Raw genomic sequence first — 109,469 nt, 5'->3', positions numbered from 1 at the left:
ATAGACCACTTAATCATTACAAAAGCTACTTTTTATAGCTTTTCTAGTGAAGGAATGTTAACGTGAAAGTGTAAGCGAATAAAGATATACCTTGAAATAATTAAATTTCAACTATTTACTTTTTTACAGATTACTATTAATAGCTATTTCCTTAATTTGGCGTTTCGTTACATTCTCATTTTTCAATATGGATAAATTCGAAAATTATTTAAGTCTAACCAGAGATGAAAGGATGCAATTCTTAAAGGATAGTATTACAGAACTTTACCCGTTTACTGATGATGACATTGAACTCTACAACGACAAATTAGACTTTAACATACTGTCATACAATTCAAGAATCAAGTGGAGTTATCTTTTATTAGAAAAATACAGAGACAAATGGGATTGGAATTCTATAGAACAGAATGATATAATAAGTAGAAATTTTAATTTGGCTTTACTTTTTCCTGATAAGGTTACTTCTTCATTATCAAAATGTGACTGCTTTAGAAATTTAGATTTTTGTGAGAACTTAGATTATCATTGTGAAAAATTTGAAAAACCTGTAGCTATAGTTTCTCGGGGAATAATCAAGGATTTATATGTTTACAGACTCATGGACTATCTAATAAATGAAAAAATCATAAATGATAAGGCTTTATTAATGCTGTATCTTCTTGATAGAGAGTTAGACTTTGTAGGTAAACAAGATCATTAAAAATTAAAAAGCTCTATAATATTTATATCTAGAGCTTTAGCTACTATTTCTAAAGTTGACAATGTAGCATTGGCTCTCCCGGCTTCTAATCTGGACATATTACTTTTCTCAAAGTTGCACCTTGCAGCCAAATCTTGTTGAGATATATTTTTCTCAATTCTAATTTCCTGAATACGCTTACCAACCTTTATTTGTAATGAGTTTTCCAAATTTTAATTATCTTTTACGATAAGTCAAAATTTGTTCTATATTTGACCATTATGGTTATCGTAAAAGATAACTGATTAAAAAAGTTTTGGTGCTAGAGTTAACGGAGCTTTTTTATAGAAAATAAATTAAAGTAATAATTACAAACCATTCAAATTTTAGTCAGCAAATCATAAGGTTGACTTTATAAAACTAACTATAGAATAATTCAAACAATCATAGAAATGAAAAAACTAATATTATTACTTATCTTTTTAAGCTTCTTTACTTCAAATTCTTTTAGCCAAACAAGTGAATATTATATACGTCAAGGAACTACAAAAAAAATGCTTAAAGATTACAGTGGTGCATTTGAAGATTTTGACAAAGCAATTGAAATTGACCCGAAAAATGCTGAAGCATACTTCTATAAAGCAATGCTATGTTCTGATCCAAAATCTGGTGTGTTTAATATGTTTACAATGATAAATTTCAACGAAGCTATTGAATTAAATCCCAAATATGTTGATGCTTACTTGTTTAGAGGAATGGAAAAACATAAAAATGGAGATTACAGAGGGGCTGTTTCAGATTACGACAAAGCTATAGAAATAGATGAAAACAATTTCGAATCTTATGCACAAAGAGGAATTGCAAAAAATGCATTAAATGATCTTGATGGAGCAATAATCGACTTGAACATGTCAATTAAAATCAATCCTAAATATGCTTTCGCTTATGGAGTTAGAGGAGTTATGAAATTTGGTTTAGGCCAAAAAGATACAGCTTGTTTGGATTTTAGTAAAGCTGGAGAATTAGGAGATAATCTTTCATATGAATACATAAAAAAATATTGTAACTGAACTTGATACCCAAAAATCTAGAAGATTGCAAATGGAATGATTACCTAAAAATACTCAAAACATTATTTTGCGATTCAATTGTACTAATCCTTCACCAAACTTAACCTGAAATAAAAAAATATGAAAAAAATAATACTACTTTTAGTTATAGTTGGTTTTTATAAATCATACTCACAAAGCAGTTATGCTACAATAAAAATTTATAGACCTAAAGCTTTGTGTATTGGCTGTAAAGTTTCTATACTTATAAATGATACATATATATGTGATTTAAAGAATGGTGGTTATTTAGAGTTCAATGCCTTTATTACAGAAAATTCGAAAGTTACCGTAACTGATGGTTCTAGCTATACTTCAAGTTTACAAATAGCACTAAAAAAAGGTCAAACATATAATTATGAAGCAAAAGCAAAGTTCCCTAGAAATCTTGGATTTGAGTTAGTTCAAGCTAAAACACCTATTGATAAAGATAAAATTAAAAAAGAAGATTACTTTGGAGCAAGTGATGTTGGAGTTGGTATTAAAGAAAACATCAAGCCTAATCACCCTAAAACTGATTGGACAAAAGATAAATTACTGGAATACTGGAACAAAAATGGAATGTCTGATATTGAAGGTATATACGAAAAGCTTAACGGAATCCTAAAATATGAATTAGCAATTGTGAAAAATGATAATGTTTATTCTATAATTTATCTGTCAGGAGCAGAAGGAACTTCTTGGAAAACTGGTGAGCTTAAGGCAACACTGCAAAAAACTGCTTCTTTTGGTTTGTTCAAATCAAAATGGTTTATGTTAGACAAATCAGAAAACAAAGACATGATAGTAAGTGTTAAGCAATCAACTATGTCTTTAATTTCAGAAACAGTAGATGTGAAAAATGATATTTACCTTAAAACTTTTCCAGCTTATGATGAAAATGTGAAAACTGGAGAAAGTGAAAACTGGAAAAGTTCTGGAACTGGTTTCTTTATAGCTAAAAATGGTTACATAACAACCAATTTTCATGTAGTTGAAGATGCTAATTTTATAGAGATTGAGTATCTGAAAAAACCTTATAAAGCAAAAGTTATTGTTTCAGACAAACATAATGATTTAGCTATTTTAAAAATAGAGGACAATTCTTTTATCCCACTAACTACTTTAAACTATAATTTTAAAACTGAAATTTCTGATGTAGGAACATCTGTTTTTGCATTAGGATTTCCTTTAACAGAAATAATGGGAAAAGAGATAAAATATACGGATGGTAAAATAAGTGCTAAATCAGGTTATAAAGGAGATATATCAAGTTACCAAATTTCAGTTCCAATTCAGCCAGGTAATAGTGGTGGTCCATTATTTGATGAAAACGGAAGTTTATTAGGTGTAACTTCATCTGGAATTAATAAGACAATTGCTGATAATGCAAATTATGCAATAAAAATTAAATATCTAAATCTTCTAATAGATGAGACAGAAGGAAAAATAGAATTGCCAAATTCTGCATTAATAAAAGCGAAACCCTTAACTGAAAAAATAAAAATACTTTCTGATTACGTAGTTTTTATTAAAGTTAAATAATAGGAGCTTACTCAAAAGAAATGGTGTAGGAGTATAAGTGGGTCAAACATAGGTCAAACATTTAAAGTAAAAAGTGTAAAAAAGAGATAGAAAGAGACAAATCTTTAATTTAGGTAATATGTTGTTATACTACTATTTGTAAGTAAAAATAAAAAAGAGAAACAGATAAGAGACTGACTCATAATCAGGTGGTCCCTGGTTCGAGCCCAGGTGGGACCACAATAATAATCGACGAAAACCCTTTAAAATTAACGTTTAAAGGGTTTTTCTTTTGTGTTAATTTCATTTAAATGCTATACCTTTGTCTCTTGATGTTTAGTAAGAATGGATTAAGTCCAAGTGTTGAAGTAGATGTACTTTAGATTTCTAAACATTTTTTTTCCATTATATGAGAGAAATGTTAAACAAATATTTTTTTTTAATCATCTGCTTGTTGATAAGTATTGAGGGTGGTGCTCAGGGTGGCGGTTCTGGTCTTCCTCCTCCTAATGGGCTTCCTGTTGAGCCTCCTCCTGGTTTTGAATGTTGCGAAGATTTAGCGCCTGCATCGGGTCAGGAGGAGGATGCTTCTGATGAGTATAAAGCTTGTATGGAAGACCCTGCAGCATATTGTACAGTACCTATTGCTAATTCTATTTCTATTTATGCTTTAATGGCAACGGGTTTTGCGCTTGCTTCTTTTGTTGTAATTAGAAAAATAAAAAAACAAAAAACTCCAATGTAAGATTGGAGTTTTTTTGTTTTTAACAGTTATCGTAATTGATTGAGTCGAGAAACATACTTTCCTATAACATCAAATTCTAAATTGATTTTAGAACCTACTTTAAAATCTTTAAAATTAGTGTGTTCGTGAGTGTAAGGGATAATAGCTACACTAAATTGATTTTTCTTCGAATTTACTACCGTTAAACTCACTCCGTTTACGGTTATAGAACCTTTTTCTATGGTTATGTTGCTTAATTTGGCGTCGTATTCAAAGGTGTAAAGCCAGCTTCCATTAGTTTCTTGAATTGAAATACAAGTTCCGGTTTGATCCACGTGGCCTTGTACAATATGGCCGTCTAATCGATCGCCTAGCTTCATGGCTCTTTCAAGATTCACTAAATCCCCCTCTCGCCATTCTCCTAAATTGGTCTTTTTTATGGTTTCATCAATGGCGGTAACGGTATAGCTAGTGTCTTTTATAGCAACTACGGTAAGGCAAATTCCGTTATGCGCTACACTTTGATCTATTTTAAGTTCGGTTGTAATCGCAGCGTCTATTGTTATATGGATATTGTCTTTCTCTTTTTTTAATTCTTGGATGGTTCCAAGGGTTTCTATGATTCCTGTAAACATTCTTGTTTTATTTTACTAAATTTGCACTTCAAAATTAGCAATAAAAACTTGTGGATATGATTAAAAAAGCAGAAAATATTATCGTAGGAATTTCAATTGGAGATTTAAATGGTATTGGAAGCGAGGTTATTCTTAAAACATTTGAAGATGTTCGAATGTTAGAGCTGTGTACGCCAGTAATTTTTGCTAATGTTAAGATTTTGTCTTTTATAAAACGAAATTTAGAATCGGCGGTTGTGCTTCATGGAATAGATAGATTGGACCAAGTTATTGTTGGAAAAATCAATGTCTTGAATGTTTGGAAAGAAGGTGTCGATTTGAATTTGGGCACCAATGATGAGAAAGTAGGCGAATATGCTATTAAATCTTTTGTTGCTGCAACAAAAGCCTTAAAAGAAGGTTTGATCGATGTTTTGGTAACAGCCCCTATAAATAAATACAACATTCAATCGGAGGATTTTAAATTTCCAGGACATACGGATTATTTGGAGCAAGAATTAGAAGGAGATGCTTTGATGTTTATGGTTCAGGATAATTTAAGAGTAGGTTTATTAACGGATCATGTGCCTATTAATGAAGTGGCTTCTCGATTGACAGAAGATTTGATAGTAAAAAAAATAACCACCGTAAAAAAGTCGTTGATTCGTGATTTTAGTATCAATAATCCAAAAATTGCAGTCTTAGGTTTGAATCCGCATTGCGGAGATGGAGGCGTTATTGGTAAAGAAGACGAAGAATTAATTAAGCCAGTTTTGAAAAAAATGTTTGATAAGGGGACATTGGTTTTTGGTCCTTTTGCAGCAGATGGTTTTTTTGGCAGTGGACATTATGAAAAATTTGACGCAGTAATTGCAACTTATCATGATCAGGGTTTGGTTCCTTTTAAGACTTTGTCTTTTGGGAAAGGGGTTAATTTCACTGCGGGTTTGAATAAGATAAGAACTTCGCCAGACCACGGAACGGCTTATGATATCGCTGGTAAAGGAATTGCCGATTATAATTCGTTTAAAGAAGCAGTATATTTGGCTATAGATGTCTATTCTTCAAGGATTCACTATGAAGAAATTACTGAAAAGCCACTAAAAGTTAGGGAAAAATAAATGTAAATAAAAAAAGATTGATAACGTTATTGGATTTACAATAATTTTATATCTTTGCACTCCCATTCCGAAACTTCGGAATAGGGCAAAATTTTGTGGATATGAATAGGACAAAAGAATTTTTAATTCCTTTCGTAGGCTTAAAGCTAGGGAAACATCATTTTGAGTATCAAATAAATAATGCGTTCTTTGAGAACTTTGATTATAATGAATTTCAAAATTCGGATATCAAAGTAGCAGTAGTTTTAGATAAGAAAAGCAATATGCTTGAGTTAGAATTTAAGCACAAAGGCACAGTTAATGTTCCTTGCGACTTAACAGGGGAAGATTTTGATTTGCCAATTAAAGGTAAAATGAAATTAATCGTTCGTTTTGGAGAAGAGTTTAATAATGATAACGAAGAGCTGTTGATTTTGCCTTTCGGCGAATTTGAAATAGATATAATACAATATATCTATGAGATGATTGCGCTTTCGGTACCTTTAAAACGAGTTCATCCAGGAGTTAAAGACGGAAGTTTAAAAACAGAAGCTTTAGATAAACTGAAAGAATTACAAGTCAAAGAAGTAGTAAAAAAAGAAGACAAAGAAGAGAATATAGACCCGCGCTGGGACAAATTAAAGCAACTATTAACGGATAAATAATATAGTAAAATGGCACATCCTAAAAGAAAAATCTCGAAAACAAGAAGAGATAAGAGAAGAACACATTATAAAGCTACAGTAGCACAAATCGCTACTTGTCCTATTACTGGAGAAGCACATTTATACCACAGAGCTTACTGGCACGAAGGGAAAATGTATTACAGAGGACAAGTGGTTATTGATAAGTCAGAAGCTACTTTTGCATAATACGTTTTTATAGAAAACACGAGAACTCTCACACTATGTGAGAGTTTTTTGTTGTTTATGATTTTCGTTAAATAAGAAGTTTTTAAAGATAAAGGGTTTAGATTTTTTTTGTATTTTTAACCCCTTTTTAAACGTTTCCTTTTGTATAGTAATAGAAGGGAAAATATCCGAATAAAATGAATAAAATTACGGCCGCAATTACTGCAGTTGGAGCTTATGTTCCAGATTTTGTGCTTACAAACCAAGTTCTGGAAACCATGGTGGACACAAACGACGAATGGATTACTTCGCGTACAGGAATAAAAGAAAGAAGGATTTTGAAAGATGCTGATAAAGGAACCTCTTATTTAGCAATAAAAGCAGCTGCAGATTTAATCGCTAAAGCTAACATAAATCCTTTAGAAATTGATTTGGTTTTAATGGCAACAGCCACACCAGACATGCAAGTTTCAGCAACGGGAGCTTATGTTGCTACCCAAATAGGTGCTACAAACGCCTTTGCTTACGATTTGCAAGCGGCTTGTTCTAGTTTTTTATACGGAATGTCTACTGCAGCAGCATACATCGAATCAGGTAGATATAAAAAGGTATTGTTAATTGGTGCCGATAAAATGTCATCTATAGTTGATTATACGGATAGAACAACCTGTATCATATTTGGAGATGGAGCAGGAGCTGTGCTATTCGAGCCTAATTTTGAAGGCTTAGGATTACAGGACGAATATTTAAGAAGTGATGGTATAGGTCGTGATTTTTTGAAAATTGATGCAGGAGGATCACTTCATCCTACAACTATTCAAACTGTAGAGGAAAAAAGACATAGTATTAGACAAGATGGAAAAACAGTATTTAAATATGCTGTAACTAATATGGCCGATGCAAGTGAACAAATCCTAAAAAGAAACAATCTGACTAACGAAGATGTTAATTATTTAGTTCCGCATCAGGCTAATAAGCGTATCATTGACGCTACTGCAAACCGAATGAATTTAGAGGAATCTAAGGTTTTAATGAATATCGAAAGATATGGAAATACCACATCAGCAACCTTGCCTCTAGTTTTAAATGATTTTGAACATTTGTTTAAAAAAGGAGATACTATTATTTTTGCTGCATTTGGAGGAGGATTCACTTGGGGTTCTATTTATCTAAAATGGGCATACGACAAAAAATAAATTTAAACTAAAATCACAAATATTATGGATTTAAAAGAAATTCAGAACCTAATCAAATTTGTATCTAATTCTGGTGTTGCTGAGGTAAAGTTAGAAATGGATGATGTTAAAATTACCATTAGAACAACATTAGAAAGCAGTGCTCCAGAGCTTACTTATGTACAACAAATGCCAGCTCAGGCACCAGCACAACAAGTTATAGCAGCAGCTCCAGTTGCAGCAGCTCCACCAGTTGCAGCAGCTCCAGTAGCTGAAGACTCAAAATTTATTACTATAAAATCACCAATGATTGGTACTTTTTATAGAAAACCTTCTCCAGACAAACCAATGTTTGTTGAAGTAGGAACTTCAATTGCTAAAGGTGATGTACTTTGTGTTGTAGAAGCGATGAAATTATTTAATGAAATCGAATCTGAAATTTCTGGAAAAATCGTTAAAATATTAGTTGATGATATGTCTCCAGTTGAATTTGATCAACCATTATTCTTAGTAGATCCATCATAAATTTAAGATTTTAGATTACAGATTTTAGATTGCAAATTTGAACCTTAATCAATATTTAGATTCAAATCAATTGCATTCTTGACTTCTAATTTCTAACTTCTAACTTCTAATTTTTAAAAGATGTTTAAAAAAATATTAATTGCAAATAGAGGAGAAATTGCACTTCGTGTAATTAGAACTTGCAAAGAAATGGGCATTAAAACAGTTGCGGTTTATTCTACCGCAGATGCAGAAAGTTTGCATGTAAAGTTTGCTGACGAAGCGGTTTGTATTGGACCTCCGCCAAGCAACTTATCCTATTTGAAAATGTCAAATATTATTGCTGCAGCCGAAATTACCAACGCTGATGCAATTCATCCAGGGTACGGTTTCCTTTCTGAAAATTCTAAATTTTCAAAAATTTGTCAAGAACACGGTATTAAGTTCATTGGAGCTGCGCCTGAAATGATTGACAGAATGGGAGACAAAGCTTCTGCAAAATCTACTATGATTGAAGCTGGTGTTCCATGTGTACCTGGTTCGGTTGGTATTTTAGAATCTTACGAACAGGCATTACAACTTTCTAGAGAATTTGGTTTTCCTGTAATGCTAAAAGCTACCGCTGGAGGTGGTGGTAAAGGAATGCGTGCTGTTTGGAAAGAAGAAGATTTGTTAAAAGCTTGGGAAGGTGCTCGTCAAGAATCAGCTGCTGCTTTTGGTAACGATGGTATGTATCTTGAAAAATTAATTGAAGAGCCACGTCATATCGAAATCCAGGTTGTAGGTGATTCTTATGGAAAAGCTTGTCATCTTTCTGAAAGAGATTGCTCGGTACAAAGACGTCATCAAAAATTAACAGAAGAAACGCCTTCTCCATTTATGACAGACGAATTGCGTCAAGCAATGGGAGAAGCAGCAGTTAAAGCCGCCGAATATATAAAATATGAAGGAGCTGGAACAGTAGAATTTTTAGTAGATAAACACCGTAATTTCTATTTCATGGAAATGAATACGCGTATTCAGGTGGAACATCCTATTACGGAACAAGTAATTGATTACGATTTAATTCGTGAGCAAATTATGGTAGCGGCTGGAATTCCAATTTCAGGAAAAAACTATTTACCACAGTTACACGCTATCGAATGTCGTATTAATGCCGAAGATCCATACAATGAATTTAGACCTTCGCCAGGAAAAATTACTACATTGCACATGCCAGGAGGTCACGGTGTACGTTTAGATACTCACGTATATTCAGGTTATACCATCCCACCAAATTACGATTCGATGATCGCAAAATTGATTACTACTGCTCAAACTCGTGAAGAAGCAATAAGTAAAATGAGAAGAGCATTGGACGAATTTGTAATCGAAGGAATCAAAACTACAATCCCTTTTCACAGACAATTAATGGATGATCCTCGTTATATAGCGGGTGATTATACCACTGCTTTTATGGATACTTTTAAAATGAATGATCCAGAATAAAGTTTTTTAACGATAAAATTAAAGGCCGTACAGTGATGTGCGGCTTTTTTTGTGGGTCAAAGTGTGTAAAAAGGATACAATTTGTTCTCATTTTACACAGCTTTACAGTGTATACAAAATTATGTTTATTTTTTAATACACTGTAAATCAGTGTATTTTTGTTTTTTTGGCATTCCAAAAAAATACTGGTACAATAATTTCATTGTCATAAGTGTAAAACATCAATAACAATTTAAATAAACACATTATGAAAAAATTAATTTTATCAGCCGCAATTGTATTAGGAAGTTTAACCACAATGAATGCTCAAGCGCAAGAAGAAAATGCAACTCCAGTTGAACAAACAACTCCAACTGAGCAAGCAACTCCAGCAGCAGAAGCCGCTCCAGCAGAACAGGCTACAGTAGCTCAGGAAGTAGATGCCTATACTGAAGTTAAAACAGAAGAAGTTCCAGCTGCAGTAACAGAAGCATTAAAAAAAGCATTTCCAGACGCAGTTTTAAATAAAGCAGCTGTAAATGCTAAAAAAGAGTACCAATTACAAGTTAAAGTTGGTGATAAAGAAGGTGCTTTATATGCTGACGAAACAGGAAAATGGATTCAAAATAATTAAAATATAACATCATGAAAAAAGTAATTTTATCAGCCGCAATTTTATTAGGAGGTTTATCAACAATAAATGCTCAGGCGCAAGAAGAGAATACAACTCCTACAGAGCAAGTAGCTCCAGCAACAGAGGAATATACAGAAATTAAAGCAGAAGATGTACCAACAGTTGTAGTTGAAGCTTTAAAAAAATCCTATCCAGATGCTGTGTTGTCTAAAGCTTATGTAAATGAGAAAAAAGAATACAAGTTAGAAATTGCAGTTAAAGACCAAACAGCTACTGTTTTTACAGATGTTGATGGGAACTGGTTAAAAAAATAAGCACGCGAATTTGCTTATTGTTTGTAAAGAAGGTTGTTCGGGAGGGCAACCTTCTTTTTTTGCATAATTTTATGAAAATACAATAATTTTAGCCTTAATTTAGCATAAAAAGTGCCTGTGTGATGTCGAAAATTTTAATTATTGAAGATGATATTTCGTTTTGTAAATTATTGGAGAAATTTCTAACCAAAAATGATTATACGGTTAGCATTGCTTTTTCTGCAGCTGAGGCTCGCTTGGCAATTCAAAACGAAACATTTAATTTGATTTTGACCGATTTACGACTACCTGATGCAGATGGTATCGAATTGTTAGCAGAATTTAAAGCAGGTTTTCCAACTATTCCCGTGGTTTTAATGACTGGTTATTCTGAAGTGAGTACAGCTGTTAAAGCCATTAAAAATGGCGCTTCCGATTATATTTCGAAACCCTTTAATCCTGATGAGGTTTTAATGGTTATTTCTAATGCTCTTGCAATAGAAATTGAAGCAAATCCAATTCGAAAATCAACTAAAAAAGCGGTTAAACAAACTCCAACACTCGAATATGTTCAGGGAATTTCTCCAGCTTCTAAGAAATTAGCCGAGCATATAAAATTAGTAAGTCCAACAGATATATCGGTTTTAATTATAGGAGAAAGTGGGACTGGAAAAGAAATAATTGCTCAAAGCATCCATCAACAAAGTCGTCGAAAAGAGAATAATTTTATAGCGGTAGATTGTGGAGCTATTCCTAAGGAGCTGGCTGCAAGCGAGTTTTTTGGACACTTAAAAGGATCTTTTACAGGAGCTATTTCAGATAAAATAGGTTATTTTGAAGCGGCTAATGGAGGAACACTCTTTCTAGATGAAATAGGAAATTTGTCTTATGAAAATCAAATTCAATTGCTGCGCGCTTTGCAGGAACGCAAAATAAAACCAGTTGGGAGTAATACAGAAATTGAGGTTGATATCCGAATTATTACTGCAACTAATGAAGATTTGCGTGAAGCAGTTAAAAATGGCGATTTCAGAGAAGATTTGTACCATCGAATCAATGAATTCTCCATTCATTCGCCTTCACTTGCTGAAAGGGAAGAAGATTTGATCTTATTTGCCGATTTCTTTTTAGAAAAAGCCAATACGCAATTGCATAAAGAGGTAATCGGTTTTTCTAAAGAAGTAGTGACTATTTTTCAAAATTACGATTGGCCCGGAAATTTAAGAGAATTACAAAATTGTGTTAAACGTGCTACCTTGCTTACCCAAGGTGATTTTATAGAAAGTGCCGTTTTGCCTGTGGAATTTTTTCAGGAAAACAGGGGCAAAATAGATTCTTTTTCTTTGTCAGAAAATGAAAAAGAAGCTATCGAAAATGCTTTGTTTAAGACCAAAAACAACAAATCGGAAGCGGCAAAATTGTTGAAAATCACCCGAAAAACTTTGTACAACAAACTCAAATTGTACGATATTCAATAAATCACTTTTTCGAGTGCAATAAATAAGGTTGCGATTTTAGATTTCAAGTTAGAAAAATAACTTGCTAATTCCGCCTCGTTGTGGTCTTGTAATTCTAATGAATTTAAAATAACCGCAATTTCATTGGCTTGAATTTGTTTGAACATTGGTGCCATTTTGTGTGCTACTTGTTTTATTTTTTCGTGTTCCAATGTTCGAATGCTATTTTCCAAAACAAAAAGATTCGAATTAGTTGATGTTATGAACGATTGAAGAACAGTTTTTATCGCTTCTTTGTCGTTTTTTAAGAATAAATTCAAAGAATCTAACGTAAAAAGATCTTCTGGATTTTTAGATTTCTGAACTTCATTTTCTTGAACAGGAAGTGTTGTTTTGTTTAAAATGGCATCAAGAGTTTGCAATAAAATGTTAGGCATAAACGGCTTTTTAAGCACGGCTGTAAATCCCGCATTGATGTAAATATCCTCAGTTAAATCGGCTCTTCCAGTTACCGCAATAAGTGGTTGATTGTTGTAATTTTTTTTCTTTTTTTTCAATTCTTTAATAAACTCAAAACCATCTTTTACAGGCATTTGAATATCCGTTATCAATACATCATAATGTTCAAAAGCCATAGTTTGTAAAGCTTGTATAGCATTCGAAAACGAAATTACGTTATAATATTGTTTTAAAACTTCGGTGGTGAGTTGCAATAAATCGGGATCGTCATCTACCACAACAATGGTTTTGTTTTGATGAATCGGTGTGTAAAACGATGTGGTTGTTTCTTCAATTTCCCCCTCTTCATCAAAGATTAAATCTAAAATTATTTCGAAACAACTTCCTTCTTTAGAACTATTTTTTAGCGACAATTCGCCGCCTAAAAGAGCAATAATTTTTTTAGAAATAGCTAATCCTAAACCTGTTCCGCCATATTTTTTTTCGATAGTTTCATTGGCTTGGGCAAATTCTTCAAAAACTAAATCCTGACTTTCTTTTTCAATTCCAATTCCTGAATCTTCAATGGTTATAAAGGCTTTATTTTTATTAGAATTTAGAGTTGCAGTTATTTTTATATAACCTTCTGGAGTAAATTTATACGCATTTCCAATGATATTTATTAACACTTGTTTTAATCGAAAAACATCGCCAATAATGGGCTGATTGAGTTTTTTATCAATCGAAATTTGTAAATTTATTTTTTTTTGTTGGTAAACCGATTGCAAATTTGTCGCTACTTCTTTTATGGTTTCGGCTAAAGAAAAAGGACTTTTTTCTAAGCTAATTTTCCCAGCCTCAATTTGCGAAAAGTCCAATAAATCCTGAACTAATCTCGAAATATACTCCGATGAATTTTTAATATTGTTAGTAAAATACGATTGCTTGCTGGTTAATGTCGAATTCCCTAATAATTCGGTATAACCCACAATGGTACTCAATGGTGTTTTTAGATCGTGACTTACGGTAGATATGAGCTGTTCTCTGCTTTTAAGTAAGTTTTGAGTTTTAAAATTGGCAATTTCCAGTTGTTTTTTATACGATTGTGTTTTTGAAAAATCACTAGTAATTAAAATCGAAAAAACAATAGTTAATAACAAACCTAGAACAGCTGCGTAGGTAACAATTTGGTTGATTTTTTTTAATGATTTTTCTTTTTCATTATTGTTTTTTATCGAAGAAGTAAGAATTTCTTGTTCAATAACACGAAGTACTTTTCTAAGCTGGTCAGAAATTAAAAGTTCATTAGTTAGCAGTTTGCTTTCTTGAATACTTAGGGATTCTTTTTTCTTTTCGGTTTCCAGTTTTACTTTGCTCAATAACCTTTTTGAGGCTGATAAGATAGAATCGGTTTCTTTTTTAGTTAGTGTATTGCTGGTATCATCGGGAATATTTTGATTGAGATAATCGATATAATTTTGTAAAACATTTCGTTGATAACTACTTAAACTTTCTGGGTTTTTAGTAAAATCTTGTAGTTTTAATTTGCTAAGTGAAAACTCTAATTGGGTTAATTCTTCGATAGCATTGTTAACTGAAACTTCATCAGAAGTTTTGTTTTTTATGGCTTTAAGCTGTTTGATGTTATGCGTTTTTTCGGTAAGCAAAACCATCACGCTGTCCAATAATTTGATTTGATATTGGCTGGAAAGTGTTTTTTTTAAAGAACCAATTCTTGTCTGTAAAGAATTATTTTCCTGGATGTAATCTTTATAATCGGATTCGGAATTGGACTGAATTGTTTTTCGGGCTAAGCTTTCTGCTTTATACACATTCGAAAAGAGTTGGCTTATCTTTAAAACTTTGTTTTTTTCGAAAGCTATTTTGCTTTCAATTTTCGAATAGTCTACATTTTCAGTGTATAAAATCCAGCCTACACCTGCAACAAGCGACACTAGAATCATATAACTTATAAATACTTTTACAGGAATATTACTGTTTTTGTTTCCCATTTTTATTTTTGAAATTATAACGTTTTTTTGTTTTGAGACTTTGATTTATTTTAGAAGTATAAAAATAGCTAATTTATGATTGCTTCTTTGGGTTCTTAACAAGGAAAAAAGGGGTTGTGTTTTGCAAATGATTTATAGTTCGATTTAAAATGAATTAGAAATAATGAGAATTTCATTGAATGAATAATTAAAAAAAGTATTTTTACTTCATCTAAGATTCTAAATTTCCAATTTGGATTTTCAACTACCAATTACCCAATAAAGTAAAAAAGACAGCATTAAGAGCATACCAATAATGGCGACAAAAATTACTCCAAATAAAAGACCTGTAAAGAAAACTTCTCCCAGTTTTATGAATCGATTAAGAATTATTTTATTTAAAATAGTTTTGTGGTTTATTGGGATTTCTTTCTTTTTAGTAGTCTTTTTTAAGTTTGTTCCAGTACCTTTTACTCCGTTGATGCTCATTCGTGCTATAGAAAATACAGCGGCAGGCAAGCCGGTTTATTTCAATCATGATTGGGAACCGCTGGAGAATATTTCCATTAATCTACAAAAAGCTGTAATTGCCAGCGAAGACGGAACTTTTCTTTCTCATAATGGTTTTGATTTTGCAGCCATGCAAAAAGCCTATAAAAACAACGAAAGAGGTCGAAGAATAAAAGGTGGAAGCACGATTTCTCAACAAACGGCTAAAAATGTTTTTCTGTGGCAGGGTAGAAGTTATGTGAGAAAAGGTCTGGAAGCTTATTTTACAGTTTTAATTGAGTTTATTTGGGGAAAAGAACGCATCATGGAAGTCTATCTTAATAGTATCGAAATGGGAAATGGCGTTTATGGAGCCCAAGCAGCCGCCGAACATTGGTACCGTAAAGATGCGGCTAATTTAACTCCAAGACAAGCCGCCGGAATTGCAGCAATTTTACCTAGTCCTAGAAAATATACAGCAACAAGTTCTTCTTCTTATGTCAATAAAAGAAAAGATAAAATTGTGCGTGTCATGCGTACAGTAGGCAAAATTGAGTATTAGATGCAATCAAAAACAGTACTTTTTATCTATTTATTCTTGTTGTTTTCGGCTAATGTACTAAGCCAAAATTCGAATATTGAAATAGGTATTGTTACTGAAAATGATTTGTATACTTCTTCTAAAAATGATCAATATTATACTAATGGATTAGAAATTTTCTATCGTTATTTATCAAAAAAAGAGAAACCAAAACTCCTAAAACAAGTAAATCAGATTAAATTAGGGCAATACATGTATAGCCCTCGTTATATTTACAGGGATGGAGAAGAAATGTTTGACAGACCTTTTGCGGGTTATCTTTTTGGCGAATTTGGGAATACTAATTTTTACACCAATCAAACCGTTTTAAAAAAGTATGCCCAAATAGGTTACGTTGGCCCTAATTCTTTTGCTGACAAAGTACAATCAAGTACACACCGCTTGTTTAACTACACTGCTTTTGATGAATGGGATTACCAAATTGAAAATGCCTTGTCAATACAACTGTATGCCATGATTGCCAAACCTTTTTTAGGTACAATTAATAGTGAAAGAATCGATTTTCAATGGCAGGCAGAAGCAAAATTGGGAACTATATTTACATCATTTTCAACGGGTTTTGTTACTAGAATTGGGATCAAAAAATTAGTTGCTCTTTCGGATTCTAATTTTTACGGTGCTTCCTTGAGTAAGGATAAAAGTTTTTCGACAAACGAATTTTATTTTTACCTAGCCCCTTATTTTAATTATCAAGTTTATGATGCCACCATACAAGGCGGTCTTTTTGATGATAATAGTCCAGTAACTTTTGCTATTATGCCTTTCCGGTTTAATGGAGAAGCAGGTTTGAGGTATCGAAAAAATAATTTGAATCTTTCTTATGCATTTGTTTACAGAGGAAAAGAATTAAAATCAGAAAAAATGACAGGTTATTTTTATGGTTCTATCGGAATCTCATATCTCTTTAGATAATATCAAAAATGCAAGCAGAATTACTTTTTTTATAAAAAAGGTTTTTCTAGAGTTAAAAAAAAGAACTTAAATGTGAAATATTTAATAAATTAGTTTTAATTTAACATACAACTAAAATCTTTACAATGCTTAAATTTTGGACTTCCATCCTTGTTGTTTTTTTTCCATTATTTCTTTTTTCTCAAGTGGAAATCGATTCATTATTAAATGAATTGGATACTACTTTAGACAAAAGCGAATTTTATCGTAATAAAAAAGAAACTGAAATCAATAAACTCCGCAGTTTGTTGAAACTTACCTCCACAAAGTTTCATCAATATGAAATTTACGAAAAATTATATGGAGAATATAAATTTTATCAATCGGATTCTGCTTTAAATTATGCTAAGAAAAGCATGAAAATTGCAGATGAATTAAATGATTTATCAAAAATTAATATCTCTAAATTAAACCTTTCTTCCACAATGGGAACTTTAGGGATGTATAAGGAAGCAACAGATGTGTTAAATAAAATAGATATTAATGCTACACCTGAAATTAAAGGTGCCTATTTTGGCGTTTGTAGCACACTTTATCTTTCAATGTCTGATTTTGCAGCTACATCACAAGAAAAAAATAACTACTTAGAATTAACGCAGCAATATAGAGATTCGAGCTATTATTTTTATCCTAAAAATTCAGAACCTTTTATTATTCATCAATCTAACAAGCTTTTTCAAAATAAAAAGTACGATGAAATTATTCGTTTACTAAGTGATTATTTTTCTAAAATGGACAAAAATAATCCTGATAAAGCTGTCGTTGCTTATATTATTTCGCAAGCACATCAACACAAAAAAGAGTACGAAAAAGAGAAAAAATGGTTAATTCTTTCGGCGATCTCCGACTTGCAATTAGAAAAAAAAGAATACATTTCGCTTCGTTCATTAGCCTATATTTTATATGAAGAAGGTGATATAGATCGAGCTTATAAATATACAAAAAGAACACTTGAAGACGCACTCTTTTGCAATGCTCGTTTAAGAACATTCGAAATTTCTAAGATGATGCCTATTATCAATGAAGCTTATCAAAAACAAAATGATACAAATAGAAAACAATTAATTTTGTTTTTAATATGTGCGAGTATTTTGTCTTTGTTTTTAATGGTTGTTTTGTTTTTATTATTCAAACAAATGAAGACTTTATCTAAAGCAAAACAAGAAATTAGTTCTGCAAACTCTCAATTAATCGCGCTTAATAATGAGTTGCATTTGTTTAACGAAAAGCTAAATGATACCAATAATACGCTGAAAGAAGCCAATCTTGTAAAAGAAATTTACATCGGTCGCTACATGGATCAATGTTCTGTTTATATCAGCAAATTAGATGAATACAGACGAAAATTGAATGTAATTGTCATGAGTGGAAAAACTGCCGAATTGGTAAAAGTGATTAAATCCAAAGAATTTATAGAAGAAGAACTAAAAGATTTCTATCATAATTTTGACAAGACTTTCTTATTGCTTTTTCCAAATTTTATTGAAGATTTCAATGCTTTATTGATAGACAATGAAGATATAAAATTGAAACAAGGCGAGTTAATGAATACCGAGTTGCGAATTTTTGCTTTAATCCGTTTAGGAATTTCAGACAGTGTAAAAATAGCTGAATTTTTACGCTATTCTCTATCTACAATTTATAATTACAGAACTAAATTAAGAAACAAAGCTTTGGGACCTCGTGATGAATTTGAGGCAAATGTGATGCGTATCGGGTCAATAAATAAGTAATTTACTTTTGTAATTGTAGCTTCTGTTCTCTTTTTAAGGTTTATTATTGTTTTTATAAACTACAGATTTACTACTTTTTTTAGTTCTAAAAAACAAATTAAATCACTTAAAATCAATTGTTTGTGTTGTTTTTATGTTGTTTTTGACTACCATTTTTTATTAATGAAAATTAGGAGAATAAAATCAATATAAATTTGGTTATCGAATGCTTTTAAAGCAATTTATTAATCTATTAACAGAACCAAATGAAGTATTTTTATTTATTAACGCTGTGCTGTTTCGCATTAGTTAATACCATTTTTGCACAACAGTTACAATCGCCAAATCAGAAATTGCAAATGGAGTTTTCTTTGCAAAATGATGGTACACCAGTTTACAGTTTGAATTACAAAGGTAAAGTTGTTGTCAAGCCAAGTAAATTAGGTATAGAACTAAAAAATGATGCCAAATCATTATTGAACGATTTTACAATTAAAGATTCAAAGACCAGTACTTTTGATGAAACATGGAAACCAGTATGGGGAGAAGTAGCCTCTATTCGCAACCATTATAACGAATTAGTAGTAACCTTAAATCAAAAAGTTACTGAAAGACAATTGATTATTCGTTTTCGATTGTTTGATGATGGACTTGGATTTCGTTATGAATTTCCTGCACAAAAGAATCTGACATATTTTGTAATTAAAGAAGAGCGCTCTCAATTTGCTATGGCAGGAGATCACACCGCTTTCTGGTTACCAGGAGATTATGACACCCAGGAATACGATTATACCACTTCAAAATTATCTCAAATTAGAGGTTTGACTACTAAAGCCACTACTGAGAATGTATCTCAAAAAACGTTTTCACCTACAGGCGTTCAAACTTCTTTAATGATGAAAACCACAGATGGGTTGTATATCAATTTACACGAAGCTGCCTTAATAAATTATTCGTGTATGCACTTGAATCTGGATGATAAAAACATGGTTTTTGAGTCTTGGTTAACGCCTGATGCTAACGGGGATAAAGGCTACATGCAAGCACCAGATCATTCACCTTGGAGAACCATTATGGTTAGTGATGATGCTACAGAAATTTTAGCTTCAAAAATGACTTTAAATTTGAATGATCCTTGTAAAATTGAAGATACTTCCTGGATTAAACCAGTTAAATATGTTGGTGTTTGGTGGGAAATGATTACGGGAAAAAGCTCTTGGGCTTATACTGATGATTTTTCAACGGTACAATTAGGAGTTTCTGATTATGCTAAATCCAAACCAAATGGCAAGCACGGAGCAAACACTGCCAATGTAAAAAAATACATTGATTTTGCAGCGTCGAATGGTTTTGATGCCGTTTTAGTAGAAGGTTGGAATGAAGGTTGGGAAGATTGGTTTGGACATTCAAAAGATTATGTTTTTGATTTTGTAACACCGTATCCAGATTTTGATGTAAAAGGGATTCATGAATATGCAAAATCAAAAGGTGTAAAAATGATGATGCACCATGAAACCTCAGGTTCTACCCGCAATTATGAGCGCCACATGGATAAAGCCTACCAGTTTATGAAAGACAATGGTTATGATGCTGTAAAAAGTGGTTATGTAGGGCCAATTCTTCCACGTGGTGAAAATCACTACAATCAATGGTCTGTTAATCATTACCAATATGCAGTAGAAAAAGCAGCAGATTATAAAATTATGGTCAATGCACACGAAGCTATTCGTCCTACAGGAATTTGTAGAACCTATCCTAATTTAATAGGAAATGAATCAGCCAGAGGAACTGAATATCAGGCTTTTGGAGGCTCAAAACCAAACCACGTTACCATATTACCATTTACCCGTTTAATTGGAGGTCCAATGGATTATACGCCAGGTATTTTTGAAATGGATATTAGTAAATTAAATCCTGAAAATACTTCGCATTTGAATAGTACTCTAGCTAACCAATTGGCATTGTATGTAACCATGTATAGTCCGTTACAAATGGCTGCCGATTTGCCTGAAAATTACAATCGTTTTGCCGATGCTTTTCAGTTTATTAAGGATGTTGCAGTAGACTGGAGCGATAGTAAATATTTAGAAGCTGAACCAGGAGAATACATAAGTGTTGCAAGAAAAGCCAAAGGAACTAACAATTGGTTTGTAGGGAATGTAAATGGCGAAACAGCTCGTGTTTCAACAATTAAATTTGACTTTCTGGAAAAAGGTAAAAATTACGAAGCCACGGTTTATGCTGACGCAAAAGAGGCTCATTATAAAACCAATCCTCAAGCTTATAGCATTCGAAAAATAAAAGTAACTAACAAATCTAAATTGAGCCAATTTTCAGCTCAAGGTGGGGGTTATGCAATTAGTATTGTTGAAGTTAAATAGATTTAGTGAAGTAATAAAATACCGTAATATAGAAAAGTTTGGTTATTTAATTGGTTAAGTTAGTAGTATCAAAATTGTGTTTTTTATTACGGAACCCTCAAAGTAATTTGAGGGTTTTTTTATGGTTAATTTTTAAGAGTTCAATTGTAATTGCCATTTAAAAATATAAAGCCTTTTTTTGTTTTTCTCACCTGGATCCTCTTCAAAGTTGCTTCATCCTTCGCAATGACAGAGGGAGCAAAAAATCGGATTATTTTATATTTTTAAATGGTATTTTTTTCATCCAGTAATTTAATATTATAAACCGTTGGGTGAAATTATCAAAAACGTTAGTTGGAGTTTTTTTCGTAATGAAATGAAGTGAAAAATGACTGTCTGCCACAGGCAAATATAGAACCGTTTTTATTCTAAATTTTCTCAAAATTCACTCGAACTGACGAAAATTTATTATCCAAAAGCAATTTTACCCAACGCGTTATTAGAAGCATTTGTATTTCTATTTATCAGTATAAAATTACTATCAGCATAATTTAGCTTATGTAGCTATTATTAAAAACAAAATACTTGTTTTTATGAATTTTAATACTGTTTTTTTATTCATGTTTTTTGATTTTAATTAGTTGAAATATTTTATTAAGTGTGTATTTATTCGTAACTTAATTTATTTATTATGTAAATAATAGAATGAATAATTGTTGATTGCACAGTTATTTGATTGTTAAGCTAACTATTTGCTAATAGGGCTAAAAAGAGCTAAAATTCAGTTTTTTGCACTACTTTTTCACTACTTTTTTTTAAGAAATAAAATATATAAATTACTGATATATAAATGTTTAATAGTTTATAATTAATGGATTAACTACATTTTTATTGTTGCTAAAATTGAGGCTGTTAAATCCATATAATTTTACGTTATCGAAATCGAAATAAGGCTCTTTGATGATGAGTTTAAAGTGTATGTCGATTTTATAAAACCAAAATTATTAACAACCAAAAACAAAAAAATTATGGTCAAAATGAAAAACAGTATGTATTACATTTTAGTATTGTGTAGCATACTATTTATTATGCCAAACCTAGTTGCTCAAAATGCAACTAACAAAATTTCTGGTCTCATAGTAGATCAAAAAGGAGAACCATTAATTGGAGCTAGTGTTCTAATTAAAGGAACTAATGTTGGTACAATTACAGATGTTAACGGTGCTTTTACTTTGCCTTTATCAAGTCAATCTCAAGTATTGATGGTTTCTTTTATTGGATTTACTTCGAAGGAAGTAGCTGCCACTGGACAAAATATCCGAATAGTATTGGCAGAGGATTCTAATGAATTAAAAGAAGTAGTGGTACAAGTGGGGTATGGTACGGTAAAGAAAAAAGATGCAACAGGATCCGTATCTCAAATTTCTTCAAAAGAGTTTAACAAAGGACAAAATGTAACACCAGAAAGTTTAATTAGTGGTCGTATTTCAGGTGTAAATGTAACGGGTGGAGGTGCTCCTGGAGCAAAAGCAGATATTAGAATCCGTGGAGGTTCTTCTTTATCAGCATCTAATGAGCCTTTAATTGTATTAGACGGACTTCCTTTGAGTAATACTGTGCCAAGTGGAGCTACCAGTATTCTTTCTACAATTGATCCAAATGATATTGAATCGTTTACGGTTTTAAAAGACGCTTCGGCTGCTGCAATTTATGGTTCCCGTGCTGCCAATGGGGTAATTGTAATTACTACTAAAAAAGGAACAAAAGGGGGGATAAAAGTAAATTTCAGCTCTCAGTTAGGTGTAAATACTGTAGCCAATCAAGTAGATGTTTTAAGTGCTGATCAGTTTCGTGCTTTTGTAAACGAAAGAGGAACAGCTGAGCAACAAGCCTTGATGGGAACTGCAAATACCAATTGGCAGGATGAAATTTTCCACACTTCATTGACAATGAACAACAACATATCTATGAGTGGTGCTTTGTTTAATAAATTACCAGTACGATTGTCTGTGGGAAATGTTGATAATTCCGGGATATTAAGAAACACTTCTTTTGAAAGAACAACTACATCTATCTCCCTAAATCCTGTTTTATTCGACAATCATTTACGAATTGATATTAACGGAAACATGTCCTTTGGTAAAAATCAATTTCAAGATGAAGGAGCGGTAATTGGAAGTGCTATTAGTTTTGATCCAACTCAAGCTGTTTATGATGCAAATTCTCGTTATGGTGGCTATTTCGAATGGTTTGAACCTAATGGAAACTTACCTTTATTACCCGCTAGAAATCCAGTAGCAAGATTAAATCAGGATGAAAGAAGAGCTACATCTACCAGAAAATGGGGAAATGTTAGGTTAGATTATAAATTGCATTTCTTTGAAGATTTAAGAGTTGTTGCAGAAGCAGGGATTGATAGATTTGACAGCGAAGGATATACTGAAGTAAGCAATCAAAGCGCTCTAGGATTTCAGCCGAATGCTTTTACTTCAGGGGAATGGGTAAACTTAGGGAATTACTCCAGCTATACTGATATGCTTCAAAATAAGAATTTGAATACTTACTTTAATTATACTAAAGATTTAGGGAAGTTTAAAATTGATGCTACTGCGGGTTATAACTACCAACTGTTTGAAAAAGAAAGATACCAAACTGGAGAAATCAGACAACCGAATCCAAACGAAGACGTTATTACAGATCCAGATATTAATCTACAATCTTATTTTGGTCGTTTAAATTTAGGGTACGACAGTCGTTATTTATTGACATTAAATTATAGACGAGATGGAACTTCGCGTTTTTCTGAAGCTAATCGTTGGGGAAATTTTTCAGGAGCTGCCTTTGCCTGGAATCTTGCTGAAGAATCGTTCTTAAAAGACAATGAAACATTATCAAGTTTAAAATTAAGAGTGGGTTACGGAACTACAGGGCAACAAGATATTTCAGCTCAATACGATTATTTACAAAGAGTAACTCGAGGAACAATTAGTTCACAATATATTTTTGGCAACACTATTTATGCAACAGCTAGACCAGAAGGATATAATGAAAATATCAAATGGGAAGAATTAGCCGAAACAAACTTAGGAGTAGATTTTGGTTTCTTAAATGAAAGAATTACAGGAACTATTAATTATTTTAATAAAAAATCGACTGATTTATTAGCAGAAATTGCTGTTCCTGACGGAGCAAATATTAGAAATCAAGGTTTCTTTAATATTGGTAGTGTACGAACTAAAGGAGTTGAATTTAATATTCAATCTGATATCGTTAAAAATGATAACTTGACTTGGAACTTAGCTTTCAACGCCACATACATCGATCAAAAGATCGATCAATTAGGAATTACAGTTCCTGGTTTTCAAGGGTATTTTACAGGAGATAATATCGCTGGTGGCGGAGGAAATAAAATCCAAATTAACTCGGTAGGATTTACACCTAACTCCTTCTTTGTGTACGAACAATTATATGATGCTAACAAAAAACCAATTGCAGGTGCTTATGTTGACAGAAACGACGATGGAAAAATAGATGATGCTGATCGTTACCGCTACAATAAACCCGCACCCGATTATACTTTTGGTGTATTCTCAACGGTAAACTACAAAAAATTTGATTTTACCATGAACTGGAGAGCCAGTTTAGGCAACTATATTTTTGATAACGTGAGTTCTAATTTAGGGTATTCGGATGCAGGTTTAAGAAGACAAACTGATTTGTCTAATGTAAGTACTGATTACTTGAATACCGGTTTCACTTTTGAAGATAACGGTACCTCAAGATACTTATCTGATTACTATATAAAAGATGCTTCTTTTATAAAATTGGAAAATATTACTATTGGCTACACCTTCGATAAAAAACTGTTGAAAACTGCTGCAGTACGATTTACAGCAGGAGTTCAAAACGTTCTTGTTCTAACAAAATACAACGGATTAGACCCAGAAAAATTCAATGGAATTGACAATAATGTGTACCCAAGAGCGAGAACTTTCTTGTTTGGAGTGAATGCGAATTTTTAATAGCGAACTGAAAAACAATTTTTTAAAAAAGAAATAAAATGAAAATAATATTCAAATATACCTCTTATTTTTTCCTATTGATTTTAGGATTGAATATGACCCTTACTTCCTGTTCAAACGACTTGGAAGTAACCCCAAAAGACGATGATGAGTTTTTGTCAGAAGCATTTTTTGAAGATCCAGCCTCTTATAAGCAAGTATTAGCCAAAATGTATGCAGGTTTGTATGTGGGAGGTAATGACGGAGATGGTGCGGCAGATATTGCAGGGATAGGTGGCGATTTTAGCAGCTATTTAAGATTGCTGTTTGTAGTGCAAGAACTCCCTACTGACGAGGCTATTATTGCCTGGGCAGATGGTGCTTTGCCAACCATGAATACGCAAAACTGGTCGCCTGCTAATGAATTTTTAGCCGGAACTTTTTCGAGAGCTTTTTACCAAATTAGTGTTTCCAATGAGTTTTTAAGACAAACTACAGACGAGAAATTAGCGGCAAGAGGTGTAGATGCTAGCCTAAAAGCTGAAATTGCGACTTTTAGAGCCGAAGCCCGTTTTTTAAGAGCTTTTTCGTATTACAATTTGATGGATTTGTTTGGAAATGTACCTATTACTACCGAAAATGATCCAGTGGGTTTTTTCTATCCAGAACAAAAAACAAGAGCAGAAGTTTTTGCTTATATAGAATCGGAACTAAAAGACTTAGACAACAGCCTTGCCGATTCTAGAACAAATGAATATGGTAGAGTCGATAAAACAGCGGCAAAATTTCTATTAGCACAAATTTATTTGAATGCTAAAGTATATACTGGAACTGAGAGATTTGATGAAGCGGGTACTTTATGTGGGGATATTATCAATAATTCAGGATATACATTTGCTAATGTTCCTTACAACTATTTATTCTCTGCTGACAATAACACTAATGGAGCTCAAAATGAATTTATTTTCCCAATTGTAAGTGATGGAAATGCTATTAGAGCCACGGGTGGTGGTATGAGTTTTATTTTGCACGCCTCTATTGGAGGAAGTATGGATGCAGCTTCTAGAGGTATGGATGGAGGATGGCAGGGAATCAGAACTCGTAGAGAGTTTGTCTCACTTTTTCCAGATGCCACTGCAACTGCTGATAAACGAGGTACTTTTTATACAGAAGGTCAGACTCTGGATATTGCAAATATAGGAACTTTCACAAACGGTTATGCTGTTACTAAATACATCAACAAAAAATCAGACGGTTCAGCAGCCCAAAGAAATGATATTCCAGATACTGATTTTCCAATGTACCGATTGTCAGATGTTTATTTAATGTACGCCGAGGCAACGGTTAGAGGTGCTGCTTCAGGTAATATTACAACAGCTGTAGGTTATATCAATCAACTGCGTAATAGAGCAAATGCGGCAACAATAAGTGCATCCGATTTGACTCTTGATTTTATTTTGGACGAAAGAGGAAGAGAATTATTCTGGGAATGCCACAGAAGAACTGATTTAATTCGTTTTGGAAAATTCACTGGCGGAAGTAAAATTTGGCAATGGAAAGGTGGTACCGCAAATGGTTCGGCTACTGAATCGTTCCGAGATTTAATGCCAATTCCTTCCAGAATTATTCAGGCAAATCCAACATTGGAACAAAATATAGGCTACATAAACTAATTTTTTAATTTATAAAAATGATACAATTGAAAAATATATCTAAAATTTTAATCGCGTTTATTAGCATCTTAGCAGTTTCATGTAATGCTGATGATGTAGATAATAGACCAATTCTTGAGAGTGTTTCAGCTCCCGAAATGACCCTTCCTACCACAGGAAAAGAGTATGTTCTTACCGAAGAAGCTGCTAATAATGAAGCAGATGTATTCACATGGACTGCCGCAGAATATTCAAATGATGTAGTGGTAACTTATTCATTAATGATGGATGTTAAAGACGGTGATTTTACAAACGCTCAAACATTAGCAACAACGAATGATGTGACTCAAGCAGCGGTAACTGTTAAAAGTTTGAATCAAGCAGCAATTGAATTGGGTGCAGTACCTGGAACAGCAAAGTTGTTTGATGTTAAGCTAAAATGTAGTGTTTCCGGAGGTGTACCAATGGAAACGGAAGAAACAATTACAATTAGTGTTACTACTTATTCTGGTTTAGTCGCTTATGCATTTACGGACTGGTATTTAGTTGGAGATGCTACCGTTGCAGGTTGGGATCCCAACAAAGGAAACCAACCCTTATTCAGAAGTGGAACGAATCCAAAACTTTATAAATACACGGGTTATTTCAAAGTAGGTGCTTTCAAAGTAATTTCATCTCTAGGAAGCTGGATACCAATGTATGGCATGGGCGCATCAGGTACTCTAGCCTACAGAGGAACAGATGCCGATGCTGATCCTGCAACGTTTAACATTGCAACGGCGGGTTATTATACTTTTACTATGAATACACAAACCTTGACTTACACCTTAGTTTCTTATGATGCTTCGGCAGCAACGAATTATAGTGTTATTGGATTCATTGGTTCTTCAAGAACAGGAACAGAAGCCGGTTGGGGAGATGATACTGATATGATTCAATCTACATTTGATCCTCACATCTGGACACTAACGATCAGTTTATTTGATGGAAAAGGAAAGTTCAGAGCTAATAATGCCTGGGATGTAAACTGGGGAGGCGATACTGCTTTTTCAGGATATACTGCAAACGGAGCTAGTGGAGGTGATATTCCGGTGGCCAAATCAAAATACAAAGTCTATTTTAATGATTTAGACGGCAGTTATCTGATGTTGCCTAATCAACAATAATATAATTACTCGTTGGGTGAAATTGTTTTTGGATATTAAATTGTCGTCAGTTCGAGTAAATTTTCAGAAAACGCGACAACTTTTTCGGAAAATTTGTATCGAGAACAAGAAAATATTGAATAAAAAACGGTTCTCGATACATTTTTCGCTTCATTTCATTACGCAAAAAACACTCGAACTGACGTTTTTGATAATTTCACCCAACGGGTTATAATTGTAAAATTATAAGGGGCTATCTAATGGGTAGCCCTTTTTTTATCTGACTAATTATGAAAAAAATTACCATATTATTTTTACTGTTTTCATCAATTTGCTTTGCGCAATTTACCACTACTCCTTCTCCTGCTTTAGCTAATGGAACTGTTACCCTTAATTTTAATAAAACGGGAACTCCTTTAGCAAGTTATTCAGGTACTTTGTATGCGCATATTGGTTTAACCGTAAACGGAACAAGATGGCAGAATGTAAAAGGAAGTTGGGGAAATAATTCTACACAACCCACCTTAACTTTAGTATCTGGAACTAATTATAAATTAGAAATAGCTTCTGATTTATATGCTTATTTTGGTGTGCCTACATCAAGTACAATTACTGAAATTTGTGTGGTGATAAGAAATGATGCAGGGACAATGCAAACTGCCGATACTTTTTTTAATGTGGGCGCTTTTCAAGCAACATTAACCGCACCTTTGCAAAATAGTGCAACAATCATTACTTCCGGACAAAATTTCACCATATCGGCAACAAATACAAACGGAGATGCCAGCTATACTCTTTTGGCAAACGGAATTAATATTAATACTGCAACTACAGCTGATTATAGTTTTACGCATTCAAATATAACGGCAAACCAAAATTATGTATTAGAAATAACCCAAGGCGCAACAACTATAACTAAAAAATTTGGGCTTATTGTCAATCCGGGGATTGTTTTGGAAGCAATGCCTTCGGACTTAGAAGATGGTATTAATTACAATGTTTCGGATGCAACCAAAGCAATATTGGTACTTGACGCTCCTTTAAAGGATTTTGTTTATGTGGCAGGAAGTTTTAACAATTGGCAGCCCAACAGCAACTATGCCATGAAAAAAGATCCTGTTTCCGGGAAATTTTGGTTGGAATTAAGCGGTTTGACATCTGGAACAAAATATAGCTATCAGTATTGGGTTGTTGATGCAACTCCTCTGGTAAATTCTCCTGCCATAGTCAAAGTAGCCGATCCCTATTCTACTTTGGTTTTATCGCCTTTTGATGATCCTACAATTCCAGCTGCATCCTATCCCAACTTACCGTCTTACCCGGTAGGGCAAGAGCGTGAAGTTACTGTTTTACAAACAGGTCAAATTCCTTATTTATGGAGTGCAGCGACCACTAATTTTGTGAAACCGGAAAAAGAAAAATTAGTAGTTTATGAAGTTCTAGTGAGGGATTTTGATGCAAAAAGAAACTACCAAAGTTTAATTGACAGAATTGATTATTTCAAAAACTTAAAGATAAACGCCATTCAATTAATGCCAGTAATGGAATTTGAAGGCAATGAAAGTTGGGGCTATAACACTTCTTTTCACATGGCTTTGGATAAATTTTATGGAACTTCAGAAAAATTAAAAGAATTTATTGATTTATGTCATCAAAACGGTATTGCCGTAATTCTGGATATCGCTTTGAATCATGCTTTTGGGCGAAACCCTATGAACCGAATGTGGATGAATGATCCTGATGGCGATGGCTGGGGAAGCCCTTCAACTGAAAATCCTTATTTCAATACGGCGGCGAAACATTCCTATAGTGTGGGAGAAGATTTTAACCATCAACAATCCAGAACCCAATATTATGTTCATCGGGTTATCAAACATTGGATTGAAGAGTATAAAATTGACGGATTTCGTTGGGATTTAACCAAAGGTTTTACGCAAAATTGTACCGCTTCTGATGAAAGTTGTACCAATGCTTTTCAGCAAGATCGCGTGGAGGTTTTAAAATCCTATGCCGATTATTCCTGGAGTTTAGATCCAACACATTATGCTATTTTCGAACATTTAGGAACCGATGCCGAAGAGCAAGAATGGGCGAACTACAGGATTGAAGAAACTCCGAGTAAAGGCGTGATGTTGTGGGGGAAAATGACCACCGAATACAACGAACTTTCAATGGGTTATGCCTCAAATATTGCAAGAATAAACAGCAACAGCAGGGGGTTTACCAAAAACAGACTGATGGGTTATGCCGAAAGTCATGATGAGGAACGCCTGATGTATAAAAATTTGCACTTTGGAAATAGTACCAATTCGGCACATAATGTACGAAATCTAAATACGGCATTATCCAGAATGTCAGCTATTGGGGCAGTTTCATTATTAATTCCAGGCCCTAAAATGATTTGGCATTTTGGCGAATTAGGCTATGATGATTCCATATTTACCTGCAATAACGGGACTGTTAATACTACAACAGATATCAGTTCGGGCGATTGTAAATTGGATACCAAACCACAAAATCAGTGGACAGCTAATTGGTTAAACAATGACAATAGATATAAAATTTATGCCGATTGGGCTAAAATAATAAAATTGAAGACTCAGGAAGCGGTGTTTTCCGGAACAGTAACGATGACAAATTCCAGTTCGTTAACTAAAAACATAAAAATTTCCGATGCTTCTCTGCCAGCGAATAGTTTAAAAGAGGTAGTAATGCTGTCTAATTTTGATGTAACAACTCAAAATGTAACTACTGGATTTCCTTATGCTGGAGAATGGTATAATTTGATGGATAACACAATATTGAATGTAACCAATGTAAGTGCTCCTATTGCAATTCCAGCCGGTCAATTCAGGATTTATGGCAATAAACCCGCTTTTTCAGCAGATGTTCCCTTTGTATTGCCATCGGATAATTTTACAGTGGAATCAAAAGCTGAAACTTGTTTGAACAAAAATAATGGTGAAATAATTATTACAGCGGCTCAGACTTATAATTATGTAGCCCAAATTAATGGGGTGAATTATAATTTTACAAACAACAGCCTTACTATTCCAAATTTAGCTTCAGGAACTTATTTAGTTTGTGTCACTATTGAGGGAAAAACTTTTGAGCAATGTTTTAATGTGACTATCAATAAAGGATTGTCTTTAACAGGGAAATCAACACTCTTTTCTGATAAACTTGCGGTAGAAATGAGCAATGGTACTGCACCATTTCAAGTTTTTCTTAATGGCAGCCCACAATTTGAAACCGATGTTGCAAATTTTACAGTTGCAGTTCAACAAGGGGATTTGCTGGAAGTAAAGTCGGGAAATGCTTGCGAAGGGATTTATACAAAAAAGATAGTTGATGTGGAAAATGTTATTGGCTATCCTAATCCTGCTCAGGATTTGTTTACAATTTTAACTCCTACTTCCAAGAAAACAGTAATTATTGAATTGCATTCAGCAGCTGGACAATTAATTTCAAAAGGAAACTATGCTGTGGTTGATCAAAAAATTCAACTTAATGTAGAAAAATTAGCTAGTGGAATCTATGTTGCCAAAGTATATATAGAAAATCCTATGAGTATAACCATCATAAAAAAGTAAACATGAGAAATATAATTTATTCCATTTTAATGAGTTTCGTATTGTTTTCTTGTGGTAGTGATGATTCGCCAACACAGGAAACTAAAAATACGCCACCGAGTGTTCCTGTATTGGTGTCTCCAGCAAATGCAACTCTTTGTATTAACAATACAGTTGATTTAGAATGGGGCGGCTCGACAGATGCAGAAAACAATTCGATTGTTTATCAGCTACAAATTGCGACCGACAATCAATTTACACAAATTGTAAAAACGATCGAAGCTGCTGCAGTTAGGCAAACGGTAATTTTAAACAAAGGCGTGGCTTACTATTGGAGAGTGAAGGCAACTGACAACAAGAATGACTCCAGTAATTATTCTACAACCTATAGTTTTTATACTGAGGCGACGGCGTTAGCAAATCATTTGCCATTTTCACCTCAATTGGTACAGCCTGAAATTAATTCTTTTGTCAATTCGGCAACAGCAAATTTAAAATGGTCAGCAACGGATGTTGATACTAATGACATTCTCACCTACGATGTGTATCTGGGAACTGCAAATCCTCCTCTTACAAAAGTTGGAAACAATTTAACATCAGCTTCCTTAGTGCAAAACTCCTTGCAAACGGCCACAAATTATTATTGGAGAGTAGTGGTCAAAGACAATAAAGGAGGAGAAACTGTTGGTCAAATTTGGCAATTTAAAACTAATTAATTACTGCAAATATGAATCTTAAAGGATATAATAAAAAATCGAAAATAGTAAAAGTAGTCACGCTGTTATTGCTTTTGTTTTCATTAGGCACTATTGCTCAAATACAAAGAGTAGAGCCTCCGTTTTGGTATGCTGGAATGCACAATCCCGAAGTGCAAATTTTATTTTATGGCAATAAAATTGCTGAAAATGAAGTGACTGTTTCGAATGCCATTCCAATAAAAGACATTCAAAAAACAGAAAATCCCAATTATCTTTTTGTAACCATTGATACCAAAGGAATTGCTCCACAGGATATTGTTTTTTCATTTTCGAAAAATAACAAAGTGACTTTTACAAGGAAATATGCCTTAAAAAAGCGGAGAGAAAATTCCGCTTTACGCAAAAGTTACGATGCTTCGGATATGATTTATTTAATAATGCCCGACCGTTTTGCCAATGGAAACCCCAAAAACGATAGCCAAAAAACACTAACCGAAAAAGCAGATCGAAACAATCCAAGCGGAAGACATGGAGGTGATATTGAAGGAATAATTCAAAATCTGGATTACATTCAAGAATTAGGTGTTACAGCACTTTGGCCAACACCACTTTGTGAAGACAATGATCCACAAGGTTCCTATCATGGATACGGGCAATCGGATGTGTATACAATTGATCCGCGTTATGGAAACAATGAGGAGTATCTAAAATTAGCATCCGAATTACATAAAAGAGACATGAAACTCATCATGGATTATGTAACAAATCATTGGGGAGCTCAACATTGGATGATGAATGATTTGCCAACTTACAATTGGATTCATCAATTTCCAGGTTACGCACAAACCAATTATCGCATGACGACTCAATTTGATCCTAATGCTTCCAAAATTGATGCGAAAATGTGTATGGACGGTTGGTTTGTAAAATCAATGCCGGATTTAAACCAATCTAATCCTTTGGTGTTGAATTATCTGATTCAAAATGCTATTTGGTGGATTGAATATGCTGATTTAGATGGATTCCGAGTAGATACTTATTCGTATAATGACAAAATTGGAATTGCAAAATGGACGAAAGCCATCACCGACGAATACCCTAATTTTAATATTGTAGGTGAAGTATGGATGCACGATCAAGCACAAATGGCGTATTGGCAAAAAGACAGTAAATTAGCAGCCATTCAAAACTACAATTCTTATTTACCTAGCGTAATGGATTTTACTTTGCACGATGCAACAAGTGTGGTTTTCAACGAAAATCAGGCAGAGTGGGACAAAGGACTTATTAGAATCTATGATAATTTTACTAATGATTTTCTGTATCCAAATCCAAATAATATCTTGACTTTTGTCGAAAATCACGATACGCAGCGTTTTAACGAAATTTATAAAAAAGACTTCAAGAAATACCAAATGGCAATGACTTTAATGGCTACTGTACGCGGAATTCCACAGTTGTATTATGGTTCCGAAATAGCGATGGCTGGAAATAAAAATGAAGGCGACGGAGCCATTCGTCTCGATTTTCCTGGTGGTTGGAATGGCGACAGTAATAATGCTTTTACTAAAAATGGAAGAACCGCTGAGCAACAACAATTTTTTGATTTTACGTCTAAATTGTTCCAATGGAGAAAAACAAATGAAGCGGTACATTTTGGGAAAATGACACACTATATTCCAGAAAATAATGTTTATGTTTATTTTAGATATACAGATAGTAAAACGGTTATGGTTGTTATCAACAACGGATTAACGTCCAAGAATATCGAAACCAAACGTTTTCAGGAAAATATAAAAGATTTTAAAGTGGGTAAAGATGTTTTGTCCAGAAAAACGGTGGATTTGGGAAAGGAATTTACCTTGGAAGCACAATCGGTTTTGGTAATGGAATTGGAATAAAAAATAGTAGTTTTGTCTATTCCTAAATTTTAGGAGGTTATAAGTATTTTTCGCTTTTTAGATAAATTACAATTGGTATGAAGATAAGCAAATGGGTTCTTGGGATTTTTTTGGTTGTCATTTTCGCTTGCAATAACAAAGAGCAAGTTGTCAAAGAACAGCCAGAAAATGTTGTAACTCCTCCCAATATGGTTTGGGTTCCAGGAAATACATTTACTCAAGGAGCAAAAACAAACGATAGACTAGCTTTAGAACATGAAAAACCAGCACACAGTGTTGCAGTGGATGGTTTTTTTATGGATATAACCGAAGTGACCAATGCCAGTTTTAAAAAATTTGTAGCCGAAACGCATTATGTAACCACCGCCGAAAGACCTATTATTTGGGAAGAGTTCAAAAAAACCTTGCCCGAGGGAACACCTAAACCAGCTGATTCCATATTGCAGCCAGGTTCATTGGTTTTTAATGATGAGGTAAAAAATGTTACAAATTATACTGATTTTCAACAATGGTGGAAATGGCAAATAGGAGCCAATTGGAGACATCCTGAAGGTAAAAATTCCAATATTATAGGAAAAGACAATTATCCGGTGGTACATATTTCTTTTGAAGATGCTCAGGCTTATTGCAAATGGGCGAAACGCAGACTGCCCACCGAAGCCGAATGGGAATTAGCTGCTATGGGGAATTTAAAAAATCCTGTTTACACCTGGGGCGATGATCAATCAAAAATAGATAAAAAAGCCAATACTTGGCAAGGTAATTTCCCTAATTCTAATACAAATGAAGATGGTTTTGCGTTTTTGGCTGCGACGAAATCATTTGCTCCAAATTCATTAGGAATTTATGATTTATCTGGAAATGTCTGGGAATTTACGCAGGATTATTACAATGCAAATTATTACCAGGAATTATTTTCGAAAGGAGAAACGGTAAACAATCCGCAAGGAGCTACCGAAGCTTTTAACCCGAATAATCAATATGAAAAAGAAAGAATAATCAAAGGAGGTTCTTTTTTGTGTAATGAATCGTATTGTTCTAGTTTTAGAATTTCTGCCCGAATGGCATTAGCCGAAGGTTCCAGTTCGAATCATGTGGGTTTTAGAACGGTAGTTGATTTGAAAATGCTTCAGAGAAAGTAATCTAAATTATAATACAGTTTTTTTGTAGTTTCGTTATTCTGAATTCCTTCTTAGAATTCCAATAACAAATATGAATAGTAATTTTTTTCGAAATATTTTACTGGGGCTGTTTTTGTGTTTTAGTATCTTTCTAAATGCACAGCAGTCTTTTGTATTTACAGCTATCGATTCTAAAAACGGACTTTCGGAAAATAGGGTGCGTACCATTTTGCAACTTCAAGATGGACGAATGGTTGTCACTACCGAAGGTGTAACCAATATTTATGATGGAACTTCCTTTAAATATTTACATCTAAAAGGCAATAACATTTCGCCATTAACGGCTTATTCAGGATTTCACCACGGTTATGTGGACAAAGAATATGTCTGGATAAAAGACAAAGGAAAGTTGATGGGTATTGATATCAAACAGGAACGTTTTGTGTCAAAACCCGACAGTGTTTTGTTTAAAATGGGAATTTGGGAACCCATTGCCGACTTTTTTGTGGATGCTTCTCAAAATTATTGGGTGCTTACGTCTTCAGATAAACTGTTATTTAGGGATGCTAAAAACGGAAAGACCGCTGTTTTTCTTAAAAATGTTTCTACGCTTAATGGAACAAAAGACCAATTGTATGATGTAGCTGTAGTCAAACAACAACTTTTTCTTTTTTATAGAAACGGATTGATTGTTTGTTATGATTTGAAAACAGCCAAAGAGTTGTATAAAACCAATTCTTTATCGAATCAAGAGCAATCGAAATACAATAATACGCTCATGGTGGTTCAGACGGGCAATTCATTGTATCAAATTCGAAATGGATACAAAGGCATTATGTTGGCTTATGATAGTAAAAAGCGAACGCATACAAAAATACTCGAAACTGACTATTGGCTCAATACAATTTCTGTTGATAACAAAGGCAATTTATGGGTAAGTTGCGCAATTGGATTGTGGTTTATTGATAAGAATCTGAAAGAAAAACGATTGATTCCATCGTTCAAGTTGGTTGATGAAACCGCAGTAAATACTGAAGCCAGTACCCTTTATAACGATTTACATGGCGGACTTTGGATTGGGACATTCAATCATGGATTGTTGTATTACCATCCCGACCGATTCAAATTTAAGAATGTTGGAAAAATGTTTTTTGGAACACAACTAAAAGATATTGATGTAACTTGTTTTGAGCAAACGGAACAAAATACAATTCTGGTTGGAACCAAAAATGGCTTATACAGTTATTTGCCCGAAACTGAGAAACTCTCCATTTTTACAGGTTTACCAGCTGATGTTGATTGTCTTTCGATGACAAGAGATTCGCAAAATCGAATATGGATTTGTACCAGAAGTAAAGGCGTGTATTGTGTGCAAAATAATCAGGTAAAACATATTAATCTCCTCGGAGGAAATTGTCGTTCTATTGTAGAAAAACCTGATGGGCAATTTTTGGCAGCAACATCCAAAGGATTAGCTGTTTTTAATCCTGAGAATGGAGTTTTTCAGTCGCTGAAATTGACATTGAATGGCGAATCATTAGGTTCCGTTTCTCAACTGATTCCTTTTGATACCCAATCTTTTTTTGCAAGAAGTAACACTGGATTGTTTGTTTATAATTATAAAAAAAATACTGTCAGTCAACCGCTAAAAGAACTGCTGAAGAATGAAAATCAAAATTATACTGCAATTTTTAAAGACAGTCGTGGTATTGTGTGGATTGGAACTCAGGACGGGTTAAGTGTTTGGCAACCGTCAAATTCCGAATTGCATACGCTTTTTACCGATGATGGTTTGGTAAATAATAGCATTAAAGGAATTACAGAAGACAAACAAGGACTAATTTGGATTACCACTGCAGGCGGTGTTTCCCGTATTGCGGTAAATACTAAAGAAAAAAAGCTTCGTTTTTCGATGGCTAATTTTAATCATTTGGATGGGGTAATAGAAAATGAATTTACCGCTTCGGCAGTTTTTGCTTCGGATAATGGGCAGTTGTATATGGGCGGTGTAAATGGTTTTAACAGTATCGATTTACAAAAACCTTGGTCGTTTAAACAATTACAGAAACCATTGTTTACGGGTTTAACGCTTTTTGGAAATAAAGTAAAATCGGGAGAGTCCTATGATGGGAATATCATATTGAAAAATGCAATTGCTACAACTAAAAGTATAATTTTAAACTACAATCAGAACTTTATAAGTGTTAATTTTTCGGCATTGAATTATGTCAATCCTACACAAACGTATTACCGCTATCGTTTGGAAGGGGTTGATGATAATTGGCGTGAAATAGTAGCGCAAAATGGAACTGGAAGTGCTTCCTATACCAATTTAGCTCCGGGAACTTATGTACTGAAAGTGAAGGCAGCGAGTAATAGTAGGGAATGGTCGAATGAATATGCTAAAATTAGTATTGTTGTTAATCCGCCTTTTTGGAAAACGCCAATTGCGTATGTTTTGTATCTGGCAATCATTTTGCTGTTACTTTATTTTGCTTTGTCCTATTATAAAAAATGGACAAATCAGCAATTAATGCGCAAGAATGAAGAAAAGCTAAATGAACTAAAGTTTAATTTTTTTACCAATGTCAGCCACGAATTTCGTACACCGCTTACGTTGATTATTACCCCGCTGGAATCTATTTTAAAGGAAATAAAAGAGACTTCAATTGAATCCAGAATTAAACTAGTGCACCGTCATGCGTTAAACTTACAGCATTTGGTCAATCAATTATTGGATTTTAGACGATTGGAAATTTCGGGTGAAAAACTGAATCTGACTTTTGGTGATTTGGTGGATTTTGTAACGCAATTCGAAGACTTATTTAGCAAGCTGGCTCAGGAGAAACAGATTGATTTTTCGGTAGATTCTGATATGCCAGAGCTATTCATGTACTTTGATAATGATAAACTGTACAAGGTAATTAATAACCTATTGTCGAATGCTTTTAAGTTTACTCCAGCAGGAGGAACAATTACAATCCGACTTTCGCAGTCATTAGAAAATCAAAATTCGGATTTTGTACAATTAGAAGTTATCGACTCGGGTTCGGGAATCTCAGAAAACGATATACCGAATGTATTCAACCGTTTTTATCAGGCTTCAACAACTCAGGGCGGAAGCGGAATTGGATTGCATTTGGTAAAAGAATATGTTGAATTGCATTCGGGAGATATAATTGTGGAAAGTGAACCTAATGTGAAAACTGTATTTTCGGCTACAATTCCAACAAATCTTGTCCCTCAAAAAACCGATTTTGAAACTCTTGTTGCAGTTCCTGAAGACGCAATCCACAATCAGTTTGTTGCAACAACATCAAAAAAAGAGACCCTTTTAGTAGTGGAAGACAATGATGATTTGAGACGTTTTCTGGCAACGGAATTGTCACATAAATATGAAGTTTTTAAAGCTGCTGATGGTGAAGAAGGAGAAGTTTTGGCTTTGTCAAAATCTCCCGATTTAATCATAAGTGACGTGATGATGCCCAAAGTTGATGGATTCGAACTTTGCAAACGGATCAAATCGAACGTACTGACTTCGCATATTCCCGTAATATTATTGACGGCTCGCACATCTGAAGATTTAAAACTGACAGGCTATCAATCGGGAGCCGACGAATATTTGGCTAAGCCATTTAATCTGGAAATAGTATTACTTCGAATAGAGAAATTGATTGCACAGAAAAACCAACGACAATCGGCATTTTCGAAAAAATTAGAAGTGAATCCAAAAGAGATTACGATTACTTCAATTGACGAACAGTTGATCGAAAAAGCGCTTGAATGCATGGAAAAAAACATGGATAATCCCGATTATTCCGTTCAGCAATTTAGTCAGGATTTGGGAATGGATCGAACAGTATTGTATAAAAAAATGCAATCCATTACCGGACTTGCACCTTCGGAATTTATTCGCTCCATTCGATTAAAACGCGCGGCACAACTTTTAATTCAGGGGCAATATCCCGTAGCCGAAGTAGCCGAAAAAGTGGGTTTCAATACGCAGAAATATTTCAGCAAATATTTTAAAGAAGCTTTTGGAGTCAGTCCGTCAAAGTATGCACAAAACGATAAAAATGTTGATAATGAGTTGTTATAAAGGAATAAGCAACGAAATGTACCATTGAAAACAACATATCGTACCTCTTTCTTTAAATGAATATAAATAGCTTTGGTTGATATTGATTAACTTAAAATAAACCAAATGAAAAATGCATTTCTGAGTAGAAACCGCCAGTACATTCTGTTGCTTGCGCTGTTTTCTTTTTCGTCATTAGTAGCTCAAAATTATCAAAAAACGGCCTTAGGGGTAAAAATCAAATTGCAGTCGATGGATGTTGAGGTTCAGTTTTACAGTCCAACCATCGTTCGTATTTTGAAATCACCCGAAGGAGTCGCTTTCAAAAAAGAAAGTCTATCCGTTACCAAAAAACCACAGGATACAAAATTCACAATCCAACAAAAAGGAGATATTGTTTCGTTAAAAAGCGACAAACTAAAAGTTGATGTTGATTTAAAATCGGGTAAAATATCGTATCACACAATTGCTGGAGCAGCACTTTTAAGTGAGGCAGCATCAGGAGCGAAATTTACTGATTTTGATGATGCAGGATCTAAAACCTATAGCATCAATCAATTGTTTGCATTAGATAAAGACGAGGCTATCTATGGCCTGGGTCAGCAACAGCGAGGTAAATTATCATTGCGTAATGCAAAAATCAACATGGTACAAGGCAATGTTGATGATTATGTTCCTTTCCTGGTTTCTACAAAAGGCTACGGATTGTTCTGGGATAATTATTCGCCTACTACTTTTGAAGATAAGCCGGAAAGTGCTTCCTTCAAATCAGAGGTGGGTGATTGTATTGATTATTATTTTATGGTGGGTGGAAATATTGACGGATCTATAGCGGGCATGCGAGAACTTACCGGACAGGCACCTATGTTTCCCTTATGGACATTTGGATATTGGCAGAGTAAAGAACGCTACAAAAGCCAAAATGAATTGGTAGGTGTTGTACGCAAATACCGTGAACTAGGCGTTCCACTAGATGGAATTATTCAGGATTGGCAATATTGGGGCAATAATTACTTATGGAATGCGATGGAATTCCTTAACCCCGAATTTCCTAACCCAAAGAAAATGGTAGAGGATATCCATAATATGAATGCACACGTGATTATTTCAATTTGGAATTCTTTTGGACCACAAACCAAGCAATTTAAAGAAATGCAACCCAAAGGAATGCTTCTCAATTTTGGTACTTGGCCACAATCAGGAGTAGAAACTTGGCCGCCAAATCGTGACTATCCATCGGGTGTTCAGCCTTATGACCCGTACAATCCTGAGGCGCGTGATATTTATTGGAAATATTTAAGCAAAGGTCTTTTATCCGTCGGAATTGATGGGTGGTGGATGGATTCTTCGGAACCGGATCACTTGGATTTCAAGCCTTCTGATTTTGATTTAAAAACCTACCTTGGTTCTTTTAGAAAAGTTCGTAATGCTTTCCCTTTGATGACCGTAGGAGGTGTTGCTGAACACCAACGTGCTGAAAGTGCAGATAAACGTATTTTTATTCTAACTCGCTCAGCATTTGCCGGACAACAACGCTATGGCGCTAACACATGGTCAGGGGATGTCAATTCATCCTGGGAGTCCTTACGCAATCAGATACCTGCGGGACTTAATTTTTCTATGAGTGCTATTCCGTATTGGAATACCGATATTGGAGGTTTTTTTGCTGGTGCTTATAAAAACGGATGGGGCGATGGAACTAAGAATCCATCCTTTCAGGAATTATATGTTCGCTGGATGCAGTTTGCCGCATTTACTCCTATGATGCGTTCACACGGAACAGATATCCCGAGAGAGATATACAATTTTGGTCAAAAAGGCGAGCCTATTTATGATGCAATAGCCAAAGCAATCGATTTGCGTTATGCATTGTTGCCCTATATTTACTCGGCTTCATGGGATATTACAAAAAATCAATCGACTATGATGCGGGCTTTAGTAATGGATTTTGATGATAAAAAAGTGGTGGATATGAATAATGAGTATTTATTTGGTAAATCCATATTAGTGGCACCAGTGGTAAATGCGCAATACACTCCTGAAACGATTGTAAAATCTAACGAAGAGACGGGTTGGAATAAAGACAATGATGCTAAGGGAGCAAAATCCCAAGCTATAACTTTTACGCAAGCCAAATCAACAAAAGTATATTTACCCGAAGGAACAGCTTGGTTTGATTTCTGGACAAACGAAAAAATCAATGGCGGTCAGGAAATAGAAAAAGCAACAACCATCGATGAAATTCCTTTATACATTAAAGCGGGTAGCATTATCCCTTTTGGTCCAAAAGTACAATATGCTACCGAAAAAAAATGGGATAATTTAGAAATCCGTATTTATCCCGGAGCTAATGGCGAATTCACTTTATACGAAGATGAAAACGACAATTACAATTATGAAAAAGGAGCTTATTCTACCATAACTTTTAAATGGAATGATAAAACTCAAACCTTAACTATTGGTAAAAGAAATGGAAGTTTCAGTGGTATGATAAAAAACAGAATGTTCAATATTAAAGTAGTTGAATCCAATAAAGGAAAAGCTGCAGAAACTTCTACCAGTTTTGATAAAAAAATAACTTATGAGGGAAAAGCAATAACAGTTCAATTATAAAAATGAATCCCATTTTGTCGAATACCCATTGATTCTTTGTACATTAGCGAATAGTTAAATCCATTTAAAAATAGAGTATTATGAAAAACATAGGTTTATTTTTCGTGTTGTTAGTTTGCATTAGTTTTGAAAGTTGTAAAAATAACGAAGAAAAAAAAGAAACTAAGGCTGCCAAAATTGAGACCGATACAATTGTGAGTACAGCGTGCTATAAAGCCATTTATGAAAATGATACAATAGATTTAAAAGTGAATACTTTACAAAGCGGAAATGTATCTGGCAATATGCTCATGAAGGTTTTTAAAATGCCTAGCAAAGTAGGTGAGATTAGTGGCCAATTTCATGGCGATACTTTGTTTGCCAGTTATACTTTTATTGAAGGAACAAACGAAAAAAAGACGTTCAAAAACCCAATGGCTTTTCTTAAAAAAGAAGACGAACTTATTTTAGGAAACGGACAAATAGAAACTTCGATGGGTGCTTCTTATTTTGTGAAAGGGGAACCAATAGATTTTGATAGAGTAAAATATAAATTTTCTACAGTTGATTGCGAGGAGAAGTAATGTTAATCTCGTTTTGACTAATCCCAAACAATCGATACCGATTATTAAAACATAAATAGTTAACTAAACACTTGCTCAGTTTTTCTGGCAAGTGTTTTTTCTTTTATAGGGTCTCATTGGTATTTTATTTTGCTGGTGCAATTGATTTTTGAAAATGTCAATGCAGGTTTGCTCTATGAGTTAGTCTTCTTGATAATCGTTTTCCATAAGTCTATGATTTTGCAAAGGCAATTAAAGGTTGAATATCGTGATTATCCGCCTTTCTAACTGCCTGTATGTAATTATTTCTTGTCTCTGTGGCTTTTACCAAATTAGCACTGCCCCAAGAAAAGAATTTATTGTTGTATAATTTTTCCATGATCAAATCGGCTATCAGACGAGAATGCCTTCCGTTTCCATTGGCAAAACAATGGATACTTACCAAACGATGCTTGAATTGAATGGCTAGCTCTTCGGGTTCATACGTATTATTTTGTACCCAAAACAAAGCATCATCTAATAATTGCTTCAACTGAGTTGGAATTAAGTAACTTTTGATTCCGATATTTTTTTCCGACTTTCTAAAATCGCCTGCCCATTTCCATACTTCGCCATACATTCGTTTGTGCAGGTCTCTGATGAATTTTTCTGTAAAAAGTTGTTCTGCCTTTAGTTTTTTGCCAAGAGTCCACTGAATGGCTTTCTCGATATTGAGTTGCTCAAATTCGTCCAATTCTTCCCGAGTGGTGATGGAAGGAATGCGTAATCCTTCTTTCTCCTCATCGCTTAATGGCGTTTGACCGTCAATATACGCAATCGTTAATCCCATAGGTATTTTGGCATTTCACTTTTAATTTCATTCGTTTTTTGAACGATGGCTTTTTCTATGCGTTCCTTTGAATTTTGCTGATCTTCCAGCGTCATCGTATTGTGGGTACGCATTACGATTTCGGTGGCTAATTCTCTGGCTCGTTTCTCAATCATTTGTTCCAATGATTCGTGTTTAGAAACAAAACCATACACCAACTGCATATCTAAAGCATTGGCCACTTCCCGCAACGAATTAATAGAAATAGTGCCGTTTGCTTCCCGTTCTTCTATTTGCTTGATATTTTGAGCCGAAAAATGCATTCGGTTTCCCAATTGTCGTAAAGACATTTTCAAAGCTGTACGCACGGTGTGGACCCAGCCTTTTAGCGGTACAACAACTATTTGTAAACTTTGAAACAAAACCAATTTTTTATCGATTTGGTCTAATACTAATTGTTGTTTTGTATTTTTCATCAACCTTTAACTTTAAAATAATATCTCAAATTTAAACCTATAACTTGATTAATACAAATTTATTTTAAAGGTACAGGTTGATTTTTATATTTTATTTCAGTTTGTAACCCCAACAAAATTACATTTCTATCGTTCATCAGTCTAGGCAATAAGATGTCTCTTACTTGTTTTGGTTTTTGGTTTTGAGAAGATAAAATTTCAATCTGATGAAGACTAATAAAATCATAATTTATATTCTAAAAACTAGACTCTAAAACTACACTTATATAAAATAAAAAAGCCTCACAACTCTGCAAGGCTTGATTTTATTGGTGGAGAATATCGGATTCGAACCGATCACCTCTTGCCTGCCAGTAGCAAATATGCTAAAAATTAATATTGATAATCAGCACGTTGTGGTTTTGTGTGTTTGCAAAAAGTAGCATTTTTATTCATTTTGCCACTTAATAAGCGCACTTAGATTCAGAAAATTTCTTCTTTATAATAATCTTCACCTATGAAACCTTTTGTATGTACAAATGTTTTTGAAATTCAATAAATAGAGAACTTATGTTTGAGACATCTCCTAAAATACCTTTGGCATCTTCTAACGAATGATATTTATTAGTAAGCAGAATTGGTAATTTTTCTTGGTCAAGTTCTTCAACACCTGTTTCAATATATTTCCCTAAAACGAACTCTATAAATTCCTTTTGTTGGTCATTTAGAATCGCAAAAATAGTAGCTTCTGCTGCGGCAACACGCTGTTCTCTAGTCATTGGTTTTACATCGCTATTAAAAACATATTCCAGTACATCGAATAAATCGCTTTTCTCTGCATCTATTAATTTTTGAAGCGTAGCTAATTCTTCTCTTCCAAAACCAGCATCATCTAATTTTTCTAATAAAACTTTTCTTGTAGTTGGGTTACTCCAAATAGTTCTTAATTCTTCTTCACTTGTAAATAATTTTGGTAACTCTCCAAAAAGATTATTTAAAAAATCTTCTGCTGAAATAGGTCTACCATCTGCACTCCAAAACGAAGTAGAAATCATTGACTGTATTTCTCTTTCTTTTCCGTCACGTAGTTTTATTTTAATTTTTTTTCTTTTTGTGCAAACACAAGGGCTTTCACCACAAGTAAGACAAGGAGCTGGTGGCTCATTAAGGCACATACAAGGCTTGTGATGACAAATTTTACAAGTTTTTTCTGTAGGTGAACCAATCGGAGATTCTGGTTCTAATGGTTCTCCATCCCATTCAGGGTCTGCAAAATGATGATAGGCATCTACAAAATCATAAATGGTAAAAAAGTCTTTTCCCTCAAATAATCGTGTACCTCTCCCCACAATTTGCTTGAATTCTATCATTGAATTAACAGGTCGCATTAAAACAATATTTCTAATGTTTCGTGCATCTACTCCTGTTGATAGTTTTTGTGAAGTAGTAAGTATTGTTGGTATTGTTTTTTCGTTGTCTTGAAACTCCCTTAAGAACTGTTCTCCAATTTCTCCATCGTGGGCAGTAACCCGAACACAATAGTTCGTGTCTTTGCTTTTTTTATTTTGGTTTACCAAATCACGAACTAAAGCAGCATGTTCTTGTATTGCACAAAAAATAATTGCTTTTTCGTTTTGGTTGGCATCATCCATATAAATTTTAACACGCTTAGCTTCCCTTTCTTTAATTTCTATGATTTTGTTGAAATCAGATTCTATGTATAACTTACCTTCGACAATATCTCCTTCTACAATATGGTCATCGCTGGTGAAAATATAATCGTCCAACGTAGTTTTTATTCGTTTTACTTTAAAAGGGGTTAAGAAGCCATCATTTATGCCTTCTTTGAGCGAATAGATATAAACTGGTTCTCCAAAATATTTGTAAGTATCTGTATTGTCCTTTCGTTTAGGAGTAGCAGTCAAACCTAATTGTACAGCTGGTGCAAAATATTCTAAAATTCCTCGCCAATTGCTTTCATCATTAGCTCCACCACGGTGGCACTCGTCAATAATAATGAAATCAAAATAGTCAGCAGGATAAGCACCAAAATATGGTGCAGGCTCACCTTCAGAATCCTTACCACTCATAAAAGTTTGAAATATGGTAAAGAAAATGCTTCCATTTGTTGGAACACTTCCTTTTTTACTAATTTCTTTTGGACTAATTCTTACCAAAGCATCTTCTGGAAATGATGAAAAAGAGTTGAAGGCTTGGTCGGCTAAAATATTTCTATCGGCTAAAAATAATATTCTTGGTCTTCGTTTACCATCTCGTTTTAAGTTCCAACGAGTTTGAAATAGTTTCCATGCAATCTGAAATGCTATTGCCGTTTTACCAGTTCCAGTAGCTAGTGTTAATAAAATACGTTCTCGATTATTAGCTAATGCTTCTAAAGTTCTATTGACAGCTATTTCCTGATAGTAGCGTAATTGCCATGACCCACTTTTATCTTCAAAAGGAATCGATGCAAACTCCTCTCTCCAATGGTTTTGAACTGCAAAAGTCTTGTCCCATAATTCATCTGGAGAAAGAAAATCAACAACTAAACCCTCTGCACCTGTTTTCATGCAGATGCTATAAATTTCAGTCCCGTTAGTAGAATAAGTAGTTTCTAATAGTAGTTTTTCTGCATATTGCTTGGCTTGTGCTACACCTTCGCCAACGCCTAAATCATTGCTTTTGGCTTCAACCACAGCCAATTTTATTCCTTTGTAAACCAAGATATAATCAGCAATCGTTTTTTTACCTCTTATACCTCCACTTTGGATTTTACCTGCTGTTATATTGTATTCACGAAGGATTCTTGAACCCTCAACAACTCCCCATCCACAAGCCTTTAGCTTTGGGTCTATTAATTCTGCTCTAGTTTCTGCTTCGTTCATTACATCGTTTTATAGTTCAGTTCTCCAAAGTTCAATTCTTCTGTCAATTTCTGCAATTGGCAACCTATTGTTTAATATTTTTAGAGCTTCTAATTTTTCAACACAAATTAATTTTTCCAAAATATTTTGTCTCATTATCTCTTCAATGATATAAATTATCCCTTTAACTTCAATACCAGATGCTTTTGCTTTCGTTCTTAATCTTCCATCCCCCGTAATTAAAACACCCTCCATTTTTTGAGCATAATACCAAACCGAGCAGTCTTCAAAACTTAAACCATTGTGCTGTGTAGTCAGTTCTAAAATATGCAATAGTTCATTCTCATTAGTTTTAAGAATTATCAGTTTTTCAGAAATCAATACTTCTTTTTGAAAGGATTCTAACTCTTCAAAAACAAAGTCGGTAGTGTACATCTCAAATTCTAATGCTAAAAAAGCTACAACTAAATCTAGTTGAACAATATCAATTAATATGTTTGCATCGTTAATATGAAGTTTCATCCTACTTAATAGTTAGCATTAAATTTTGTTTTAATTTGTCTAAACTAATTTGTAGTAATGAAGAGGCTTTACTCATTGAGATTAGCTCTTCTGAAACTGCTCTATATACTAAATTTTCAAAACGATTGGAATGCTCATAACTTTCAAAGCGAGATTCTTCTACTGTTTTTTTTAAGTCGGCATTGAAATTTAAACTCATATAAAACTTTTTAACACGTTCTTGAGTCATAATTTTAGTTTCTCCTAATTTGTAAACAATAGCCGAAATGCTAATTCCATATTTTTTCTGAATATTTTTCAATTCTTCAAAAGACACACGGCTTCTTATTTCGCCAAATTCATTGCGAATATTTGCTTCTGATAATAGGATTTCGGAAGCAAAGACATTGCAAAGTTTCTCTTGTTCCTTTAACTCCAAATCAGTAATTGGCAATAACAAATGCCCTAATTCGTGTAATAAAGTAAAACGTTTGCGCTCAATAGGCATGTTTTTATTGATGACAATAATTGGATATTTAGCATCGATTATGGTAGCTAATCCATCAAAAGCACCACTTTCATCATCAACTTCTATTACTTTTATATGGTTGTCTTCTAATAATTCAATACAATCTTGAATGGCATCTTGACCCAGTTTCCAAGATTCACGAATGCTTCTAACGGCATTTTTTACATCATGTCCAGATTGAATGTTATTGTTTTGTAACGGATTTTCAAATGAATTATTTACCTCGCAAATATTTTCTATAAATAAGTAGTTTTCTATTTGAATACGAATTTCTTCTTTGAGAGAATTTACTTTTTTAATACTGAATTTACTTTTTTTTCTAAAATTGATTTCACCGATAGTTACTTCGGGCTTTCTGAAAAAATAATCTATTTTTTGATTAAAAAGTTTTGAAAAAGCGATTAATTTTTCACTATTAGGTGTCGATTTTCCTTGTTCATATTTGTTTATCATTTGCTTGGAAACACCAATTTTTTCGGCTACTTCCTGCAAGGATAATCCCTTATGAATTCTCGAATTTTTTATTCGTTGTCCTATAATAGTTTCCATAATTTCATTTCTTTAGGTTGACAAATGTATGAATAATTTAATGTTTGTCAACCATTTTTAACTATTATTTTGTATTGCCCCCCAATTATAAGCCTTTAAGCTTCAGGTTATAATTCATCAGGATTTTCTATTAATATGCGATTGAAGTTGGTTGCAACATACTTTTCAAATTGAGGTTTAACGTGTTCCGTTTGTGCTTTGGTATTTTTTCCATTGAACCAAATCGAATGTTTACCTACATTTTTACCATTTTTGTTTTGAACAGCTTCTTTGATAAATTCTGTTGATGAAAGTATCCATATCTTATCTATTCTTTCAGAATAAAAAACAAACCAATAATTTTTTCTATAGCCGTGAGGAATCGCAGCAAATAAAGCACCATCTCCAAATATCACATGTTTAGACCGTGCTTTAATTTGTACTTCCACAAAAGTTCCATCAGGCTTTTTAATAACTGCGTCAATAGCATCATCATCAACCATTGGAAGGTAAACATCTAAACCTTCTTTGAGCATTAAGCCGATGACATAATATTCTATTCGCTTTCCAAATGCTGCGGAATGTCTGAAACTTTTATTAGGTATCGCCTCACTCATACCAATTCCTTTGTAGTTTTCAATTCCCCCGCAAATGCCTTTTGCAAAATACTCTTTTTTAACTCCTCTAAATCATTTATTTTTTGTTGGTAAATGGCTTCTAATTTTTTGGTTTCTTTATTTAGAGCATCTAATTTTTGAACGATGGTTTGTTGTTGTAATAGCGGAGGTTTGAAAAAACAAAAACTAAGTATTTGTTGACCACTTATGTGAGGTACTCCAATCCCAGTTTGAACTTCAAGCAAATGATTCATAAAACCTTTGGATTTAACTAAGTAATAAAGAAACGTATTGTCTATTTTAGATTTGTTTCTTAAACAAGCAGTTCGTTGTAATAACAGGGCAGGTAAGTCAAATTTTGATAATCTGGCACATTTTAATCCAGCCTTTACCCAAGGTCTATCCATCGCTAATACTATATCGTGTTCTTTCAATTGATACTTTTTAAAATCATCATATTCTGATTTTTTCCATCGTTTCACATCGTCCCAACGGAAATTTCCTTGCATAATATTATCACCTCTTAAAAGTACAATATCGTCATCTAATTCTGTATAGTTTTTGCTTTTAAAAGCGAAACCAGTAATCAATTCTATTTCAGATTTTAAACAGGTATCTATCCAATCTTGTCCTTTTTTCTCAAAAATATTTTGAAAATAACTCTCAAAAAGTTCCTTTGCGTTTTTAAGATTTTGTTGGGCATTGGCTTTTGCTTTATTTATAGCCGTAAAGGCTTCGTCTAATATGGCAACTATGTTTTGTTGTTCTGGGAGTGGAGGAATAGAGATTGACAAATTATTTAACTGTCCTAATGATAAATTTTGTTGAGCTGCGCCACCTTTTAAATTTTCAATTTCTTCTACTATTTTATTTGAAGTAAAATACTTTGCAAGGAAACTAACTAAAATTCCTGAATCATTTGCAAGTCTTATAATTGCTAATGCTTGATTTGTGTTTGCTGGTACTATTTCTTTATTTACAATTCCTATTCTACCCAAAGCCCCTGCTATTGAGAAAAGAATATCGTTAACTTTTAATTGCGACCTTTTTAATGATTCGTGACAATCTTCAGAAATATAGGCAACTTTTTTCGGTATTATTTGACCTGATTCTGTGAGTGATTCTACTTTTATAAAATTCACACCTTCATCTGTAAAATGAAATCCAAGACTTGTTGGTGTAGTTCCCTTTGTAATTAGTTCACATACATCTCCTAACTTTTTTATTTCCCAACCTTGTTTCATATCAATTCCAAAATTGAGTTTAAAATAGCTTCACTTTCTTCATCCAAAGCTTTCATTGCAGTTAAAATGTCCTTTGGTTTACGCAAAGTAGCTTCTTCTTTTTTGTTAGGGTTTTTAGCACTCAAGTCAAAAGTCGTTGCGTCAATATCTTTTATAGCTATATTCCAGGAGTTTTCGCTTTCGGCAAAAGTTTTTTGTAGCGTTACAAAATCGGCTAAATCTTTTTCGTTTAATGGGTTGGTCTTTCCTAAGTTTCTATCTAAGTTCAGTTGGTAAAACCAAACATTTTGAGTTGGTTTTCCTTTTTCAAAAAACAAGACTACTGTTTTTACTCCTGCACCTGTAAATGTTCCGCCTGGCAAATCTAGTATGGTATGCAGGTTACAATTTTCTAATAACAATTTACGTAATGCAATACTTGCGTTATCAGTATTACTTAAAAAAGTATTTTTAATTACAACACCAGCTTTACCGCCTGCTTTCAATATTTTTACAAAATGCTGCATAAACAAGGAAGCCGTTTCACTTGTTTTTATAGGAAAGTTTTGTTGTACCTCAGCACGTTCTTTACCACCAAAGGGAGGATTAGCCAATACTACATCATAACGGTCTTTTTCCTGTATATCAGCAAGATTTTCGGCAAGGGTATTGGTGTGTATAATATTAGGTGCTTCTACTCCGTGAAAAATCATATTCATAATACCTATGATATATGCCAATGATTTTTTCTCTTTACCGTAAAAAGTTTTCTTTTGGAGAATTTCAGCTTCTTTGGTAGTGAGCGATTTACTGTTTTTAAGATAATCAAAGGCTTCGCACAAGAATCCTGCAGAACCTACTGCACCATCATAAATGGTTTCACCAATTTGTGGATTTACCACTTTTATTATAGTAGTAATCAAAGGGCGTGGCGTGTAATATTCTCCACCATTACGACCTGCATTTCCCATGTTTTTAATCTTGCCTTCGTAAAGATGGCTCATTTCGTGCTTCTCAGCGTGGGTTCTAAAACGCAGTTCGTCAATGCGGTTTAATACTTCTCTTAAATTGTACCCCGATTGAATGCGGTTTTTTAGCTCGCTAAAAATCTCTCCAATCTTATATTCAATGGTATCGGCACTTTCAGCATCTTTTTTAAACTTTTTTAGATAAGGAAAAAGTTCTGCATTCACGAAATCAGCAAGGTCATCACCAGTCAATGCTTTGTGATGGTCCAATTTGCCATCCGTATCTTTCGGGCTTGCCCAAACATTCCATTGAAATTCGGGAGCAATAATCGCATTATAAACCTTTCCTGTTAATTCAGCAGCGGTGGCTTTATCTCTTTCTAAATCATCCAAATACTTAAGAAACAACACCCAAGAGGTTTGCTCTACATAATCTAATTCACTTCCACAACCTGCATCTTTATGCAGTATATCGTCTATATTCTTAAAAGTTTGCTCGAACATTCTATCCTAATTAATTTGTTTTTAAAGGTAATTATTTTTGAATGATGACCAAGTTAATGTAAAAATGTAATTCGAAAAAAGTTTCTTATTTGTATAAAACAATTTCTTTAGAAAGCTCATCTATATTAATGTCTAGTTTTAAACACTGTATGGTTTAAAAGCCCAATGATTAAGTTATCGCTCCATAAATTAGTTCTGCACTTTGATAAATGTTGTTCAATACTGCGCCTGTAGTTGAGATTATCTTCCTTTTTGGTACACCTACTTTATCAAGTGGCATCCTCATTTATTTAGCTGTTAGTTTTAGTTTCATATCTTTCTTTTAATGATAAATATCTCAGAATGGACCCAAACACCAATGAAAAATAAATTATTCTCCAAAATGAGGCTATGCGCTCACACTACATAATAATTTTATTAGGTTTTAGTGGTATTTTACATGATATGTGATTTTCGAAAAGGACACTCTAAAAGAGCACTTAGATAAAATAAAAAAGCCTTACATCTCTGTAAGGCCTGATTTTAAAATGTGGAGAATATCGGATTCGAACCGATCACCTCTTGCCTGCCAGGCAAGCGCTCTAGCCAAATGAGCTAATCCCCCAAGTTCGGCAAATATAGTATTTTATGGGATTCAAAAAAACAACTTTCGAAAAAACTATTCATTCTGTCGAATATTTTTAACTTTACCTGAAAAACTATTCAATGGATATACAAAGTTCTAATGGCTCATTAATTACAACTATCGAAAATAGTATTGCTACAGTTGAATTTAGTCATCCAGCGAGCAATTCTTTTCCGCGTTCCTTATTGGATTCTTTGACCATAGAAATCAATAATTTAAGCGTTAATGATGCCGTTAATGTCATTGTTTTAAAGAGCAAAGGAACGGCTGCTTTTTGTGCAGGTGCTTCTTTTGATGAACTTTTGGTTGTTTCAAATCTCGAAGGAGGATTGGCGTTTTTTTCTGGATTTGCTCATTTAATCAATGCCATGCGCCGTTGTTCTAAACTGATTATTGGACGAATTCACGGAAAAGCAGTGGGAGGCGGAGTGGGCATTGCAGCAGCCTGTGATTATGTTTTTGCAACGGCCAATGCTTCGATAAAATTATCCGAATTAGCTATCGGAATTGGTCCTTTTGTGATTGAACCTGCAGTAACTAGAAAAATAGGTAAAACAGCGATGACCGAAATGACTTTAACTGCTCACCAATGGAAATCGGCGGCTTGGGCACAACAAAAAGGATTGTATGCTGAAATTTTTGAAACGACTGAATTATTGGATAATGCTATTGCTGATTTTGCTTCCAAATTAGCTTCCTATAATCCTGATGCTTTATTGGAAATGAAGAAAATCATTTGGGAAGGAACTGAAAACTGGGAATCGCTTTTGCTGGAAAGAGCAGCCATTTCTGGACAATTGGTGTTGTCTGATTTTACTAAAAATGCGCTGGAACAATTTAAACGTAAATGATTTACCATATAAGCCATATAAGTTTTATTCTTAGTAAGTTAAAAGCCTAATTTTTGTAATCCGTATAAGTTCATAGAAGAAGTATTCTAAATGGTATTAGTACAAATTTGGATATCATACTATTCCACAAATCTGCCAAAGGCAGATAAAAATTGGTATAATTTATTTTAGAATTATTACTATTTGTGCTAATTTGTGTAATTCGTGGCAAAAATAAAACTCTTGCGTTTGCCCTGATAAGTTCATAGTAGAAAGCTATTTCTCATATCAATTCATTAAATTTGCAGTCAAAATAAAATCTACAATGAGTAATATCAGAATTACAAAACAATTTAGTTTCGAAACTGGTCATGCCTTATACGGTTATGACGGAAAGTGTAAAAACGTACATGGTCATAGTTATAAATTGTCTGTAACCGTTATTGGTAAACCAATTACCAACAGGAATGATGTTAAATTCGGAATGGTAATCGATTTCTCAGATTTGAAAAAAATTGTCAAAGAAGAAATTGTAGATCAGTTTGATCACGCCACTGTTTTTAACGAAACCACCCCCCATATTGAACTGGCTATGGAATTAAAAAACCGTGGACATCACGTAATTTTAGTCGATTACCAACCTACAAGTGAAAATATGGTCGTGGATTTTGCCGAAAGAATAATAGCCCGTTTACCAGCAGGAATTACGTTATTCTCTTTAAAATTACAAGAAACAGAATCTTCGTTTGCCGAATGGTTCGCGAGTGATAATCTCTAGAAGTTAAAGGTTAAAAGTGAGGCGTTAAATGGAACTCCTAACTCCTAACCCTTAACATATAACTCCTAACCCCTAACACATCGAATGAAAAAAGTATACTTTGCTTCTGACCAGCATTTTGGAGCGCCAACAGCCGAATTGAGTTTTCCTAGAGAACAGAAATTTGTTGCTTGGCTTGACGAAGTGAAAAAAGACGCCGAAGCTATTTTTCTTTTAGGTGATTTATTCGATTTTTGGTTCGAATATAAAACCGTTGTTCCTAAAGGTTTTGTACGTGTTTTAGGAAAACTTGCCGAAATTCGCGACAGCGGAATTCCCATTTATTTCTTCGTAGGCAATCATGATTTATGGATGAATGATTATTTTGAAAAAGAGTTGAATATTCCCGTTTTTTATGATAATCAAGAATTTACTTTTAATGGAAAAACCTTTCTTATTGGGCACGGAGACGGAAAAGGTCCTGGTGATTTAGGTTATAAACGCATGAAAAAAGTGTTTACCAATCCTTTTTTTAAATGGCTTTTTAGATGGCTTCATCCGGATATAGGAGTGCGATTGGCACAATATCTTTCGGTGAAAAATAAACTGATTTCGGGAGAATCGGATGTGAAATTTTTAGGGGAAGACAACGAATGGTTAATTTTATATGCCAAACGAAAATTAGAAAACAAACATTATAATTATTTGATTTTTGGTCATCGTCATCTACCCATGATTCATGCTGTAGGCGAAAACTCCGATTATGTCAATCTAGGCGACTGGATATCATATTTCACTTATGCTGTTTTTGATGGTTCAACTTTCGAACTTAAAACATTCGAAAATTAATTTTTTCCTTCTCCGTTTAAATAACTTTCGATTCTTATTCTAAATAAAGTTCCGTTAACTAAATCTTTTAAGTAATTTAGTTCACTTGTTGATACTGATAAATCAAGTTGGTACAAAGGGGTTTTTAGTAAAAATTTACAGTTGCTGTTTTTAAAAGTACAGCCTTCACAACAGTGGTTTTTAGCCCTACTTTCGTCTATTAAATACTCAAAATCTTTTAATTCTTGGATCGTAAAAAACAATCCTATTTCCTTAAATATTAATTGAATCCTATTTTGGATTATGCCTTCCTCTTTTTGCCAATAAAAAGCAATTCCCAAACTATTGAGATAGATTTGTTGTATTTGTTCCATGACTTCTGGTGTATGAAACAAATATAGTATTATTTATATTAATTCTAAATAAAAAGAATAAAAAAATAAAACCAATTTCTCTTTTTGTTGTTAGTAATAATTATTTAGTCTTCTTTTTCATGTTCCTCGATGTCTTTAGTCAAATCTAATTTTCTAAAAGAAGGAGAAATAATTCCAGTAGCCAAAACCACTAAAAGCGTCATGCTTCCGCCAAAAACAACGGCGGTTACTGTTCCCATCAGTCGGGCCGTTAGTCCACTTTCAAAAGCACCCAATTCATTTGAAGAACCCACGAACATGGAATTTACAGCAGAAACTCTTCCGCGCATGTTATCAGGCGTTTTAATTTGTAATATGGTTTGACGAATAACTACTGAAATTCCATCAAAAACACCACTGAAAAATAAAGCAAAAAGAGAAACCCAAAATAAGGTTGAAAGTCCAAAAATGATAATACATACTCCGAAACCAAAAATAGCAGCTAATAATTTCATTCCTGCATTTTTACTTAAAGGAACATAAGCCGTAATTAACATGGTTAAGAAAGCGCCAACAGCTGGTGCTGCTCTTAAAAACCCAAAACCTTCTGGCCCAACTTTTAAAATGTCTTGGGCAAAAATGGGTAATAGCGCAACTGCACCACCAAAAAGTACAGCAACCATGTCCAGTGTAATTGCACCTAAAACAGTTTTATTATTAAAGACAAATTTGATTCCTTCGGCTAAACTTTGCATTACAGGTTCGCCTATTTTTGGATTCATAATAGGTTTTTTACTTATTTGAGATAAGGCTACTAAAGCCAGGATTGAACAAGCAAACACAGAACATAAAGACCAATGAACTCCGATTAAAGTAATCGAAAAACCTGCGACGGCGGGTCCTACTACCGCTGCAATTTGCCAAACAGAACTACTCCAGGTAGCAGCATTAGGATACACTTTTTTAGGAACAAGTAAGGATAAAAGCGAAAAAATAGTTGGCCCAAGGAAAGCTCTTACTAATCCTCCTAGAAAAACTAGAAAATAAATAGAATATAAAATCATTTGATTTGAAAATCCTTCAACCACCGCGGGCCAGGTCAGTAGAAATAACCCAAAACTAATTACTGAAAACCCAAAAATACATTTCATTAGTAATCCTTTTTTCTCTTTTTGGTCTACAATATGTCCAGCAAATAAGGCTAATGAAACGGCAGGAATGACTTCCATTAAACCGATAATTCCTAATGAAAGAGCATCTTTAGTAATACTGTATACCTGCCATTCGATCACTATAAATTGCATTGACCAGGCAAAAACCATGGCAAAACGCAGAAATAAAAAAGTGTTAAACTCTTTATAACGTAAGGCAGCATAAGGATCTTTTTTGCCTATTTTTTTTAGATTCATTATTGAATGCTTTTTAATCGTAATTGGGTTGAAACTTTGCCGTTCCATTCATTTTCATCAATACAGTATACGGCTTGAAATGGTTTTTGATTAGTAGTTAAATCGATTTTATTTCCTAATCCAAAACCTATTGCGGCAATGCCTTCAGTCCCGAGGCTTCGGGATTGTTTTACAAATAATTTCAAATGTTCATCTTCCGAGCCCAATTTTTTAGCATAACCTGTATCAATTACATTTTTTGTTAAAAAAACAGGGGTCATGTTCATAGGGCCAAAAGGTTCGAATTGTTTCAGGATTCGGGTGAGTTTTGGTGTAATATCCGAAAAATTGATTTCCGCATCAATTTCTATTTCAGGAACAAGTTGGTCAGGATGAATCGTTTCCTGAACTTGTTTTTCAAAAGCTTCTTTAAAAACAGGATAATTTTCAGCTTTTATGGTCATTCCTGCGGCATACATGTGTCCGCCAAATTGCTCCAAATGTTCGGAACAAGCTTCCAAAGCATTGTACACATCAAATCCTTTTACGGAACGTGCCGAAGCAGCATATTTGTCACCACTTTTGGTAAAAACCAATGTAGGACGATAATAGCTTTCGATTAATCGGGAAGCTACAATTCCGATGACGCCTTTGTGCCAATCTTCTTGAAAAACTACAGTTGTAAAACGTTCTTGCTCTTGATTTTCTTCAATTTGCTGAAAAGCTTCTCTGGTAATCTGTTTGTCTAAATCTTTTCGGTCAGCATTGTATTTTTCGATTTCAGAGGCAAATTGTTGTGCTTGTTCAAAATCAAATTCGGTTAATAATTCTACAGCATGATTTCCGTGTTTGATGCGTCCAGCGGCATTAATTCTAGGTGCAATGATAAAAACAACATCCGTAATATCTAATGTTTTTTTCTTTATTTGGTGAACCAAAGCTTTAATTCCGGGTCTTGGATTATTGTTAATCACTTGCAAACCAAAATAAGCCAACACTCGATTTTCACCTGTCATTGGAACAATATCAGCAGCAATGGCAGTGGCAACCAAATCAAGATAAGGAGCCAAATCTTCGATGGTTTGATTTCGATTCAAACCCAAAGCCTGAATGAGTTTAAAACCAATTCCGCAACCGCATAATTCATCGTAAGGATAATTGCAGTCGGTTCTTTTTGGGTCAAGAACTGCAACAGCATCAGGTAAAGTTTCTCCAGGTCTATGGTGATCGCAAATGATAAAATCGATGTTTCGTTCTTTGGCGTATGCCACATGATCAATCGATTTTATACCACAATCCAGAGCAATTATTAATGAAAATCCATTGTCGTCAGCAAAGTCAATTCCTTTAAAGGAAACGCCATAACCTTCGTCATAACGATCTGGAATATAAGTGGCTACATTGGGATAAAAACTTTTTAAATAAGAAGAAACGAGTGAAACAGCCGTAGTTCCATCAACATCATAATCGCCAAATACCAGAATGCGTTCTTGGTTTTTGATGGCGTTTTCAATGCGTTCAATTGCCTTTTCCATATCTTTCATCAAATAAGGATCATGCAAATGTTCTAACGAAGGACGAAAAAAATGTTTGGCTTCTTCAAAAGTTTCAATTCCGCGTTGCACTAAAAGTTGGGCAACAAAATGTTCTACATTTAAGGCTTGCGCCAAATGTTTTATTTTGTCTTCCGAAGGTTTTGGTTTAAGAGTCCAACGCATTTGATTTGTGATTTTTGAATGTCGATTAACGATTTTTGATTTTATATCTGAAATCAAAAATCGTTAATCGAAAATCTTAAATAATTTATTTTAACTCTAAAGCAGTTCCTTCAAACTGGATTCCGTCCCAACCGTGAATCATAAAATTTCTAATGTTTTGATGGTTAGTTCCTTCTGGATCTCCCAATACTTCGTCATTATAAAAAGCACCAAAACAAAATAAGGTTTCGGCTTGCGATAAGTTTTGTAATTGGGCGAAAGCAAATAATTTGCAAGAACCTGAGTTTGTTCCTGCGGCATTATGAGTATCTCCATTTTGAAAAGCGGTAGGAGTAAAGTTGTAATTTTCTTCTATTACAGCTATCGTTTCAGGGAAAGTGATTAATTCAGGTGTTTCTTTTAATTTTTCTAAAAAGGCTTGAATGCTCATGTTTTTAAATTTTATTTTTTTGCCACAGATTAAAAAAGATTTTAAAGATTTTTAATCTGTGGTTGATTTTTTATTCTTCTTTTTCTTCGTCCTTAGAAAATTTGCTTTTCTTGGCTTCTTTAACAATGGTTTTTCCAGCAACCACTACAACAATTTCGCCTCGCGGCGCAGTTTTTTCAAAGTGAGCTAAAACTTCTTTTGCGGTTCCTCGGCGGTTTTCTTCGTGTAATTTTGATAGTTCTCTCGAAACACATATTTGTCGGTCTTCGCCAAAATAAGTCACAAATTCGGCTAATGTTTTTACTAATTTATGTGGGGAAACATACAAAATCATGGTTCTGGTTTCTTCGGCAAGTTCTAAATATCGAGTTTGACGTCCTTTTTTTTCAGGTAAAAAACCTTCGAAAACAAATTTGTCATTTGGTAAACCACTATTCACTAAAGCAGGAACAAATGCAGTCGCGCCTGGAAGGCATTCTACGGCAATTCCGTTTTCGACACAAGCACGCGTTAATAAAAAACCAGGATCGGAAATAGCGGGAGTTCCAGCATCCGAGATGAGTGCGATAGTTTCGCCAGCTTTGAGTCGGGAAATTACATTTTCAATGGTTTTATGCTCGTTGTGCATGTGATGACTGTGCATGTGAGTGCTTATCTCAAAATGCTTCATGAGTTTTCCGCTGGTGCGTGTGTCTTCGGCAAGAATCAAGTCGACTTCTTTTAGAATTCGAATCGCTCTAAAAGTCATGTCTTCGAGGTTACCTATGGGCGTGGGAACGATATATAATTTTGACATAAATTAATTTAAGCAGCAATTACTGTTTGTTTTTAAAGGAATTTTTTCTCAATTATTTCCATAAAACGTTCTTCGTATTCTTCTTTTCCTTTCCAGTTGTTGTAATCTGGTTTAACCATTTCGTCTATGAAACTTTTGGTTTCAAAAAAATTATCATAGGTAATCAATTGATTCATCACACGGTTGTAATCTTCATTGCTGTTGCCAAAAAGATGTTTTACAAACGCAATGCGGTCATTTAAATCGATTTCAATTCCTTTTTTTGCTAATTTATCGTTTAAGGAAACGGTTTTTGAAGTTGTTTTTTCGGTTGTTTCAATGGCTTTTTCAACAGGAGTTTCAATTGGTTCAAACACAACTTCTTTATTAGGAGCTGGTATATCATCAACCTTTACAAATTCAGGTTCGTTGTAGCTTAATCCTAATAAATCTTCGAATGAAATTTGTACGGTTTCGGGCTTTTTCACCTCTTCGACTTGTAATTCTTCGGCTTCTACTTCATCCGTAAGTTCAAATGAAGCTTTAAATTCTGGAATTTCTTCTGCTACATTTTCTACATCCTCTTCTGTTTCGTCTTCTTCCTCGATTTCAGGTTCTGATTCATGAAATTCGATAGTGTTGTCTTCAGTTTCAGTTTCTTCAATAGAAACTAATTCTTCATCATTTTCGTCAGTTACAATTTCCTCATCGGTAGTTCCTTCATCAATAATTGTTTCAGCTTCAACTATTGCTTCGATTTCTGTTTCTTCTTCTTTGTTTTCGGCAATAGGTTCAACGCTTTTAGTATCTTGGAACATGTTGCTTTCGTTCATTTCTATTTCCGTTTCTACAGGCAGCAAAGCTTCTTTATCATAAAAATTTTCAATTTCTTTTTCAATTTCGCTGTAGTTACCAATTGTAGGTTTTACATCGCTGTAATTTTCTTCTACAAATTTTAAAACAGAAAGTTTTTCATAAAGTTTTTGGGTTTCCAAATACAATTGATTGACGTCAGATTTATCTTTGATTTGTAATATTCTATGAGCGATGCTAATTAAATCGGCTTCTAATCTTTTTTTCATAATGGTTCAATTATAGTATGTATTTTGGCGAATGACTTTTTGTTTGTTGAATGCACAAGGATTTTTGAGATTACTTTTATTTAAGTACTCATAAACCTCCAAATTGCTAAAAATTTTCTACTTTTGAGAATGCGTAAAAGTATAAAATCTTGTGCCGATTTATGCATTTACAAAGTAATAAAAACTATTCATTTTTTAAGTTAGAAAAATACAAAATGTTTCTCGAAAATACAGTAAATCATAAAGAGCAATTTGGTTGGATTGAAGTTATTTGCGGTTCGATGTTTTCGGGTAAAACAGAAGAATTGATTCGCCGATTAAAAAGAGCACAATTCGCCAAGCAAAAAATAGAAATTTTCAAACCAGAGGTCGATACCCGCTATCATCAAGATATGGTGGTTTCTCACGATGCCAATGAAATTCGTTCAACGCCAGTGCCCGCAGCAGCTAATATTGCTATTTTAGCTCAAGGCTGTGATGTAGTTGGGATTGATGAAGCACAATTTTTTGACGACGAAATTGTAACAGTTTGTAATAATTTAGCTAACCAAGGAATTCGTGTTATTGTAGCGGGACTGGATATGGATTTCAAAGGAAATCCTTTTGGACCCATGCCAGCTTTAATGGCTACTGCCGAATATGTGACCAAGGTACATGCGGTGTGTACCAGAACGGGTAATTTAGCGCATTATAGTTTTAGAAAAACAGCCAACGACAAATTAGTATTATTAGGAGAAACGGAAGAATACGAACCTTTGAGTCGGGCGGCTTACTTTGAGGCAATACAAAGAAATCATGAAGAATAAGATTGGTGAAACAAAAATATAATTCTTTAAATTTTATAAATAATTAAAGAAATTATATAAAAAAATTTGACTAGTGTTGGTCGTATATTTGTGATGTATTAATATTTAAAATTAAAAGTCATGAAATATATTTATGTAATGGTAGCTTCTTTAATGATTATATCTTGTAAAAAAGCAGATAAAGAAGGAGTAATGGACGATAGTCAAGCCACAATTGATTCAATAAAACAAACAAGTATTGATTCGATAAAAATGGAAATGGTTAAACAAAAAACTATTGATTCCATGAAAATAGAAATGGCAAAACAACAATCAAATGAAAAAGAAGTAGTGGTTGTTAATCAAACTACTCAAGCAGCTCCTGCTCCAGCTAGAAAGAAATGGAGTAGCACTGCAAAAGGTGCCGTTATAGGTGCTGGTGTAGGCGCAGCTACTGGCGCTATAATTAGCAAAAAAAAGGGTACGGGCGCTATTATTGGTGGTTTAGCTGGTGCAGGTGTTGGTGCAGGTACAGGTGCTATTATTGATGGTAGTAAGAACTAGATAATTCTCAATTATAAAAATAATAATAAAGGCTGTTTCATGAATTTGAAACAGCCTTTATTGTTATCGAAACAAACGGAAAGTGCTTATATCTTTTTCCTCATTCTTGCTACCGGAATATCGAGTTGTTCTCGGTATTTGGCGATAGTTCTTCGAGCAATAGGATACCCTTTTTCTTTTAATAATTCGGCTAGTTGATCGTCAGGAAGTGGTTTTTTCTTATCTTCTTCTTCAATAATATTTTGAAGTATTTTTTTGATTTCTAATGTTGAAACATCTTCTCCTTGATCGTTTTTCATGGCTTCCGAGAAAAATTCCTTAATCAGTTTTGTGCCATAAGGCGTTTCTACATATTTGCTATTGGCAACACGAGAAACAGTCGAAATATCAAGACCCACAATATCAGCAATGTCTTTTAGAATCATGGGTTTCAGTTTGGTCTCGTCGCCATCAAGAAAATATTCTTCCTGATAGTGCATAATAGCATTCATAGTAACAAATAGAGTTTCTTGACGTTGCCTAATAGCATCAATAAACCATTTTGCCGAATCTAGTTTTTGTTTGATAAACTGAACTGCCTCTTTTTGAGAATTCGACTTATCCCTTGAAGCCTTGTAGGTTTGCATCATTTCTTGATAATCCTTAGAAACGTGTAACGAAGGCGCATTTCTTCCGTTGAGACTTAATTCTAATTCATTCTCAATAATTCGAATAGCAAAATCAGGGACAACATTTTCGGTTACTTTATTGTTTCCAGTAAAACCTCCTCCTGGTTTAGGGTTCAGTTTTTCTATTTCGTGAATCGCTTTTTTTAGTTGGTCATTCGAAATGTTGTATTTCTGAATCAGTTTGTCATAATGTTTTTTAGTAAAAGCATCAAACTGATTTTCGATAATATCGGCAGCTAATTCAACTGAATCCGATGGAGTTTTGTACTTTAGTTGTAACAATAAACATTCTTGCAAATCGCGAGCGCCCACACCCGAAGGTTCTAATTGATGAATGATTTGCAACATGCGTTCTACCATGTATTCATCGGTATAAATGGCTTGGGTAAATGCCATGTCATCGACAATATCAGGAATGCTTCTCCGGATATAACCCATATCATCAATACTGCCCACTAAAAATTCGGCAATTTCTCTTTCGTGATCGTCTAGGATAAACGTATTGAGTTGGTTAATTAAATCCTGATGAAAACTGATAGGTGCCGCTAGTGGCGATTCGCGGGATTCATCGTCATCACTGTAATTATTCGCCTGAGTTTTATAATCAGGAGTGTCATCGTCACTTAGATATTCATCGATGTTGATGTCGTCTGCGTCAATACTTTCAGAATCTTCGTAATCATCATAATCATCATTTTCAAATTCGTCTTTTTCGTATTCTTCTTCATCTTTTCCAGTTTCTAAGGCTGGATTTTCATTCATTTCTTCTAAAAGACGTTGTTCAAAGGCTTGCGTAGGCAATTGAATTAACTTCATCAGCTGAATTTGCTGTGGAGATAATTTCTGAGATAATTTTAAATTTAAGAATTGCTTTAGCATAGTTATTTATTTGGTTATTCGTTTATTTGGTTATTTGGAATCAAATCCACAAATAACCAAATCTACAAATCAACTTTATATTAAAATTCGGCATTCATTGGTGTTCTAGGAAATGGAATTACATCACGAATATTCGACATTCCGGTTACAAAAAGCACTAATCTTTCAAATCCTAATCCGAAACCAGAGTGCGTTGCTGAACCAAATCTTCGGGTATCTAAATACCATGATAATTCTTTTTCGTCAATTCCTAAGACTTTCATTTTTTCGACCAAAACATCAAAACGTTCTTCTCTTTGTGAACCTCCTACAATTTCTCCAATTCCCGGAAAAAGAATATCCATCGCGCGAACGGTTTTTCCATCTTCATTCAAACGCATGTAAAAAGCTTTGATATTCGCTGGATAATCAAACAAAATTACCGGACATTTAAAGTGTTTTTCTACCAAATAACGCTCGTGTTCCGATTGTAAATCGGCACCCCATTCCTTGATAATATAACTGAATTTTTTCTTTTTATTTGGAGTCGATTCTCTCAAGATGTCAATGGCTTCGGTATAAGAAACACGTTTGAAATTGTTTTCTAAAACAAAATTCAATTTCTCCAGCAAAGTCATTTCGCTTCTTTCCGTCTGTGGTTTTGATTTTTCTTCTTCTAAAAGTCTTCCTTCTAAAAACTTCAAATCGTCTCCACAATTATCCAAAGCATATTTGATTACGTACTGAATAAAATCTTCAGCCAAATCCATATTGTTATCCAAATCATTGAAAGCCACTTCGGGCTCAATCATCCAAAACTCAGCCAAATGGCGGGAAGTATTCGAATTTTCGGCTCTAAACGTAGGTCCAAAAGTATAAATCTGTCCCAAAGCCATCGCAAAAGTTTCGCCTTCCAGCTGTCCCGAAACCGTTAAATTAGTATGTTTTCCAAAAAAATCTTTCTTGTAATCAATGTTTCCTTCTTCATTTTTTGGCATATTGTCCAATGGCAACGAAGTTACCTGAAACATTTCTCCAGCACCTTCAGCATCAGCTCCAGTGATAATTGGCGTATTTACATACACAAAACCTTTTTGCTGAAAATAGCTGTGCACCGCAAACGACAATACCGAACGAATACGCATTATGGCACCAAAAGCATTTGTTCTTACACGCAAATGTGCATTTTCACGCAAGAATTCCAGCGAATGTTTTTTGGGTTGCATTGGGAATTTCTCAGGATCTGAATCGCCAAGAATTTCTAATTTTGCTACCTGAATCTCATATTTTTGTCCTGATCCTTTACTTTCAACTAAAGTTCCCGTTACCGAAACCGCAGCGCCAGTAGTGATTCTTTTTAGAATTTGGTCAGCAGTATTCTCAAAATCGACAACACATTGAATGTTGTTAATGGTGGAACCATCATTCAAAGCAATAAATTGGTTGTTTCTAAAAGTTCTCACCCAACCTTTCGCATTTACTTCCTGAAGCGTCGTGGTACTATTTAGTAGGTCTTTAACTTTGGTATGCCTCATTTTGTGTATAGAGTTAATTTTAAAATTCCTCTTGTTCTTAGTTGCAAATATAAAGTATTTGTTTGTAATTGCCATTGCGAGAAAGACTCTATTCAGGAGCTTAATCCCGCTATTTGCTATATCTTTTATCTCGTTCTTAAAAACGAGATAAAAGGATGCCGCTTCAAATGAAATTCACTGAACTCCTATGGAAATAAAAGTTAAGTGAAGTAATCGGGGCTAGGGTGCATTGGAATTATCGTTTATCATTAAAAAAATATTGGGATGAGTTATTTCACAAAGACAGCACAGAGATTCGCAAAGATTTATGTGTCGTTCCTACGGAATTTTTTAATGCATATTATATTTTCCCCGAAATAAATTTAGGGGCTACAAAATGCGTCGTTCCTACGGAGCTATAAACATACCGTTCCTACGGAACTTTACTTTTGGGATTTCGAATTTAAATAAATGATTATTATCCATTGATAAAATCAAAGAGCCGTAGGCTCGGCATATTTGTAGGGATGGATTTTAATCCATCCACAATTGACGGTAATTTGTTGGAGTGCCGTAGGTACGGAATATTTAATTTACAATGCGGAGGTTTGTAAAGTATAACAATCCCAAACTTGTCATCCCGAGGAAGGAGGGGTCTCAACAAGCTGAGTCACTTATTTTGTTTTATATACTTTGTAGAAATTCTAACGGAGATCCTTCCTTCGTCAGGATGACAATATTGGCGAGTTTCTTTGAAGAGTTTCTGATTTTAAAATGGTGTTTGCCATTTTCAAATATAAAAAAATCCCATCTCGTTCCTAAAAACAAGACAGAATTTTAATTTTTTTCTCAAATTATAATTTAACTATTGTCTTCTAATTCTAAAATTAAATTAGCAATAAGCGCCGTCCATCCAGTTTGGTGTGATGCACCAAGCCCTTTACCATTGTCTCCATCAAAAAATTCATAGAAGAAGTGTTCGTTTCTAAAATGCTCATCTTTGGCAAAATGCTTTTCATGGTCGTCGGCATGGTATTGAAATTTGCCTTCGTCGTTTCTTTCAAAGAGTTTGATTAATCGTTTGCTCAGTTCGTTTGCAATTTCTTTTAGGTTTAGCTTGTTTCCGGAACCCGTTGGGAATTCATACACATAAGTTGGACCGTAAAAAGTGTAATATTTTCGCAATGATTGAATGATCATATAATTCAATGGCATCCAGATAGGGCCTCGCCAGTTTGAATTTCCGCCAAACATAGCCGAACGACTTTCGCCAGGTTCATACTGAATTTGGTGCGAATTATTAAAAACAAAGGGATGGTCTTTGTGGAACTTAGAAAGCGAACGAATTCCAAACTCGGATAAAAATTCGTTTTCATCCAACAAGCGTTTTAATAAATGTTCTAACCTGAAACCACGCATGATGGAGAATAGAAAATTCCCATCTTCATTAGCTTTGTCTAAATTAGAAATCAACGAAGCTAAATCAGGTCGTGTTCTTATAATTTCGTTGGCCCGTCTTCTAAAATCTTTTAATTCATCAAATAAATCTTTATGCATGATTTCGACAGCAAACATTGGAATTACACCCACTAATGAGCGAACTCTCAAACGCTCCGTTTTACCATTTGACATTTCGACAACATCATAATAGAAATTGTCTTCGTCGTCCCAAAGTGAAATGTCTTTTTTACCAATGTGGTGCATCGCCCAGGCAATATTTAAAAAGTGTCTGAAAAACTTAGCAGATACTTCTTCGTAGATTTTGTTGGTTTTTGCCAATTCGAGCGACATTCGAAGCATATTTAACGAAAACATCGCCATCCAACTCGTCGCATCGGCCTGTTGCATTTTCTTAATTCCTTCCGGCATGTGATTGCGGTCGAAAACCCCAATGTTGTCCAATCCTAAAAATCCACCTTCAAATAAGTCGGTGCCACTGGTGTCTTTTTGATTCACCCACCAGGTGAAATTGATAAGCAGTTTTTGGAATGCTTTTTCCAGAAATGGAGTATCGGCTTTGCCAGTACGAACTTTGTCTTTTTCGTAAACATGCCAAACTGCCCAGGAATGAACAGGTGGATTTACATCGCTAAAATTCCATTCGTAAGCAGGAATTTGACCGTTAGGGTGCATGTAGCTTTCTTGCAAAACTAACAGCAATTGTTGTTTAGCAAAATAAGGATCTATTTCTACAAATGACGCCATGTGAAAAGCCAAATCCCAAGCCGCATACCAAGGATATTCCCATTTGTCGGGCATGGAAATAATGTGTCGGTTATTAAGGTGTTGCCAACTAAAATTACGCGGATTCGTTCTGTTTGCTGGTGTTTCTTCGGTTCCACCAAACAGCCATTTGTGGATATTGAAATAGTAAAACTGTTTCGTCCACAACAAACCTGAAAAAGCACTTTTTGCAATTGCGCGATGTGCTTCGGGGATTTTTTCGTTTATGGTTTCATTATAAAAAGCTTCACATTCCTGTTTTTTTTGGTCAAATAACATTTCAAAATCGACCCAAGGGTTTTCTAAGGCAACATTACTTAAACGGAGATTTATGCTTTTTTCTTCGCCTGCTTTTAAGTCTAATTTGTACCAAATGGCTGCTTTAGTCCCAATTTTGTTTGGATTTACCGTTGGTGCTCCGTTTACAACGTGATTGTTAATACCGTCTTTGACATATTCATATTCGTTAGCAAACTTATAAATGCGCTCGTTATTGGTTTCATTTTCACAAAATAGCTGTTCGCCCTGTTCATGATAGAAGTAGTAGTCTCCATTTCTGCTGCTTTTGGTAAGTATCGCATTATTAGCAACCGATTCCATATTAGGTCGTGGATGTCTGGTGTTGTGCTTCCAAAAATTCCGAAACCAAATATGTGGCAAAACGTGGATACTGGCATCAGTTGAAGCTCTATTAACCACGGTAATTTTCATCAAAATATCATCAATACCAGCTTTGGCATATTCGATATAACAATCAAAATAAGCATTGTCTTTAAAGGCATTGCTGTCAAGTAGTTCAAATTCGGTTTCTTCTCGACTTCGTCTATTGTTGTTGACTAAATCGCTGTAAGGAAATTCATTTTGTGGATACTTGTAAAGGTATTTATTGTAAGTATGTGTAGGTGTAGAAAGCTGATGAAAATAGAGTTCTTTAACATCCTCGCCATGGTTTCCCTGATTGTTGGTCAAACCAAATAATCGTTCTTTCAAGATAGGATCTTTACCATTCCAAAAGGCAGGAGCCAGACATAAAATCTCTCTGGAATCGCAAAAACCACCAATTCCTTCTTCTCCCCATCTGTAGGCGTTGCTGCGTGCTTTTTCGTGATCAATAAATTCCCAGGCTTCTCCGTGTTGGCTGTAATCTTCGCGAACAGTTCCCCATTGTCTTTCGGCCAAATATGGCCCCCATTTTTTCCAATTTTTGTAGTTATTAGCAACGGCTAATTTTTCTTTTTCCGAATTGGTATGTCCCATATTATTTTTTGTACTAATTAGTGGTGTTTAAATGTTTAGACCTGTTTGTAAAAACTCATTTTTGTTTTGATTTTCTAAATGGTCAATAGTAAAAATAAGATTTTTTTCCACAACAGCCCATTCAGTGAAGAAGTATTGCCTAATTCTTGGTATTGGTAAGAATCTTTTTGTTTATCGAAAAAAAATATGTTGTTTTTTTGATGAATTCAGTTTGTAAAACAAAAAAACTTCCCGTCATAAGAGAGGGAAGTTCAAACAATTGCGATAAGATTTTAAATAAATTATAATTTGAAGTTTCTAACATTAAAATCCACTTGCGGAAATGGAATGTTAAGGTTGTAATCCGTAAATTTAGTATATACTTTTTCATTCATGTCAAAAAATACGTCCCAATAATCAGGACCATCCACCCATACTCGTACCGTAAAATTAACCGAACTATCTGCCAGTGCCGAAAGTCCCATAAAAGGAGCAGGATCCTTTAAAATTCTGTCGTCTTGGGCAATAAAATCATTAAGGGCTCTTTTGAAATTCTCTACATCATCGCCATAAGCAATCCCAAATGTCCAGTCCACTCGTCGTGTAGGCTCAGCCGAATAATTAATTAAAGCACCTGTTGAAAGCGGTCCATTAGGAATAATGACTAATTTTTTATCGGGAGTATTCAACATAGTCGAAAAAATGCTAATTTCTTTTACAGTTCCCGTAAATCCTTGTGCTTCTATAAAATCACCAATTTTAAATGGCTTTAGAATTAAAATTATAATTCCTCCGGCAAAATTTTGAAGCGTTCCTGATAATGCCATACCTACGGCAAGACCAGCCGCACCCAAAATAGCCACAAACGAAGTCATTTGGATACCAATAATCCCCATTACCGTAATAACAATCAAAACTTTCAAGGTAATATTTGTCAAACTTTTTAAGAAAGGAACAAGTGATTGATCAATTTTTGATTTCTCTAATGAGCGCCCTACAGCTTTAGTAACCATTCCTGTAAACCACAAACCAATTATTAGGACTATAATTCCGCCTACAAATTTTGGTGCGAATTCAAAACCAAAATCGATTGTTTTTTCTATATACTTGTTTACCAATGTAACGTGTTGATCTATTGCCATTTTAATTTAATTTTTTTTATATTCATATTTGTCTTCTAATTCATCGTGATGATCTAAAACATCAATTTTTGGTTCAATAAATTCCTGTTCATTAGCTAATGATTTGTTTAAGGTTAAAACTAAGGCCGGCAATAACATTAAATTAGATAACATTCCAAAGGCTAATGTAACGGCTATTAATCCTCCAAGAGCGACGGTTCCTCCAAAATCAGATAGCATAAAAACAGAAAAACCAGCAAATAATACCACAGAAGTATAAAACATACTAATGCCAGATTCTTTGATGGTAGCAAAAACAGATTTTTTTATCCTCCAGTTATTGTTTGTTAATTCCTGACGGTATTGTGCCAAAAAATGAATGGTGTCATCTACCGAAAGTCCAAATGCAATACTAAATACTAAGATGGTAGAAGGTTTTAATGGAATGCCAAAATAACCCATCAACCCAGCCGTAATCATCAAGGGAAGTAAATTTGGAATTAAAGATACCACCACCATTTTGAACGAGCGGAACATGAAAACCATCAATAGTGAAATCAATAAAATAGCAAATAGAATAGAACTGACCAAATTGTCTAATAAATATTTAGTTCCTTTTTCAAAAACTAAAGCTTTTCCTGTCATCACAACTTTATAGCGGTCTTTTGGGAAAATAGTATTGATTTTGGACCAAAGTTGGTCTTCTATTTTAGCCATGTTTCCTGTGCCAATGTCTTTCATAAAGGTAGTAACACGTGCCACTTGACCCGTACTATCTACATAGCTTTTCATAATATTTTCTTTACTGTCTTTAGTTGCATTTTTAGCATAACCTAAAATAAAACTTTGTTCTTGCGAAGTAGGCAAATCGTAATAGTCAGGATTTCCATTGTAATAAGCTTGTTTGGAATATTTAACCAAATTTAGAATCGAAATAGGTTTAGATAATTCAGGGATTTCTTCAATAGTTTTATGTAATTCGTCCATTTTTTTCATGGTCGAAAGTTTCATAACTCCTTTTTTTCTTTGTGTATCAATAGTAATTTCTAGCGGCATTACTCCGTTGAACTCTTTTTCGAAAAAAAGAATGTCCTGATAGAAGCCTGTTTTTTTAGGCATATCTTCAATTAAACTCCCCGAAGTTTGAATTTTTAAAGCACCAATACTACTAATTATGAATAAAAAGAGGGCAACCATATAGACATAACGTCGGTTGTATTTTACTGTTTTTTCTATCCAAGTAATGAATGTTTTGGTATAATTTCGACTTAGATGTTCCAGATGACGGTCTTTAGGAGCGGGCTGGTAGCTGTAATAAATTGGAATTACAATTAGACATAAAAAGAATAAACAAATAATACTCAATGAAGAAACAATACCAAATTCTTTTAACAATTCGCTTTGAGTAATAATAAAAGTAGCAAAACCTGCCGCAGTAGTTAGGTTGGTCATTAAAGTAGCCGTTCCTACTTTGGTAATAACTCTTTGCAAAGCACGCGCTTTGTTTCCGTGAGCACGATATTCTTGTTGGTATTTATTGGTCAAAAATATACAATTTGGAATCCCAATTACAATCACTAATGAAGGAACAATAGCGGTAAGTACGGTAATTTCGAAATGGAATAAACCCAATAATCCAAAAGTCCACATCACACCAATAATAACAATTAGCATCGAAATTAAAGTAGCACGGAACGATCGGAAAAAGAAAAAGAAAATTAGTGAAGTAATTAGTAATGAAGCGCCGATAAACAGACTGATTTCATCGGTAATACTTTTTGCATTTAGCGTTCTAATGTATGGCATTCCCGAAACTCGCAAGTCAATTCCTGTTTCTTTTTCGAAAGCTTCAATTTTTGGGATAAATTCGTTTAGAATAAAATCTTTTCGAGCCGCAGTATTTACAATTTTCTTGTCCATGTAAATGGCAGAGCGAATAGTGCCGTCATTATTAAAAAGCAAGCCTTCATAAAAAGGCATGTTTTTGAATAAATCTTTTTTGATACTAGTAAGATAAGCCGGATCAATAACTTTGTTTTGGTCAACAAAAGGCACTAATTCGAAGCTTTCTATGGCTTCATTTTTTTGTAATTTTTTTAAATCACTAACAGAGACTATTAAATCAATTTGTTTTTGCGATTTAAATTCCGTCATCAATTTGTTCCAAGCAGTGAAAACCTTTGGTGTAAAAAGCGCATTGTCTTTAACACCTACAATAATCAAGTTTCCTTCTTCGCCAAATTTGTCTAAAAAGGCGTTGTATTCTGTGTTAACGATATTATTGTCAGGAAGTAAGTTGGCTTCGGTAAATGAAAATCGGATGTTTTTCCATTGAAAAGCTAAGAAAAGAGTTATTAGAAAAATAAGTCCTAGTATCGCTATTTTGTTTTTAAGTACAATTCGGGCAACAAATTCCCAGAATCCCACTTTTAATTTTTTTTTCATAAGGGTTTTAAAATGGCTGCAAATGTATTAAAAACCAAAGGAAAGGAGTAGTTTTTTTGTAAATTTTAAAACAATTTTAGTGTTTTTATGTGTTGTTTTTTAGCTTGAAAGTTAATTTTGCGGATGTAAATTCTATAAAAGAATTTAGCATCTTTGTGTAGCATTTCAATCCATTATTTTTTAGGCTATGTTTTTAAAAAAATATAAGAATACACTTTTTTATTTAGGAGTTACGGGAGGTTTTTCGGTATTGATTTATTGGATTATGAATAAAGGAAAATTACTCGAATTAAAGAAATCCAATATTGTAGTCAATTCCCAAAATGATTCTTTCGGTGATTTTGTAAATTCAATGTTGCATAATTTTCAAGATCCTTTGGCTATTTTATTGGCACAAATAGTGATGATTGTTTTTACGGCACGAATTTTTGGTTGGTTTTTTAAAAAAATTGGTCAGCCCACCGTCATTGGGGAAATCATTGCCGGAATTGTTCTTGGCCCCTCATTAGTAGGAATGTATTTTCCAGAATTCTCAGCCGCATTATTTCCTGTGGAATCTTTAGGGAATTTAAAGTTTTTGAGCCAAATAGGTTTGATTCTCTTTATGTTCGTTATTGGGATGGAATTAGACATAAAAGTTTTGAAAAACAAGGCTAGCGAAGCAGTTGTTATTAGTCATGCTAGTATAGTTTTTCCTTTTGCTCTGGGAATTGGTTTATCTTATTTTGTGTACAATCAGTTTGCTCCTGAGGGAGTTGAATTTCTTTCTTTTAGCCTTTTTATGGGTATTGCCATGAGTATTACGGCTTTTCCTGTTTTGGCTCGAATTGTACAAGAAAGAGGTATTCATAAAACCCGTCTGGGCGCTATTGTAATTACCTGTGCCGCCGCCGATGATATTACTGCCTGGTGTTTGCTGGCAGTGGTAATTGCTATTGTTAAAGCGGGCGATTTTGTGGGTTCACTCTATGTTATTTCGTTGGCTTTGGTGTATGTTTTGGCAATGCTTTTTATTGTAAAACCGTTCTTGAAACGAATAGGTGATCTCTATGCCGAAAAGGAAAATATAGGAAAACCTGTAATGGCTATTTTCTTTTTATTGTTGATTATTTCTTCTTATGCTACCGAAGTTATTGGAATTCATGCGCTATTTGGTGGTTTTATGATGGGAGCCATTATGCCTGATATTGCTAAATTCAGAATGATATTTATCGAAAAAGTAGAAGATGTTTCGGTTATTTTGTTGCTTCCGTTATTTTTTGTTTTTACAGGATTGCATACACAGGTAGGTTTGATTAATGATATTTATTTGTGGAAGGTGACAGGGGCAATTATTGCCGTAGCTGTCATAGGTAAATTTTTAGGAAGTGCGCTTGCGGCTCGATTTGTGGGGCAAAATTGGCATGATAGTTTAACTATTGGTGCCTTGATGAATACCCGGGGATTAATGGAATTGATTGTTCTGAACATTGGTTTAGAGTTAAAAGTGTTAACGCCAGAAGTTTTTACAATGATGGTTATCATGGCATTAGTAACTACATTTATGACCGGCCCAGCATTGAATTTGCTTGATTTTATTTTCAAAAATAAAAGCCAAACTGAGTCCGTAGAAACTGTTGAGGAGGATAAATACCGAATTCTAATCTCCTTTGGAAGTAACGAAAAAGGAAAATCGTTGTTGCGTTTAGCGAATAGTTTGACCAAGAAACAAAAAACCGCATCGGTAATTACTGCGATGCACTTGTCTCAAAGTGACGAATTGCATTCGTTTAACGTGGAAGAAATTGAGCGAGAAACTTTTGAACCTATTTTTGATGAATCCAACCACTTAGGAGTTAAGTTGCTTACTGTTTTTAAAGTAACCAATGATATCGAAACCGAAATTGCTGAGGTAGCTAATACTGGAGACTACGATTTGCTTTTAGTAGGTGTAGGAAAATCTATTTTTGAAGGAAGTTTACTGGGCAAAGTAATCGGTTTTACTACTCGAATAATCAATCCCGATCGATTGATTGATAAGTTCAAAGGAAAAGAAGGTTTGTTTGAAAACTCCCCTTTTGATGAAAGAACCAGACAAATTGTAGCCAAGACCAAAACGCCTCTAGGAATTCTAATAGACAATGATTTTGAAAAAATGAATCAGGTTTTTGTACCCATATTAAAATCAGATGATGCCGCTTTGATTGATTATGTTCAAAAAATGATTTACAACAACAATTCTAAAATCAATATTTTAGATATGAATGGTCTTTTGAAAAATAATTTTGTAATACAAAGTGCTGTGGCAGTTTTGCTGCAACAATTTCCAAACAATATCACTGTTGTTAAAGAAAAAGAATTGAATTCTGCTTTTTTCAAACAACAAGATTTAATGCTAATTAGTTTAGAAAGTTGGAAAGGTATTGTTGATGCCCGTACAAATTGGCTTGTAGATGTTTCATCTGTTTTAATTATAAAATCATAAAGAAAATGAGTTGGGTATTGTTGATAATAGGAGGTTTGTTTGAAGTTGCTTTTGCTTCTTGTTTAGGAAAAGCTAAAGAAACAACAGGAATGGAATCGGCCTATTGGATGTTGGGTTTTTTATTGAGTTTAACCATAAGTATGTTTTTATTGTACAAAGCCACTCAAGAATTACCTATTGGAACGGCTTATGCGGTTTGGACAGGAATTGGAGCTGTGGGTACCGTTATAGTTGGGATTTTTGTATTTCAAGAACCCGCTACTTTTTGGCGATTATTTTTTATAGTAACACTTATTGCATCCATAATTGGGTTGAAATTTGTGTCGAGTCATTAATAAATCGAGCCGAAATAGATTATGCAAAAAAGCGATAACGTAACTTTTGTTTTTATAATTATCATTTTACTTCTAATAGTCATTATTGGTTTTATGATCTATCAGTTAGTACTTGCCAGAAAGGAAAAAAATGATGCTAAAAAAAGTTTTTATGAACTCGAAATGAAAGTCAATGATTTGCAATTAGAGACATTAGAAGCTAAACTAAATCCACACCTTTTCAAGAATATTTTAAATTCGATACAATCCCATGCTTATCAAACCTACTTTGCTATGGATAAACTAGCGAATGTGTTGGATTATATTTTGTATGAAAGCAAGAAAAAACATGTTACTGCAAAAGAAGAAATTGATTTTGCGCTTAATTTAATCGAAATCAACAAAATCAAAATCAGTCCGCTTTTCGAATTAAAGATAAAAACCAAAATCAATTCAGATGAGAAATTGTACGAGCAACCTTTGTTAGCTCCGTTAATTTCTATCGATTTGATTGAAAACGCTTTTAAGCATGCCGATTTGCAAAGTTCGGATGCTTTTATTTCAGTTCTTTTTGAGTTTAAGGACAATGTTTTCTCAATGACGGTTTCGAATAAAATTTCGAATAAAAAAGTATTAAAAAAAGAACGAAGCGGTATTGGAAACGCTACTTTAGAACATCGCTTGCGAATTATTTATAAGAATAATTTCAAACTCGAAAAATTCATAGAAAACGATATTTATATTGCCCACTTAAAGATTAATCTGCTTGAATACAAAACTGAAATGCTTGCTTCTAGATGATGAGTTACCTGGATTAACGTACCTGAAAATGCTTTGTGAACAAATTCCTGAAGTAGAAATTGTAAAAACGTTTAATAATCCTGAAAAACTTTTGGCCGAAATTCCCAATCTCGATTTTGATCTATTAATCACAGATATCGAAATGCCAGGAATCGACGGCTTGCATTTAGCCAGTTTATTACAAGATAAAATGGTTGTTTTTTGTACAGCATACAAAGATTATGCTGCCGATGCTTTTACTATAGATGCAGTCGATTATATTACAAAACCAGTAAAATTAGAGCGTTTGCAAAAAACGATTTTAAAAGCCTTTGAACGTTATAATAGCGCAACTAATGTAAAGAGATTTATTCAATTAAATACTGATAAAGGAAAGAGTCTATTGTATTTCAATCAAATTCTATACATCAAAACTGCTTTGGTAGATAGCCGTGATAAAACGGTGCTTTTGACTGATGGGAGTTTGTTGAATTTGAAAAACATTAACTTCGATACGCTTTTAAAAGAACTACCAGAAGCCCATTTTTGTCGTGTAAACAAGAAAGAAATTGTAGCCGTTAAAGCAATTAAATTCTTCAATCATAATGAAATTGTTTTGCATTATGTAGATGGAAATGAAAAAAACAGCACATTATTATTAAGTGAAACCTATCGTGCCGACTTTTTGAGAAAGATAAAAATATAACTTATTACAAAGTTTTCCCCACTTGTTACATAGATTTAAAATTAGGTTTAAAATTACTTTTTCACTTGAAAATCACTTCTGATATTTGCCCAATAAATTAAAAAACGGGTTATGAATAATATTAAAAACTCTTTGTTTTACATTACAGTTATTGGTGGTTTTACTGCTTTAATATATTGGTTAATTTCAATGGGGCCTTCGCTTGAAGTAGGTCGGGGAATTGTTCCTAAAAGTACAGAAAGTAATCATTGGAATGATTTTTTACATTCTATGGTTGATAATTTACAACATCCGTTAGCGATTTTATTGGCTCAAATTGTAACTATTATTTTAGTAGCTCGTTTGTTTGGTTGGTTTTTTAGAAAAATTGGGCAACCCTCAGTAATTGGTGAAATGATTGCTGGAATTGTTTTAGGACCTTCATTGGTTGGAATGTATTTTCCTGAATTTTCAGCTCTCTTATTTCCTGCAGCATCTTTAGGAAACTTACAGTTTTTGAGCCAGATAGGATTGATATTCTTCATGTTTGTAATCGGAATGGAATTGGATTTAAAAGTGCTTAAAAATAAAGCCCATGATGCTGTTGTAATTAGTCATGCCAGTATTGTTATTCCATTTGCCTTAGGATTGACTTTGGCTTACTTTATCTATCCGATTTTTGCACCAATGGGAGTTGAATTTTCTTCTTTTGGATTGTTTTTGGGTATTGCCATGAGTATTACCGCATTTCCAGTTCTAGCTCGAATTGTACAAGAAAGAGAAATGCAAAAAACCAAACTGGGAACCATTGCCATTACCTGTGCAGCTGCCGATGATATTACCGCTTGGTGTATTCTGGCTGTAGTAATTGCTATTGTAAAAGCGGGTTCGTTTACTAGTGCTTTGTACGTAATTGGATTGGCAATTTTATATGTAATTGTGATGTTGAAAATAGTGCGTCCGTTTTTAAAACGTGTGGGCGATTTAAATTCAACGCGTGAAAGTTTAAATAAACCCGTAGTCGCTATCTTCTTTATTACCCTTTTGTTTTCGGCGTATGCATCTGAATTGATTGGAATTCACGCTTTGTTTGGCGCATTTTTAGCTGGAGCAATTATGCCAGAAAATAATAAGTTTAGAAATATTTTTATCGAAAAAGTAGAAGACGTTTCCATCATAGTTTTGCTGCCATTGTTTTTTGTTTTTACAGGTTTACGTACACAAATAGGTTTGTTAAACGACCCTTATTTATGGAAAGTGACTGCCATTATTATTGCAGTTGCTGTGGTGGGGAAATTCTTTGGTAGTGCTTTAGCTGCCAAATTTGTAGGGCAGAGCTGGAAAGATAGTTTAGCTATTGGAGCTTTGATGAACACGCGTGGTTTAATGGAATTAGTAGTTTTAAATATTGGATATGATTTAGGCGTTTTGTCTACAGAAATTTTTACTATGATGGTGATCATGGCATTAGTAACCACTTTTATGACAGGACCAGCCTTAGATTTTATTGATTTTATTTTTAAAAATAAAGCAACAATAGTTCCTCAGGAAATTAGTAGTAAAAGCAAATACAAGATTTTATTTTCATTTTCTACTCCCGAAAAGGGAAAGAAATTGTTGAAAATTGCCAACAGTTTAGTGAAAAAACAATCGGAAAATTCAATTGTTACAGGGGTGCATCTTTCTTTAAGTACAGAAATACACTCCTTTGATGTGAAAGATCATGAACGAAAAATGTTAGCGCCTGTTGTTAAAGAGTCGGAACGTTTGGAGCAAAATATGGTGAGTGTTTTTAAAGTAAGTAATGATATTGATACTGATATTGTTGATACTGCTAATCATGGAGAATACGATTTATTATTAATAGGTTTGGGACAGTCTATTTTTGATGGAACTTTACTAGGGAAAATTCTAGGTTTTACTACTCAAATTGTAAATCCTGATCGATTGATAGATAAGTTTACTGGAAAAGAAGGTTTATTTAAAAATTCACCTTTTGATGAAAGTACACGTCATATTATTGCCAAAAGTAAAATGCCTGTTGGGATTTTTATTGATAAAGATTTAGAAGAAATCGATCAGGTTTTTATACCGATTTTCAATAAAGACGATATCTTTTTAATGGAATATGCAAAAAAATTAATAAACAATAATGGCTCCCAAATCACGGTTTTAGACGCTATCGGCGAAGTAAAAAACAGTCGTGATATGCAGGAAACGATTCGTTCTATAGAGCAAATTGCACCAAATCATATTATGATTATGCACGATAGAACCGTTAAAAAAGAGTTTTTAGACAATCAGAATTTAATGATTATCAGTTTAGAAAGTTGGAAATACATTATTGATGCTGATACAAATTGGCTGGTAGATGTTTCTTCTGTTTTAATTATAAAACCTTAAAGATGATAGCAGATTTTTAATTAACGATTTTTGACCCGAGCGATAGCGAACTGGCGAAGCATTTCAGATGTGTAGGTTTCTACAAAAAAACGAATTGATTTTTATATACTAAAAAATCAAAAATCGTTAATCTGTATTCTAAAACCCTAAATTCAATACATAACTTAATTTCACGGCTATATTGTCTTCAATTTTAGGCAATTGATTCGGTCCGTAACGGAAAAAAGTAGTTAATCCTAAGCCGTTAAAAATTTGATTGAGTTCGATACCTGATTCAAAAAAACCTTTTTCTAATGTTTTAAAACCCAATCCTAAATGTTGCTCAGGATGTTCTAAATTTCCCCAAGCCATTCGGGTTACAATAACTAGTGAAGGTTTTATTTTTTTGAATAAAGTTACGCGGTTAAAACCATGTTTGAATTGGAATAAAGCATATTTATTCGAGAAAAACTCATTGAAAAACATAGTTTCAAAACTGTTTTTTCCACTAAAAGTGATTCTTTGCCTTATGGTTTCCTTGGTAATATTGTTGGGAGACGTATTGTATAAATGCGTTAGAGGAACATCGCCCAAAGCATAACCAGCTTGAAACAACAAAGACGTTTTCTGACCATTTAAGTATTTCTTTTCATATTCGGTTTTGAAATCAAATTTGCTAAAATCAAAATCGTTATCCCATAATCGACCTAAGGATTGGGTGTATTGAAAAGTAAATTTAGGGAATCGTTTTTCAATTTCAATTCGTCCTGTAGGCGTTTGCATAAAATCGCTAAAAGGATTCCATTGTAAGGATGCCATTGCGGTAGTCATGGTGTAAGAAGTGTACAATTTGTCGTTTTGAAGAAACGTGTAATTAAATTTTGGTTCTACTTCGGCGTGAGCCAGTTCCCAAACACTCTCTGTTTTTGGAATTTGTTTGGTTTCAAAATAACTTTTCCAACTCACATAATTGTAAAAAGTACTGATGTTAATAGGTCGGGGATCGTATATTTTGAATGGCTTTTTTTCGATTAAAAAAGAAGTACTTGCAATCTCTTTAACATCATCAGTATAAGAAACACCTAGCCAGGAATTTGCTTGCTTGTCCACTTTTACAGCAGCTCCAATGTTGTATTTGAATGCACCGTCTTTTGTACCATAAGCGGTATATCCTTCAATCCTAAAATCTTTTGAAAGTCGTTCATTAGTTACACCTCCTAATCCCAAACGGAAACCTTCGTAATTGTTATAGCTGAAAAATTTTCGCATATCCAAATCAAAAAAAGCAATTGGAAGGTAGCCGTTGATGATTTTTTTGCCAAATTGAAGGCGATTTGCAATTTTTTTTCTGATGGCAATACTGTCTAAATCGCTGTAGGTTTTTTTTGTTCGAATATCAATGCTGTCTTTTCTGAAAGTTTCCCAAAAAGATTCTTCCTTATTCAAAGCGTTTTTTTCAATTTCAACGGCATAAAACGGATTTGGAATTTTGACATTTTTGTTGTTTTGGATATCAAAATTATGACTTTCAGAACGTAAATAAATATAATCCGAAGGTTGTTTTTTTCTGGCGCTAAGATCTTGTTCCATATCGCCATCAAACTGGATGGTTCCACCAAAAATTTTAATATCATCATCGTTTTTCCCTTTGATAATTTGGAAGTCTTTATGAATAGGAAACCAGATGTTTTCGTCAGCAAAATATTCAAAATCATGGTTGGCACTAATGTCAAGCAAACCTCTAATACGCACAATCGCCTTAGCAATCGCATAATTGTTTTCGTCAATGTATAAGATTCCTTCAAGACCTTTGGCTTTACTTTTCTTTTTGTTTTTAAAGTAAATCATGTAGGAATTCCTTCCCGCTATAGCTACTGTATCAAGTAGTTTGTAATTGTATTCTTTTAATGAATTATCGGCAATTGGGCTGTTGTATTTAGTTTCAAAAAGTTCGTATTTGGGTTCATAGATAGAAAACGATTGCAAATTAAAAGCTAGAATTTCATATAACGGTTGTTTTAAACCCGCCATTTTAGTTCCTAAAATAGTCTCTTTTAATTTGTTGTCGCCAAATTGAAATTGAGATACTTTTTCGGTTTGAAACAAATGGCGTTTGTTGACCGTGTTTTTAAATTTATAGTTGGTGGAATCAATTTTATAATAGATTCCTTTTTTAGTTTTTCGAACAATAATAGAGTCAATTTTTCCAGAAATCGAATCGGGATTAGCAGAAACGATTAATTTATTATAAGTTTTAAATTCAAAGCTTTTGAGTCTTTTTTGCGGATTGTTGTTGTCTTTTAGCGCAATGGTTTTTTTGATAATAGCTAGGGCAGCATTTTCGGTATTAATGACAACTTCATTGAGATTGTCGGTTGTTTGTGTTAAGGATACATTGTAAAAAGGAGTATTTTTTTGAATGTTAATTTTGGTTTTGGTGTAGCCAATGTAAGAAACAATAAAAAAAGAAATAGGAGTACTGGAAGTTATGCTGAATTTTCCATCTACATCAGTAATGCTATAATTGCCGATGTCGGTAGTAATTGTAGCAAAGGGCAAAACTTCGTTAGAGTTAGTATTTTTTACAATTCCATTAATTTGAAATTGCGCTTGAAGCGAAAGCGTGAAAAAGAATAACAAAAAAAGCTGCTTCATGGTGAATGTTTGTATCAAAACGCTTGTAAACTCGTTTTGGTATCGCAAAAGTAAGAATAAAAAATCCGTTTGGTTTTACTGTTTCTAAAAAGTTAGAAATAGTAAAACCAAACGGATTTAAAAGTATGTTTCCTGAAAAGTTATACTTTCATGATTTCGGCTTCTTTTGCAACAAGAAGTTCATCTATTTTTTTGATATACGTATTAGTCAAAGTTTGAACTTCTTCCTCGGCACTTTTACAAATGTCTTCCGAAGTTCCGTCTTTTTCTAGTTTTTTGATATCCGTATTGGCATCTTTTCTAGCGTTTCTAATTCCTATTTTTGCATCTTCAGCCTCGGCTTTAGCTTGTTTTGCTAATTCACGACGGCGGTCTTCTGTTAAAGGTGGTACACTAATAATGATAATATCACCATTATTCATTGGGTTAAACCCAATATTAGCTACCATGATCGCTTTTTCAATAGTATGCAACAGGTTTTTTTCAAAAGGTTGCAAAGTGATGGTTCTAGCATCAGGAACGCTAATTTTTGCTACTTGGTTTAATGGTGTAGCCGAACCGTAATAATCTACAAAAACACTTCCTAACATAGCAGGAGATGCTTTTCCAGCACGAATATTTAGAAATTCTTTTTCTAAGTGAGCAATAGAACCTTCCATTGATTCTTGCGTGCTATCTAATATAAATTCAATTTCTTCAGTCATTTTTTTATTATTTAGTGTTCAGTATTCACTGTTCAGTAATCAGTGCTAACTGCAAACTGACAACTGAACACTGTAAACTATATATTTACTACAGTACCTACGTTTTCACCGTCGCAGATTCTTTCCAGATTTCCGCTTTGGTTCATGTCAAAAATTAGAATAGGTAATTTGTTTTCTTGACTTAATGTAAAAGCAGTTGTGTCCATTACATTTAATCCTTTTTTGATTACATCATCAAAAGAGATGAAATCAAATTTTACTGCCGAAGCATTTTTTTCTGGATCACAATCATATACTCCATCTACGCGAGTTCCTTTTAGGATTACGTCGGCATTGATTTCAATTCCACGTAAAACAGCGGCTGTATCAGTAGTGAAATAAGGATTTCCTGTTCCAGCTCCAAAAATCACGATTCTTCCTTTTTCCAAGTGACGATCAGCTCTTCTTTTGATATAAGGTTCAGCAATAGACTCCATTTTTAAGGCTGTTTGCAAACGCGTTTTCATGCCTTTTTCTTCCAGCGCACCTTGCAATGCCATTCCGTTAATAACCGTAGCAAGCATTCCCATGTAATCTCCTTGTACTCTGTCCATTCCGTTGCTTGCCCCTGCAACTCCTCTAAAGATGTTTCCTCCACCTATTACAATGGCAATTTCTACTCCTTTGGAATGCACTTTTTTGATTTCTTCAGCATATTCAGCTAATCTTACAGGATCTATTCCATATTGACGGTCTCCCATTAAAGCTTCACCGCTTAATTTTAGAAGAATTCTTTTGTATTTCATGTCTTTGTTGCGTTGATTGGTGCAAATATAGGGATATTCTTTTTTTCTGAAATAGGGTGACTTAAATTTTATAAATTTTGTTTTCGTAACTGTATTTGGCCGCTTGGTAACCCAAGTTGAAAATAGTATCCATTTTAATCTTATTGGTTTCAAAAGTGCTGTAGATACTCAATTCTTTAGGTTAAATCATCCAATCGCATTGACTGAATTTGGCACTATTCGAATTTTTAGAAAGAAATGTAAAATCTCCATAGCTTTTGTAATGTACCATTTATTTATTCTAACTTTACTCAAAACATTCAAACAACATGATACAGTCAATTGCCCATGCTTTATTTAACAGTCATTCTTATCCAGAATATAGAAAATTAGTTACCGATTTATTAAGAGAAGGAAAATCAACAGGAAACGAACAATCTGAAGAATTAACAAATTATAGTAATCTAAACGAAACTCGTATGAATCGTTTAGACAAGACGATGAAAATTTCTGATGAATACAGCAGTAAACTTAAGTCATTAAACAACGAGTTTATCTGGTTAGTAATTTCTGAAGGTTGGTGTGGAGATGCAGCACAATTGTTGCCTATTTTTGATAAAATGAGCCAAGCTGCTGAGGGAAAAATTGATCTTAGAATTGTGTTTAGAGATGAAAATTTAGAATTGATGGATCATTTTTTAACGAATAAAGGAAGAGCCATTCCTAAGTTGATTGTTATTAATAAGGAAACATCTGGAGCATTAGCGCATTGGGGACCAAGACCAAAAGGAGCGACTGATCTTATTTTGAATTATAAAAAAGAACATGGTGTTCTGGATGAAACCATAAAAACCGAATTGCAATTGTGGTACTTGCATGATAAGGGAAATACTATCCAAGCAGAAATTATGGATATGATGCAGGATTTAGATCGGGAGATTGTTGAAAATGAGTAACATTTGATGGTGTTTTATGTGTTACTGGGTAAGGAAACAGAAAGGAATAATTCTAAAAGCTTATTAAAGATAATCCCAAACTAACATTTCCCGAATTTCTTTGATTGTTAATGGGCAACGCATAATGGTTTAATTCAATAAAAAATAAAATATTATCGTCGTTTTGTATCCCAAGACTGATTTTTTTATAATCACCAATTAAGTTGCCACGACCTAATGCAATAGCTTTGCCCAGTCCAAGTTGTAATGTGATTCTTGTTTCATCAATTATTTTTGGACTTAATCTAAAATTAGCAAAAACAGGAGTAACAACTAATTTATTAGACCAATCCCAGTTCAATCCACTATGAATTCCAAGTGCTATCCATTTTTTATGATGTAATCCATAACCAAATTTTGTTCCCAGTCCATCAGGTATAAAAAAAGCTTGTTTTTCGTTGTTGTATTGGTTTACTTCGTCTTCGTCAGGATTTCCAGTGAAAGCTATTGTGACATCAAATTGAGTATATGTGATTTTTTTGTCTTGTGCCAAAAGACTTCCTGAAAGAAATACTAGAAATAATAAAGTTTTTATTGGAGTCATTGTATGATTATTTTGAAATAATTGACTCTTCAAACAAGGTAACATCAATAGCATTTTTCACATCGAAATCGCCAATTTTTGTTCGTCTCAACGCAGTTAAGTGCGAACCTGAATTCATGGCTTTTCCAAAATCAAAAGCCAGTGAGCGAATGTATGTACCTTTGCTGCAAACCACTCTGAAATCGATTTCAGGAAGTGCAATTCGGGTAATTTCAAATTCGTGGATGGTAGTTTTTCTGCTGGCAATTTCGACTTCTTCACCTGCTCGAGCGTGCTCGTACAAGCGTTTTCCGTCTTTTTTAATGGCAGAAAAAATTGGTGGTTTTTGGTCAATTTCGCCTAAAAACTGTTTCACGGTTTCGTGAATTAAGGCTTCATCAATATGTGCTGTTGGAAAAGTAGCGTCAATTTCAGTTTCTAAATCGTAGGATGGAGTAGTGGCTCCAATGTAAAAAGTACCTGTGTATTCTTTGGCTTGACCCTGAAGTTCGGCGATTCTTTTGGTAAACTTTCCAGTGCAAATTAATAAGAGTCCGCTAGCTAATGGATCTAAAGTTCCTGCATGACCAATTTTGAACTTTTTTGGAAGTCCAACTTTATTAATCAATAGGTATTTTAATTTATTGACAGCTTGAAACGAACTCCATTGTAAAGGTTTGTCTATCAGTAAAATTTGTCCTTCTAAATATTCTTCAGTTGTCATTATAATATGCTAAGCGGGTGGATGAAAAGGTGAATCAATAACAAGATGATTCCAGCAATTATTCGGTAATAACCAAAAACCTTAAATCCGTTTTTTGTCAAAAACCCAATGAAAGTTTTAATAGCTAAAAGCGCTACAATAAAAGCAATTACATTACCAATAATTAATAAATTAGTTTGCTCGTCTGTTAATACAAAACCGTCTTTGTAATAATCGTAACATTTTTTAGCGGTAGCTCCAAACATGGTAGGAACTGCTAAAAAGAAGGAGAATTCGGCAGCTGTAGTTCGGGTCAGTTTTTGAGACATTCCTCCCACGATGCTGGCTCCACTTCTGGAAACTCCTGGAATCATAGCCAGACATTGAAACATTCCAATTTTAAAAGCTTGTGAATAGGAAATTTCTTGAGAGGTTTCGGCAGTATTGGGTTTGTTGAACCAATCGTCCACTTTCAATAAAATGATTCCTCCTATTAAAAGCGAAACGGCAACAGTAACCGGATTTTCTAATAAACCATCAATAAAATCACTTAGCAATAATCCTAAAACTACGGCTGGAATAAAAGCAACCAAAAGTTTAAAGTAAAAATCAAGTGTTTGAAAAAAACGTTTGAAATACAAAACAACAACCGAAAGTATGGCGCCAAGCTGAATTACAATTGTAAAAAGTTTAGTAAAATCGTCTTGCGCAATTCCGTAAAAAGAAGAAGCAATAATCATGTGTCCGGTAGAAGAAACAGGAAGAAATTCAGTGATTCCTTCTATTATAGCCAGAACAATAGCTTGTAATGTGTTCATTTAATTTAGATTTTAGATTTTAGAATTTAGATTTTAGTTGGTACTAACTGATCACTAAATACTGAACACTGAATACTATTTTTTAGGATTTTTTAAAATAGCATAAACGGTAATACCGAAGCCAATTAAAACTGTTGTAGGTGCTAATCGAATTCTTCTAAAGTTAAAAATTGCATCGCTATACACATTAGGATCATCGCTACCGCCTCCAGACATTAGTATAAATCCAAGTGCAATTACTCCAATTCCTATCAATAGAATTTTATAATTTATTTTGTCGAATAAAAATTCTTTTTTGTCGTCTTTCATGTTTTTTATTGCGAGGAACGATTTGTCCGCCGGGGCGGAAGCAATCTCATTCCTATATTTTTAAAGTTTTTATTTCTTTTAAATTCTTCAGTGATTTTCTGAACACTTACAGCTGAACACTGAATATTAGTATAAATCGTCAGTTCTTAGGTTTAAGAAACGTTGCGTAGCAAAATGAGTACTTAACCAGGTGATTAAAACTCCAAATCCAAAAACTGCGGCAAAGACAAATAAAATAAGTACTTTGTTCTCTAAAATTCCTAATTCTGGAAAGTTGGAGTTTACATAAGACAAAAGTCCAATTAATGCTAAAATGGCTAATGCCGCTCCAAGCATTCCTAGTTTGACACTTCGCATCACAAATGGTTTTCTAATAAACGATTTAGTTGCACCTACCATTTGCATGGTTTTTATGATAAATCGGTTGGAATAAATTGAAAGTCGAAGAGAACTATTAATCAATAATACAGCAATAAAAGTCAAGAATACGCTTATGATTAAAATCCACATACTTACTTTTTTGATGTTATCGTTAACTAAATTTACTAATTGTTTGTCGTAAACAATATCCGAAATCATTGGATTAGTGCGTAATTTTTGTTCGATTTTGGCTACACTATCTTTTTCTACATAATCTGCTTTGATGTGAATGTCATAAGAGTTTTGCAATGGATTTTCGCCTAAGAAAGTTAAAAAATCTTCGCCAATAATATCCGTATGTTGCTTGGCCGCTTCATCTTTGCTTACATATACAATCGATTTTGCGTAAGCTGCTTTTTTTAACTCAGTTCCAAATTTTTTCAAAATAGTATCATTGGCTTCGTTTTTAAAGAAAACAGTCATAGCGATTTTTTCTTTAAAGTCGTCCGCTAATTTTTTAGAATTAATGATAAAAAGCCCCAATGTTCCTAGTAAAAATAAAACTAAGAAGATGCTTAAAACTACCGAAAAATAAGAGGAAATTAACCTGCGTTTTTGAAATTTATCAAATGAAGAACTCATAGTTTATGTAATTATGGGGTAAAAATAATAAAGTATTTCTTTATATGAAGTTAATAACGACCAAAGTTTCAACTTTCTTGCAATAAAGCGGATATTTTTAAAAATATTTTTGCTTAAAAGAGAATTTTTAAGAAAAAAGTAATTTTAAGCCTGCAATGGTGAGTCCAACTGCTAAGAGGTATTTTAAGGTTTTAGAGTTAAATTTTTGACTTCCAAAATAAGAGCCTAATAATCCTCCTATGATTGTAGCAATAACCGCTATTTGTAAATCTTGAGATAAATTAAAACCCCCTTTTTGAATTTGTCCATAAAGTCCGGAAAGCGAATTGACAAAAATAAACAATGCCGAAACGGCTGCGGTTTCTTTTAATTTTGACCAACGCATTAAAAGCATTAAAGGACTAAGGATGATGCCTCCGCCAATACCTAAAAGACCAGAAAGCAAGCCAATACTTCCACCCGATAGAAGTCCAGCCCATAAAGGTATTTCTCGATTTGGTTCCTTACTTTCTTCAAACTGGTATAGTAATCGAATGATGGAAACAAAAATACAAACTGCTAATATTTTTTTATAAATAGCATCGGGTAAGCTCATGGTGCCGCCCCAAAAAGCCATGGGGATACTCGCTACCATAAAAGGAACAAATAACTTTAACCTAAAAAATCCTGACCTGTAAAATCCAATAAATGAGAATAGTGACACGGCTAAATTCATCACTAAAGCCGATTGTTTCATCATAAGTGGAACTACACCCATCATTGCCATAATGGCTAAATATCCACTAGCGCCACCATGACCCACCGAGGAATATAAAAAAGCAACTAGTGCTAATAGAAAAAGTATTAAAATAGCACTGCAATCCATCAAAGTTATTTTTTAAAACTAAATAATTCTGGTTTGAAAGTAATCATTACATAACTCCAAACAGGCGTAATGTTGCTATTTCCTCCTTTAAGGGTTTCCATACTCTTTTTGGCAGCCATATATGAAAAACCAAAATCAACCATTGTAAAGGAGTTGTATTTATAATGAAAAGACAAATCATTTTCGAAACCTAAATAAGGATGAACAACTTGATCTAAATTGTCTTTCACTTTGTTTTGTAAATAAAATAAGTGAAAGTCTGAACGCAAGCTTACTTTTTTATTGAGATCATAAATAAAAAATAAATAGGGATTGATCAATCCTCCATTTTTTAAATCAATTGGGAAAGAAGTAAAATAATCCATGTTGCCCATAAATCGCCAAGCAACGCCATACAATGGCACAAATGATTTTGAAATATCAGTTGTTTTGTTGGCATTGTCCCCACTCATATATTCCGCACCTAATCGAGTGGTTAATTTATTTGTTTTGAGTTGGATTTCCGGTTGGAAATAATAAGCAGAAATTTGGTTCCCCGTTTGCAATTGTCCGTATTGGTAATAACCGCTGAAAGTTAGGTATAAATTGCCTTTTTCAAAATCCAATCGCCCGCCCGAAGTTCCGCGAGTATATAAAGTATTAGCGTTGGTTTTACTTTGATAACTATCAGCGGAATTGATCGTGGTTAAAGTAAAATGCTTGTTTAATTTGGCTTTTAGGTAATGTACATTTAGCATCTTATAATTGGTAAATGTGGTTGGAGCAAAATCAGTTTCAAAAATTCGTTCGCTGGTTTGATTAAAAGCGGTTATCAGTTCAGAATGAACGGTTTTACTCTCGTAAATCAGGTTTATTCCGTCATGCGCTCTTGCGGATTGCCTCCAGTTGGCTGCCGAAAAAATTCTTCCGTTGTCTAATTCCACTTTTTGACGGCCTATTTTGAGTAAAAAACGATCAGAAACAGCCGTTTCTATATAGGCTTCAAAAACATTCAAAGAGCCCGATGAATTGTTTAACTCATATTGCCCCCAGACTCTAATGTCTTGAATAGAAGTGTGGAATTTGAATTTAGGCTGTTCGTAGTTAAAGTTCAGTCGGCTTCTTTGTGTACCAAAGTATGCGGCTTTAGTATCTTCGGTTGGTAATTGCTTATAACCGTCACGGTATTCGATTCGAGGTCTAAACTCTAAACCAATAGCAAAACTTTTATTTTCAAAATTTTCTTTTGGATTAAAAAGCGGAAGGTTCAATAATGAATCGGCTTCTTTTTGGGTAATGAGCTTTTTTTGAAGTAATAAGTGGGTTATAGCCGCAGAGTCTTGGGCGACTATTTTTTCAGAACAGAAAAAACCAACTACAATCAGTAAGTGGAGTAAAACCGTTTTTTTCATAAAAGAATGTTTGTAGCAAATAGCTATTAAAACAGACTGCAAAAATAAGTATTCTTACTTAGCATTCTATTAGTTGTTGATTTATTTCTTCTTTTCCACAAATAACTTTGGTGCAATGTGCAATAAACGTAAATTTGCCACTCAATTTTTTTGTAACCCTTTTAGGGTTCAAAACCCTGAAAGGGTTTAATTTAAAATTAATTTAAAAGAGGAATGAAATACAATCCGAACGAAATAGAAGCCAAATGGCAAAAATACTGGGCTGATAATAAAACTTTTGCAGCACAAAACAATTCAGATAAACCGAAACATTACGTATTAGATATGTTTCCTTATCCTTCGGGAGCAGGATTGCACGTGGGGCATCCGCTGGGTTATATTGCTTCGGATGTGTATTCTCGTTTTAAAAGACACCAAGGTTTTAATGTCTTGCACCCAATGGGTTACGACAGTTTCGGATTGCCAGCTGAGCAATATGCGATACAAACAGGTCAGCGTCCGGAAGATACTACTCGCGTGAATATTGACGGTGGTGTGGATAAAGAAGGAAACCAAATTGCAGGTTACAGAAAACAACTAGGCAAAATAGGATTCTCATTTGATTGGGACAGAGAGGTTCGTACTTCCAATCCCGATTATTACAAACATACCCAATGGATTTTTATCCAATTATTCAATTCCTGGTACAATAAAGATTCCGATAAAGCAGAGGATATTTCGACCTTAATTGCCCTTTTCTCAACAGAAGGAAATACGAATGTCAATGCCGTTTGCGATGAAAATATAGAAGGTTTTTCAGCTGACGAATGGAATGCTTTCGTAAAAGAACAACAGGAGAAAATCTTGTTACAATATAGATTGACTTATTTGGCAGAAACCGAGGTAAACTGGTGTCCAGGCTTAGGAACGGTTTTGGCAAATGACGAAATCATCAATGGCGTTTCAGAACGAGGTGGTTATCCGGTTATTCGTAAAAAAATGACGCAATGGAGCATGCGTATTTCGGCTTATGCAGAGCGTTTGTTGCAGGGTTTAAATGATATCGACTGGAGCGAAAGTATCAAAGAAAGTCAGAGAAACTGGATAGGGAAGAGTGTTGGAGCGATGGTTTCTTTCCCCATCCTATCCTTCCCCGAAGGGGAAGAGAACTTGGAGTCTAATAAAACTTTAGGTTACATGACTGGAGGGAATAATTCCCATTTGTTGCTTGAAAGAGCAAAAGAAATGAGAAATAATCCAACTGAGGCTGAAAAAATGTTATGGTTAAATTTAAAATCTAAAGCATTAGATTATAAATTTAGACAACAGCATTTAATTGCTGATTTTATAGTGGATTTTGTTTGTCTTTCTAAAAAATTAGTGGTTGAAGTTGATGGCGGAATCCATGATGATTGTCAAGAAGCTGATGCTGAAAGAACAAAAGTTCTTAATGAAAAAGGCTTTAAAGTGATTCGCTTTAGTAATAAAGAGGTGCTCAATAATATTGATAGCGTTCTCGATATTATTACGCACGAATTACGCAATGCGATAGTTCCCCCTTCGGGGGCTAGGGGGATTTCGGTTTTCACAACCCGTCCCGACACCATTTTCGGAGTTACCTTTATGACATTAGCACCAGAACACGAATTGGTAGCTCAAATCACCACTCCGGAACAAAAAGCAGCAGTTGAAGCCTATATCGAAAAAACCGCAAAACGTTCCGAAAGAGAGCGTATGGCGGATGTAAAAACCATTTCAGGAGTTTTTACGGGAGCTTATGCGGAACATCCGTTTACTAAGGAAGCGATTCCAGTTTGGATTGGCGATTATGTTTTGGCGGGTTACGGAACAGGTGCGGTAATGGCGGTTCCTTGTGGCGATGAAAGAGATTATGCTTTTGCCAATTTCTTCAAAGGTCAAGACGGAATGCAGGAGATCAAAAATATTTTTGCTTTAAATTCCCCTCCGTTGGAGGGGAGCCCGCAGGGCGGGGTGGATTTTGCTTTTGCAGAAAAAAGTGGATTTACACTAAAAAATTCTGATTTCTTAAACGGATTAGGTTACAAAGAAGCGACTAAAAAAGTTATTGAAGCCCTAGAAAATATAGGTCAGGGTAAAGGGAAAATCAATTACCGTTTGCGTGATGCGGTTTTCTCCCGTCAACGTTATTGGGGAGAACCATTTCCAGTGTATTATGTGAATGGTTTACCGCAGATGATTGATGCGCAACATTTGCCAATTATCTTACCAGAAGTAGAAAAATATTTACCAACCGAAGACGGTTTGCCTCCATTAGGAAATGCTACCACTTGGGCTTGGGATAGTGTAAATAATAAAGTAGTTTCAAACGAATTACTCTCCCCTCCTTCGGAGGGGTCGGGGGAGGTTACCATTTTTCCTTTAGAATTAAACACCATGCCAGGTTGGGCAGGAAGTTCATGGTACTGGATGCGTTATATGGATGCGGGGAATGAGAACGAATTTGCCAGTAAAGAAGCCCTGAAATATTGGGAGTCTGTGGATTTATACATTGGCGGAAGCGAACACGCAACAGGCCATTTATTGTATTCTCGTTTTTGGAACAAATTCTTAAAAGACAAAGGTTTTGCTCCAACCGAAGAACCCTTCAAAAAACTGATTAATCAGGGAATGATTTTGGGGACTAGTGCGTTTGTTTACAGGGTTACAGATTTTAATTTAACATATGGAGAGGATAATGAAGTTTGCAATGGAAATGAATTAGTTCTTGATTTGGAAGATTTAAAAGTTCGAGAAGGTGTGATGAAAAATTTGCGTAATAATTTTTTAAATACTTATGTTTCTCTTGATTATTTAAGTGATACTTTGAAAGAACAGTTTAATAAGTTTCCACTTTTTATAAGGGTTAAAGAAATTAGTCCATTAGCGAAATTATTTTCTGATTCAGGATTTAGTGAAGATATCACTCTTGTAATTAACCCTATTCATACAGATGTTTCAATAGTAAATTCTTCTGATGAATTAGATGTTGAAAAATTTAAAGTATGGCGAGAAGATTTTAATAATGCAATAGTGATTCCAAATGAAAACGGAAAATTCATTGTTTCTCGCGAAGTCGAAAAAATGTCGAAATCGAAATACAATGTAGTAACACCAGACAATATTTGTGCGGAATATGGTGCGGATACATTGCGTTTGTATGAAATGTTCTTAGGGCCATTGGAACAAGCAAAACCTTGGAACACGGCAGGAATTTCGGGAGTTTTCGGTTTCCTGAAAAAATTGTGGCGTTTGTATTTTGATGAAAATAATGGTTTGATTGTTACCGACGAAGAACCAACAAAAGATAACTTAAAATCATTACACAAAACCATCAAAAAAGTGGCAGAAGATATCGAGAATTTCTCTTTCAATACTTCGGTTTCTCAGTTTATGATTTGTGTCAACGAATTGTCGGCGCAAAATTGTCATTCCCGTGCTATTTTAGAACCATTGGCTATTGTAATTTCGCCTTATGCGCCACACATTGCTGAGGAATTATGGCTTGCATTGAAAAATTTAAAGATTGAAGAATTAAAAGATTATAAAGGAATTTCACAAGAACCGTTTCCTGTTTTCGAACCAAAACATTTGGTAGAAAGTGATAAAGAATATCCAGTTTCTTTCAACGGAAAAATGCGTTTCACACTTACTTTGCCTTTGGATTTAACCAAAGAACAAATCGAGGAAATCGTGATGAAAGACGAAAGAACTCAAAAACAGTTAGACGGTAGAACACCAAATAAGGTGATTATTGTTCCGGGGAAAATCATTAATCTTGTAGGGTAAATTTAATAGCAATTTCAATTTCAAATATCAATGGCAATTTCAATCGTCAATGATTAAAAGCAGATAAAATTCCAAAAAATAAAATCCAAATTTCAATGACAATGCGTTAATTGGAGTTTGGATTTTTTTGATGTTGATTTTTGCCATTGCTTTTTGTCATTGCCATTGCCATTGCTATTGCCATTGTTTTTTTTACCTCACAGTTTGTCATTCCGTAGGAATCTCATATTACAATTGACTTCGAGTATAGATTCCTACGGAATGACAAGATTGTGTGTCACTTTTTATTGGAATTTGGAATTTTTATTTTTTGAAATTGTCATTACTATTGAATTCTGAAATGGATTTTTTTTACCTCCAGTTTGTCATTCCGTAGGAATCTCATATTACAATTGACTTCGAGTATAGATTCCTACGGAATGACAAGATTGTGTGTCACTTTTTATTGGAGTCTGGAATTTTTATTTTTTGAAATTGTCATTACTATTGAATTCTGAAATGGATTTTTTTTACCTCCAGTTTGTCATTCCGTAGGAATCTCATATTACAATTGACTTCGAGTATAGATTCCTATGGAATGACAAGATTGTGTGTCACTTTTTATTGGAATTTGGAATTTGGAATTTTACTATTGTTATTGACTTTTGAAATTGCCATTGCCATTGAAATTGAATTTTGAAATTGCTATTTAATACATTTTTAACAGCTGTCAAATTGGCATTTCTGGAATTTGGTTCGCAATTTGCTGATTATTTTTTATAAATTTGAAATAAATACATAAAGATATGGGAAGCGGTTATTTAATTCTGGCTGGAGCAATTATGTTGTTTAGCTGGTTAGTAAGTTGGAGATTAAAGAGCAAGTTTGAACATTATTCGAAATTGCATTTGCAAAATAATATGAGCGGTGCTGAAATTGCTGAAAAAATGTTAGCGGATAACGGAATCCGTGATGTACGTGTGATTTCGACTCCGGGACAATTAACAGATCATTACAATCCGGTGGATAAAACGGTTAATTTGAGTGAAGCGGTGTACAATCAGCGTAATGCGGCTGCTGCGGCTGTTGCGGCTCACGAATGTGGTCATGCGGTGCAACATGCTGTAGGTTACGAGTGGTTAACGATGCGTTCTAAATTAGTTCCGTTTGTTAATGTGGCTTCTTCATATATGCAATGGGTTTTGCTGGCGGGTATTCTTATGCTGCAAACATTTCCCGGCTTGTTGTTAGTAGGTATTGTATTGTTTGCAGCTACAACGGTTTTTTCTATAGTTACTTTGCCTGTGGAATATGATGCGAGTAATCGCGCATTGGCTTGGCTAAAAAATAAAAACATGCTTAATCCTGCCGAATATGCAGGTGCCGAAGATTCATTAAAATGGGCAGCGCGTACTTATGTAGTAGCGGCTTTAGGTTCTATTGCTACATTGCTGTATTACGTGTCTATTTATTTAGGAGGTAGTAGGAGGGACTAAAATTTCAATTTCAAAAATCAATTGCAATTACAATAGCATAAAATCAATTGCAATGATGGAGTTGAAAAATAAATAAATTCCAAAAATAAAAATTCCAAATTCCAATAATTATCTATTAATTGGGATTTGGAATTTTTTATTGAAATTGACTTTTGCAGTTGATATTGCAATTCAGTTTAAGGTTTATTTTGTTTTGTTGGCTTCGGCAACATATTTTTCTAAAGCCATTGTCATAGAAGGTGTTCCGGGAGCAGGAGCAAGAATGTCGACTCTTAATCCGTGGTCTAAGGCTTCTTTTTGTGTTGTGCTTCCAAAAACAGCAATTCGGGTATCGTTTTGTTTGAAGTCAGGGAAGTTTTTGTATAATGATTTAATTCCTGTTGGGCTAAAGAAAGCTAAAACATCATAATAAACATCTGCCAAATCAGATAAGTCACTCATTACTGTTCTGTAAAAAGTAGCCTGTGTCCAATCGACTTTTAGGTTGTTTAAAACTATTGGCGCTTCGGCATTTAATTGGTCTGAAGCTGGTAATAAGAATTTTTCGTCTTTGTATTTTTTAATCAAAGGGGATAAATCAGCAAAATCCTTTGGTCCAACATAAATCTTACGTTTTCTATAGACAACATATTTTTGCAAATAGAAAGCTACGGCTTCTGATTGACAAAAGTATTTTAAACCTTCAGGAACTTTAAAACGCATTTCTTCGGCTACTCTGAAAAAATGATCCACAGCATTTCTACTGGTTAAAATAATTGCCGAAAAATGATTAAGATCAATTTTTTGAAGTCTAATTTCTTTTGCACTAACTCCTTCTATGTGGATAAAAGGACGGAAATCAATTTTGATTTTATGTTTTTGTTGGAGTTCAAAGTAAGGAGAGTTCTCTACTTTAGGCTCTGGCTGCGATACCAAAATTGTTTTGACTTTCATATTTTAACATTTTCTAAGCGCTCCCTTTTGTAAACAAATAATACATAAAAAAATAAGGAGCTATTTCGAGAGTGCAAAGATATAAAATAAAATAAAACATCTTACTGAATATTAAACTTTGATATTTTTTTATTGAAAGGCAATAAGTTAGTATACTCAAGACTAGTATTATAGTAATTATAACTATTGGTATGTTCTGAGAGACAGCATTGTAGTAAAACAAAAGAATATTGATAGGCAAGATTATTATCCCAATATAGGTTCGATAAGTGATTTTTTGTAGGTTAAATTGCTCCATGAATTCTTCAATATTGAAGGTGGTCGCAATAATTTTTTCGACTAAATACTTCGATAAAATAAAAAAGAGCAGAAAAGTGATAATTTGGATGTATAAGATCCAATCGGTTTTAGACGCATAACCAAAAATACTCAATGAAATTTGGATAAAGAAAGCAAAAGAAATGACTTGTACAAAGAATAGAGAAATGGTAAAGCTACTTTTAAGTTGGCTACTATCACGATAGACTTTAGAATATTTATCTGAAAAAATAAGATTGATGAAATCACCAAATCGATTTCCATACACTGATTTAGTGATGGCAATAATACCAAAGGCAAAAACAAATAAAAAGGTTGCCCAGTCTTTGTTTTCGATAATTCTTGGATGTAAGAGATATTCTGTCATAGTAAAAGCAAAATTAGTAAAATTTTATATCAATATTTTTATTATACTATTATTATGAATCAAATGGCATAAAATGGTTACTTTTGCCTTGAAATTTCTAGAAAGTATGAATAATAGTATTGTTATAATTCCAACCTATAACGAAATTGAAAATATTGAAAGTATCATTAGAGCAGTGCTTTCGCAGCATAAACATTTTCATGTTCTTGTAGTGGATGATAATTCTCCGGATCATACAGCAGATAAAGTTCGGCTTTTGCAAACTGAATTTGAAGGGCGTTTATTTCTGGAAAACAGAAAGGAAAAATCGGGTTTAGGAACGGCTTATGTACACGGTTTTAAGTGGGCTTTAGCAAGAGAATATGAATTTATTTTTGAAATGGATGCTGATTTTTCACACAATCCTCATGATTTAGAAAAGTTGTTCAATGCCGCTCATTTTGGCGATGCTGATATGGTTATTGGTTCGAGATATGTTACAGGAGTAAATGTGGTCAATTGGCCTTTAAACCGAGTTTTACTTTCTTATTTTGCTTCGGTTTATGTTCGAATGATTACTGGGATGCAAATTCACGATGCTACAGCTGGTTTTGTTTGTTATAAAAGGGAAGTATTGGAAAAAATCAATTTGGATAAAATAAAATTTGTGGGTTACGCTTTTCAAATAGAGATGAAGTATCGCACTTTTTGCAATGATTTTAAAATTACCGAAGTACCTATTATTTTTACCGATAGGACTAAGGGGCAATCCAAAATGAGTAATTCCATAATAGTAGAAGCGGTGTTTGGGGTAATTTCGCTTCGATTAAAAAAATTAGTTAATAGATTATAAAATAAAAACAATGAACAGGGTTTTAATTAAGAATGCCAAAATAGTAAATGAGGGGGTGATTTTTGAAGGCGATGTATTAATTGAGAATGATATAATTGTTGAAATTTCAGAGAGTATTAGTGCAAAATCATCCGATTGTAAAATTGTAGATGCCGAAGGGAATTATTTAATTCCGGGTGCTATAGACGATCAGGTGCATTTTAGAGAGCCTGGATTAACACACAAAGGCGATATTGAGTCGGAATCTAAAGCTGCTGTTGCAGGTGGGATTACGTCATTTATCGAACAACCGAATACGGTTCCTAATGCCGTTACTCAAGAAATTTTAGAAGAAAAATACCAGTTAGCTGCCGAGAAATCCTATGCGAATTATTCGTTTATGATGGGTGCAACCAATGACAATTTAGAAGAAGTTCTAAAAACCAATCCAAAAAATGTTGCTGGAATTAAGATATTTTTAGGTTCTTCAACCGGAAATATGCTAGTGGATAATGAAGCTACTTTAGAAAAAATATTTTCAAGTACGCCTATGTTAATTGCAGTGCATTGTGAGGACGAAGCTACCATTAAAGCCAATTTAGAAAAATACGTTGCTGAATATGGTGATGATGTTCCTGTAACAGCGCATCATTTAATAAGAAGCGAAGCAGCTTGTTATTTGTCTTCTTCAAAAGCAATTTCTTTGGCTAAGAAAACAGGTGCTCGTTTGCATATTTTTCATCTTTCTACCGCTAAAGAAATGGATTTGTTTACCAATAAAATTCCATTGGAAGAAAAGAAAATTACGGCCGAGGTTTGTGTGCATCATCTGTGGTTTACCAATGATGATTATGCAACCAAGGGCAATTTTATCAAATGGAACCCAGCAGTGAAAACTGCTAAGGACAGAGACGCGTTGTGGAAAGCTTTATTAGATGACAGAATTGATGTTATTGCTACCGATCACGCACCTCATACATTAGAAGAAAAAAAACAATCTTATTTAAAAGCACCGTCTGGTGGTCCATTAGTACAACATGCTGTTGTGGCTATGTTTGAGGCTTTTCACCAAGGGAAAATTAGCGTAGAGAAAATTGTGGAAAAAATGTGTCACAATCCAGCTAAGATTTTCAAGATAGAAAAACGGGGTTTTGTTAAAGAAGGCTATTATGCCGATTTGGTAATTGTAAATTCTGGTTTGCCTTGGGGAGTAAAAAAAGAAAATATTTTTGCTAAATGTGGGTGGTCTCCATTTGAAGGATTTACTTTTAAATCAAGAGTTACACATACTTTTGTAAACGGACAGCTAGTGTATAATGCTTTTAAAGTAAAAAATATTCGCGCTGGAAAAAGACTTTTATTTGATCGATAGGGAATGAAAAAAACGGTATCATTTTTAGTAATTACAATGTTGCTTTTTAGCTGTAAGAATGGAGGGGTTGAAGAACCGGACCAACTTATTGATAAAGAGGTAATGGAGAATATTATATATGATATATCGCTTCTAGATGCGATAAAATACAATCAACCCAATACAACCGAAAATTACAAAGTTAATCCCAAAGAGTTTATTTATAAAAAATATAAAGTAGATAGTGTGCAATTTTCGCAAAGTAACATTTATTACGCCTCTAATTTTGATGAGTACAAAGAAATATATGATAATGTTTTAAAGCGTATTGACAGCAAAAAAGCAGTTTTGGATTCTATAATCAAAAAAGAAGTTAAAAGAGATTCTTTGATTGCAGTAAAAAGAAAACAAGATTCTATCAAGACGGTTAAAAAAGTGGCTTTGGCTAAGAAGAAAGATTCTCTTCAAAAAATAAAGAAAAAAGACAGTTTACTTTTATTGAAGAAAAAACCAAAAACGACGTCAACTACAATAAAATCAACAGTAATTAAAAACGGGGTAAAAGTTAATTAACTGTAAATGTCTCTTTGATGTATTGATGTACATTCAAAAAAGAAGTATTTAACGTTGTTTTGATTTTATGGTTTGAAAATTCTTTTTTACCCAGAAATGAACGTAAGGTGTCTTTTGAAACGTGGTTTGTTTTTTGGCTAAAAAGACTAAAGAACCAGTACAATCTCCACGTGATTTCCATAATAAAAGGCTTGGCTTCTATGCTAGGCCTTTTTACTTTTAAGGCATCAGCAATAGTGTTGAAAAGGTCTTTAAATACAATATTTTCGGCAATTAAAATAAAGCGTTCGTTGCAAATAGTACTTTCCATCAATTGCTTCATCATTCGCACCACATCGTCTACAGCTACAAAAGCTGTTTTTCCTGAGGTGTAAAATAATAGTCCGTTGGCAATTTTTTTAAATAATAACCCGCTGCCCTGATTTTCAAATCCTGGACCAATAATCACGCCCGGATTTACAATAATGACATCTAATCCTTCCTGTTGTCCACGCCAAATTTCCATTTCGGCACCGTATTTAGAAATAGCATAATCGTTATGATGCTTTTCTGGATTCCATTCGGTTTCTTCGGTAATGATGGTTTCGTGTGCAGCTAAATCGCCTAGAGCGGCTACGGAACTTACGTAACATAATTTCTGGACTCCTTTGGCAAGACAAAAATTAACAATGTTTGCCGTTCCTTCGATATTTGTTTTTCGAAGTAAATTTTCATCTTTTGGGTCAAATGAGATTAAACCCGCACAATGGTAGACTTTTGTAATATTGTCAAAAATAGTTTCTAATGAAGGAATGTCAACAATATTAGCTTGCACCCATTCGATAGTATTAAAAAAAGCTAATTTATTATAACGCTGAAACAGCAATTTTGTTTTTTGAATCTTATCTTCTTTGCGGTAAATAGCCCGAACTTTTTCTCCATTTTCAGTTAAATGCAGTAACAAATGCGCGCCTACTAAACCAGTTCCTCCTGTAATTAAAATCATTTTGTAAATATAATGAATCAATGGCAATGACAATGGCAATTTCAAAATTCAATTTCAAAGTTTTATCGAAGATTGCTATGGTTACTACGATTGATTTTTTTAACGCCATTAAATTATGTCATTGCTATTGAAATTGATTTTTGCCATTGATTTTTGAAAGTGTTATATTTGCGCAAATTGATTAAAAACATGAAGAATTTTATTGAAGAAGTAACTTGGAGAGGAATGCTCCACGATGTTATGCCAGGCACCGAAGAACATTTGATGGAACAAATGCGTGTGGCGTATGTGGGGATTGACCCAACTGCAGATTCATTACATATAGGACACCTGGTTGGGGTAATGTTGTTGAAACATTTTCAAATAGCGGGTCACAAACCTTTAGCCTTAGTAGGCGGAGCAACAGGAATGATTGGTGATCCATCAGGAAAATCTAACGAAAGAAATTTATTAGACGAAACTACTTTGCGTCACAATCAGGAAGCGATAAAAGGACAATTGGCTCGTTTCTTAGATTTTACTTCGGATGCGCCCAATGCTGCCGAGTTAGTGAACAATTACGACTGGATGAAGAATTTTTCTTTTCTGGATTTTATACGTGATGTGGGAAAACATATTACTGTAAATTATATGATGGCAAAAGATTCAGTAAAGAAACGTTTGTCTTCTGAATCTGCTGATGGAATGTCGTTTACTGAGTTCACGTACCAATTGGTTCAAGGGTACGATTTCTTGCATTTGTACAGAGAAAAAAGTTGTACGTTGCAAATGGGAGGAAGCGACCAATGGGGAAATATCACCACTGGAACCGAATTAGTACGTAGAATTGCTAGCGGAAAGGCCTATGCTTTAACTTGCCCATTAATCACAAAAGCAGATGGAACCAAATTTGGAAAATCTGAAGGTGGAAATATCTGGTTGGATTCGGCTAGAACATCTCCTTATAAATTTTACCAATATTGGTTGAATACATCGGATATTGATGCTGAAAAATACATCAAAATTTTCACTTTTTTATCGAAAGAAGAAATTGAAGATTTAACTGAAAAACATAGAGAAACCCCACATTTGCGTTTGTTACAAAAACGTTTGGCAGAAGAAATTACTGTAATGGTACATTCGGTAGCTGATTTAGACAATGCAATTAAGGCTTCGAATATTCTTTTTGGAAATGCTACTGCCGATGATTTGAAACAACTGGACGAAGCGACTTTCTTAGAAGTTTTTGACGGTGTTCCGCAAGCTGAAATTTCAAGAACTGAAATCGAAGCTGGAATTAATATTGTGGATGTTTTAAACGAAAAAACAGGCTTTTTTAAATCGAATGGTGAAGCAAGAAGAGCTTTGACTGCTAATTCTATTTCGGTAAACAGAGAAAAAGTAAAAGAAGATTTCTCGCTTTCGAACAAAGATTTAATCAACAATCAATTTGTTTTGTTGCAAAGTGGAAAGAAAAACTATTTTGTGGTAAGAGTGTTGTAAAAAAGAAATTTCAGAAAAAATATGTAAGTAAAAAAACCTGATGACATGATGTTATCAGGTTTTTTTAGTTTTCCTAATGGTTGTTTGTCTATTTTAAAATCTATGCTATTACTTGTAAAATCACAAGGAGCTTCTTACTATAAGACTACTTTTGTTTTCAATTTGTTCTTTTCGTTGGTTTAAAATTAAATCGGCTAATACACAACCCATTTCCTTGAAATCAGTTGATATGGTGGTTATTCCGTTAGAAACTACTTTTTTTAATGGTGTGTCATTGTAAGATATAATGCCAAAATCCTGTTCTATAATAAGTTTTTGTTTTTTAGATTGCTCGATTACATTGACCAAATGTCGGTCATCTGGAATAATGTAAAGATCTCCAATTTGGATTTCGTTATTTTCAAAGTTGGAGATAATGTCATAATGAAATTGGTGTTTTGTACAAAATCCTATAAAGCCATCTCGCATTCCGATAGGTTGTTTGTAACTGGAAAAAATCAAGATGAGTTTTTTGTATTTTTCAATCTTATTTTTACCAGATTCTAAAGCATTAAAAGTATCCTTAGAATGGTTTTGATGCACGGACGGATAACTTTTTAATTCCGAATTGGTTTGGTCTAAAATAAACACATCTTCAGCAGGTAAGGTTTTGATTATTGAGGCAGCATTAGCCAAATTTGTAGGCATAATGATGTATTTGGAATAGTTTCCATTGTTGTCATGAATGAGTTTTTTAAAAACTTCAGGATTGAAATAATGAAAGAAGATATCTATTTGTGCATTTCGATTGATGGTTTCCATAAACGAATTGTAAAGGTCTTCTTTGAACGCATTCAATTCGTCAAACAATAAAAAAATGCGTTGTTCAAAACTAAAATCTTCACTTTTTACATAATAACCTTTACCTAATATGGCATAAATAATCCCTCTTTTCTTGAGTTCATCATAGGCTAGTAAAACCGTGTCTCTCGAAATACCAAATTCCAGAGAAACTTTATTGACAGACGGTAATTTGTCTCCTCTTTTTAACCTTTTTTCGGCAATAGATATTTCTATAGATAAAATAATCTGTTTGTACTTTGGGAGGTTTTGTCTTTTGTTTATGGATATTATTTTCATGCTACAAAATATAAGTCGATAAATATATATAAAAAAACTGGTATATAGTGGTATGGTTTCTTAAGACAGGGTTTTAAAAACTACTGATTTTTCAGATTATTTATTGATGAAATCTATGTTGCATTTGAGTTTTATGTGATAGTTGCTTATTTATCTGGTAGATAAATCTAAAAACTGGTTGGTACTGGTTTGTTTTTGTTAATGTTGTACATACATTTGTTATTTACTCCATAAAAAAAACATTAAAAAAAAATAGATTTGCTATTTTATTCTGGTTTTTTGAAAAGCAATTTTGTCCGCAATATTAATTTGGGTTTTATAAAAGAAAAGTGATGAATGTACGTTTAGGGAATCAATTAAATAAACAGATTTCAATAGTTAAAAATTTGTTTTTAATAGTGACTTTTTTTTCTGCTACAGTAAATGCTCAGTTAAAAACAAATACTACTGAGATTGGTTTAGGATGGAGCAATAATTCGGTTAATACTGTTGTTTTCAGGAACAGTGCTCTTACTAGTTTTAAAGAAATACAATACACCGCTTATTATAATCCCGAAGGGAAAATGGTTTTAGCTAAACGCAAGCTGAATGCAAAAAAATGGGATGTAGTAATTACTCCATACAGTGGAAATGTAAAGGATGCGCACAACGATATTAGTATTGCAATAGACATTGAAGGTTATCTTCATGTAAGTTGGGATCATCATGATACCCGTTTGCGATATGCCAGAAGTAAATCGCCTTTTAGTTTAGAATTAGGAGAAGAGCAATCCATGACTGGAAAAGATGAGGCTAAAGTTACTTATCCGGAATTCCATAATTTACCTAATGGAAAATTGCTGTTTTGTTATAGATCAGGAGCTTCAGGAAGAGGAAACATGATTATGAAATCCTATGATGTAAAGACACAGCAATGGACCGAGTTACAAAATAATTTAATTGATGGCGAAAATCAGCGCTCTGCCTATTGGCAAATTTGCGTAGGCGAAAAAGGAATTTATATTTCCTGGGTTTGGAGAGAAAGCTGGGATGTATCGACAAATCATGATATTTGCTACGCTTTTTCTGCTGATGGCGGGAAAACCTGGCAGAAATCTACAGGAGAAAAATACAATTTACCAATCACTAAATCCACTGCTGAACACGCCTGGGACGTGCCTCAAAACAGTAGTTTAATTAATCAAACTTCGATGACTGTGGATGCTGAAGGGAATCCCTATATTGCCAGTTATTGGAATAATGATGGCGTGCCACAATACAAAGTGGTGTATTTATTAGATGGAAAATGGAACTTACTCAATACTAATTTTCATCAAAAACCATTTACCTTAGGAGGTGGAGGGACCAAAAGAATTCCAATTTCGCGCCCTGAAATTTTAGTAAATAAATCGATGTTGTATTTGCTTTTTAGAGACGAAGAAAGAGACAACAAAATTACATTGGGGTATACAAATTTGGAAAAAAAACAATGGGAATTAGAAGATATCAGCCGTTTTACGGTAGGACAATGGGAACCTAATTTTGATAAAGAACTTTGGAAAAAGAAAAAACAATTACACATTTTTTCTCAAAATGTAAGTCAAGCGGATGGAGAGGGATTAGCAAAGGTAGCACCACAACCCGTACAAATTATAGCAGTAAAAAAGTTGCCTTTAATAGCTACTAATTAAACTAAGAAAACACTAAAAACCACTAATATAGATTAATAATGAGAAGAAAATTAATTTTTGCGCTTTTGTTAGCGGTGCAAGTCATCACGGCACAGCAGCAAAATGAATGGGAGAATCCTAACGTCGTAGAGCGAAACAAGGAAGCAGGGAGATCTTCATTTGTTTTATACCAAAATGAAACGGTTGCGACTACTAATAAACCAGATGCTTCTGCTTATTATAAAACTTTAAATGGTAACTGGAAATTCAATATTGTTAAAAAACCAGCTGATCTTCCTCAGGATTTTCACAAAGTAGATTTTGATGATCAAAAATGGACTACTATTCCAGTGCCGTCTAACTGGGAAATGCAAGGACATGATATCCCAATTTACACTAATATTACGTATCCCTTTCCAAGGAATCCGCCTTTTGTTGACAATAATTACAATCCAGTAGGGAGTTATAGAAAAACATTCACCGTGCCTGAAAATTGGAATAGCAAAGAAGTATTGCTTCATTTTGGTTCTATTTCAGGTTACGCACGTATTTTTCTAAACGGAAAAGAAGTAGGAATGACAAAAGCTGCAAAAACAGCAGCTGAATTTAATGTGACTTCGTTTTTACAAAAAGGAGACAATGTAGTAGCTGTTCAGGTCTTCCGTTGGCATGATGGAAGTTACTTAGAAGATCAGGATTTTTGGAGATTGAGCGGAATTGAACGCGATGTGTATTTACAGGCTACACCTAAATTCACTATTTGGGATTATTTTGTAAATGCCGATTTGGATGCAAATTATACCAATGGTTTTTTCAAAACCACGGTTCAATTAAGAGCTTTTCAGCAAAATAAAATTAAAAATGCTAATCTAACCTTAAGTTTGTTAGATGCTCAAGGCAAAAAAATCTATAGCGAAACTAAAAAAGTAACTTATACAACTAAGGAAGTTACTTTTAGTTCCATTGTTAATGATGTAAATAAATGGAGTTCGGAAACACCTTATTTATATCGTTATATCATTAAATTAGAAAGTGCTAATCCTACTGAGAATTCGGTAGTTTATGGGAAAGCAGGTTTTAGAAAAGTAGAAATTAAAAATGCTCAACTTTTAGTAAATGGTAAGGCAATATTAGTACGTGGTGTAAATACTCAGGATCATCACGAGACAAAGGGACATACTCCTGACCACCCAACAATGCGTAGAGATTTAGAATTGATGAAACAAAATAACATCAATGCCATTAGAATGAGTCATTATCCACACGATCCTTACTTGTATCAACTATGTGATGAATACGGAATGTATGTGGTTGATGAGGCCAATATCGAAAGTCATGGAATGGGTGTTGAGGGACAAAATATTTCGGTTGATTCTAAACATCCTTCTTATGTTCCCATGTGGTTTCCTGCCCACATGGATCGTATTTCACGAATGTTAGAAACCAATAAAAATCATCCTTCTGTAATTATTTGGTCTATGGGGAACGAATGTGGCAATGGTCCTGTTTTTCAAGAAGCATATAAGTGGTTGAAAAATAGAGACGCGTCTCGTCCGGTACATTCGGAACAAGCTAAAGAAAATGCCAATACCGATATTGTAGCACCAATGTATCCAACCATAAAATACATGAAAGAATATGCAGCAGCAACTGATAAAACGCGACCTTTTATCATGTGTGAGTTTTCGCATGCTATGGGGAACAGTAATGGTAATTTTCAGGAATATTTTGATATCATCAACAGCAGTCCGCACATGCAAGGTGGTTTTATTTGGGATTGGGTAGACCAAGGAATTAAAACGAAGGATGAAAATGGAACTCCGTTCTATGCTTATGGAGGAGATTTAGGAGGGAAAGATCTTCTTAATGATGAGAATTTTTGCGCTAATGGATTGGTAAATGCTGGTAGAATTCCTCATCCTGGACTGGCTGAAGTTAAAAAGGTCTATCAGGATATTTTGTTTAGTCTAAAGGGGGAAAACCAATTGACGATTAAAAATATTTTTCATTATACCAATTTGAATCAGTACCAATTCAAATTCGAATTAATTAAAAATGGTCAGTTAGTTCAGGAAAAAACATTCAATGTTGATTGTGAACCTCAAGAAAGTGTAGCGATTGATTTACCTGTAGAAGCTTTAAACGCAAAAGGAGAATATTTCTTGAATGTTTATGCTTATACTAAAACAGCAACTGATTTAGTTCCGGTGAATCATGAATTAGCTAGAGAACAATTTTCCATTGGAAAAGGCAATTTCTTCGTTGAAAAAACAGCGGATATTTCGAAAATGAAAGAATTAAAAATCAAGAAAAAAGGAAGCATTGTAGCATTCGAAACCAAAACAGTGGCTGGAACTTTTGACTTGACTAAAGGAGAAATTAAAAGCTATAATTTTAAAAATGAAAATGCTCAGATTATCACTACTTTCCCAACACCTTATTTTTGGAGAGCACCAACGGACAATGATTTTGGAAACAAAATGCAAGAGAAATTAGTTGTTTGGAAAGAAGCGCATTTGAATCCTGAAGTAAAATCGGTTACGGTAGGAAAACAAACCGAACAAGGTTTACCAATAGACGTTCAATATGTTTTAGCAGGAACTAAAGCAGCTTATACGGTAAATTATCTAATCCAAAATAACGGAGAAATAAAAGTAACGGCAAGTATTGCTATTGCTGATAAAAGTGTGCCTGAAATGCCGCGTTTTGGAATGCGTTTACAACTTCCGGGAGCTTATGAAAATTTGAGTTATTACGGTCGTGGACCATTAGAAAATTATTCTGATAGAAAAACAGCTTCATTTTTGGGAACCTATCAGGATAAAGTAGCAAATCAGTTTGTTTGGGAATATATTCGTCCGCAAGAATGTGGGTATAAAACAGATACAAGATGGTTTAGTTTGCAAAATGATAAAGGAACTGGTTTAAAAATTACAGGAGAACAAGCTTTAGGTTTCAGTACTTTGAATGTTTCCACAGAATCTTTAGATCCGGGTAAAACCAAACAGCAACGTCATACCACTGATGTGAAACCGCAAGATACCGTTTTTGTTAGTGTGGATTTAGCACAACGTGGAGTAGGTGGGGATGATAGTTGGAAATCACTGCCACATGAACAATATTTGCTTACTGCTCCAAACTACACTTATAGTTATACCTTGAGCTTAACGGCTCCAAATAATTAATAAAAAGATATGAAAAAAATACAATCTGCATTTTTAACGATTTCAATAAGTCTGATTTTAGTCTTATTTTCGTCTTGTAGTGTTACTAAAAAAGTAACTGAAAACAACAGTGCTTACCTGTTTGTGTATTTTACTGGAAATGCAAAAACAGAAGAAGCCATTCGTTTTGGATTAAGTAAAGACGGTTATAATTACTATGCTTTAAATGACAACAAACCGGTTATTGCCTCTGAAACAATAAGTACAACAGGCGGCGTTCGTGATCCACATATTTTAAGATCAGCCGATGGCAAAACTTTTTATATGACCGTAACCGATTTGCAAACTGCCAATGGCTGGGATAACCAAGCCATGGTACTTTTAAAATCGACTGATTTAGTGAATTGGACTTCTTCAAAAGTGGATATTTCAAAAGTGTTTGATGGTTTTAAAGATGTAACTCGTGTTTGGGCACCGCAAACTATTTATGACGCTAAGGCTAAAAAATACATGGTGTATTTCTCGATGTTGCAGCCCGGCGGAAAAGACATTGTTTATTATTCCTATACCAATGAAGATTTTACAGCTCTAGAAACAGTTCCAAAACAATTGTTTTTTAGTCCAACGAATGGGTCTTGTATTGATGCCGATATTATAGAAAAAGACGGAAAATTTCATTTGTTCTTAAAAACAGAAGACACAGCCGATAAAGGAATTAAACTAGCTATTTCGGACCAATTGACTTCAGGATATGTTTTGAAAGAAGAATATGTAGATCAAACCAATGAATCCGTTGAAGGTTCTGGTGTTTTTAAATTAAACAATTCAGATACTTATATCTTGATGTATGATATGTATAGAAAAGGAAAGTATCAATTTACTTCTTCGACTGATTTGGAAAATTTCAAAGTTATTGACGAAAGTGTTTCAATGAATTTTCATCCAAGACATGGTACGGTTTTACCAATTACCAAATCGGAAGCACAAAGGTTAATCGATACCTTCGGTTGGTTTCCAAACAGTGAAATTGTAGGAGCGCAATCGGCGGCAATTAAGCAAAACAATGTTATTGTTGATGTCCAAAACAAAAAGATGTTCCTTCCTGTAAAAAACGGAACCGATTTGAAAAATTTTAATCCCGAATTCAAAGTGAATCAAGGAGTAACAATAAGTCCAACTGGAGCGCAGGATTTTTCAAAACAAGCCGTAAAATATGATTTTGAAATGGGCGAATTAGGCAAAATGACCTTTGATGTCGAAGTGGCCGTTAGAAATAATCCTTCGTTGATTGGTTATTATGCCGATCCTGAAATTTTGTATTCGAATAAAGACAATCGCTATCATTTGTATCCTACCAGCGATGGTTTTCACGAATGGAGCGGCGATTATTTCAAGAGTTTTTCGTCAACTAATTTAGTGGATTGGACGGATGATGGTGTTTTGTTAGATTTGAAAAAAGATGTTTCCTGGGCTGATAAAAATGCTTGGGCACCGGCAGCAGCCGAGAAAAAAATCAATGGACAATACCAATATTTCTTTTATTACACTGCGGAGGCAAAAATAGGTGTGGCGGTAAGCGATAATCCTCAAGGACCATATACGGATATTGGAAAACCATTAGTAGCTACAAAACCTAACGGGATTACAAGAGGCCAGGTAATTGATCCGGATGTTTTTACTGATCCAGTTTCTGGAAAAAGTTATTTGTATTGGGGAAATGGATTTATGGTGGGAGCGGAATTGAATGATGATATGATTTCGATGAAAGAGAATACTTTGACAGTATTAAAGCCAGACAACACTTTTAGAGAAGGAACGGAAGTTTTCTACAGAAAAGGGAAATATTATTTCTTATGGTCTGAAGATGACACCCGAAGCGAAAATTACAGAGTCCGTTATGCAACTTCCAATGCTCCATTAGGTGCTTTTACTATTTCGAAAGATAATTTGATACTGGCTAAAGATCCTTCAAAAGGAATTTACGGAACGGGACACAATTCGGTTATTCAAATTCCAGGTACCGACGAATGGTATATGGTGTACCATCGTTTTACTGTCCCAAAAGGAATCACTATGGGTCGATCAGCAGGTTATAACAGAGAAGTGTGTATTGACCGATTGTATTTTGACGAAGAAGGAAATATTATTGCTGTTAAACCAACATTAGAAGGAATTCAGCCTGTTAAGAAATAAAATAAATGTTTCAGGTTCGACCCATGTGGTTTTTGCTATTTCGCACCTACGGAGCTCTAATGTTTTTTGCTGTTTTGTTTCTATAAATATGTTGCCACTATGTGGCTTATTAGTTTGGTTTTAGCTCCGTAGGAGCGTAATGTTTATAGTTTCTATAAATATGTTGCCCCTCTGTGGTTTATTAGTTTGGTTTTAGCTCCTTAGGAGCGTAATATTTATAGAGATTAATGAGGTTAGGTTTAAGCTCCGCAGGAGCGTAATATTTATAGAGATTAATGAGGTTAGGTTTAAGCTCCGTAGGAGCGTAATGTTTATAGAGATTAATGAGGTTAGGTTTAAGCTCCGTAGGAGCGTAATGTTTATAGTTTCTATAAATATGTTGCCCCTCTGTGGTTTATTAGTTTGGTTTTAGCTCCGTAGGAGCGTAATGTTTATAGCGATTGATGTTTTTAGTTTTAAGCTCCGTAGGAGCGTAATGTTTATAGTTTCTAAAAATATGTTGCCCCTCTGTGGTTTATTAGTTTGGTTTTAGCTCCGTAGGAGCGTTATATTTATAGAGATTAATGAGGTTAGGTTTAAGCTCCATCGGAGCGTAATGTTTATAGTTTCTATAAATATGTTGCCACTCTGTGGTTTATTAGTTTGGTTTAAGCTCCGTAGGAGCGTAATGTTTATAGCGATTGATGTTTTTAGTTTTAAGCTCCGTAGGAGCGGTATGTTTTTTATAATCCAATTCA

Annotated in this window: 83 protein-coding genes and 1 tRNA gene; 47 read left to right on the top strand and 37 right to left on the bottom strand. The window is 34.0% G+C overall.

Translation table 11 applies throughout. The annotated features are described in order from the left end of the window. Positions 1 to 187 precede the first annotated feature (187 nt). Positions 188 to 700, top strand: a complete 513-nt coding sequence (locus AAGV28_RS04420) for a hypothetical protein (protein WP_373405610.1) — start codon at positions 188 to 190, stop codon at positions 698 to 700. On the opposite strand, the gene AAGV28_RS04415 is transcribed toward AAGV28_RS04420, so the two are convergent. Next, positions 697 to 909 (bottom strand): helix-turn-helix domain-containing protein, encoded by a 213-nt coding sequence (locus AAGV28_RS04415; RefSeq protein WP_373405609.1) that lies wholly within the window; start codon positions 907 to 909, stop codon positions 697 to 699. The two genes, AAGV28_RS04420 and AAGV28_RS04415, sit on opposite strands and share 4 nt — an antisense overlap. Positions 910 to 1,131: 222 nt before the next feature. Between AAGV28_RS04415 and AAGV28_RS04410 the strand changes: the two genes are divergently transcribed. The 3 genes from AAGV28_RS04410 (at position 1,132) to AAGV28_RS04400 (ending at position 4,036) form a co-directional block, all read left to right on the top strand. After that, positions 1,132 to 1,749: a tetratricopeptide repeat protein gene (locus AAGV28_RS04410; protein WP_373405608.1), complete on the top strand. Its 618-nt coding sequence runs from the start codon at positions 1,132 to 1,134 to the stop codon at positions 1,747 to 1,749. Between the two features lie 120 nt (positions 1,750 to 1,869). Next, the gene (locus tag AAGV28_RS04405; RefSeq protein ID WP_373405607.1) at positions 1,870 to 3,312 is read left to right on the top strand and encodes a S1C family serine protease; all 1,443 of its coding nucleotides are present in this window, start codon (positions 1,870 to 1,872) and stop codon (positions 3,310 to 3,312) included. Positions 3,313 to 3,745: 433 nt separating this feature from the next. Beyond that, entirely contained in the window at positions 3,746 to 4,036 is a 291-nt protein-coding gene (locus AAGV28_RS04400; protein ID WP_373405606.1) for a hypothetical protein, read from the top strand. Positions 4,037 to 4,062: 26 nt separating this feature from the next. Here AAGV28_RS04400 and AAGV28_RS04395 read toward each other — a convergent pair whose 3' ends face one another. Continuing rightward, positions 4,063 to 4,650 (bottom strand): riboflavin synthase, encoded by a 588-nt coding sequence (locus AAGV28_RS04395; RefSeq protein WP_373405605.1) that lies wholly within the window; start codon positions 4,648 to 4,650, stop codon positions 4,063 to 4,065. Positions 4,651 to 4,706: 56 nt separating this feature from the next. Here AAGV28_RS04395 and pdxA point away from each other — a divergent pair, with 56 nt between their 5' ends. From pdxA to AAGV28_RS04350, 9 genes are all read left to right on the top strand, one after another. Further along, positions 4,707 to 5,750, top strand: a complete 1,044-nt coding sequence (gene pdxA / locus AAGV28_RS04390; protein ID WP_373405604.1) for a 4-hydroxythreonine-4-phosphate dehydrogenase PdxA — start codon at positions 4,707 to 4,709, stop codon at positions 5,748 to 5,750. Positions 5,751 to 5,851: 101 nt separating this feature from the next. Continuing rightward, positions 5,852 to 6,394, top strand: coding sequence for a YceD family protein (locus tag AAGV28_RS04385; protein ID WP_373405603.1), 543 nt, complete (start codon positions 5,852 to 5,854; stop codon positions 6,392 to 6,394). Between the two features lie 9 nt (positions 6,395 to 6,403). Next, positions 6,404 to 6,601 (top strand): 50S ribosomal protein L32, encoded by a 198-nt coding sequence (rpmF, locus tag AAGV28_RS04380; RefSeq protein WP_073242095.1) that lies wholly within the window; start codon positions 6,404 to 6,406, stop codon positions 6,599 to 6,601. 176 nt (positions 6,602 to 6,777) lie between these two features. Beyond that, positions 6,778 to 7,776: a beta-ketoacyl-ACP synthase III gene (locus AAGV28_RS04375; RefSeq protein ID WP_373405602.1), complete on the top strand. Its 999-nt coding sequence runs from the start codon at positions 6,778 to 6,780 to the stop codon at positions 7,774 to 7,776. A 24-nt stretch (positions 7,777 to 7,800) separates the two neighbouring features. Beyond that, complete coding sequence (gene accB / locus AAGV28_RS04370) at positions 7,801 to 8,280, top strand: acetyl-CoA carboxylase biotin carboxyl carrier protein (protein ID WP_373405601.1); 480 nt, start codon at positions 7,801 to 7,803, stop codon at positions 8,278 to 8,280. Positions 8,281 to 8,400: 120 nt separating this feature from the next. Beyond that, positions 8,401 to 9,747 carry an acetyl-CoA carboxylase biotin carboxylase subunit gene (accC, locus tag AAGV28_RS04365; protein ID WP_373405600.1) on the top strand — a complete coding sequence of 449 codons (1,347 nt, stop codon included), beginning with the start codon at positions 8,401 to 8,403 and terminating at the stop codon, positions 9,745 to 9,747. 247 nt (positions 9,748 to 9,994) lie between these two features. Beyond that, positions 9,995 to 10,360 (top strand): hypothetical protein, encoded by a 366-nt coding sequence (locus tag AAGV28_RS04360; protein ID WP_373405599.1) that lies wholly within the window; start codon positions 9,995 to 9,997, stop codon positions 10,358 to 10,360. Positions 10,361 to 10,371: 11 nt separating this feature from the next. Continuing rightward, entirely contained in the window at positions 10,372 to 10,674 is a 303-nt protein-coding gene (locus AAGV28_RS04355) for a hypothetical protein (RefSeq protein WP_373405598.1), read from the top strand. Positions 10,675 to 10,796: 122 nt separating this feature from the next. Continuing rightward, entirely contained in the window at positions 10,797 to 12,131 is a 1,335-nt protein-coding gene (locus AAGV28_RS04350; RefSeq protein ID WP_373405597.1) for a sigma-54-dependent transcriptional regulator, read from the top strand. Here the strand turns inward: AAGV28_RS04350 and AAGV28_RS04345 are convergent. Beyond that, positions 12,125 to 14,560, bottom strand: coding sequence for a hybrid sensor histidine kinase/response regulator (locus AAGV28_RS04345; protein WP_373405596.1), 2,436 nt, complete (start codon positions 14,558 to 14,560; stop codon positions 12,125 to 12,127). The two genes, AAGV28_RS04350 and AAGV28_RS04345, sit on opposite strands and share 7 nt — an antisense overlap. A gap of 295 nt (positions 14,561 to 14,855) precedes the next feature. On the opposite strand from AAGV28_RS04345, the gene mtgA reads away from it, so the two are divergent. From mtgA to AAGV28_RS04275, 14 genes are all read left to right on the top strand, one after another. Then, positions 14,856 to 15,590: a monofunctional biosynthetic peptidoglycan transglycosylase gene (mtgA, locus tag AAGV28_RS04340; protein ID WP_373405595.1), complete on the top strand. Its 735-nt coding sequence runs from the start codon at positions 14,856 to 14,858 to the stop codon at positions 15,588 to 15,590. Then, positions 15,591 to 16,541, top strand: a complete 951-nt coding sequence (locus tag AAGV28_RS04335; protein WP_373405594.1) for a lipid A deacylase LpxR family protein — start codon at positions 15,591 to 15,593, stop codon at positions 16,539 to 16,541. A gap of 125 nt (positions 16,542 to 16,666) precedes the next feature. Next, positions 16,667 to 18,313 (top strand): DUF6377 domain-containing protein, encoded by a 1,647-nt coding sequence (locus tag AAGV28_RS04330; RefSeq protein ID WP_373405593.1) that lies wholly within the window; start codon positions 16,667 to 16,669, stop codon positions 18,311 to 18,313. A 245-nt stretch (positions 18,314 to 18,558) separates the two neighbouring features. Then, the gene (locus AAGV28_RS04325) at positions 18,559 to 20,673 is read left to right on the top strand and encodes a glycoside hydrolase family 97 protein (protein WP_373405592.1); all 2,115 of its coding nucleotides are present in this window, start codon (positions 18,559 to 18,561) and stop codon (positions 20,671 to 20,673) included. A gap of 1,016 nt (positions 20,674 to 21,689) precedes the next feature. Then, positions 21,690 to 24,674: a SusC/RagA family TonB-linked outer membrane protein gene (locus tag AAGV28_RS04320; protein ID WP_373405591.1), complete on the top strand. Its 2,985-nt coding sequence runs from the start codon at positions 21,690 to 21,692 to the stop codon at positions 24,672 to 24,674. 38 nt (positions 24,675 to 24,712) lie between these two features. Then, the gene (locus tag AAGV28_RS04315) at positions 24,713 to 26,326 is read left to right on the top strand and encodes a RagB/SusD family nutrient uptake outer membrane protein (protein WP_373405590.1); all 1,614 of its coding nucleotides are present in this window, start codon (positions 24,713 to 24,715) and stop codon (positions 26,324 to 26,326) included. A 26-nt stretch (positions 26,327 to 26,352) separates the two neighbouring features. After that, positions 26,353 to 27,471 carry a SusE domain-containing protein gene (locus tag AAGV28_RS04310; protein WP_373405589.1) on the top strand — a complete coding sequence of 373 codons (1,119 nt, stop codon included), beginning with the start codon at positions 26,353 to 26,355 and terminating at the stop codon, positions 27,469 to 27,471. Positions 27,472 to 27,740: 269 nt separating this feature from the next. Continuing rightward, positions 27,741 to 31,043 carry an alpha-amylase family glycosyl hydrolase gene (locus AAGV28_RS04305; protein WP_373405588.1) on the top strand — a complete coding sequence of 1,101 codons (3,303 nt, stop codon included), beginning with the start codon at positions 27,741 to 27,743 and terminating at the stop codon, positions 31,041 to 31,043. A gap of 2 nt (positions 31,044 to 31,045) precedes the next feature. Further along, complete coding sequence (locus AAGV28_RS04300; protein ID WP_373405587.1) at positions 31,046 to 31,738, top strand: fibronectin type III domain-containing protein; 693 nt, start codon at positions 31,046 to 31,048, stop codon at positions 31,736 to 31,738. 11 nt (positions 31,739 to 31,749) lie between these two features. After that, complete coding sequence (locus AAGV28_RS04295; RefSeq protein ID WP_373405586.1) at positions 31,750 to 33,621, top strand: glycoside hydrolase family 13 protein; 1,872 nt, start codon at positions 31,750 to 31,752, stop codon at positions 33,619 to 33,621. Positions 33,622 to 33,698: 77 nt separating this feature from the next. Next, a complete protein-coding gene (locus AAGV28_RS04290) occupies positions 33,699 to 34,763 on the top strand; it encodes a formylglycine-generating enzyme family protein (RefSeq protein WP_373405585.1) in 1,065 nt (354 codons plus the stop codon). Positions 34,764 to 34,833: 70 nt separating this feature from the next. Then, entirely contained in the window at positions 34,834 to 38,841 is a 4,008-nt protein-coding gene (locus AAGV28_RS04285) for an ATP-binding protein (protein WP_373405584.1), read from the top strand. Between the two features lie 105 nt (positions 38,842 to 38,946). Continuing rightward, entirely contained in the window at positions 38,947 to 41,433 is a 2,487-nt protein-coding gene (locus AAGV28_RS04280; RefSeq protein WP_373405583.1) for a glycoside hydrolase family 31 protein, read from the top strand. Positions 41,434 to 41,513: 80 nt separating this feature from the next. Next, positions 41,514 to 41,996 carry a hypothetical protein gene (locus tag AAGV28_RS04275; protein WP_373405582.1) on the top strand — a complete coding sequence of 161 codons (483 nt, stop codon included), beginning with the start codon at positions 41,514 to 41,516 and terminating at the stop codon, positions 41,994 to 41,996. 211 nt (positions 41,997 to 42,207) lie between these two features. On the opposite strand, the gene AAGV28_RS04270 is transcribed toward AAGV28_RS04275, so the two are convergent. The 9 genes from AAGV28_RS04270 to AAGV28_RS04230 form a co-directional block, all read right to left on the bottom strand. Next, entirely contained in the window at positions 42,208 to 42,804 is a 597-nt protein-coding gene (locus AAGV28_RS04270; RefSeq protein WP_373405581.1) for a mobile mystery protein B, read from the bottom strand. Continuing rightward, positions 42,795 to 43,259 carry a mobile mystery protein A gene (locus tag AAGV28_RS04265; protein ID WP_373405580.1) on the bottom strand — a complete coding sequence of 155 codons (465 nt, stop codon included), beginning with the start codon at positions 43,257 to 43,259 and terminating at the stop codon, positions 42,795 to 42,797. The genes AAGV28_RS04270 and AAGV28_RS04265 overlap by 10 nt, the downstream gene beginning before the upstream one ends. Positions 43,260 to 43,753: 494 nt before the next feature. Then, positions 43,754 to 46,123 carry an EcoAI/FtnUII family type I restriction enzme subunit R gene (gene hsdR, locus AAGV28_RS04260; protein ID WP_373405579.1) on the bottom strand — a complete coding sequence of 790 codons (2,370 nt, stop codon included), beginning with the start codon at positions 46,121 to 46,123 and terminating at the stop codon, positions 43,754 to 43,756. Between the two features lie 9 nt (positions 46,124 to 46,132). Then, positions 46,133 to 46,624 (bottom strand): PIN domain-containing protein, encoded by a 492-nt coding sequence (locus tag AAGV28_RS04255; protein WP_373405578.1) that lies wholly within the window; start codon positions 46,622 to 46,624, stop codon positions 46,133 to 46,135. 1 nt (position 46,625) lies between these two features. Then, complete coding sequence (locus AAGV28_RS04250; RefSeq protein WP_373405577.1) at positions 46,626 to 47,681, bottom strand: helix-turn-helix domain-containing protein; 1,056 nt, start codon at positions 47,679 to 47,681, stop codon at positions 46,626 to 46,628. Positions 47,682 to 47,788: 107 nt separating this feature from the next. Beyond that, positions 47,789 to 48,277 (bottom strand): hypothetical protein, encoded by a 489-nt coding sequence (locus AAGV28_RS04245; RefSeq protein ID WP_373405576.1) that lies wholly within the window; start codon positions 48,275 to 48,277, stop codon positions 47,789 to 47,791. Next, a complete protein-coding gene (locus tag AAGV28_RS04240) occupies positions 48,274 to 49,521 on the bottom strand; it encodes a restriction endonuclease subunit S (RefSeq protein ID WP_373405575.1) in 1,248 nt (415 codons plus the stop codon). Before AAGV28_RS04240 ends, AAGV28_RS04245 begins: the two co-directional genes overlap by 4 nt. Then, positions 49,518 to 50,972, bottom strand: a complete 1,455-nt coding sequence (locus AAGV28_RS04235) for a class I SAM-dependent DNA methyltransferase (protein ID WP_373405574.1) — start codon at positions 50,970 to 50,972, stop codon at positions 49,518 to 49,520. Before AAGV28_RS04235 ends, AAGV28_RS04240 begins: the two co-directional genes overlap by 4 nt. A 530-nt stretch (positions 50,973 to 51,502) precedes the next feature. After that, positions 51,503 to 51,576: transfer RNA gene (locus AAGV28_RS04230), tRNA-Ala, on the bottom strand. Between the two features lie 101 nt (positions 51,577 to 51,677). On the opposite strand from AAGV28_RS04230, the gene AAGV28_RS04225 reads away from it, so the two are divergent. The 3 genes from AAGV28_RS04225 (at position 51,678) to AAGV28_RS04215 (ending at position 54,033) form a co-directional block, all read left to right on the top strand. Beyond that, the gene (locus AAGV28_RS04225; RefSeq protein WP_373405573.1) at positions 51,678 to 52,448 is read left to right on the top strand and encodes an enoyl-CoA hydratase/isomerase family protein; all 771 of its coding nucleotides are present in this window, start codon (positions 51,678 to 51,680) and stop codon (positions 52,446 to 52,448) included. A 304-nt stretch (positions 52,449 to 52,752) separates the two neighbouring features. Continuing rightward, positions 52,753 to 53,205 (top strand): 6-pyruvoyl trahydropterin synthase family protein, encoded by a 453-nt coding sequence (locus tag AAGV28_RS04220; protein ID WP_373405572.1) that lies wholly within the window; start codon positions 52,753 to 52,755, stop codon positions 53,203 to 53,205. Positions 53,206 to 53,289: 84 nt separating this feature from the next. Further along, positions 53,290 to 54,033, top strand: a complete 744-nt coding sequence (locus AAGV28_RS04215; protein WP_373405571.1) for a UDP-2,3-diacylglucosamine diphosphatase — start codon at positions 53,290 to 53,292, stop codon at positions 54,031 to 54,033. On the opposite strand, the gene AAGV28_RS04210 is transcribed toward AAGV28_RS04215, so the two are convergent. The 6 genes from AAGV28_RS04210 to AAGV28_RS04185 all read right to left on the bottom strand — a co-directional run bounded on the left by AAGV28_RS04210 (position 54,030) and on the right by AAGV28_RS04185 (position 59,758). Continuing rightward, positions 54,030 to 54,386 (bottom strand): hypothetical protein, encoded by a 357-nt coding sequence (locus AAGV28_RS04210; protein WP_373405570.1) that lies wholly within the window; start codon positions 54,384 to 54,386, stop codon positions 54,030 to 54,032. The genes AAGV28_RS04215 and AAGV28_RS04210 overlap by 4 nt on opposite strands. Positions 54,387 to 54,490: 104 nt before the next feature. Continuing rightward, a complete protein-coding gene (locus AAGV28_RS04205; protein ID WP_373405569.1) occupies positions 54,491 to 55,774 on the bottom strand; it encodes an MFS transporter in 1,284 nt (427 codons plus the stop codon). Next, complete coding sequence (recJ, locus tag AAGV28_RS04200) at positions 55,774 to 57,471, bottom strand: single-stranded-DNA-specific exonuclease RecJ (RefSeq protein ID WP_373405568.1); 1,698 nt, start codon at positions 57,469 to 57,471, stop codon at positions 55,774 to 55,776. Before recJ ends, AAGV28_RS04205 begins: the two co-directional genes overlap by 1 nt. Positions 57,472 to 57,556: 85 nt before the next feature. Continuing rightward, positions 57,557 to 57,901, bottom strand: coding sequence for a HopJ type III effector protein (locus AAGV28_RS04195; RefSeq protein ID WP_373405567.1), 345 nt, complete (start codon positions 57,899 to 57,901; stop codon positions 57,557 to 57,559). 70 nt (positions 57,902 to 57,971) lie between these two features. After that, positions 57,972 to 58,697: a 16S rRNA (cytidine(1402)-2'-O)-methyltransferase gene (gene rsmI / locus AAGV28_RS04190; protein WP_373405566.1), complete on the bottom strand. Its 726-nt coding sequence runs from the start codon at positions 58,695 to 58,697 to the stop codon at positions 57,972 to 57,974. A 32-nt stretch (positions 58,698 to 58,729) separates the two neighbouring features. Continuing rightward, positions 58,730 to 59,758: a hypothetical protein gene (locus tag AAGV28_RS04185; RefSeq protein WP_373405565.1), complete on the bottom strand. Its 1,029-nt coding sequence runs from the start codon at positions 59,756 to 59,758 to the stop codon at positions 58,730 to 58,732. Between the two features lie 215 nt (positions 59,759 to 59,973). Here AAGV28_RS04185 and AAGV28_RS04180 point away from each other — a divergent pair, with 215 nt between their 5' ends. Next, positions 59,974 to 60,564 carry a thymidine kinase gene (locus AAGV28_RS04180; RefSeq protein WP_373405564.1) on the top strand — a complete coding sequence of 197 codons (591 nt, stop codon included), beginning with the start codon at positions 59,974 to 59,976 and terminating at the stop codon, positions 60,562 to 60,564. A gap of 120 nt (positions 60,565 to 60,684) precedes the next feature. Then, positions 60,685 to 61,107 (top strand): YMGG-like glycine zipper-containing protein, encoded by a 423-nt coding sequence (locus tag AAGV28_RS04175; protein WP_373405563.1) that lies wholly within the window; start codon positions 60,685 to 60,687, stop codon positions 61,105 to 61,107. An 86-nt stretch (positions 61,108 to 61,193) separates the two neighbouring features. Here AAGV28_RS04175 and rpoN read toward each other — a convergent pair whose 3' ends face one another. The 5 genes from rpoN to AAGV28_RS04150 all read right to left on the bottom strand — a co-directional run bounded on the left by rpoN (position 61,194) and on the right by AAGV28_RS04150 (position 71,172). Next, on the bottom strand, positions 61,194 to 62,654 hold the full coding sequence (rpoN, locus tag AAGV28_RS04170) for an RNA polymerase factor sigma-54 (protein ID WP_373405562.1): 1,461 nt from the start codon (positions 62,652 to 62,654) through the stop codon (positions 61,194 to 61,196). 80 nt (positions 62,655 to 62,734) lie between these two features. After that, the gene (gene asnS, locus AAGV28_RS04165; protein ID WP_373405561.1) at positions 62,735 to 64,168 is read right to left on the bottom strand and encodes an asparagine--tRNA ligase; all 1,434 of its coding nucleotides are present in this window, start codon (positions 64,166 to 64,168) and stop codon (positions 62,735 to 62,737) included. An 840-nt stretch (positions 64,169 to 65,008) separates the two neighbouring features. Further along, a complete protein-coding gene (locus AAGV28_RS04160) occupies positions 65,009 to 67,627 on the bottom strand; it encodes an MGH1-like glycoside hydrolase domain-containing protein (RefSeq protein ID WP_373405560.1) in 2,619 nt (872 codons plus the stop codon). 281 nt (positions 67,628 to 67,908) lie between these two features. After that, positions 67,909 to 68,748: a mechanosensitive ion channel family protein gene (locus AAGV28_RS04155; protein WP_373405559.1), complete on the bottom strand. Its 840-nt coding sequence runs from the start codon at positions 68,746 to 68,748 to the stop codon at positions 67,909 to 67,911. A 6-nt stretch (positions 68,749 to 68,754) separates the two neighbouring features. Beyond that, positions 68,755 to 71,172 carry an efflux RND transporter permease subunit gene (locus AAGV28_RS04150; protein ID WP_373405558.1) on the bottom strand — a complete coding sequence of 806 codons (2,418 nt, stop codon included), beginning with the start codon at positions 71,170 to 71,172 and terminating at the stop codon, positions 68,755 to 68,757. Between the two features lie 187 nt (positions 71,173 to 71,359). Here AAGV28_RS04150 and AAGV28_RS04145 point away from each other — a divergent pair, with 187 nt between their 5' ends. The 5 genes from AAGV28_RS04145 to AAGV28_RS04125 all read left to right on the top strand — a co-directional run bounded on the left by AAGV28_RS04145 (position 71,360) and on the right by AAGV28_RS04125 (position 77,818). Further along, positions 71,360 to 73,636: a cation:proton antiporter domain-containing protein gene (locus tag AAGV28_RS04145; RefSeq protein ID WP_373405557.1), complete on the top strand. Its 2,277-nt coding sequence runs from the start codon at positions 71,360 to 71,362 to the stop codon at positions 73,634 to 73,636. Between the two features lie 5 nt (positions 73,637 to 73,641). Beyond that, on the top strand, positions 73,642 to 73,971 hold the full coding sequence (locus AAGV28_RS04140; protein ID WP_373405556.1) for a DMT family transporter: 330 nt from the start codon (positions 73,642 to 73,644) through the stop codon (positions 73,969 to 73,971). A 21-nt stretch (positions 73,972 to 73,992) separates the two neighbouring features. Then, positions 73,993 to 74,751: a histidine kinase gene (locus tag AAGV28_RS04135; RefSeq protein WP_373405555.1), complete on the top strand. Its 759-nt coding sequence runs from the start codon at positions 73,993 to 73,995 to the stop codon at positions 74,749 to 74,751. Next, positions 74,717 to 75,436: a LytR/AlgR family response regulator transcription factor gene (locus tag AAGV28_RS04130; protein WP_373405554.1), complete on the top strand. Its 720-nt coding sequence runs from the start codon at positions 74,717 to 74,719 to the stop codon at positions 75,434 to 75,436. Before AAGV28_RS04135 ends, AAGV28_RS04130 begins: the two co-directional genes overlap by 35 nt. A 111-nt stretch (positions 75,437 to 75,547) precedes the next feature. Continuing rightward, entirely contained in the window at positions 75,548 to 77,818 is a 2,271-nt protein-coding gene (locus AAGV28_RS04125; RefSeq protein ID WP_373405553.1) for a cation:proton antiporter, read from the top strand. 138 nt (positions 77,819 to 77,956) lie between these two features. Here AAGV28_RS04125 and AAGV28_RS04120 read toward each other — a convergent pair whose 3' ends face one another. The 3 genes from AAGV28_RS04120 to pyrH all read right to left on the bottom strand — a co-directional run bounded on the left by AAGV28_RS04120 (position 77,957) and on the right by pyrH (position 81,941). Then, positions 77,957 to 80,452: a DUF5686 family protein gene (locus AAGV28_RS04120; protein ID WP_373405552.1), complete on the bottom strand. Its 2,496-nt coding sequence runs from the start codon at positions 80,450 to 80,452 to the stop codon at positions 77,957 to 77,959. A 140-nt stretch (positions 80,453 to 80,592) separates the two neighbouring features. After that, the gene (gene frr / locus AAGV28_RS04115; protein ID WP_373405551.1) at positions 80,593 to 81,156 is read right to left on the bottom strand and encodes a ribosome recycling factor; all 564 of its coding nucleotides are present in this window, start codon (positions 81,154 to 81,156) and stop codon (positions 80,593 to 80,595) included. A 77-nt stretch (positions 81,157 to 81,233) separates the two neighbouring features. After that, positions 81,234 to 81,941: a UMP kinase gene (pyrH, locus tag AAGV28_RS04110; protein ID WP_373405550.1), complete on the bottom strand. Its 708-nt coding sequence runs from the start codon at positions 81,939 to 81,941 to the stop codon at positions 81,234 to 81,236. 308 nt (positions 81,942 to 82,249) lie between these two features. Here pyrH and AAGV28_RS04105 point away from each other — a divergent pair, with 308 nt between their 5' ends. Continuing rightward, positions 82,250 to 82,876 carry a thioredoxin family protein gene (locus tag AAGV28_RS04105; RefSeq protein WP_373405549.1) on the top strand — a complete coding sequence of 209 codons (627 nt, stop codon included), beginning with the start codon at positions 82,250 to 82,252 and terminating at the stop codon, positions 82,874 to 82,876. A gap of 52 nt (positions 82,877 to 82,928) precedes the next feature. On the opposite strand, the gene AAGV28_RS04100 is transcribed toward AAGV28_RS04105, so the two are convergent. From AAGV28_RS04100 to AAGV28_RS04070, 7 genes are all read right to left on the bottom strand, one after another. Continuing rightward, the gene (locus tag AAGV28_RS04100; protein ID WP_373405548.1) at positions 82,929 to 83,459 is read right to left on the bottom strand and encodes a hypothetical protein; all 531 of its coding nucleotides are present in this window, start codon (positions 83,457 to 83,459) and stop codon (positions 82,929 to 82,931) included. A gap of 7 nt (positions 83,460 to 83,466) precedes the next feature. Continuing rightward, positions 83,467 to 84,162: a tRNA pseudouridine(55) synthase TruB gene (truB, locus tag AAGV28_RS04095; protein WP_373405547.1), complete on the bottom strand. Its 696-nt coding sequence runs from the start codon at positions 84,160 to 84,162 to the stop codon at positions 83,467 to 83,469. Then, complete coding sequence (locus tag AAGV28_RS04090) at positions 84,162 to 84,959, bottom strand: undecaprenyl-diphosphate phosphatase (RefSeq protein WP_373405546.1); 798 nt, start codon at positions 84,957 to 84,959, stop codon at positions 84,162 to 84,164. The genes truB and AAGV28_RS04090 overlap by 1 nt, the downstream gene beginning before the upstream one ends. Before the next feature lie 75 nt (positions 84,960 to 85,034). After that, positions 85,035 to 85,268, bottom strand: coding sequence for a DUF3098 domain-containing protein (locus AAGV28_RS04085; RefSeq protein ID WP_373405545.1), 234 nt, complete (start codon positions 85,266 to 85,268; stop codon positions 85,035 to 85,037). Between the two features lie 126 nt (positions 85,269 to 85,394). Beyond that, positions 85,395 to 86,270, bottom strand: coding sequence for a cell division protein FtsX (locus AAGV28_RS04080; protein WP_373405544.1), 876 nt, complete (start codon positions 86,268 to 86,270; stop codon positions 85,395 to 85,397). Between the two features lie 127 nt (positions 86,271 to 86,397). Continuing rightward, the gene (locus AAGV28_RS04075; RefSeq protein WP_373405543.1) at positions 86,398 to 87,135 is read right to left on the bottom strand and encodes a sulfite exporter TauE/SafE family protein; all 738 of its coding nucleotides are present in this window, start codon (positions 87,133 to 87,135) and stop codon (positions 86,398 to 86,400) included. 5 nt (positions 87,136 to 87,140) lie between these two features. Then, positions 87,141 to 88,526, bottom strand: coding sequence for an alginate export family protein (locus AAGV28_RS04070; RefSeq protein ID WP_373405542.1), 1,386 nt, complete (start codon positions 88,524 to 88,526; stop codon positions 87,141 to 87,143). Between the two features lie 213 nt (positions 88,527 to 88,739). Here AAGV28_RS04070 and AAGV28_RS04065 point away from each other — a divergent pair, with 213 nt between their 5' ends. Then, positions 88,740 to 92,312 carry a leucine--tRNA ligase gene (locus AAGV28_RS04065; RefSeq protein ID WP_373405541.1) on the top strand — a complete coding sequence of 1,191 codons (3,573 nt, stop codon included), beginning with the start codon at positions 88,740 to 88,742 and terminating at the stop codon, positions 92,310 to 92,312. Positions 92,313 to 93,097: 785 nt separating this feature from the next. Next, complete coding sequence (locus tag AAGV28_RS04060; RefSeq protein WP_373405540.1) at positions 93,098 to 93,787, top strand: zinc metallopeptidase; 690 nt, start codon at positions 93,098 to 93,100, stop codon at positions 93,785 to 93,787. A gap of 183 nt (positions 93,788 to 93,970) precedes the next feature. Here the strand turns inward: AAGV28_RS04060 and AAGV28_RS04055 are convergent, their stop codons facing one another. Beyond that, positions 93,971 to 94,720 (bottom strand): uroporphyrinogen-III synthase, encoded by a 750-nt coding sequence (locus AAGV28_RS04055; protein WP_373405539.1) that lies wholly within the window; start codon positions 94,718 to 94,720, stop codon positions 93,971 to 93,973. Between the two features lie 13 nt (positions 94,721 to 94,733). Beyond that, complete coding sequence (locus AAGV28_RS04050) at positions 94,734 to 95,405, bottom strand: DUF4271 domain-containing protein (protein ID WP_373405538.1); 672 nt, start codon at positions 95,403 to 95,405, stop codon at positions 94,734 to 94,736. Between the two features lie 106 nt (positions 95,406 to 95,511). On the opposite strand from AAGV28_RS04050, the gene AAGV28_RS04045 reads away from it, so the two are divergent. From AAGV28_RS04045 to AAGV28_RS04035, 3 genes are read left to right on the top strand one after another with little or no spacing between them, the layout of a single operon-like run. Further along, complete coding sequence (locus AAGV28_RS04045) at positions 95,512 to 96,237, top strand: polyprenol monophosphomannose synthase (RefSeq protein ID WP_373405613.1); 726 nt, start codon at positions 95,512 to 95,514, stop codon at positions 96,235 to 96,237. Between the two features lie 10 nt (positions 96,238 to 96,247). Next, positions 96,248 to 97,588 carry a dihydroorotase gene (locus tag AAGV28_RS04040; protein WP_373405537.1) on the top strand — a complete coding sequence of 447 codons (1,341 nt, stop codon included), beginning with the start codon at positions 96,248 to 96,250 and terminating at the stop codon, positions 97,586 to 97,588. 3 nt (positions 97,589 to 97,591) lie between these two features. Further along, positions 97,592 to 98,140 carry a DUF4296 domain-containing protein gene (locus AAGV28_RS04035; RefSeq protein ID WP_373405536.1) on the top strand — a complete coding sequence of 183 codons (549 nt, stop codon included), beginning with the start codon at positions 97,592 to 97,594 and terminating at the stop codon, positions 98,138 to 98,140. On the opposite strand, the gene AAGV28_RS04030 is transcribed toward AAGV28_RS04035, so the two are convergent. Beyond that, entirely contained in the window at positions 98,133 to 99,125 is a 993-nt protein-coding gene (locus AAGV28_RS04030; RefSeq protein WP_373405535.1) for an NAD-dependent epimerase/dehydratase family protein, read from the bottom strand. The two genes, AAGV28_RS04035 and AAGV28_RS04030, sit on opposite strands and share 8 nt — an antisense overlap. 189 nt (positions 99,126 to 99,314) lie before the next feature. Between AAGV28_RS04030 and tyrS the strand changes: the two genes are divergently transcribed. Continuing rightward, positions 99,315 to 100,607 carry a tyrosine--tRNA ligase gene (tyrS, locus tag AAGV28_RS04025; RefSeq protein WP_373405534.1) on the top strand — a complete coding sequence of 431 codons (1,293 nt, stop codon included), beginning with the start codon at positions 99,315 to 99,317 and terminating at the stop codon, positions 100,605 to 100,607. Positions 100,608 to 100,727: 120 nt separating this feature from the next. Here tyrS and AAGV28_RS04020 read toward each other — a convergent pair whose 3' ends face one another. Further along, the gene (locus AAGV28_RS04020; RefSeq protein ID WP_373405533.1) at positions 100,728 to 101,726 is read right to left on the bottom strand and encodes a GntR family transcriptional regulator; all 999 of its coding nucleotides are present in this window, start codon (positions 101,724 to 101,726) and stop codon (positions 100,728 to 100,730) included. A 332-nt stretch (positions 101,727 to 102,058) separates the two neighbouring features. Between AAGV28_RS04020 and AAGV28_RS04015 the strand changes: the two genes are divergently transcribed. Genes AAGV28_RS04015 through AAGV28_RS04005 form a run of 3 tightly spaced genes read left to right on the top strand, consistent with a single transcriptional unit; the run spans position 102,059 to position 108,732 of the window. Further along, positions 102,059 to 103,396 (top strand): BNR repeat-containing protein, encoded by a 1,338-nt coding sequence (locus tag AAGV28_RS04015; RefSeq protein WP_373405532.1) that lies wholly within the window; start codon positions 102,059 to 102,061, stop codon positions 103,394 to 103,396. A gap of 38 nt (positions 103,397 to 103,434) precedes the next feature. Continuing rightward, entirely contained in the window at positions 103,435 to 106,560 is a 3,126-nt protein-coding gene (lacZ, locus tag AAGV28_RS04010) for a beta-galactosidase, LacZ type (RefSeq protein ID WP_373405531.1), read from the top strand. A 9-nt stretch (positions 106,561 to 106,569) separates the two neighbouring features. After that, positions 106,570 to 108,732, top strand: coding sequence for a family 43 glycosylhydrolase (locus tag AAGV28_RS04005; RefSeq protein WP_373405530.1), 2,163 nt, complete (start codon positions 106,570 to 106,572; stop codon positions 108,730 to 108,732). The last annotated feature ends 737 nt before the right edge of the window (positions 108,733 to 109,469 follow it).

Source organism: Flavobacterium zubiriense (assembly GCF_041729725.1).
Lineage (GTDB): Bacteria > Bacteroidota > Bacteroidia > Flavobacteriales > Flavobacteriaceae > Flavobacterium > Flavobacterium zubiriense.
Note: the sequence above shows the minus strand (reverse complement) of the source record. Positions and strands in the feature narration are given on the sequence as shown.

What these genes read in the sequence shown, in the direction of transcription:
- AAGV28_RS04240 (WP_373405575.1), bottom strand. Translation starts at nt 49,521, where the DNA reads ATGAAACAAGGTTGGGAAATAAAAAAGTTAGGAGATGTATGTGAACTA.
- AAGV28_RS04305 (WP_373405588.1), top strand. Translation starts at nt 27,741, where the DNA reads ATGAAAAAAATTACCATATTATTTTTACTGTTTTCATCAATTTGCTTT.
- AAGV28_RS04210 (WP_373405570.1), bottom strand. Translation starts at nt 54,386, where the DNA reads ATGGAACAAATACAACAAATCTATCTCAATAGTTTGGGAATTGCTTTT.
- AAGV28_RS04185 (WP_373405565.1), bottom strand. Translation starts at nt 59,758, where the DNA reads ATGAAAAAAAGATTAGAAGCCGATTTAATTAGCATCGCTCATAGAATA.
- AAGV28_RS04020 (WP_373405533.1), bottom strand. Translation starts at nt 101,726, where the DNA reads ATGAAAATAATATCCATAAACAAAAGACAAAACCTCCCAAAGTACAAA.
- AAGV28_RS04045 (WP_373405613.1), top strand. Translation starts at nt 95,512, where the DNA reads ATGAATAATAGTATTGTTATAATTCCAACCTATAACGAAATTGAAAAT.
- AAGV28_RS04355 (WP_373405598.1), top strand. Translation starts at nt 10,372, where the DNA reads ATGAAAAAAGTAATTTTATCAGCCGCAATTTTATTAGGAGGTTTATCA.
- AAGV28_RS04125 (WP_373405553.1), top strand. Translation starts at nt 75,548, where the DNA reads ATGAATAATATTAAAAACTCTTTGTTTTACATTACAGTTATTGGTGGT.
- AAGV28_RS04030 (WP_373405535.1), bottom strand. Translation starts at nt 99,125, where the DNA reads ATGATTTTAATTACAGGAGGAACTGGTTTAGTAGGCGCGCATTTGTTA.
- AAGV28_RS04410 (WP_373405608.1), top strand. Translation starts at nt 1,132, where the DNA reads ATGAAAAAACTAATATTATTACTTATCTTTTTAAGCTTCTTTACTTCA.
- AAGV28_RS04420 (WP_373405610.1), top strand. Translation starts at nt 188, where the DNA reads ATGGATAAATTCGAAAATTATTTAAGTCTAACCAGAGATGAAAGGATG.
- AAGV28_RS04175 (WP_373405563.1), top strand. Translation starts at nt 60,685, where the DNA reads ATGAAATATATTTATGTAATGGTAGCTTCTTTAATGATTATATCTTGT.
- pyrH (WP_373405550.1), bottom strand. Translation starts at nt 81,941, where the DNA reads ATGAAATACAAAAGAATTCTTCTAAAATTAAGCGGTGAAGCTTTAATG.
- truB (WP_373405547.1), bottom strand. Translation starts at nt 84,162, where the DNA reads ATGACAACTGAAGAATATTTAGAAGGACAAATTTTACTGATAGACAAA.
- AAGV28_RS04265 (WP_373405580.1), bottom strand. Translation starts at nt 43,259, where the DNA reads ATGAAAAATACAAAACAACAATTAGTATTAGACCAAATCGATAAAAAA.
- AAGV28_RS04245 (WP_373405576.1), bottom strand. Translation starts at nt 48,277, where the DNA reads ATGAGTGAGGCGATACCTAATAAAAGTTTCAGACATTCCGCAGCATTT.
- AAGV28_RS04385 (WP_373405603.1), top strand. Translation starts at nt 5,852, where the DNA reads ATGAATAGGACAAAAGAATTTTTAATTCCTTTCGTAGGCTTAAAGCTA.
- AAGV28_RS04300 (WP_373405587.1), top strand. Translation starts at nt 31,046, where the DNA reads ATGAGAAATATAATTTATTCCATTTTAATGAGTTTCGTATTGTTTTCT.
- AAGV28_RS04235 (WP_373405574.1), bottom strand. Translation starts at nt 50,972, where the DNA reads ATGTTCGAGCAAACTTTTAAGAATATAGACGATATACTGCATAAAGAT.
- AAGV28_RS04285 (WP_373405584.1), top strand. Translation starts at nt 34,834, where the DNA reads ATGAATAGTAATTTTTTTCGAAATATTTTACTGGGGCTGTTTTTGTGT.
- AAGV28_RS04015 (WP_373405532.1), top strand. Translation starts at nt 102,059, where the DNA reads ATGAATGTACGTTTAGGGAATCAATTAAATAAACAGATTTCAATAGTT.
- AAGV28_RS04150 (WP_373405558.1), bottom strand. Translation starts at nt 71,172, where the DNA reads ATGAAAAAAAAATTAAAAGTGGGATTCTGGGAATTTGTTGCCCGAATT.
- AAGV28_RS04325 (WP_373405592.1), top strand. Translation starts at nt 18,559, where the DNA reads ATGAAGTATTTTTATTTATTAACGCTGTGCTGTTTCGCATTAGTTAAT.
- AAGV28_RS04395 (WP_373405605.1), bottom strand. Translation starts at nt 4,650, where the DNA reads ATGTTTACAGGAATCATAGAAACCCTTGGAACCATCCAAGAATTAAAA.
- AAGV28_RS04105 (WP_373405549.1), top strand. Translation starts at nt 82,250, where the DNA reads ATGATACAGTCAATTGCCCATGCTTTATTTAACAGTCATTCTTATCCA.
- AAGV28_RS04350 (WP_373405597.1), top strand. Translation starts at nt 10,797, where the DNA reads ATGTCGAAAATTTTAATTATTGAAGATGATATTTCGTTTTGTAAATTA.
- AAGV28_RS04035 (WP_373405536.1), top strand. Translation starts at nt 97,592, where the DNA reads ATGAAAAAAACGGTATCATTTTTAGTAATTACAATGTTGCTTTTTAGC.
- AAGV28_RS04065 (WP_373405541.1), top strand. Translation starts at nt 88,740, where the DNA reads ATGAAATACAATCCGAACGAAATAGAAGCCAAATGGCAAAAATACTGG.
- AAGV28_RS04135 (WP_373405555.1), top strand. Translation starts at nt 73,993, where the DNA reads ATGCAAAAAAGCGATAACGTAACTTTTGTTTTTATAATTATCATTTTA.
- AAGV28_RS04140 (WP_373405556.1), top strand. Translation starts at nt 73,642, where the DNA reads ATGAGTTGGGTATTGTTGATAATAGGAGGTTTGTTTGAAGTTGCTTTT.
- AAGV28_RS04295 (WP_373405586.1), top strand. Translation starts at nt 31,750, where the DNA reads ATGAATCTTAAAGGATATAATAAAAAATCGAAAATAGTAAAAGTAGTC.
- frr (WP_373405551.1), bottom strand. Translation starts at nt 81,156, where the DNA reads ATGACTGAAGAAATTGAATTTATATTAGATAGCACGCAAGAATCAATG.
- AAGV28_RS04155 (WP_373405559.1), bottom strand. Translation starts at nt 68,748, where the DNA reads ATGGCAATAGATCAACACGTTACATTGGTAAACAAGTATATAGAAAAA.
- AAGV28_RS04005 (WP_373405530.1), top strand. Translation starts at nt 106,570, where the DNA reads ATGAAAAAAATACAATCTGCATTTTTAACGATTTCAATAAGTCTGATT.
- AAGV28_RS04055 (WP_373405539.1), bottom strand. Translation starts at nt 94,720, where the DNA reads ATGAAAGTCAAAACAATTTTGGTATCGCAGCCAGAGCCTAAAGTAGAG.
- AAGV28_RS04180 (WP_373405564.1), top strand. Translation starts at nt 59,974, where the DNA reads ATGTTTCTCGAAAATACAGTAAATCATAAAGAGCAATTTGGTTGGATT.
- rpoN (WP_373405562.1), bottom strand. Translation starts at nt 62,654, where the DNA reads ATGCTAAAGCAATTCTTAAATTTAAAATTATCTCAGAAATTATCTCCA.
- AAGV28_RS04120 (WP_373405552.1), bottom strand. Translation starts at nt 80,452, where the DNA reads ATGAAGCAGCTTTTTTTGTTATTCTTTTTCACGCTTTCGCTTCAAGCG.
- AAGV28_RS04205 (WP_373405569.1), bottom strand. Translation starts at nt 55,774, where the DNA reads ATGAATCTAAAAAAAATAGGCAAAAAAGATCCTTATGCTGCCTTACGT.
- AAGV28_RS04335 (WP_373405594.1), top strand. Translation starts at nt 15,591, where the DNA reads ATGCAATCAAAAACAGTACTTTTTATCTATTTATTCTTGTTGTTTTCG.
- AAGV28_RS04290 (WP_373405585.1), top strand. Translation starts at nt 33,699, where the DNA reads ATGAAGATAAGCAAATGGGTTCTTGGGATTTTTTTGGTTGTCATTTTC.
- AAGV28_RS04275 (WP_373405582.1), top strand. Translation starts at nt 41,514, where the DNA reads ATGAAAAACATAGGTTTATTTTTCGTGTTGTTAGTTTGCATTAGTTTT.
- AAGV28_RS04160 (WP_373405560.1), bottom strand. Translation starts at nt 67,627, where the DNA reads ATGGGACATACCAATTCGGAAAAAGAAAAATTAGCCGTTGCTAATAAC.
- AAGV28_RS04330 (WP_373405593.1), top strand. Translation starts at nt 16,667, where the DNA reads ATGCTTAAATTTTGGACTTCCATCCTTGTTGTTTTTTTTCCATTATTT.
- asnS (WP_373405561.1), bottom strand. Translation starts at nt 64,168, where the DNA reads ATGAGGCATACCAAAGTTAAAGACCTACTAAATAGTACCACGACGCTT.
- rpmF (WP_073242095.1), top strand. Translation starts at nt 6,404, where the DNA reads ATGGCACATCCTAAAAGAAAAATCTCGAAAACAAGAAGAGATAAGAGA.
- AAGV28_RS04255 (WP_373405578.1), bottom strand. Translation starts at nt 46,624, where the DNA reads ATGAAACTTCATATTAACGATGCAAACATATTAATTGATATTGTTCAA.
- AAGV28_RS04195 (WP_373405567.1), bottom strand. Translation starts at nt 57,901, where the DNA reads ATGAGCATTCAAGCCTTTTTAGAAAAATTAAAAGAAACACCTGAATTA.
- AAGV28_RS04145 (WP_373405557.1), top strand. Translation starts at nt 71,360, where the DNA reads ATGTTTTTAAAAAAATATAAGAATACACTTTTTTATTTAGGAGTTACG.
- AAGV28_RS04215 (WP_373405571.1), top strand. Translation starts at nt 53,290, where the DNA reads ATGAAAAAAGTATACTTTGCTTCTGACCAGCATTTTGGAGCGCCAACA.
- tyrS (WP_373405534.1), top strand. Translation starts at nt 99,315, where the DNA reads ATGAAGAATTTTATTGAAGAAGTAACTTGGAGAGGAATGCTCCACGAT.
- AAGV28_RS04090 (WP_373405546.1), bottom strand. Translation starts at nt 84,959, where the DNA reads ATGAACACATTACAAGCTATTGTTCTGGCTATAATAGAAGGAATCACT.
- pdxA (WP_373405604.1), top strand. Translation starts at nt 4,707, where the DNA reads ATGATTAAAAAAGCAGAAAATATTATCGTAGGAATTTCAATTGGAGAT.
- AAGV28_RS04050 (WP_373405538.1), bottom strand. Translation starts at nt 95,405, where the DNA reads ATGACAGAATATCTCTTACATCCAAGAATTATCGAAAACAAAGACTGG.
- AAGV28_RS04220 (WP_373405572.1), top strand. Translation starts at nt 52,753, where the DNA reads ATGAGTAATATCAGAATTACAAAACAATTTAGTTTCGAAACTGGTCAT.
- AAGV28_RS04040 (WP_373405537.1), top strand. Translation starts at nt 96,248, where the DNA reads ATGAACAGGGTTTTAATTAAGAATGCCAAAATAGTAAATGAGGGGGTG.
- AAGV28_RS04100 (WP_373405548.1), bottom strand. Translation starts at nt 83,459, where the DNA reads ATGACTCCAATAAAAACTTTATTATTTCTAGTATTTCTTTCAGGAAGT.
- hsdR (WP_373405579.1), bottom strand. Translation starts at nt 46,123, where the DNA reads ATGAACGAAGCAGAAACTAGAGCAGAATTAATAGACCCAAAGCTAAAG.
- AAGV28_RS04405 (WP_373405607.1), top strand. Translation starts at nt 1,870, where the DNA reads ATGAAAAAAATAATACTACTTTTAGTTATAGTTGGTTTTTATAAATCA.
- accC (WP_373405600.1), top strand. Translation starts at nt 8,401, where the DNA reads ATGTTTAAAAAAATATTAATTGCAAATAGAGGAGAAATTGCACTTCGT.
- AAGV28_RS04315 (WP_373405590.1), top strand. Translation starts at nt 24,713, where the DNA reads ATGAAAATAATATTCAAATATACCTCTTATTTTTTCCTATTGATTTTA.
- AAGV28_RS04070 (WP_373405542.1), bottom strand. Translation starts at nt 88,526, where the DNA reads ATGAAAAAAACGGTTTTACTCCACTTACTGATTGTAGTTGGTTTTTTC.
- rsmI (WP_373405566.1), bottom strand. Translation starts at nt 58,697, where the DNA reads ATGTCAAAATTATATATCGTTCCCACGCCCATAGGTAACCTCGAAGAC.
- AAGV28_RS04225 (WP_373405573.1), top strand. Translation starts at nt 51,678, where the DNA reads ATGGATATACAAAGTTCTAATGGCTCATTAATTACAACTATCGAAAAT.
- AAGV28_RS04360 (WP_373405599.1), top strand. Translation starts at nt 9,995, where the DNA reads ATGAAAAAATTAATTTTATCAGCCGCAATTGTATTAGGAAGTTTAACC.
- AAGV28_RS04075 (WP_373405543.1), bottom strand. Translation starts at nt 87,135, where the DNA reads ATGGATTGCAGTGCTATTTTAATACTTTTTCTATTAGCACTAGTTGCT.
- lacZ (WP_373405531.1), top strand. Translation starts at nt 103,435, where the DNA reads ATGAGAAGAAAATTAATTTTTGCGCTTTTGTTAGCGGTGCAAGTCATC.
- AAGV28_RS04250 (WP_373405577.1), bottom strand. Translation starts at nt 47,681, where the DNA reads ATGGAAACTATTATAGGACAACGAATAAAAAATTCGAGAATTCATAAG.
- AAGV28_RS04345 (WP_373405596.1), bottom strand. Translation starts at nt 14,560, where the DNA reads ATGGGAAACAAAAACAGTAATATTCCTGTAAAAGTATTTATAAGTTAT.
- AAGV28_RS04280 (WP_373405583.1), top strand. Translation starts at nt 38,947, where the DNA reads ATGAAAAATGCATTTCTGAGTAGAAACCGCCAGTACATTCTGTTGCTT.
- AAGV28_RS04270 (WP_373405581.1), bottom strand. Translation starts at nt 42,804, where the DNA reads ATGGGATTAACGATTGCGTATATTGACGGTCAAACGCCATTAAGCGAT.
- AAGV28_RS04375 (WP_373405602.1), top strand. Translation starts at nt 6,778, where the DNA reads ATGAATAAAATTACGGCCGCAATTACTGCAGTTGGAGCTTATGTTCCA.
- AAGV28_RS04060 (WP_373405540.1), top strand. Translation starts at nt 93,098, where the DNA reads ATGGGAAGCGGTTATTTAATTCTGGCTGGAGCAATTATGTTGTTTAGC.
- mtgA (WP_373405595.1), top strand. Translation starts at nt 14,856, where the DNA reads ATGGCGACAAAAATTACTCCAAATAAAAGACCTGTAAAGAAAACTTCT.
- AAGV28_RS04320 (WP_373405591.1), top strand. Translation starts at nt 21,690, where the DNA reads ATGAAAAACAGTATGTATTACATTTTAGTATTGTGTAGCATACTATTT.
- AAGV28_RS04080 (WP_373405544.1), bottom strand. Translation starts at nt 86,270, where the DNA reads ATGAGTTCTTCATTTGATAAATTTCAAAAACGCAGGTTAATTTCCTCT.
- AAGV28_RS04085 (WP_373405545.1), bottom strand. Translation starts at nt 85,268, where the DNA reads ATGAAAGACGACAAAAAAGAATTTTTATTCGACAAAATAAATTATAAA.
- accB (WP_373405601.1), top strand. Translation starts at nt 7,801, where the DNA reads ATGGATTTAAAAGAAATTCAGAACCTAATCAAATTTGTATCTAATTCT.
- recJ (WP_373405568.1), bottom strand. Translation starts at nt 57,471, where the DNA reads ATGCGTTGGACTCTTAAACCAAAACCTTCGGAAGACAAAATAAAACAT.